The organism is Amycolatopsis echigonensis (assembly GCF_014174495.1).
Classification (GTDB): domain Bacteria; phylum Actinomycetota; class Actinomycetes; order Mycobacteriales; family Pseudonocardiaceae; genus Amycolatopsis; species Amycolatopsis echigonensis.
In genome coordinates this window covers 1-112577 of the sequence record NZ_JACJHR010000010.1, presented here as the reverse complement: position 1 = coordinate 112577, position 112577 = coordinate 1, and the positions used below count along the sequence as shown (strand labels likewise).

Below are 112577 nucleotides of genomic sequence, written 5' to 3'. Positions count from 1 at the left end.
GTTCGACCCAGGAGAGCCCGATGACTTCCCGCCGCACCACGAGCGTCCTCGCCGCCGCGTCGGCTTTGGCTGTGTTCGCGCTCGGCGCGTGCTCCAGCACGTCGTCCTCGACCGGTTCCGGGGCGGGAGGGGGAACGGGCGATCAGGTGAAGGTCGTCGCCTCCACCGATGTCTGGGGCAGCGTCGTGTCCGCCATCGGAGGCGACAAAGTGCAGGTCACGTCGATCATCCACGATCCGTCAGCCGACCCGCACTCGTACGAATCGACCGCCGACGACGCGCTCGCCGCCAAGAAGGCCCAGCTGACCCTCGGCAACGGCGGCGGGTACGACCAGTTCTTCACCAAGCTCTCCGGCGAGGCGGCTTCGGCGAAGAAGCTGGTCGCCTACGACATCGCCAAGCCGGGCGAGGAGAACGAGCACGTCTGGTACGACCTGCCGGGCGTCGAGAAGGTCGCCGACCAGGTCGCGGCCGCGCTCGGAGAGATCCAGCCCGCGTCGAAGAAGACGTTCGACGACAACGCCAAGACCTTCAAGAGTCAGGTCGACGGCCTGATCAAGAAGGCGGCCGCGCTGGGCACCGCGCACCCGGGCACGAAGGTCGTCGTCACCGAACCGGTCGCGCACTACCTGCTGAAGACCGCGAACATCGCCGACGCCACGCCGAAGGCCTTCTCCGACGCGATCGAGAACGAGACCGACGTGCCCGCCGCGGCGGTCTCCGACTTCACCAAGCTGATCAAGGAGAAGCAGGTGAAGGCGCTGGTCAACAACGTGCAAACGGTCACCCCGCTGACCAAGCAGGCGGTCGCCGACGCGAAGGCGTCCGGGGTCGCGGTGGTCGACGTATCCGAGACGCTCCCGGCGAACGTCACGGGCTACATTGACTGGATGACCAAGGATGTGGACTCGCTGTCGGGGGCTCTGAACAGCTGATGTCCGTCCAGCTTCCGGAAGCCGGCCCCGCGGTCCGCGTGCGCGGAGCCGGGCTCGCCTTCGGCGACCGCACTCTCTGGTCCGGTTTGGACCTTGACGTCGAACCGGGCGAATTCCTGGCTGTCCTCGGCCCGAACGGTTCCGGCAAAAGCAGCTTCCTCAAGGCGTTGCTGGGCATGCAGTCGTTGTCGGCGGGCACGGTGGAAATCGCCGGCGGCCGTCCGGGCGGGGCGAACCGCAAGGTCGGTTACATCCCGCAGCAGCGCGCGATCGACGATTCGCTCACGCTGCGCGGCATCGACCTGGTCGGCCTCGGACTGGACGGCCACCGCTGGGGTCCGGGACTGGCCGGAATGGGCGCACGGAAACGTCGCGTGGCGTCGGTGATCGAATCGGTCGGCGGCACGCGCTACGCGAAGCAGCCGGTCGGTCGGCTTTCCGGCGGCGAACAGCAACGACTGCGGGTGGCACAGGCGCTGGTCGGCGATCCGGCGGTGTTGCTGTGCGACGAACCGCTCTTGTCGCTCGACCTGGCGCACCAGCGCGCGGTGAGCGAACTGATCGACGCTCGCCGGCGCGAAGCCGGGACCGCCGTGTTGTTCGTGACGCACGAGATCAACCCGGTCCTGCAGTTCGTCGACCGCGTGCTGTACCTGGTGAACGGCCACTTCCGGATCGGCAAGCCGGACGAGGTGATGACCTCGGAGACGCTGTCGGAGCTGTACGGAACGAAGATCGAGGTGCTGCGCGTCGGCGGGCAGATCCACATCGCCGGGGCGCAGAGCGCGTTGTGCGAGGACCAACCGCACCACCACGAGCAGGAAGCAGTGGGCTGAGCCTTGGACGGCATCTTCGACTTCGCCAAGACGTGGGAGCTGATCTCGGCTCTGGACAGCGTTCGCATCGCGCTGATCGCGGCCGCGGTGCTCGGCTTGCTGGCCGGGGTGCTCGGCCCGCTGATCGTGATGCGCCGCATGTCCTTCGCGGTGCACGGCACGTCCGAACTGGCCTTCACCGGCGCGGCCGGCGCGCTGCTGCTGGGCGTCGGAGTGGAATACGGCGCACTGGCCGGTGCCGTCGCGGCCGCGCTGTTGCTGGGAATCCTGGGAATCCGCGACGCCGACCGCGATTCGGTGATCGGCGTGATCCTGTCCTTCGGACTGGGCATGGGCGTCCTGCTGCTGTCGTTCTACAAAGGACGGTCAGCGAACAAATTCGGCATTCTGACCGGCCAGATCATCACGGTGGACAGCACGAACCTGACCGCGCTGGTGATCGCGGCGGCAGCAGTGCTGGCAGTGCTTTCGCTGATCTATCGCCCGCTGCTGTTCGCCAGCGTGGACCGCGCGGTGGCCGAGGCTCGCGGGGTTCCGGTGAAGACGCTGACGGTGCTGTTCTCGCTGCTGGTCGGGGTCGCGACGGCGTTGAGCGTGCAGGTGGTCGGGTCGCTGCTGGTGGTCGCTTTGATGGTCACCCCCGCCGCGGCTGCCGCCCGGGTGACGGCGAGCCCGTTGCGCGCGACGGTGCTGTCGGTGGTGTTCGCGGAGGTCGCCGCACTGGGCGGGATCGTGCTGTCGCTGGCTCCGGGATTGCCGGTGAGCGCGTTCGTGACGTCGATTTCGTTCTTGATCTACCTGGTGTGCCGGATCATCGCGTGGGTCCGCGACCGCCGGCGCGGTGTCCGGACCAGCCCGGTGGAAGAACCGGCCCCAGTTCCGGTCGGCTAGCGGTACCCGGTCACCTGCTGGCGGGACAAGGTCGGCGCGTCGATCTGGTCGAGGACGGCTTTCGCCAGAACCGCCCGCAGCCGCAGCCTCCTGCCCGTCATCGACGCCACGCGCGAGTGGAGCGACCGGCATCTGGCGGATCTCCTGGCACACCGCGAAAACTACTCGTCGGCTACCGGATCGGATGCTGCGCCAGCGCCGACTTCACCGCCGCGATGAACCCCTCGTCGGTGAACGGCACCAATCCGCCCGCGACGTTCCGCTCCACCGCCTGCAGCACCACCACGTGCGAGTTCACGAACTGGTTCACCGCCTGCGACTGCGGCGTCTTGTCCGTCGAATACGCCAGGTACGTGAGATTCGTGAACGCCGCCTCGAGATACCGCGAAGACGCGAGGCTGAACGAGTCGCCGTAGACGAGGGTCGGCTGGTCGATCGTTCCGACGATCGGCGGGGCCGAGCGGTGCACCGGCTGGTCGATGTTGGCGATGAATTCCCCCGCGCGGTCGGTGACGCCGTCCGGGCGCAGGCTGTAGCGGGTGTTCGACTTGACACCGGTCTGGCCGAGCAGCAGCGGCAGGTCCGCGACCGCGTCGTACTGGCCGTCCGGGGCGCTCAGCCAGCTGTTCGTCGTACCCGGCTTGATCGTGTCGGCGAGCGTGCGGGTAAGGACGAGCCCGCCTTCGTCGCGCCAGTGCGTGTCGTTGGGGGCGTAGATCGGGTGGCCGACGCGGGCCGCTTCAGCGGCGAGCTGCGGGCGCAGGTCGAGCGAGTGGCCTTCGGTGGTGATCTTGTACCAGTCGTTCGGCGCCGCGGCCTGGGAGCATTCCTTGCCCGGGTAACTGGCGGGCAGGAACTGCGGCACCATCGTGGTCTTGTCCGGCGTCACCACGAACACGAACTTCCGGCCGGACGCCTCGACCGCCGCGCGCAGTTCGTCGACCCGCTTCAGCGTGGTGTCGATGTCCTGCGTCGGCGTGCACTTCGCTTCGGAGTCGTAGCCGTAGTACAGCCAGCCGTCGGCCCCCTGGACGACCTTGCGGTATCCGGCCTGGCTGGACCCCGGCCCGCTCGGCAGCGACGGGCCCGCGTTCGGCGCGCTCGGCTGCTGCAGCGGAGGAGCCGGGATCGGGCCGGTGCTCGACGCCGAACCCTGGTCGAGCGGCGCGGCCTCGCCGAAGACGCCCTCGCTGATCCCGTTCGCCGCGTTGATCGCGCCCGCCCGGAACGACAGCTGATCGGTCGCCCATTTGGGGAGATTCGTGAAGAAGCCGAACCCCTCGCCGAGGTTGGGGAATCCGGCGAGCTTGTGGTTTTCGATCTCGCTCGGCCGGACCCCGACGACCCACAGCAGGGTCGGCGTCACGAAGAACAACAGGGCGCTGACCAGTGCGGTCAGCTGTCGCTTGCCGTGCCGCGGGCGATGCAGCGCGTGCTCGCGGGGCAGGTAGGCCTCGTGGACTGCGGGCAGCTGCGGTGGCTCGGACACGTTCCAGAGATTAGCCAGTTCGAGTGAGCCCGGCGCGAACTACCGCCGAAAAGTCAGCCGAGCATGAGGAGGACTTGCAACTCGCCGACGAGGAACCCGATCACGCCGCCGACCGCGATCAGCTTCCATTCGTCCTGCCGGAACGCCGGCCGCAGCAAACCCTCGAACTCGAGCGGCGTCAGCGCGAGCATCCGCTGCTCCACCATCTTCGCCACGTCCATCGCCTCGGTCAGGTACCCCTCGGCGTAGCGCGCGGTCAGCGGCATTTCGGCCAGCGCCCGCTGTGCCGCAGCGTGCTTCATCTCCTGCAGCCGCTGCGCCCCGATGGCGAGCGCGACCACCGGTTTCGCGGCGCTGACCTGCGCGTCCACCGCGTGTCCGACGGCGCGTTCGACCATCGCCACGAGCCGGTCCGACTTGGGGCCGCGCAGCAGGGCGTCGAGCAGATTCGGAACGGTCAGCACCTCGTTGGCGACCAGTTCGCCGTACTGCCGGGCCACCTCGGCGCGCCGCCGCTGGAACTTGCCCTGCAGGATCACCCGGCCCAGCCGCACCGGCTCGCGCGGCAGGAAGATCATCTTGATCGCCAGCCAGTCGGTGAACAGCCCGATCGCGCCGCCGAAGATCGGCAGCACCAGCGGCTGCCGGGTCAGCGCCCACACGAGGGCCTGGATCAGGCCGAGCACGAAGCCGAAGACGATCCCGGCGCGCGCGATGAACGTCATCTCCGGCCGGGACGTTTCGCGGATCAGCCGGACCAGCAGCGCGCGGTCGCGGGTGAGCCGTTCGACCGTCATGTGCCGGACGTCGAGGACCTCGTCCAGGTGGTCGCGGACCTCGTCGAGGAAGTCCCGCACCAGCTGCGGCGCGCTGGCCTGCACCTGTTTGATCAGCAGTTCCTGGGCGAGCGTGGGCATGACCTCCCACAGCCGCGGATGATGCTGTTCGAGCACGTCGCGCGCGATCCCGTCGACCGCGCGCAGCAGCGGCTGCTCGAGTTCGCGGGTGATGATCACCGGGTCGACGCGGGCGAAGACCTCATTGATGTCGAGCAGGTTCGCGGTGAGCAGGTCGGTCGCGATCGCGGCCATCCGGCCGCCGTGCTTCGGGACCACGCCCTGCCAGCCGAGGAACGGCCGGATGCCGATGAAGTGGAGCGGGCGGAACATCATCTCGATCGCGACGCGCTTGGTGACGTAGCCGATCAGCGCGGCGACGAACGGCATCGAGACGTACACCGGCCAGTGCCGCGCGAGGTCGTCCAGCACCGCGTTCACCGGGTCTCCCTCCCCCGCTCCGGAAGGAAACCGTATCGCGTGCGCGGTCGCTCCGCGTCGTCCCCACCGCCGCCCTCGAAGCCGCGCTCACCCCAAAAGAAGCAACGCCTGCAGTTCGCCGACGATGCCGCCGATCACCGCGCCGACCGCGATCAGCTTCCATTCGTCCTGCCGGAACGCCGGTCGCAGCAACTGCTCGAATTCGAGCGGGCTGAGCCGGCGCATCCGGTCCACGATCGTGTTGCGGACGTCGAGCGCGTTGATCGCGTACGTCTCCGCGTGCCGGATCGTGTCCGGCACCCGCTCGGCGGCTTTCGCGGCGGCGACCTGCTTCATTTCCTGGAACCGTTTCGTGCCCACCGCGATCGCGACGAACGGCTTCACGACGCTCGCCTGCGCGTCGATCGTCTTCTGCACCTCGCGGCTGATCAGCGAGAACAACCGGTCCGATTTCGGCCCGCGCAGCACGGCTTCCAGCAGATTCGGCACGGTGATGATCTCCCGCGCGATCATGTCGCCGTAATCGGCGGCCACCTCGTCGCGGCGCTTCTGGAACACGCCCTGCCAGGTGTAGAAGCCGAAGAACCGTTTCGGCTCGCGTGGCAGGAAGATCATTTTGAGCGCGAGCCAGTCGGTCAGCCAGCCGATCCCGAGCCCGAACAGCGGCAGCACGATCGGCGACCTCGTCAGCGACCAGACCAGCAGCTGCACGCAGCCGAGAATGAACCCGAACCAGATGCCCGACCGGGCGATGAACCGCATTTCCGGCCGCGAGATGTCGCGGATCAGCCGGTTCAGCAAAGCCTTGTCGCGCACCAGGTTCGTGACGACCATGTGCTTGAGGTCGAGCACGTCCTCGATGTTCCGGGAAATTTCCCGCATGATCTTCGTGATCGCTCGCGGCGCCTCGGCCTGCACGCGTTTCAGCAGCAGCTGCTGCGCTCCGGACGGCAGCATTTCCCACAGCCGCGGCTGATAGGTCTCCATCACCTCGCGGGTGACGTCCTCGACCACGCGCAGCAGCGGCTGTTCGATCTCCTTCGCGACCTGCTCCGGGTCGAGCCGGGCGAAGATCTCCTTCGGGTCGACGAGGTTGGTGGTGAGCATTTCGGTCGCGGTGGTCGCCATCCGCTCGGCGTTCGCGGGCAGCACGCCCTGCCAGCCGAGAAAGGGCCGGACGCCGACGAATTCGAGCGGCCGGAACATCATCTCGATGGCGACGCGTTTCGTGACGTAGCCGATCAGTGCCGCGATGAACGGCATGGAGACGTACACCGGCCAGTGCTCGGCGAATGTGTGCACGCGTGTCCCCTCCGTGTCGCTCACCGGAACGGTAACCCGCGCCTCAGTGGAGCAGCAGGAGGACCTGCAGTTCGCCGACGAGCCCGCCGATCACCGCGCCGACCGCGATGAGCTTCCACTCGTCCTGTTTGAACGCCGGCCGGAGAATGCCCTCGAACTCCAGCGGAGTCAGCTGCCGCATCTTGTCGACGATGGTGTTGCGGACGTCGAGCGCATCGGTCGCGTAACTCTCGACGTGCTTCACGGTTTCCGGCAGGTACGCGATGGCCTTCTCCGCGGCGGCCTGCTTCATCTGCCGGTACTCGCGCCCGCCGACAGCCAGCGCGACCAGCGGTTTCGCCAGACCGGCCTGTGCGTCGACGGTCCGCTGGACCTCCCGCGTGACGAGTGCGAACAGCTTGTCCGCACGTGGCCCGGTGAGGACGGCTTCGAGCACATTCCCCGCGGTGAGGACTTCCTCCGCGATCAACGCGCCATAGTCGGCGGCGACCTGTGCCCGCCGTTTCTGGAACATGCCCTGCCAGGTGAAGAACAAGAACCGGCGCGGCTGACGCGGGTAGAAGATCATTTTGAGTGCGAGCCAGTCCGTGACGAAGCCCGTGACGAAACCGAAGACCGGCATGATCACGGGTTGTTTGATGAGCGCCCAGGCGATGAGCTGGACGAGCCCGATCACGAATCCGAAGCCGATCCCGCTGCGGGCGATGAACCGGAACTCGGGCGCGGCGACCTCGCGGATCAGCCGGCAGGTGAGCGATTTGTCCCGGACCATGGCGTTGATCAGCATGTCGTTGACGTCGAGCACTTCGTCCACATTCGACGACACTTCCCGCATCAGCCGCTTCACGACCGCGGGCGCCTGTGCACGGACCCGGTCCACCAGCAGTTGCTGCGCACGGGCGGGCAGCATTTCCCACAGCCGCGGCTGGTAGGTCTCGAACACCTCGCGGGTGACCTCGTCGACCGCCTTCAGCAGCGGTTCTTCCAGCTGCGCGACCATTTCCTCGGGGTCGAGGCGGGCGAAGGCCTCGCGCGGGTCGAGGAGGTTCTTGGTGAGCAGGTCGACCGCGGTGGTGGCCATCCGCCGGGAGTTCGCCGGGATGACGCCCTGCCAGCCGAGGAAGGGCCGGATGCCGCGGAACTCGAGCGGCCGGAACATCATCTCGATCGCGACGCGTTTGGTCAGGTAGCCGATGAGCGCCGCGATGAACGGCATGGTCGCGTACACGTGCCAGTGCGCGGCGAGGTCGGCGGCGACGGCTGAAAAGTCCATGCGTCTGCCCCGTTCGCCCGCGCGTACGTCGAAGGGGACAGGATGCCATGCGTGACGTCGGGTTTCGCGCTTCGTAATACAGCCGTTTGGCGGTACGTGCGGCAGGTGCCCCGATCACTAAGGTGGCCCGATGGTCGCGCCCGAGAAGCCGCAGCACCCCGCCTTTGCTGTCACCCGGAAGGGATACGACCCGAATCAGGTCGACGCCCGCATCGCCCAGCTGACCAGCGAACTCAAGACGACCTCCCACGGCCGTGACGAGGCGGTGGCGACGGCAGGCGAGCTCACGAAGGCCCTGACGACAGCCCAGGCGGAGCTGTCCGAGGCGAAGGCCGCGCTGGTCCGGGTCACCTCGAGCCCGGCGGGTGCCGGTGCGATCTCCGAACGCGTGCGGATGATGGTGCAGCTGGCCGAGGACGAGATCGCCGACCTCCGCCGCTCCGCGGAAGCGGACGCAGCGTCGACCCGCGCCGAAGCGGACCGCTACGCCCACGAAACCCAACGGGCAGCGGACAAAGCGGCCAAAGAATCCGAAGCGGAACGCCAGCGGTTGCTCGCGGAGACCCACGCCGATTTGGCCGCGCGCTCGGAAGCCCTGGACGCCCGGATCGCGGCGGCGGAGAAGGATCTGGCCGCGCGACAAGCGGATCTGGAGTCCCGGATCGCCGCCGCCGAAGCGGACATCGCGACTCGTACTGCCGCCGCGGACGAGGAGATCGCGGCTCGCCTGGCGGATCTGGAAGCGCGGCTCAAAGCGGGTAATGAGGACATCGCGACCCGCACCGCCGCTGCGGACGCGGACATCGCCGCTCGGACGGCAGCGGCCAATGAGGACATCGCCACCCGGACCGCTGCCGCCAACGAGGACATCGCCACCCGGACGGCTGCGGCCGACGCGGAGATCGCCACTCGCTTGGCCGCGGCTGAGGAGGACATCGCCACTCGCACTGCGGCCGCCGACGCGGAGATCGCGTCCCGCACCGAAGCCGCCGACCGCGCCCGCGCCGAGGCGGACCAGGCTGCCGCAGCGGCCCGCGCCGAAGCAGACCAGGCCGCCCTGATCGCCCGCACCCAGGCCGACGAAGCCGCCGCCGAAGCCCGAGCCAAGGCAGACGCCGAATCACAGCACGCCCGCCTAGCCGCGGACGCCGAAGCCCGCCGCATCCGCGACGAGAAGGACGCCGCAGCCCTCCGCGTCCGGACCGAAGCCGACGAAGCGGCCGCCCAGGCCCGCGCGGAAGCAGACGCCGCAGCCGAAGCCGCCCGCCGAGCCGCCGACGAGGAGTCCGCCCGACGCCGAGCCGAAGCCGATGCCGCCGCCGAAGCAGCAGCCGCCCAAGCCCGTGCCGAGGCGGACCGTCGAGCGTCGGAAGAGATCGCCATCAAGAAGGCACAGGCAGAAACCGCCCTCGCCGACGCTCTCCAGAAGCAAACCGAAGCCACCGAATCGCGCACCCTGGCCCTGGACCTGCGCACCAAGGTCGCCGATCGGATCGCCGCGACCAACGAGGCCGTCCAGGAAGCGTTGCGCTTCCTCGGCTCTCAGGAAGAGGAAGCCGCTTCGGCTGACCCCTCACTGGCCGATGCACCCTCGCAGACTCCGGCACCGACTGCCGGACCTTCGCAGACTTCGGCACCGACTGCGGCACCTTCGCCAACTGGCTCGCCCGCGCCTGCGTTGCCCCAGCCGACCCCACGCCCCACCTCGTCCACTTCGGACGCACAATCCCCCGCAGACCCACGGCAACCCGCTGAGCAACCGACACCTCGAAACGGCATCGGCAATGGCAATGGTCGTCGCCCCGGTCGCCCCCGAGCGGGTCGCTCCTAACCGTCGCGTCACGGCCCGGTTGGATTCCTAGCCGCCGCGCCTCGGTTTCGGCTGCCGCGCCTCGGTTCGCCGGTTGTAGCCCGGGCCGGTTCGCTTCTGGCGGTCGCGTCTCGGATCGCTTGGCTTCTAGCCGTCGCGTCACGGGGCACTTCGCTCCTGGCCACCGTCTCTCGGCCCGCTTCGCTCTTAGCCGCGGCGACTGCGCCTGCTTTTGCTCTCGACTGGCCTAGCTCGCATTAGCCGGGCAAGCCTCGAGCCTGCCGATCGTGCCTGGCCGGGCTCGCCGTTGGTCGGCGATCCCTGGCCCGCTGGAGCGATGGCCTGCGTGAACCGTCGCCGATCCGAGGGCTTACCCGCGCCCCTTCAAGCTCCCCAACCGCATCACCCTGCTGTCACTGCGAACAGCTCGTCGTCGATCCAGCCGCGGTCCCGCAGCTCACAGCAAAACCGTTGGTACGAAGCCATCATCGCCGCTGCCTCACCGGGCGACGGCTCGACGAGCGACCCCATCGGCATTCCCTCGCACACCGCACTCAGCCCACCCGGCGTACACCCTGCCGCCGCGAGCAGTGCCGCGCCGTATCCCGTTTCTGCCTGCGGTGCCACCTGCAGTCCTAGACCGCTCACGGTAGCCCGGATCTGAGTCCATAAAGGACTCTTGCTTCCGCCACCCGCCGCGAGGAGCGGTTCGCTGACCGAAACACCCAGCCGTCGCAGGTGGTCCAGGGCTAGCCGTTCCAGGAAGGCGACTCCCTCCAGCCGAGCCCGATGCAATTCGACCTCGTCGGCTGGGGTGCCGAGGACGAAACCTTCCGCGTCACCGTGCGCGAAGGGAAACCGTTCGCCCTTGCGCCGCAACGGGAAAGCCACGACCTCGGCCGGGCCGCGGGCAGCAGCGGCGGCATCCAGCTCCGCCAGCCGTGGACTGTCCGAAACGGACTCACCACCGGTGTTCGACGCGCCGCCTGGCAGCCACCACCCGTCTGGATGCCGGTGGCTGTACATCACTCCGGTGGGATCGGGCACCAGCGACTCCGTGACGCCCTTCAGCACATACGTGGTCCCGAGAATCCCCACGAACCGCCCCGGTTCGACCGCGCCCGCGGCCAGCTGCCCCGCGCACCCGTCCGTCATGCCCGCCACCACGAGACATCCAGCAGGCAACCCGGCGACCGGCACCGAAATCTCACCCAGCGCGCTCGTCGGCGCGACCACCGGCGGCAACATCCCGTCCGGCACGCCCAAACCGGCGAACACCTCGGACGGCCATTCCCCGGCCAACGGGTCGTAACCGCTTTTGAGTGCGTGCGACCAATCCGCCGCGACCGGATGTCCGGTCAGTTTCGCCGCGATCATCTCCGGCGTGTGCCGGACACTGACCGCCTCGGTGTGCTCGGCCAGCCAGGCGATCCGGCCGAGTGCCGCGGTCGGCGAGACGCCCGAACCCAGGTTCCGCCAGCGTCCGGCGCCGAGTTCCGCGGCTTTCGCGTTGTAATCCGCGCCGCGCCGGTCGTCGTACATCAACGCGGGCGTCACCGGTTCGCCCGCGGCGTCGACTCCGACGATCGTTCCGGACGTCGCCGCGATCGCCACCGCCGAGACTTCCGTGCCACGTCCGGGCAGCGCGGCAGTGACCTCGCTCAGCACCGAACCGACCGCCGGCCACCACGCCGACGGATCCTGTTCGCTGCGGCCACCGCCCGCGCGCACCGGCGCCGGCAGCGACGCCGATGCGGTGGCGAGGACCGAGCCGCCGCGCACCGCGAAGGCGCGAACCCCCGCGGTGGCGACGTCGATGCCGACCGAGACCTGCTCGTTCACGCCGTGCTGACCCTCTCTTCGACATCCTGCAAACTGCCGTCGGTCGCGAGCGCTTTCTCGGTTTGCTCCGGCAGCTTCAGGAACCGCACCAGCACCGCGGCGACCAGGTACAGCGCGGCGAAGATGATGACCACGCCGGCGGCACCGGCCGGTCCGAGGAACAGCGACACGATCGCCGGCCCGACGAATGCCGCAGCGCCCGCGCCGAGGTTGAGCAGAGCCATCGCGCCGCCCTTGTGTTCCGGAGCCAGCGACGGCAGCAGCGCGGAGATCGGCACGAACCCGGCGAGCGTCGCGCCGTAGAGCGCGCCGACGATCAGCGCGAGCCAGTAGTACTGCGAGCCCATCGCGACCGGCACGAAGTACAGCAGCAGGATCGAGATCGCGCAGCCGATCGCGCCGAACCAGAAAATCGTGGTGCGCCAGCCGATCCGGTCGCTCAGCACGCCGAAGATCAGGTTGAAGAAGATGTTCGTCCCGTAGATCACCGACACGAGCAGCAGCCAGCGGCTCTCGCCGAAGCCGATCTGGGAGATGAAGATCGTCGGGAAGAACACCAACATGCCGAATTCGGGCGCGGTGTTGATGATCCGCACGATCATGCCGACGCCGACCCGCGGCTTCTTCCACGCGATCGAGACACTGGAAACCAGGCTCTGCACCGGTTTCACGTCAGGCGGCGCGAGCCTGCGGAATCCCGTGCGCTGCCGGACGCCGAGCACCGCCACGAGCCCGCCGACGCCGAGCAGCACGACCGCGACCCACAGGGTGCCGTAGTGGCCGAACAGGGGATTGGTGAAGCTCGCGACGAGCGCGCCGAGCGTGGGCAGGCCGCCGGTGAAGGCGAAGTAGAACCAGCCGACCGCCGCGCCCAGCCGGGCGACCGGGGCCACCGCGGTGATCCACACCAGGAACCCGAACGCGAACATCGGATAGCCGAATCCGCGGATGCCGTAGCAGATCAGCATCGCCGCGTAGTTCTCGCCGGCGAGCCCGAGCGTCAGGAACAACGCGTCGAACACCAGCCAGATGACCAGGCCGACGAGCATCACCCGCCGCGGTCCCCACAGCTCGGACAGCGCACCGGAGAGCCACGACGCCAGCATCACGGCGACGCCGTACACGGTGATCACGTACGAAGCTTTGATTTCCGTGCCCGCGCCGTTGCCCGCCATATACGGCGCGATGAAACCGGACTCCACTCCGTCGCCGATCATGAACAGGAGCAGTCCGACATACCCGAGGAACAGGGGCGCGGGCAGCCCCCATTTCGTGAGCAAGCGCCCGAAGCCCGACTTGGGCAACTCCGCTGTTGCCGACTCGTTCATACACGCCTCCATGACGTCGAGATCGAACGTATCATGGACCGTGTGAACTTCGCACGCAAGAGTGTTATTAAGTCGATCAGTTCTCAGGGTCTTCGGCGACCTGCACCTCGACCCGGCTGCGCAGCTCGTCGACGTAGTGCGGATCGACGTCCTCGTCCACGATGAGCAGGTCGTAGTCGTCCAGCGGCGCGAGCCGGTGCAGTGCCGTGCGCTTCATCTTGCTGTGGTCCATCAGCAGCACCTTGTGCCGCGCGCTGGCCAGCATGGCCCGTTTGATCATCACGATCTCGGGCTCCTGGTGGAAGGTCATCGAAGCGCTCATCGCCGAGGTGGACACGAACGCGATGTCCACCGAGAGCCGCTCGATCGACTCGATGCTCTGCATGCCGAGGAACGAATCGTGGGTGGACGAGTAGTCGCCGCCGATGCAGATCAGCCGCAGTTCGTGCACGTTCTTCAGCACGTCGATCGCGGCGAGGTAGTTCGTGGCCACGGTCAGCGGCGTCACGTCGACCAGGAGCCTGGCCAGCGCGAGCGCGCTCGTGGAATCGTCGAGCAGCACCGACATGCCCGGTTCGACCTGTTCCACCGCGTGCATCGCGATCACCCGTTTGGCGTCGACGTGCGCGTTCATCCGGTATTCGGCGTTGCTCTCGAACACCGTCGACGGCATCGCCGAGACTCCGCCGCGGTACTTCCGGACCAGGCCGCGCCGGGACAGTTCGTCGATGTCCCGGTGCACCGTCATCATGCTGACGCCGAGCAGGTCGACGAGCTCGCCGATGGTCGCCGAACCCTGCTGGAACACGTGGTCGGTCAGCCGCTGCTGACGGTTCTCGCGGGGGTGGGCGGCAGGCTTTTCGCTCGACATGCCGTGATTATCGCGGTTCCACTGGGAGGTTGAAGCGCACCAGGGCAGTTCGGTCACCGCTCACCTCCAGTTCGGTGACGGCCGCGTTGTCCAGGCGGGGAAACACGCTGCGGTAGCGGGACAGCGGGATGCCGAGCAGCTGGCAGAGCGTGAGCCGCAGCAGCGTGTTGTGTGCGACGACCAGGGCCGTTCCGCTGGTCGCGGCGGCGATGGCCCGGATCGCGCGAGCCCCGCGCTCGGCCGCTTCGGCCGGATCGTCGGCACCGGGGAACGCGCCGGAGATCGGATCGGCGAGGAAGCGTTCGACCGCCTCGGGATCAGTCTCGCGCACCTCGTCGCGGGTGCGGCCCTCTGCGATTCCGAAATGGGTTTCCCGCAGGTCAGGAACGATTTCCGGGACCAGTTCCAGTGCCTCGGCCGCCGGTTCGATCGTGCGCCGGGCGCGTCGCTGCGGCGAACAGAACAGCGCGTCCGGTTTCACCCGACGGGCGTACGCGGCCAGCGCCTCCGCCTGCCGGATCCCCTCCTCGGTCAGCGCTACCTCGCTGGTGCCCGCGTAGCGGTTCTCCGCGTGCCATTCGGTCTGCCCGTGCCTGGCCAGCAGCAGCCGTGCGCCCACTCGTGCCCTCCTTGTGTGAACACCCTTGCGAACTTCTCATCGTCGCTGTTAACTTAACATTGCTCGTGTGAAACGGGCTCGCTCTCTGAAGGGATCTGGTGGATGACGCTCGACGCGGTGGTGTTCGACCTCGACGGTGTCCTAGTGGAAAGTGAACACCTCTGGGAGGAGAACTGGGTCGCTTTCGCCGCTCGCCACCAGGTCGAGTGGACGGCGGAGGACACGGCCTCGGTGCAGGGCATGAGCGCCCCCGAATGGGCTGGCTATCTCGCCCGCCGGTGCGGGGTGCCGGACCAGGCGGACGAGGTGGAACGCGCGGTGGTCGACGGCATGATCGCCTCGATCGACGCGGGCGAAGCGCCGTTGCTCCCCGGCGCGGGCGCGATGGTGCGCGAGGTCAGCGAACGGGTCCCGGTCGCGCTCGCGTCGTCGGCGGCCCGCCGGGTGATCGACGCGGTGCTCGAAAAGCACCAGCTCACCGGTGAGTTCACCGCGACGGTGTCCAGTGCCGAGGTCGCGCGGGGCAAGCCGAACCCGGACGTGTACCTGGAGGCGGCGGCCCGGCTCGGCAAATCGGGCAGCGAATGCCTCGGGGTCGAGGACTCCAGCAACGGCATCCGGGCGGCGGCCGCGGCCGGGCTCACCGTGATCGCGCTGCCCAACCCGACGTACCCGCCGAAGCCGGACGCGCTGCAACTGGCCAGCGCGGTGGCCGAGAGCAATGACGACGTCCGACTGAAGCTCCTGGCCTATCTGGCCGGCGAGCCGGTGGCTGCGAGGGACTGAATCATGACCACCTTGGGTTCTCCGGACACGTTCAAGCGGCAATGGCTGGACGGGTTCGTCACCGCGTACGGCCGCACGGTCCAGAAGGTGCCGGATGCTTACGGCGTCGTTCGCCGCGACGCTCCGGCGAACCCGAAGGTCGCGGTCGTGATCGGCGGCGGGTGCGGCCACTACCCGGCGTTCGCGGGCCTCGTCGGGCCTGGCCTGGCGGACGGCGCGGTCGTCGGCGATGTGTTCACGAGCCCGAGTGCCGAGCAGGTCTACCGCACGGCGCGGGCCGCGGACAATGGAGCCGGGGTCCTCTTCGGCTTCGGCAATTACCAAGGCGACGTGCTCCACTTCGGACTCGCGGCCCGCAGGCTCGCCGCCGAAGGCATCCCCAGCCGCACCATCCTGGTCACCGACGACATCGCGAGCGGCCCGGCGACCGAACCGGAGCGGCGCCGCGGCGTCGCGGGCGACTTCCTGGTCTTCAAGATCGCGGGGGCGGCGGCGGAGCGCGGTTACAACCTCGACGAGGTGCACGAGGTCGCGGCGAAGGCGAACGCTCGCACGCGGACGTTCGGTGTCGCGTTCGGCGGCTGCACGCTGCCTGGTGCGGACGCGCCCCTGTTCACTGTCGCGGACCAGGAAATGGAGCTGGGCCTCGGAATTCACGGTGAACCGGGCGTGCGCACGGTGGGCCGGTTGTCCGCGGCGGAGTTGGCGGACGAACTGGTCGACGGTCTCCTGCCGGAGCTGCCGGAGGGGGACGGCCGGGTGGTCGTGCTGGTGAACGGGCTCGGCCGCACCAAGTACGAGGAAATGTTCGTCACCTACACCCGCGTGCACGAACGGCTGGCGCAGGCCGGGCTCAGCCCAGTGCATTCCGAGGTCGGGGAGTTCGTCACGTCGCTCGACATGGCCGGGGTTTCGCTGTCGATCCTGGTGCTGGACGACGAATTGGCCGAGCTGTACGCCGCGCCGTGCGACACCCCGGGTTACCGCACCACCGGCGCCGAGCTGACCACGGTCGCTCTCGAGTCCACAGTGGACGAACTGCTGACCGAGGAGGCTCCGGGGACCAGCGTCGTCGACCGGGTTCTCACCGCGGCCCTGCGCAGCATCGAGGAAAACGAGGCGGAGCTGGGCAGGCTCGACGCGGTAGCCGCGGACGGAGACCACGGGCTCGGCATGACCCGCGGGATGCGCGCCGCCGTCGCGGCCGCGCGGCGTGAACCGGAAACTGTCTCCGGTGCGCTGCTGGCTGCCGGGACGGCGTTCGCTGACGCGGCGGGTGGTGCTTCGGGCGCGCTGTACGGCGTACTGCTGGCGGAAACCGGTGCCGGGCTGAGCGGTGCCGCAGCCGAGGACATCACCACCGCGATGCTCGCCGACGCGGTTGACGGTGCGGTTCGCGCGTTCTGCGAGCTGGGCAAGGCCGAACTGGGCGACAAGACGATGCTCGACGCGATCGAGCCGTTCCGGGCCACGCTGCGGGAGCAGGCGGGTTCGGACGTAGTGCAGGCATGGCGGAAGGCCGCTGGAGCCGCGGTCGTAGCCGCGCAGGAGACTGCGCATTTGCGTCCGGCGAAGGGACGCGCGGCGCGGCTCGCGCAACGGAGCGAGGGTCATTCCGACCCGGGTGCGGTGTCGTTCTCGCTGCTGGTCACGGCTGTCGGCGAGGAGCTGGAAAGGAGCGCGGACTGATGCGCATCGTGGTGGCGGCGGACAACGCCGGGGTCGAACTGAAGAATCAGCTGCGTGACCTGCTGCGGGCCGACGAACGAGTCACCGAGGTGACCGACCTCGGCGTGCCGGACGCGGCGGATGACCGGGCGTACCCGTTGCTGGGGCTCGCCGCGGCGGAAGCGATCGCTCGCGGCGAGGCGGACCGCGGCGTCCTGGTCTGCGGCACCGGTATCGGCATGGCGATCTCGGCGAACAAGGTGCCCGGTGTGCGGGCGACGGTCGCGCACGATTCGTACTCCGCCGAGCGGTCGATCAAATCGAACGACTGCCAGGTGATCACGTTCGGGGCGCGTGCGATCGGCCCTGAGGTGGCGAAGAAGATCGTGGCCGAATGGGTCGGGTACCGCTTCGACCCGGCGTCGGCGAGCGCGACCAAGGTCGCGCACATCACCGAGTACGAGAACGCCCACTGACCAAAGGCGTCCGTCGTGGCGCACAATCGGCACAGAGCGAGTGAGGGAGCAGAGTTGCACATTCTCGCTGCGGGAGACCACTTCGTCAGCCCCGGCCTGCTGGCCGGAGCCGTCCGCGCGGAGCTCGGCGGCGACCACGAGGTCGCCGAGCTGACGCTGCCGTGGCCGGTCGAGCCGTTCGGGCCGGTCGGCAACGTGCTGGAGGCCAGCGGTACCGAGGACCAGGTGATCGAGGCACTCGCCGGTGCCGAGGCCGTCGTCACGCAGATGGCTCCGTTCACCAAGAAGGTCTTCGCCGCCGCGCCGGCGCTCAAGCTCGTGTCGGTGTGCCGGGGCGGGCCGGTGAACGTCGACCTGACTGCCGCCACCGAGGCAGGAGTCGCCGTCACCTACGCGCCGGGACGCAACGCGGGCGCGGCGGCCGAGTTCGCCGTAGGCATGATCCTCGCCGCGATGCGGCGGATCTCGACTTCCTCGGCCGAACTGCTCGCCGGAACCTGGCGCGGCGACTACTACGCCTACGACCAGGCCGGACTGGAGCTGGACGGCACCACGGTCGGACTCGTCGGGTACGGCGCGATCGGGTCCCGGGTCACCAAGGTGCTCGTCGCGTTCGGGGCGAACGTCCTGGTGGCTGACCCTTATGCCGACCGTGCCGCGGTAGCAGCCGATGGCGCGCGGCTCGTCGAGCTTGACGAGCTGCTCCGGCAGAGCCGAGTCGTGAGCTTGCACGCGCGGCTCACCGAAGAAACCCGGCACCTCATCGACGCGAGCAAACTCGCTCTCCTGCCGGAGGGTGCGGTCCTCGTGAACACTGCTCGCGGCGGCCTGCTCGACTACGCGCCACTGCCCGAGGCCCTGCGCTCCGGTCGGCTCGGCGCGCTCGCCCTCGACGTGTACGACGTCGAGCCGCCGCCGGCGGACTGGGCGCTGCGCGATGCGCCCAACGTGATCGCGACGCCGCATCTCGCCGGCGCGAGCAGGCAGACGGCCGAGCGAGCGGCGGCGATCGTCGCCGCGGAGGTCGGCCGGTACGCCCGCGGCGAGCAGCTGGCCAACGTCGCGAATCCCGAGGTGCTGGAGCGACGGCCGTGATTGTCGGGGTCGACATCGGGACGTCGCTCACCAAGGCCGTGGTGTTCGACGACGACGGCAGCTCCATCGCGAGCGCGTGCACGCCGTCCGAAGTGCACCACCTTCCGGGCGGCCGGGTCGAGCAGGATCTCGACCAGGTCGCCGGCACGGTCGCGACGGTCGTGCGCGAGGTCGCGGCCGCGCTGCCCGAGCCGGTGTCCGCGCTGGCGTTGACCGGACAGGGCGACGGGCTCTGGCTCCGCGACGAAGCAGGCAACGCGGTGCATCCGGCCATCTCGTGGCTCGACGGCCGGGCGAACACCGTGCTGGCGAAATGGCAGGCCGACGGCGTGACCACGGAAGTCTTCCGCCGCACCGGTTCTGGCATGTTCCCCGGCTGCACCGCGGCCATCATGTCCTATTTGGACACCCATGAGCCCGAGGTCCTCGACCGCGCCGCGGTGGCCGGATACTGTGTGGACGCGGTGTTGCAGCGGCTCACCGGCGAGATCACGGTCGACGTTTCGGACGCGTCGCTGCCGTTCCTGAACCCGGCCACCCGCAGCTACGACGACGGCGCGATCGAAGCCTGCGGGCTGGGGCATCGCCGGTCGCTCTTCGCGAAACCAGCTCCGGCGAAGTCGGTGTTCCGGCTCGACCGGCGCGGTGCCGCATTGCTCGGGTTGCCAGTGGGATTGCCGGTCACCGCGGGACCGTTCGACCTGCCGGCCAGTGCGATCGGCGCTGGCGTACGGAAACCGGGCGACGGCATCCTCACCGCCGGGACCACGCTTGCCTGCCAGGTGCTCACCACCGACCCCGCTTTCGATCCCGAAGCGGAACCGGCGGGCATGTTCCTGTGCACGCCCGACGAACACGAGTACCTGCACGCGATGCCCGCGATGGTCGGCACTGCTGGTATCGACTGGGTCTGCGAGCTGCTGGGCATCAGCGTCGAGCAAATCGACCCGCTGCTGGCCAGCAGCAAACCGGGCGCTCGCGGAGTACGCGCACTGCCGTTCCTTTCGGTATCGGGCGAACGTGCGCCCTTCGTCGATGCCGGAGCGCGTGCACAGTTCTCCGGACTGAGTCTGGAAACCGGCCGGGCCGATTTGGTCCGCGCGCTCTGCGAGTCGATCGCTTACGCCGCACGGCATTGCTTCGAAGCAGCCGGTCTGTCGGGACAGCTCTACGCCTGCGGCGGCGGAGTCCGCTCGCCCGAATGGCTGCAGATTTTCGCCGACGTGCTCGGCCGTCCGGTCGTGATCCCGAGCGATCCCGGTGTCGGCGCCCGCGGTGCCGTGCTCACCGCCGCGGACGCGCTGGGGACGCCGTACGATCGGGATCGCTGGGCCGCGAACTCGCGAACAGTCGAGGCCCGGCCCGAGAATGTGGCTGATTACGAGCGCGGTTACGCCGACTACCAGGCTTCCCTGTCTGCCGCGCGCGGACTGTGGAGGCTGTGAATGATCCTGGAGAACGAGCGTGCCGCAGTCTGCGAGTACGCCCGCCGCCTGACCACGGACGGCCTCGTCGTCGGCACCTCGGGCAACGTTTCAGCGCGGGCAGGCGACCTGGTCGCCGTGACCCCGACCGGTGTCGACTATGCCGCTCTCACGCCTGCCGACATCCCCGTCGTGGACCTCGACGGCAAGCTCGCGGACGGTGCCCTGAAGCCGACGAGCGAACTCCCGATGCACCTGGCCGTGTACACCTGCGCCACCGACCCGGAGTCCGCCCCGGTGAACGCGGTCGTGCACACGCATTCGGTGCACGCCACCGCAGTGTCCACTTTGGTCACCGAAGTCCCGCCGATCCACTACATGCTCGCGGCAATCGGCCCCACGGCCCGAGTAGCCCCGTACGCGACCTACGGCACCACCGAACTCGCCGACGCGATGCTGCAAGCCCTGGACGCCCGCCGAGGCTGCCTCCTGGCAAACCACGGCACGATCACCTATGGCGACTCGTTGTCGAGCGCGTACAGCCGGGCTCAGCAATTGGAATGGGTCTGCCAGGTGTGGCTGCTGGCCCGCTCCGCTGGTACTCCGACTCTGTTGCCGCCAACGGAAATCGAGCAGGTGGTGGAGAAACTGAAGGGATACGGCCAACGCTGAATCCCAGTTAACGAGGCGCAGAACAACGCCATGGCTTCACGCTGACCAGGCTGGGGTGTGGGAACGGCTTACGGCAGCGGGACAAGTGCCCCCATGCCCGCCCGGGCGAACTGGGTCGCCAGCCGTTGCGGCAACGGATTCGGGTACAAAATGATCGACGCGAACGGCGACGGTGTGTACCCGGCTCCGCCGTTGCTCTGCAGGTGCACGCTGACATGGACGTTGCGGTCGGCGGGAATCTCGAACGACACCGCGCCCCAGGAAACGACGTATTGCCGACCGTCGATCCCCGCGAACGGGATGTACGCACCGGCGTGGAAAATATGCGTGGAAATGTCGATCGTGAGCAACCGCCGAGGCCCGTCGTGCGGGTCAACGTACGGGATCACGTTCGGAGTGGAGGCCAGATCTGGCGGCTCGGTAGGGTCGGTCATCGTTTCCGGGCCTTCCGTTAGGCAACGGACGAAGCTTACCCGCAGCCTGCGCCGGTAAAGAGGCTTATCGTCCTCGCAAGCGCTGGTACCTGCAGTGCTCGCCCAACGTCGCTGAGTCCGATCTGTACCGCCATTGTGTTCCGAACGTACTTCGGAGTTTTGCGATAGCGCTCGAAGGAGCCGACCGGCGCGTCCGTAACCCCGGCTCAGCCTTGACCAGAGCCATGCGCCCCGCGCGACGATGCACCAGCAGGTGCCCAGAACGCTAAGACTCGGAAACCCTCGTGCACCAGGCTTCCCAGAAGCTGTGCTGCTCGTCGACGGTCGCCACCTGGTCGATCGGTCCATCGGCGAACGTGTCGACAAGGTCGTTCGCGCTTGCCTTCTGCCCCGGACGCAGGACGTAGATGCGCTCTCCGCCGCCCATGTCGCGCGCCATTCCGCTCGGATACGCGTCGCGCCGGGAACCCTGCACCGCGATCATCAGCCCCTCCGGCTCGAGCTGCCGCCGCAATCGGACAAGGGTCTCGAACATGTCCGGTCCAGTCGCCGTATAAGGACCGCCGTATGTCCCCAAGCGAGTCTGCAATTCAAGCCGGTAGATCGGCTGCGGGCCGTCGTAGCCATCGAGCCACCCACGCAGCCTCGCCTGGTGCTGGCCGCCTGCCTGCAGCACCACCACGTCACGATCAAAGCGCAGCTTCTGCACGGAGTCCGTCATCACCCCATCCAATCAACCCCAGCACACAACTTCATCCGCCGGAGCTTTTTGGTCTATAGCCGCCTTCGGCCGGTTCCGCGATCAGAACTGGTAGTACAGGAACGGGCTGAAAGTCCCAGTAGCCACCAAGATCGCCGCGTAAACCAGCCCCACCGTCATGACCCCGATGCGCAGCGCCGTGGCTCCGCGGCTTCGGGACGATTCCAGCAGCGGACCCGTCACCGGGTGGGCCGGGAGGATGAACACGATCAGCGCCAGCAGCAGGATCACCATTCGCTGGTTCGTCAGTGCGCTTTCCACGACGTCACCCAAGCCGCCGAAGTCTGGGATCAGCATGTGGCCGAGCATCGACAGCGCGTGGGCGAGGTCGGCGGAGCGGAAGAAGACCCAGCCGAACACCACCAGGATCAGCGTCAGCAGGCGGCGGGCGATGCGGGCGACTGGGCTGGCTGGGGCGTTGCCGAGGTTGAAGCGGCGTTCGATGACCAGCAGGGCCCCGTGGTAGCAGCCCCAGATCAAGAACGTCCATTGCGCGCCGTGCCAGAAACCCGTCAGCACGAAGACGATCGACAGGTTCCGGTACGTCTTTCCGGCACCCGAACGGTTGCCGCCCAGTGGGATGTAGACGTAGTCGCGGAACCAGCGGGACAGGGACATGTGCCAGCGGCGCCAGAACTCCGTGATGGTCACCGACGAGTACGGGCGCGCGAAGTTCTCCGGCAGCCGGAAGCCGAGCATGCGGCCGAGTCCGATCGCCATGTCCGAGTAGCCGGAGAAGTCGAAGAACAACTGCAGGGTGTAGCCGATCGCGCCGAGCCAGGCCGTCGTGAAGGTCATCTGGTTCGACGGGGTCGAGAAGCAGGCTTCGACCATCGGGCTGAGCGAGTCGGCGATGATCGACTTCTTGCACAGGCCCAGTGCGAACCTCGGGAAGCCCGCGGCGATGTCGTCCAGCCGGTGCGAACGCCGTTGCGGAAGCTGGTCGGCGATCTCCCGGTAGCGCACGATGGGACCCGCCACCAGCTGCGGGAACATCGCGATGTACGCGGCGAACGACACCGGGTTGCGCAGTGCGTGCCGCTCGCCGCGGTAGATGTCCACCACGTAGGAGATGTGGTGGAAGGTGTAGAAGGAAATGCCGATCGGGACCACGATGTTCGCGACGCCCAGATCGCCGCCGAACCAGTGCGCGACGGCGGCGATCTGCTGCGTCGCGAAACCGGCGTACTTCCAGATGACGAGCACGAGCACGTCGAGCGTGATGACGCCGATCAGGATCCGTTTCCGGCGCGTGCCTCGGACGTCCCACGGACTCGGCTCCAGCGCCGGTCCGGCCAGGAAGTTCACCGCCATGCAGAGCAGCAGCAAGAACAGGTACGGGCCGGCGCCGATCGTGTAGAACAGCAGGCTCGCGACCGCGACGATGCCGTTGCGCCAGCTGCGCGGGCACACCAGGACCGCGAGCAGCACCGCGGGCATGAAGTACCACAAGAACAGCGGTGAAACGAACGACATCGGTGACGGGCCCCCCTCGGTTCCGAGAGGAGACCTTAGCCCGAGCGAGTGGCTTCGCGGAGCGATGCCCGACGGATCACAGCCCGAATCACCGAGGGTGACGGATTTGGGAGGATTTCTCCCCTCGCAACGCGGAAGCGCGTGCGGCCCGGCTCAGTCGGTGATCCGGTCCAGCCATTCGCCCATCAACGCCTTCTCCGCCTCGCTCAGCCCTGAGACCTGCGGCAATACTGCCCGCAATGCCGTGGCCGCGGCGGCTGGCCCGGGTGTGCGGGAGACCGGCCGGTCCGTGCTGATCGCCGCGAGCACCGCTTCGCGGGCAGCGACCGACACCGCGAGATCGCGGGAATCCGGCGGCATCGAGATCAGGCTCAACGTCGCGCCCGACCCGGCGGCGTGGATCAAAGCCGCGGCAAGGGGCTCCGGCACCCGCAGCCGTCCAGCCTCGGCGACGCGGCTGACTCGCGTCGCGAGAATCTCCATGGCCTTCTCCAGCGCGGGGGAAGGGCCGGGGCGGGTGGTCATCAGCCGGTACAGCGCCGGGTTGGCCAGGCCGAACTCCAGATGCTGGTCCCAGCCCCGCCGCAACTCTTCCAACGGGTCCTCAGCCGGGGGCTGGGCGGTTTTCGCCTCCAGGTAATCGGCGTAGCCCTGGACGGTGATGGCGTCGAGCAGGCCGTCCTTGTCGCCGAACAGCCGATAAATCGTCGGTGGCTGGACGCCTGCCGCCGCACTCACCGCGCGGGTCGACACCGCGTCCGGGCCGCCGTTGGCCAGCAAGTCCAGGGCGGCCGTGATGATGCGGGCGCGGGCGTCGTCGGGCATGTTATCGATGATAACAGCCCGAGGATTCCGCCGATAAAGGTCAGACGCGTCCGGCGATCCGGCGACGGCGGGCGACCTCGGCCAGCAGGACCCCGGCGGCGACCGAGGCGTTCAGCGATTCCACGCCGGCCGCCATCGGGATCGACACCGTCGCGTCGCAGGTCTCGCGGACCAGCCGGGAAAGGCCGCGGCCTTCCGAGCCGAGCACGATGACCAGCGGATCCGCGGCAAGCTCAAGCGAGTCGATGTCGACCGTGCCGTCGGCGTCCAGGCCGACGACCATCAGGCCCTTCGACGCCCACGCGCGCAGCTGGCGCGTGAGGTTCGTGGCGACCGCGATCGGCAGCTTCGCCGCGGTGCCGGCGCTCGTGCGCCACGCGACCGCGGTCATTCCGGCGCTGCGGCGTTCCGGCAGCAGCACGCCGTGCGCGCCGAACGCAGCGGCGGACCGGATCACCGCGCCAAGGTTGCGCGGGTCGGTGACGCCGTCGAGCGCGACGAACAGCGGGGCGTTGCCCGAGTCGCGCGCGGCCTGCATCAGGTCGTCGGGATGCACGTACTCGAACGGCGGCACCTGCAGCCCGAGGCCCTGGTGCATGGCCCGGTTGGTCTTGCGGTCCAGTTCCTCGCGCGGGATCTCCAGGATCGAGATGCCCTTGTCTCCCGCGAGCCGGACGGCCTCGTTGACCCGGTCGTCGATGTCGATGTTGAGCGCGACGTACAGCGCCGTGCCCGGCACGTCCGCGCGCAGCGCCTCGACGACCGGATTGCGGCCGGCGATCAGCTCCGGCCGGTCGGCCTTCTTCTGCCGGGCCTGGTCCCGCTTGGTGGCGGCGTTGGCAGCGCGGTACGCCTTGTGCCCGGGCCTGTCCTCGGCCTTCGGGGTCGGGCCCTTGCCCTCGAGCGCCTTGCGCCGCTGCCCGCCCGAACCGACGACGGCGCCCTTCTTGGTGCCGCTTTTGCGGATGGCACCTTTGCGCTGTGAGTTGCCTGCCATGAATCCTCAATCTCTGCTGCCGCGAAGGAGGTCAGGAGTTCCTGACCGTCCATTGCGGACCGTTCGGGGTGTCTTCCACCGCGATCCCCGCCGCCACGAGACGGTCGCGGGCGGCGTCCGCGCGGGCGAAGTCCTTCGCCGCACGGGCCTCCTGGCGTTCGGCCAGCAGGGCTTCCACGAGCGTGCTCAGCGCATCGCGGACGGGAGTGTCCGAGCCGCCGTCCGCCCAGTCCGGCGACAGCGGGTCGAGACCGAGCACGCCGGTCATCCCGCGGACCGTGCCGGCCAGTTCGAGCGCCTTCGTGGTGTCGCCTCCGTCGAGGGCGGCGTTACCGTCGCGGACCGTGTTGTGCACCACGGCGAACGCGGCCGGCGTCGCCAGGTCGTCGTCCATCGCCGCGGCGAACTCCGCCGGAACTTCGCCCACGGAGACCGCACCGGCCGACTCCGCCCGGCGCAGGAACGCCTCGATCCGCCGGTAGCCCTGAGCGGCTTCGGAAACCGCGCCGTCGGAGTACTCGACCGTGGACCGGTAATGCGGCTGCACCAGGTAGTAGCGCAGCTCGGGCGCGCGGTAGCGCTCCAGCATCGCCGGGATCGAGACCGTGTTGCCCAGCGACTTCGACATCTTCTCGCCGGACATGGTCACCCACGCGTTGTGCAGCCAGTAGCGGGCGAACCCGTCGCCCGCCGCGTTCGACTGCGCGCGCTCGTTCTCGTGGTGCGGGAACACCAGGTCGACGCCGCCGCCGTGGATGTCGAACTCGGCGCCGAGGTAGTTGGTCGCCATCGCCGAGCATTCGAGGTGCCAGCCCGGCCGCCCGTCGCCCCACGGCGTCGGCCACGACGGCTCGCCCGGCTTCGCGCTCTTCCACAGAGTGAAATCGCGTGAATCGCGCTTGCCGCGGGTAGGCGTCTCGCCCTGCTGGACCTCGTCGAGCTGCTGTCCGGAGAGCGTGCCGTACTCCGGGAACGACTTCACCGAGAAGTACACGTCGCCGTCGACGGCGTACGCGTGCCCGGCTTCGATCAGCCGCTCCATCAGCTGGACCATCTGCGTGACGTGCCCGGTCGCGCGCGGCGTGACCGACGGCGGAAGGCAGCCGAGGTCCTCGTACGCCTTCTCGAACGCCCGCTCGTGCGTCGCCGCCCATTCCCACCACGGCCGTCCGGCGTCGGCGGCCTTGGCGAGGATCTTGTCGTCGATGTCGGTGACGTTGCGGACCAGCAGCACGTCGAGTCCACTGTGGAGCAGCCAGCGGCGCAGCACGTCGTAATTCAGCATCCCGCGGACGTGCCCGATATGCGGTACTCCCTGCACGGTGGCACCACACACGTAGATCGACGCCGTTCCGCTGCGGACGGGAGTGAACTCCCGGGGGGCACGGGTCGCGGTGTCGTACAGGTGCAAAGCCACGAGGTAAAGGGTACCGGGGCCACTGTGGGTCAGAGCACGCCGTGCTCCCGCAGCACGCCCAGCAGCGCGTCCGGCCGCTGCGCGGTGGGCAGCGGGTCGACCAGCGCGAACCGGCAGCCCAGCGCGCGGGCGCCGCCGTCGGCCTCCTCGCTGTCGCCGACCATCAGCGTCTCCTCGGCGCGCACCCCGAGCCGCTCGATCGCGTTCTGGAAGATCTCCGGCTCCGGCTTCACCGCCCCGACCTCGAAGGACAGGGTGAACTCGGCGACGTGCGCGTCCCAGCCGCGCTGGCCGAACGCGGGCCGGATGTCGAACGCGATGTTGCTCAGCACGCCCGCCTTGCGCCCGCTGCTCGCGACTGCCTTGAGCGCGGCCTCGGTGTCCGGGTACGGCGTCCACTGGTCGGGCGCGACGAGCTGCGCGTACAGCGCCTCGGCCTGGTCGCGCCGGGGCACGCCGGACAGCCGCAGCACCTCCAGGTACACCTTCCGGTGCAGCTCCGGGTCGCGGTCGCGGTTGTGCCAGGCGTACAGGTGCTCCTCGTCCAGTTCGACGGACTGCTCGACCGGCGCGGTCATCCGCCGCATCAGCTCGGTCTGCGCTTCGACGTCGAGGACCTCGCCGTCGTCGTCGCGGACGTCGTCGAGCCAGCCGTCCTGCTGCTCAAGGCGGAAAAGGGTGCCGGAGAAGTCGAACAAAACCGCGTTGATGGCCACGAGACAACCCTATCGGTCATCCGGGGTGCGACGCCGCCCGTTTGTGGCGCCTCGCGCAGCCGACGGGACAGACGGCTCCCCGAACCCCGGCGTCGAACCGGACCCGCGGGATCGGCCTTACGCGACGGCAGTATTCGACCAGCCTTCCGCTCACGAAGCAAACGCCACGGAATAGCTGAAATGAGTCGCGAGAGCGTGCGCGGATCTTCGCCCGGCAGGTGAAGATCGTCTATCCAGATCGCGATGTTCAGCTGTCAGGGAAAAGCGATGTGACGATTCTCCCGATTCCGCGAATTTCGCTCAGCCGCGAATGAGAAGAGCGGTCGCGACCGCCGCGATGCCCTCGCCGCGGCCGGTGAGCCCGAGTCCGTCGGACGTCGTCCCGGAAACGCTCACGGGTCCGCCGACGGCGTCGCTCAGCACCTGCTGCGCCTCGTCGCGCCGTTTCCCGATCCGCGGATGGTTGCCGATGACCTGCACCGTCGCGTTGGAGACCTGCCACCCCTCGGCGCGCAGCAACGTGCGCACCTCGACGAGCATGTCGGTGCCGTGTGCGCCGTCCATGCGCGGATCGCCGGTGCCGAAGACCGCGCCGAGATCGCCGAGGCCGGCGGCGGACAGCAGGGCGTCGCACAGCGCGTGTGCCGCGACGTCGCCGTCCGAATGGCCCGCGCAGCCGTCGACGCCCGGCCACCGCAGTCCGGCCATCCAGCATTCGCGACCCGGCGCGATCGGATGGACATCGACGCCGTTGCCTACCCGCAGATCGGTCACAGAGGATCCTCTCGGTCCCCGCCGGCGACGAGTGCCTCGGCGAGGGTGAGTTCGAAGGCGCTCGCGACGCGCATCGCGTCCGGATCGCCGGGGACGGTGGCCGCGCCCGCGGTATCGGCGAGACCGGGGTCAGCGGAATCGGCGAGTGCGGAACGGAAAGCGGGAAGGGAAAAACCCACCGGCGTTTGCGCGCTGCGGAGACCGTCGCGATCCACTGTTGCGGTGACGATTCCGGATTCGTCGGTGGTTTTCACGGTGTCGGACATCGGCAGCACCGGCACCGCGACGGGCGCGCCGTCCCGGACCGCTGCCAGCACCTGCCGGACCGTCCGTTGTGGAGTGAACGCCCGCAGCGCGTCGTGCACCAGCACGACGGCGTCCGGGGAAAGAAGCGGCTCGACGGCGGCGAACACCTGCCGGAGCGAGGCACCGGGAACTACCCGGCAGGCGAGGCCGTGCAATGCCTCCGAAAACGACTTCGCACACCGCTCGGGGGCTGCGGCGACCACCAGATCGATCTCCGGTGTGCCGAGCAGCCCCCGCACGGTGTGCGTGAGCAGTGCTGCGCCGCCGACCGCCGTGAGCGCGAGCTCGGAATCGGCCGGACGGTGCGCGACAGTCACGAACGCGACGCTGTGCACCTGTGGGTTCATCAGGTCGTGATCGTAGGGAACCGGTTGCCGCGGGGGCGAACCGGAGGACCCGGGGTCAGACCGTCGCGGTCTCCAGAACCTCGTCGAGGAGCGTTTCCGCCTTGCCCTCGTCGGTGCCCTCCGCGAGCGCGAGCTCGCTGACCAGAATTTGCCGTGCCTTCGCCAGCATGCGTTTCTCGCCGGCTGAAAGTCCGCGGTCCTTTTCTCGCCGCCAGAGGTCGCGCACCACTTCGGCCACCTTGTTCACATCGCCGGAGGCGAGTTTCTCCAGGTTGGCCTTGTACCGACGAGACCAGTTCGTGGGCTCTTCGGTGTGCGGAGCACGCAGAACATCGAAGACCTTGTCCAGTCCTTCTTGCCCGACGACATCGCGCACGCCGACGATCTCGGCGTTGTCCGCGGGCACGCGAACCGTAAGATCCCCTTGCGCGACTTTGAGGACGAGGTACTTCTTTTCCTCGCCCTTGATCACGCGGGTCTCGATGGCTTCGATGAGTGCGGCACCGTGGTGCGGGTAGACGACGGTCTCTCCGACCTTGAAAACCATGTGTCCTCTGCCCCTTTCGCTGACTCCATCCTATCACGGCTGTTCGGCGGCCACCTAGCGGCCCGGGATCGTCGTCGCAGGTCAGCGGCCTGAGCAGGGCTTGACAAACCGGTTTTCGCCGTGCTCATGCAGGTGAGCCGACAACGCCCCGGCCGGCACCGTGAGATCCTTTGTGGACAGTCGATCGGCCGGGAACGCGGACCGGTTCCGCGCGCGGAGAAGCGCCCGGCTAGTCTTCGGGAAGGACGAGGCCGTGAAAGGGAAGGACTCTGACGTGAGGCTGCAGAATCGCCGCGTGCTCGGCGCAGGCGTGTCGGCGCTCGGCGCCGCGCTCGTGCTCGCCGGTTGCGGAGCCGGTCAGATCACCCAGACCGACACTCAGCAGCCCGCCGTCAACGGCACCTACGCCCAGGTGAAGACGATCGTGCTGCGCAACGCCGCGGTGCAGTACCCGGCGCAGGGCCCCGGCTACGCGGCCGGTTCGCCCGCCCCGCTCACGCTCACCATCGTCAACCAGGGCCAGAAGGACGACAAGCTCGTCTCGGTGACGTCGGACGCCGCCTCCGGCCCCGCGCAGATCTCCGGGGACTCGGCGATCGTCGCCGGGCACTCGCTCGTGATCGGCCCGGCGAACGCGGTCGAGCAGGGCGCTCCGGCGCAGTCGGACTCGGCGAACAGCACGCCTGCCTCGGAGACGAACCCGGCTCCGTCCAGCGCGCCGAGCTCCGCCCCGAGCAGCTCGTCGAGCTCCGCCCCCAGCTCGGCGTCGAACTCGCCGCAGCCGGGCGACAACGGCGGCGCGGCGGGCCAGCTCGGCGCCGGCAAGATCGTCCTGCCGGGGCTCAAGCAGCCGCTGTGGCCGGGCGGGACGATCAAGGTCACCTTCACCTTCCAGAACGCCGGCCCGATCGTGGTCGAGCTGCCGGTCGCCGCGCCGGCGCACGCGGGGTCCTGATCGCCGCCGCGATTTCTGTCGGTGCTCGCCGATAGCCTCGCGGAGTGGTGAAGAAGACCAGCACCGTCCACCGGTGCGCGGAATGCGGGTACGAAACGGCGAAGTGGGTCGGTCGCTGCCCGGAATGCCAGGCGTGGGGCACGCTCGAGGAGCGCGGCTCCGCGAAACCGGCGATCGCGCGGGTGGCCGCCGGAGCGCCGAGCGCGCCCGCGCGGCCGATCGCCGAGGTCGACGTCGAGGCGGCCCGGGCGAAGGCCACCGGCGTGCCGGAGCTGGACCGGGTGCTCGGCGGCGGGCTCGTGCCCGGCGCGGTCGCGCTGCTGGCCGGTGAACCCGGGGTCGGCAAGTCCACGCTGCTGCTCGAAGTCGCCTATCAATGGGCGGTCACGGTCGGGCGTTCGCTGTACGTCACCGGCGAGGAGTCCGCGGGACAGGTCCGGCTGCGCGCCGAACGCACCGGCAACGTGCACGGTGAGATGTACCTCGCGGCGGAGAGCGACCTGTCCGCGATCCTCGGGCACGTCGACGCGGTGAAACCCGGCGTGCTGATCGTCGATTCGGTCCAGACCATGGCGTCGCCGCAGGTCGAGGGCTCGCCGGGCGGCGTGACGCAGGTCCGCGCGGTCACCTCCGGGCTCGTCGCGCTCGCGAAGGAACGCGGGCTGCCGGTCGTGCTCGTGGGACATGTCACGAAGGACGGTTCGGTCGCCGGTCCGCGCGTCCTGGAGCACCTGGTGGACGTGGTGCTGCAGTTCGAGGGCGACAAGCATTCGACGCTGCGGATGGTGCGCGGCATCAAGAACCGGTTCGGCGCGGCGGACGAGGTCGGCTGTTTCGAGCTCACCGAGGAAGGCATCGTCGGCGTGCCGGACCCGTCCGGGCTGTTCCTGAGCCGGACGGCGGAACCGGTGCCGGGCACCGCGGTCACGGTCGCGGTCGAGGGGAAACGGCCGTTGCTGGGCGAGGTGCAGGCGCTGGTGTCGAGCAGCGGCATGCCGCAGCCCAGGCGTGCGGTGAGCGGCCTCGACTCGGCACGGGTCGCCATGGTGCTCGCGGTGATGGAGAAACGCGGCCGGATGAAGCTGGGCGACAAGGACGTCTACGTCGCCACGGTGGGCGGCATGAAGATCACCGAGCCCGCCATCGACCTGGCGCTGGTGCTCGCGCTGACCTCGTCGCTGCACGACGTCGCGCTGTCGCCGCGATTGGTGGCGGTGGGCGAGGTCGGGCTGGCGGGCGAGATCCGGCGGGTCCCGAACGTGGGCCGCAGGCTGGCCGAGGCGGCCCGGCTGGGCTTCACGCATGCGTTGGTTCCGCCGGATTCCGGCAAGCTCCCGGACGGGATCAGGGTGCTGGAGGTGCCCGACGTGGCGAGTGCGCTCAACGCGGCGAATCACGCGAAATGATCCGGGACGCGCGTTGGCCTCGTGGGTGTACTGGGCCGAGCCGATCGTGGTGCCCGCGGCGGGGCTCTTGGCGACGACACGGACGCCGGTCACCGGGAGCTCCGTCGGGTCGATCGTGACGAGGGTCTCGAACGGGCCGTACTCCGTGCTGGGGCCGGTTGAGGTCAGGCTGAATCCGAGCGCCACGACCACGCCGCCGGTCAGCACCGCGACTGCCGCGGCCGCGGTGATCCACCACCAGGCGTCAGAGCGCCTTCCTGTTGCGGGACAACGGGTTCGTACGATGGCCGATACGAATCTCGTCGCCGCCGCGCCACGAGGAAGGTCTCGGCGACGAGCTCATGCGCGGTACTCGGCCCGACGGGGCGCGCACCGCGGGCGAGCGTTCACGGCCTCACCAAATGGGATGGTCGCTGAACTTCTCCAGGGTGCTCACCGAGGGCCGCACGAACCAGAGTCCGGCGCTGTAGCCGATCAAGCCGATGGCGAAATTCGCGAAGGCGGCGAGCAGTTCGGTGAAGCCGAGCCTGCCGTGGTTGCCCCAGAGATCCACCAGCGCGGACACTCCCAGCGCGATCACGCAACTGACCGACAGCAGCGTGAAACACACGGTCAGCGCCGCGCGCGTGCTGCGAGCCCGGGCGATCACCAGGTAGTCGCCTTGCAGGCAGCGCCGCGCGGACAGCACCACCACCGCGATGGCGAGCACGGACAGCATCGGCAGCAGCCACGCGGCGAGACCGAGCGGGCCGCGGGGCAGGCTGTGCCCGTGCAGCGGCCGGTTCACAAACGCGGTGAGGCCGAAGACGAGCAGCGTGCCGATCACCAGCGAAACGCCGGTGACCACGGAGGCGAAGCGCACCCGGGCGGCGAACAGCGGCGGCAGCGGGGCGTACTCCGCGGCCTGTTGCCCGTAGTACTGCTTCACCGCATCACCTCCGCGCAGCAGCCCGAACGAACGTGCAAATGCTCGTGAAGACCACCTTAACGGAATGTGATTCCGGCAAGGTGGCCTTCACGGCACTTGTCACCGAGGCGTGCTAATGGGCTTGCCTGATCAAGCCTTTTCGGCGAGGAGATTCGCGCAGCGGATCAGGCCGATGTGCGAGTACGCCTGCGGGTGGTTGCCGAGCGAACGCTCCGCGACCGGGTCGAACTGCTCCGGCAGCAGGCCGGTCGGGCCCGCCGCGTCGACGATCTGCGCGAACAGCTCCTCGGCCTCGTTGCGCCGCCCGGTGCACAGGTACGCCTCGATCAGCCAGGCCGCGCAGATGTGGAAGCCGCCCTCGCCGCCCGGCAGGCCGTCGTCGCGCCGGTACCGGTACACCGTGGAACCGCTGCGCAGCTCGGCCTCGATCGCCGTCACGGTCTTCTGGAACCGCTCGTCCGCCGGGTCGATGAGGCCGGTCAGGCCCACGAACAGGGACGCCGCGTCGAGGTCGGTGCCGTCGTAGGCGGTGGTGAACGCCTGCACCTCTTCGTTCCAGCCGTGCTCGAGCACGTCGGCCTTGATCTCGTCGCGCAGCTTGGGCCAGGCTCCCGGGACGTCGCGGCCGTACTCGTCGCCGAGCCGCACCGCACGGTCGATGGTCACCCAGCACATCACCCGCGAGTACACCCGGTGCCGCGGCACGTGCCGCTCTTCCCAGATGCCGTGGTCCGGCTCGTTCCAGCGCCGCGTGACGGCCTCGGCCATCGCGCGCACCATCTGCCAGTCCTCGTCGCGCAGTTCGCCGCGGACCTGCGCCAGCGTGGCGACCAGCTCCACGACCGGGCCGAACACGTCGAGCTGCACCTGGTGGTTGGCCAGGTTGCCGACGCGCACCGGCCGCGAACCTGCGTATCCGGGCAGCGATTCGATGACCGCCTCCGCGCCGATGACGCTTCCGGCCAGCGTGTACAGCGGGTGCAGCCGCTCCGGACCGGCCAGCGTGGCGAGCACGCCGTGCAGCCACTGCAGGTAGCCCTCGGCCTCCTCGTGCGAACCGAGGTGCACCAGTTCGCGCACGGTCATCGCGGCGTCGCGGATCCAGCAGTAGCGGTAGTCCCAGTTGCGGACCCCGCCGATCTCCTCCGGCAGCGACGACGTCGCGGCGGCCAGCACGCCGCCGGTGTCGGTGTTGACCAGCCCGCGCAGGGTGAGTGCGGAGCGGCGCACCAGTTCGGTCTGCACGGTCGGCAGCTTGAGCTTCGCCGCCCAATCGCTCCAGTACCGGCCCGCTCGGTCGCGACGGTCCACTTCGGACAGTTCGTGGGCGGAGAGATCCGTGGTGCCGCAACGCAATTCGAGCACGACCGGCTGTTCCGGCGTCGGCTGGACGAGCGCGGTCGCGGTGTCCTGCAGGCCGTCGGAGTCGATCGACCATTCGATGCCCGGCGAGCGCAGCACGAACGGCTCCGACGTGCCCAGCACGCGCAGGCCCTCGGCCTCGGCGACCAGTTTCACCGGCACGCCGCCGAATTCCGGCCGCGGCGCGAACACGACCTGCGCCACCGCCTCGCCGGAGATCACGCGCACGAGGTCGGTGCGGTGCCCGGGGCTTTCCGGTTCGAGATAGTCCGTGACGAGCAGCCGCGACCAGCGCGTTTCGACCGTCATCGTGTTCGGCAGGTACCGCTGGCCGAGCGGGAGCCCATTGCGGTGCGGTTTGATCGAGAAGTGCCCGGCCCCGGGGCCGCCGAGCAGGTCGGCGAACACCGCGGGGGCGTCCGGGCCGGGGTGGCACAGCCAGGTCAGCTTCGCGTCCGGCGTCACCAGTGCGACCGAGCGCTCGTTGGCCAGCAGCGACAGCCGCTCGATCGGCGGCGCGGACTCGCCGTAGAGCCAGTTGCGCCGCTCCTCCAGGAGGAACGCGAGCACCATGGCGACGTCGACGGTGTCGGGCACGCGGTACTCGGCGAGCGATTCGCCGTCGCCGACCTTGATGCCGAGGTCCGGCCCGGCCAGCCGGGCGAACGCCTTCTCATCGGTGACGTCGTCGCCGAGGAACACCGCCGCGGTGGCCCCGACCTGGTGACGCAGGGTGTCCAGCGCGTTGCCCTTGTCGGTCTTCACGACCGCCAGTTCGACGACTTCCTTGCCGTCGGTGGTCGTGACGCCCTCCCACTGCGACGGACCCTCGTGCACCGCCGAGAGCACGCGCCGGCCGGCGTTGTGCTCGGCGCGGCGCACGTGCACCGCGATGCTCGCCGGCTTGACCTCGAGCGACACCCCGGGCACGTCGAGCACCAGCTGTTCCAGCTCGTGTTCGAGCCGCCGGTGCAGCGCCTTCGCGTCCTCGTCGAGCGCGTGGATGAATCCGATGTCGAACTCGGAGCCGTGGCTGCCGACCAGGTTCACCTCGGAAGGCAGCCGCGACAGAGTCGCGAGGTCGCGCAGGGCCCGGCCGGAAATGACGGCGGTGGTCGTTTCGTGCAGGCCGGCGAGTGATCTGAGCGCGCCGACGGACTCGGGCAGCGGCCGCGCCTCGTCCGGGTTGGCGGTGATCGGGGCCAACGTGCCGTCGTAGTCGCAGGCGACCAGCAGGCGCGGGGTACGGGCGATCTGCACGATCGCGCGCCGTAGCTCCGCGGGCAACGCCTCGGCGGTCAACACTCCTCCTCAGGAGGTCCAGCGCGGTACGGGGGAGGGGTCAGTCGGCCGGTTCGGCACCCAGCGCCTGGAGGAACGAACGCGCCCACCGGTCGACGTCGTGGGTGAGGACCTGGCGACGCATGGCGCGCATCCTGCGTCGGCCCTCGGCGGGGTCGAGCGTAATGGCAGCCTCCAAGGCGTTCTTCACCCCGTCCAGATCGTGCGGGTTGACGAGGAAAGCGCTGGTCAGTTCCGCCGCCGCACCAGCGAACTCGCTGAGCACCAGAGCACCGCCGAGATCGGGGCGGCACGCGACGTACTCCTTGCAGACGAGATTCATCCCGTCGCGCAGCGGAGTCACCACCATCACGTCGGCCGCGGAGAAGAAGGCGGCCAGCTCGGTGCGGTTCACGGATTGGTGCAAATAGTGCACGACCGGGTGGCCGACGCGGGCGAATTCGCCGTTGATCCGGCCGACCATCTGCTCGATCTCGCCGCGCATCCGCTGGTAGTGCTCGACGCGTTCGCGGCTCGGAGTGGCCAGCTGCACGAACGTGACGTCGCCGGGTTCGAGGCGGCCTTCGTGCAGCAGCTCGTGCAGCGCCTGCAGCCGCAGGTCGATGCCCTTGGTGTAGTCGAGCCGGTCGACGCCGAGCAGCACCGTCTTCGGGTTGCCGAGGTCGCGGCGGATCTGCTTGGTGCGCTCGACGACGCCCTTGCTGCGCGCGAGCGAGTCGAGGCCGGCCGCGTCGATCGAGATCGGGAAGGCACCGACGCGCACGGTGCGGTCGCCGACCTGCACCATGCCCGGCCGCGACCGGACGCCGACCGCGCCGCGGGTGGGTTCGAGGCCGACCAGCTGCCGGGCCAGCCACAGGAAGTTCTGCGCGCCGCCGGGCCGGTGGAAGCCGATCAGGTCCGCGCCGATCAGGCCGCGCACGATCTCCGCGCGCCACGGGAGCTGCATGAACAGCTCGACCGGCGGGAACGGGATGTGCAGGAAGAAGCCGATGCGCAGGTCGGGGCGCAGTTCGCGGAGCATCCGGGGCACCAGCTGCAGCTGGTAGTCCTGGATCCACACGGTCGCCCCGTGCGCGGCGACGCCCGCGCTGGCCTCGGCGAACCGGCGGTTGACCTTCACGTAGCTGTCCCACCACGAGCGGTCGAAGACCGGCCGTTCGACGACGTCGTGGTAGAGCGGCCAGAGCGTGGCGTTGGAGAAGCCCTCGTAGTAGTCGCGGACCTCGGCCGAGCTGAGCGACACCGGGTGCAGGACGAGCCCGTCGTCGTCGAACTCGTCCACCTCGACGTCCGGCACGCCCGGCCAGCCGACCCAGGCGCCTTTGCGGGACCTCAGGAAGGGTTCGAGTGCCGAGACCAGTCCGCCAGGACTGGCGGTCCAGCGTTGTTCCCCGTCCGCGGTCCGTTCGAGGTCGACGGGCAGCCGGTTGGCCACCACGACGAAATCCGCGGACGGTGCGCTGTTCCGGTCGGCGATCGCGTCAGTCACTCCAGCTGCTCCCTCGTCATCGGCGGGTCGCGGCCCCTGGAGAAACCCTAGCGCGCGCGGAGTGACCGGCCGGTGACCAACTAGTTACTCCAAACGCCGTTCGGTCGGTTCCATCGGCCCGGCGAGGCGGGGCCCGGAGAGCTTGCGCTCGAGCCTGCCGAGCCCGGTGCGGACCGGCTGGGCGAGGTATTCGCCCAGTACAACGCCCGCCGCGAGGGCGAGCCCGATGGCGACCGCGGTCATCAGGGTGGAGATGTTCCCTCCCGGCGACACCGCTAATTGGTATAGACCACGATAGGTGGAGAGGCCGGGCAGCAGCGGAGTGATCCCGGACACGGCGACCACGAGCGGAGTAACTTTCAGCCGCCGGGCCATCACGCCGCCGCAGAACCCGACGAGCGTCGCCGCGATCGCGGAGGCGCTCACCGCGTCGAGGGCGGCCAGGATCAGCGCGCCGTACACGAGTGCGCCGATCCCGCCCGCCGCGGCGGCGACGAGCATCGCGCGCAGTTTCGAGTACGAGGCAAGCGCGAAGCAGGCGGCCGCACCGGCCCCGCCGACGACGATGATCGGCAGGTGCTGCGCGGTCGACGCAGGGACGTCGGGCAGCGGCGTGCGCGGAAGTTCGAGCATCACCGCGATTCGCAGAGCGAGCACGACGCCCGCGATCAGCCCGGCACTCATCAACGCGGTTTCCATCGTGCGGCCGGACGCGGTGACGTAATACCCGGTGATTCCGTCCTGCACCGCGGAAACCGTGGAAAGTCCCGACAGCAGCACGGTGACCGCCGCGGCGACCACCAGCGTCGGCCGGTCGGTGGTGAGGATGTTGCTGCTGACGATGATCATCGCCGACAGCGTCGCGAACAGGCCGCCGACCACCTGCTGGAAGAAGAACGGCAGATTGACCTTGTTGAGCAGCCTGCCGATCCGGTCGACCGCCGCGGAGATGACCATCGCGACGAGCGCGATGTCGATGCCGCCGCCGAGCAGCAACGTGATGAACCCGGCCAGCCCGCCCCAGGCGGCGGTCGCGGTCCAGCGCGCGTACGGGTGCGGCGCGGAGGTGATCCGGTCCAGTTCGGTAACCGCTTCCTCCGCGCCGGTGTGGCCGCGGACGATCTGGCGCACGAGCGCTTCGGTCTCGGTCAGCCGGGTGTAGTCGAGGCTGCGCGAACGGACCACTCGCAACGCGGTCACCGGCGCGAGGTCGGTGCCGCGGTGACAGGTGACGGTGATCGACGTGAAGATGACGTCGACCTCGCAGTGCGGCAGCCCGAGCGCGGAGGTGAGCGCGAGAATGGTCGCGGTGACGTCGGAAGCGCCGGCGCCGCTGGCCATCTGCACTTCGCCGATCCGCAGGGTGAGGTCCAGAACGAAGTTGACGGTCGCGTCGTCGGGCGGCTTGGGTCCGATCGCCTCCTCGGACTCGACCGCGGGCTGTTCCGCCGTCGGAGCCTCGAGAATGTGCCAAGCGCGACGGCGCAACAGATTCGGCCGATGCCGCTGGTTCGACCGCGGGTGCGGGGGCTCGAGAATCGGCCACCGTCTGCGCGCCGCCCCCTGGCCGGCACGCTCGTTGATCTTCATGATCGATCCCCACCTCCTCGTTCGTTCCCGGGGACCATCGGCCGTGCCGCCCCAGCTGTTGCAGTGGTGTCCGCCACACCCGTCACCGATCGTGCCGCATGGAGGTGGATCTTGCCGATTTCCGGTGCTGACCTGGGGGTTAAGGCGGGCTGGCGGACTGTTGCCGGGGTGGGTGGATATACTTCCGGCGCGCCCGTCATCGGGTGCGCGCCGGTATAGCTCAGTTGGTAGAGCATCTGTCTTGTAAACAGAAGGTCAGGGGTTCGAACCCCCTTGCCGGCTCCGGGGATCAGCGGTGCGCTAGCGAAAGCTGTCCGGTGGAAGCGGATTCCCCGAAGCGCACGACGCATCCGCAGCCAATCGCGGATCGTAGAGGCGGCTCATTAGGCCTGCTTCGCATGGGGCGCGACCCGAACTCACTGCCGATCGCCGCGCACCGGGTCGTCGCGGTCCGCGAGCGTTTCCATGCGGAGGTCGTGGCTGGCGCCGGGCGCGGCGAACTTCAGCAGCCGGGTGCCTTCGGCTTCGACCTCGGCGCGCTCGGCGGCGGTCAGCGGCCGGAACAGGTCGATCTCCAGAGTCGCTGACGCCTTTGCCCGGTCGAGTTTCCAGGCACCCGTCACCTGCCCGTCTACCAGGATGGTGGCGTGCTTTCCGTTGCGTGTCATGACTCGTTTGCGGGCCTCCGCCGAGATCACGCGGCCGCGGTCGGCGTGGGAGGCCAGGAGGTTGTCGTACTCGGGCAAGAAGCGAACCGGCGCGGGGGCGTCGGCGCCGGGGCGGGGCGCATCCGGCAGGTCGAACAGCTCCGCCCGGTGCTCGTCGCGGAAGACCGCCAGGTGCGGCCGCAGCCTTTCCAGGACGGGACGCAGCCGGGTCCGGCCGGCCCAGGTCTGCACGTCGGCGACCGAGGCCGGGCCGAACGCGGCGAGGTAGCGCAGCACTATGCGTTCGGAGTCGGCGGCAGGGTCGGGCTCGGCTCCGGTCCAGCCGGCCGCCGTCGCGTACCGGGTGGTGCCGCCGACACCCCAGACGGCGCGTGGCGGCACCTGCACTAGCGGCACGAGATTGCGCACTACGGTGGCGAGCGCGTGGGGCTCGCGATCGGGCCACCGCTCGTGCAGCGCCGCCCCGAGCTCCTTGGGGGTCAGGTGCCGTGCGTCGAGCAGCGCCCGGCCGGACTCCGCCACGGCCGCACGGTCCAGACCAGTGAGGGGCGTTTTGAACGCGGTGTTCAGCTCGCGGTCGAGCGCGGGCTGCGCCCATGGCCGCAACGAGCGGTAGTCCGCTGTGGTGACCAAGTGGATGGTGCTGCGCATCAGCGCGACCCGTACTAGGCGGCGCTCGGTCAGCGCGTCGGCAAGGTCGGCGGTGCCGAACGTCCGCAATCTGCTCCAGAGCCCGAAGTAGGGCGCGTACGGTGCCTGTGCCTGCATGCCGACCAGCCGGGTGACCGCCTCCTCGACGGTCGCATCGGCACGTTCCAGCAGCCACTGTCGGGCCAGCAGCGCTCGCCCCAATTCCCGTCGCCCCAGCACCTGTGCCATCGTGCCTCCCTTTCCGTGCCCGCTGCGTTGATCAGCCGCCGAAGTCGGCCCGGTGATCCGCGGCCCACTGGGCGTAGGTGCGGGCGGGGTGCCCGGTGATCTGCTCGATGACGTCGTTGACCGGCGCGGGTTTGCCGACCGCCTGAGCCATGAGAGCGAAGAGCGCGGCCAGGAACTCGGGTTCGTGCACTGGCTCATCTGCTCCAGCACGGGCTCCGGGTCGAGGTCCTCGACGGTGAGCGGGCGCCCCAGCGTCTCGCCGAGGAGGCGGACCTGCTGTTCCCGAGATGCATGCGATTTCCTTTCGTGGGAAGTAAATCGGGGCGCGGCGGATCAGCGAACCTTGGCGAAGAACTGCCGGATGTCGTCGACGAGCAGATCGGGAGCGTCGTGCGCGGCGAAGTGGCTGCCCCGGTCGTAGACGTTCCAGGAGACGATGTTCTCGTGGTCGCGGTCGGCGAACGTCCGGATGGACTGGTAATCCCAGGCGAAGTTCGCCAGGCCGAGGGGCACTGTGGTCGGCTCGGGCACGAACGTGCCCCGGCCGTTCGACTTCTGCTGTGCGGGGGCCGCAGCCGCGTCCTCGTAATAGAACCGGGCGGCTGAGGCGGCCGTGTTGGTCAGCCAGTAGATCATCACGTTGGTGAGCACGAAGTCCGGGTCGAGCGAAGCGCCGAGCAGCTGCGCGTGCCAGCCGAGCAGACCGGCCGGGGAATCGGCCAAGGCGTGCGCCAGATTCTGCGGCTCGGTGGACTGGAGCTTGTCGTACGCGCCCCGGTTCTGGGTGAACCACTCGGCGAACGCGAGCTTTCCGCGCTCCTCCTCGGAGAGACCGGCCAGCTCGGCGGGGTCACCCGACGGGAACGAGAAGACCTGCGTCACGTGCACGCCGCGGACGTGCGCCGGATCGACCCGGCCCACCTCGGGCGAGATCAGCGATCCGCCGTCGTTGCCGGCCGCGCCGTAGCGGTCGTACCCGAGCCGGCGCATCAGCTCGGCCCAGGCCTTGGCCACCCGGTACCGGTCCCAGCCGCGCTCCCGGGTCGGCCCGGAGAAGCCGAACCCCGGCACCGACGGAATGACGAGGTGGAACGCGCCGGCCGGGTCGCCGCCGTGGGCCCGCGGGTCGGTGAGCGGGCCGATCACGTCCAGCCACTCGACCACCGAGGTCGGCCAGCCGTGGGTCAGGATCAGCGGCGTCGCGTCCGGCTCCGGCGACCGCACGTGCAGGAAGTGGATGTTCTGGCCGTCGATCTCGGTGGTGAACTGCGGGTACGCGTTCAGCTTCGCCTCCCAGGCCCGCCAGTCGTAGCTGGTGCGCCAGCGCTCGACCAGCTGCTTGACGTAGCCCACCGGTACGCCGTACTCCCACCCGGGCGGCACCGGGCCGGCCGGTGCCGACTCGCCCGCGGGCAGTTCCTCCGCCCACCGCGTCCGGGCCAGCCGCCGCTGGAGATCGTCGAGGTCGGCCTGGGGAATGTCGATGCGGAACGGGGCGATCGTGCTGTCGTTCGTCATGGGCGTCAGCGTAGGAGCGAATTAGGCAAGGCCCGTTCCTATTTCTCTGGCAGACTCCGAAGAATGTTGGAAACCTCGGCGCGGCTGCTGCGCTTGCTCTCGCTACTGCAGACACCCCGCGAGTGGACCGGCGCCGAATTGGCCGAGCGGCTGGCGGTCAGCACCCGCACCGTCCGCAACGACGTGGAACGCCTGCGGAACCTCGGCTATCCGGTGCACGGCAGCCGAGGCGCGGTAGGCGGCTACAGACTCGGTGCCGGGGCCGCTTTGCCGCCCCTGCTGCTCGACGACGAGGAGGCGGTCGCGGTGGCGATCGGGCTCCGCACCGCCGCCGGGGGCACGATCACCGGGGTCGAGGAGACCTCGCTGCGCGCACTGGCGAAACTGGAGCAGGTGCTGCCGGCCCGGCTCCGGCGACGTGTCAACGCACTCCAGCGGTACGCCGTGGCGGTGCCCCGGGACGAGCCAGGCCCGCGGGTGGACGCGGACACGCTGAGCGTTCTCGCTGCCGCCTGCCGGGACCACCAGCGCCTGCGGTTCGACTACCGGAGCCACGACGGCTCCGAGAGCCGGCGCGAGGCGGAGCCGTACCGGCTCGTCAACTGGGGACGCCGGTGGTATCTGGTCGGGTTCGACATCGACCGGGCCGACTGGCGGACGTTCCGGGTGGACCGGCTCCATCCACGCACTCCGACGGGCCCCGGATTCACCCCCCGCGAACTCCCCGAGGAAGCCGTCGACCAGGTGCGGCGGGGCGTGTCGTCGGCCGCCTGGCGGTACCGGGCGCAGGTCATCGTGCACGCACCGGCTGAACAGCTCGCCGAGCGGATCAACGCTGCGATCGGCACCATCACGCCTATCGACGACACCCGCTGCCAGCTGGACACCGGCGCGGACAGCATCGAGGCGCTCGCCGTTCACCTCGGCTTGCTCGGCGTCGACTTCACCGTGACGAAGCCCGCGGAACTCGTCGAACTCGTGCGCGCACTCGCCGGTCGCTACCACCGCGCGACTGAGCCGCTGTCGCCTCTCGATGTCTGAGGCGGTTTCCTGCCAAGAATTGGGCCGGCCAAGAAAGCTTGTCGAGGCTTTGTCTCACAGCGGGTTCAGGCAGCGGACCGCGGCAAGTCGGCGGCCGGCACACCGATGGCGGCTCGACCGGCGTCGGTGAGGAGCGCGGGGACGCGCTCGCCGCGGCGGCCGGCGCGCAGCGGGACCACCAAGGCGAGCCGGGCGAGGCGGTGGGCGGTGAACTGGTCGCAGCACGCGACGCCGTCGATGTAGAGATCCGGTTCGCAGCTGCAGGTCATCTCGGCGCGGCCGAGGCCGACGGCGGCGAGGGTGGCTCGCTCGCGGTGGTTCAGCGGGAGTATCTGTGCCGACATGACTGCCTCGCTGGGGTGGGTTCTCTCAGTCCTGTCTCTCACTGTCCGAGATCCATCTGGTGCCCACCAGATCCAGTTTCGAGCCTGTTTTCCGGTACCAGCCGACGCGCGCTCGCGGCGGCCTGGACACGTCTGTGCTCGGGCCGCCGCGAGGGAGTTTCAAGCGGTCAGAAACCGTCGCAGGAGGCGGTCGCGAAGTTGCCGGACGCCTTCGCCGTCTTGGTTTCCTTGCCGTCCACGACGACCTTGCAGGTCACGTCTCCGCCCTCGGTGCCGGTGGTCACCGAGAGGGTGCCGCCCTTGAACAGGCCCTTCGTGGAGATGTCTTTCGACCACGGGAGGGACTTGGGCTGTTCCTGGTTGGTGGACGCGTTGCCGTCGCCGAAGGTGGTGTAGGTGACCGAGGCGTCCTTCGCGGTGCCGGTGACCTCGTAGTGGACCGTCACGGTGCGGTTGGCCTCGTTGTTGACGTCGTTGACCACCTTGGCGGCCGTCACGACCCACACGATGCACATCACCAGGCCGATCACCGACAGCACGAGACCGGCGATCGAGAGGCCCTTGTTCGTGGCCTTTCCGGACCGCGTCCGGGCGAAGCCGAGCGCGGAGAAGATGATCCCGAGGATCACCAGCGGCCACGCGATGAACCCGATGAGCGGGATGAACGAGAAAATCAGGCCGATCAGTCCGAGCACGAACCCGGCGGTGCCGAGGCCGTTCTTCGGCGGGACCGGGTGGACCGGCGGGGCCGCCTGGGGTGCGGGCGGCGGAGGATAGTCAGGGGCGGACATGTGAGCCTTTCGCGATGGACTGTGCCGCAAAAGGTCGTACTAATCATCCAAAGTGTTACGTCCTGTCCAGAATCAGGTCATCCGTGGCTCTACGTGTGCCCTTTCGCCCTGTAGTCCGAAGAGGATCAGCAGCTCGACCGCGCCTCCGTCGGCTGAGCCGAGCCAATGCGGTTCGGTCGTGTCGAACTCCGCTGCCTCGCCGGGCGGGACGGTCAGGTCCTTCGCGCCCACGATCAGGCGGAGGCGGCCGTTGAGGACGTACAGCCATTCGTAACCGCTGTGCGTTTTCAGCGCCGGTTCCGCGGGGCGGCCGGGGATCAGCATTTTGTACGCGTGCACCCCGCCCGGCCGCCGGGTGAGCGGCACGTAGGTCATCCCGTGCTGATGGATCGGGCGCAGGTGGACGCGCGGGTCGCCGGCACGGGGAGCGCCCACCAGGTCGTCGATCGGCACGTCGTAGGCGCGGGACAGCGGCAGCAGCAGTTCCAGGTTCGCCCGGCGCTGGCCGTTTTCCAGCCGGGACAGGGTGCTTTCCGAGATGCCGGTCTCCGCTGACAGGTCCGCCAGGGTGATGCCGCGCCGGTTGCGCAGCGTCCGCAGCCTCGGGCCGACCGCGTCCAGGACTTCGTCGATCTCAGACATGGCGCCTAGTCTTGCCGAGGCGTCACGAGACCAGTTCGGGAGCCGGTTTCGCGGCGCGGCGCGCGGGGGCGGTTTCCGGGAGGACCAGCAGGCAGACCAGGCTCAGCACGAGCAGCGCGGCCAGGTAATAGCCGACCGCGATGGCGTCGCCGGTCGCCGCGACGATCCGGTTGGCGATCATCGGCGACAGTCCGCCGCCCAGCACCGCGCCGACGTGGTAGCCCACGCCGAGGCCGGACTGGCGCTGCTCGCGCGGGAACAGTTCGGCGAACCAGGTGTACATCGGTCCAAAAAGGATTCCGGTGGCGGTGAAACCCAGCAGCAGCGCGAGAAACACCGAGCTGATGGTGCCCGCCGACGCGATCGGGAACATCACGAGCGCGGCGAGGATCGACAGGACGGAGCCGGTCAGCATCACCGGTTTGCGGCCGATCCGGTCGGACAGCCAGGCGGCTCCGACGTTCGCCGCGGCGTGGCACAGCAGGGTGATCGTCGAAATGGTGACGATCGGGGCGCGCGGGAGGCCGAGTCCTTCCGGGGCGGCGGCGGTCGCGTAGGACAGCATGAACGTGACGAGCGCGAAAGTGCTGGCGGTGAGGCCGAGGTTCGCGCCGGCGATGAGCAGGAGCCGTCGCCAATTCGAGCGGAGGACATCAGCGAGCGGCTTTTTCGCCTGCGTCCGCGCGGCGGCCATTTTCTCGAATTCCGGGCTTTCCGAAACGCCGCGGCGGATCCAGATCCCGATGGCCAGCACGATGCCGCCGGCCAGGAACGGAAGCCGCCAGCCCCAATTCATGACCTCGTCGTTCGGCAACAGGAGAACCAGCGCGAAAGCCAGGTTCGCCAGCACGACGCCGATCGGCGAGCCGAGTGCGACGAAGGAACCGTAGAGGCCCCGCCGTTTTTCGGGCGCGTGCTCGACGGCGAACACGGCCGCGCCAGCGCTTTCCCCGCCGCGAGCGGCACCGTGCAGCAGGCGCAACCCGACCAGTAGCAGCGGTGCGGCGATGCCGATCACCGCGTACGGCGGGAGTACGCCCATGCCCAGCGTCGCGAAACCCATCAGAAGGAACGCGGCGTACAGCGCGGTGCGTCGGCCGCGACGGTCGCCGAGCCAGCCGAAAAGCGCCGCGCCGAGCGGGGCCATCACGAAACCGATGGCGAAGGTCGCGAGGCTCATGAAGGTGCCGAACCAGGCGTTGCCGGTTTTGAAGAACACTGACCCGAATACAAGAGCCGCCGCGGTGCCGTAGATCGAGAAATCGTACATTTCCAGGGAAGTGCCGACGCCCGCGGCGAACCCGAGCCGCAGCACGCCGGGAGAGTGCGCTTCGTTGCGCTTGGCCATGGCAGGCCTTTCGTCGTCGCGCGCTAAATGCGCGGAGTGTCCGGTAATGGGGAAACGGTGGACACAGCTTAGGAAAGCGCGACGGAGGAGGCAAAGTCCGATTTACGGCGGATTGATAAATAAAATCGATCAATTAATAGACGTCGCGGCCGGGATCGCGTGGATCCCGGCCGCGACGTCTCAGTACAGTTCGATCACCAGTTTTTCAGAGCGGGCACGCGACACGCACAGCGCCATCTGGTCGCCGGAAGCCTTGTCACTGGCCGAAAGACACTGGTCCCGATGCTCCGGCGTGCCTTCCAGCACTCCGGAGACGCACGAGCCGCAGATGCCCTCCTCGCAGGATTTGAACACCTCGATCCCGTTGTCGGTCAGCACCGACAGAATCGACCGGTCGGCCGGGATCTCGAATACCTCGCCGGTGTCGAGTTCGACGGTGAACGGCCGGTCGCCGCTCGTGTCGATCTCGGCCGCGGTGAAATGTTCGACGTGGACCCGCGTTTCGCCGACCACCGGCGCGAACACGCCGGCGACCTGCTCCATGAACCCTTCCGGGCCGCAGGTGTAGACGTGCCCGGCGGAGCTGAGCCCAGCCGCCACTTCCGCGAGTACAGCGGGCTGTTCACCGCGCGGTACGCCGAAGTACAGCAGCACTCGATCCCGGAATTCCGCCTGTTCTTCAAGCAGGGAAACGAAAGCGGCTGATTCCCGGCTGCGCGCGAAGTAGTGCAGTTCGAATTCCGCACCGTCCGCGTGCAGCTGATAAGCCAGGCTCAGCAACGGAGTGATGCCGATCCCGCCCGCGATCAGCACGTGCCGATCAGCGTCCGGGGCCAGGGAAAGCAGGTTCCGGAACTCGCCGATCTCGAGCTTGTCGTTCTCCGCGACGGTGTGCAACGCCTCGGAACCGCCGCGCGAATCCGGTTCCCGCTTCACCGCGATCAACAACGACGACGTGTCGTCCGGCCGTCCGCACAGCGAGTACTGACGCAGGATCCCGGTCGGACCGATGACATCGACGTGCGCGCCGGCGGGATGCGGGTCGAACGGCAGGCCGTCGGCGCGCACGAGGCGAAGCGCCCGGATCCCAGGCGCTTCCTCGACGACCTCGGCCACACGGACCACGGTGTTCGGCATCGGCTCTCCGTTTCCAGCGGTTCAGCGCAGGTAAAGTCCGCCGTTGGCGTCCCAGCAGGCCCCGGTGACCGAGGCCGCGCCGGGCGAGGCGAGCAGCGACACCATCCGTGCGATGAACGCCGGGTCGCCGAGCCGTCCGACGGGGATGTTCTTCGTGAAGGCTTCGAGGTTGTCCTCGCCGACGATCGACCGCACCATCGGGCTGTCCTGCGGGCCGGGCGATACGGCGTTCACGGTGACCCCGCGCGGCGCGAGTTCCCGCGCGAACACCTTCGTCGCGGACATGATCGCGCCCTTGGACGACGCGTAGTGCCCGCCGGTCGCCGTGCCGCCGTTCTGCCCGGCCAGCGACGCCATGTTCACGATCCGCCCGTAACCCCGCTCGGCGAAGTACGCGCCGAAGATCTGGCAGGCGGTGAACGTGCCGGTGAAGTTGACCGCGAGGACCGCGTCGAGGTCTTCCGGCGTGATCTCCATCAGCGGCCGCGCCTGCGTGCGGGCCGCGTTGTTGACCAGCACCTGGACGCTGCCGAAATCGCGGACAACGTCGTCCTTCAGCTGCGCGAGCGCCGCTCGATCCCGCACGTCGACCGGGTATCCGTGGCAGTTGCCAAGGCTTGCGGCCAGTTTTTCGGCCGCTTCGCCGTCGACGTCCGCGATCGCGACGCGGTACCCCTCGGCGTGCAGCTGTCGGACGATCGCTTCCCCGAGACCGTTCGCGCCGCCGGTGACCACGGCGACGTGCGGCTCCGCTGGCGCGCTCACAGCAGGAATCCCGCGGCCGGAACGGCGTCGTCGCTGTTGACCAGCCGGACGACCTTCAATGCGATCCGGTCGCCTTCGGGACCTTCCGGCGAGAACCGGATGCGGTGCACCAGATCCGCCGCCCACAGGTCGTGGTTGCCGCGCTTGTAGGCGACCAGGATCTGTGCCGAACGCAGCACGACTTCTTCGTCGGTAACGGATTCCGGCACGAACCGCGACACCGTGCGCACGGTGCGAGCCGAATCGACGGCGGCGAGCGCGTAGCCCTCGGTCATCCGCGCGACGCGCATCTGCCGCATCCGCGCGTCGTCGTAGACCATGTTCAGCGAGCCGGCGAAATCGTCGGTTTCCCGGTCGATCGGGATGACGTAAATGCCGTCCTCGGTGAACAGCTTTTCCCACGCGTGGTACTCGGGGCGGTCCAGAAGTTCCGCCTCGCGGTTGACGAGGTCGACGGCGCGCGCGACCCGGGTGTCGGTGGTGGGGATGGTTTCAGTCATCGCCCATCATCTCCTTCCACTGGGCGTACGCGGCGCGCATGCCGGTTTCGTCGGTGACGTGCGAGGTCGGCCAGCCTTCGGGGCTCGCCTTTTCCCGCGCCAGACCGCGGTTGACCAGAATCGGCAGGTCCGGGCCGCCGTGCGCACCGCGCTGCACGCGGTCCCAGCCCTCGGCGTCGTCGGGCGTGCCGAAGCCGAACGGGCCCTGGAAGTGTTCGTGGATGCGCATTCGTTCGCGGTTCACCACGTCCAGCTCCGGCGGTCCGTCGGGGCCGATCGCGACGTGTTCGATCAAGGTTTCGTTGACCGAAATCGGCCGCAGCACCCGGAAAAACGCGGCGGACATCGAAACGTTCGGGAACAGGTTGAGGTTGAACCCGGTGCCGTGCATGGCCCGGACGACCTTGCGCACCTGCGCCTCGTCCAGCGTCTTCGAAAGCTCCGCCACGACGTGGTCGAACCGGGCCTGCAGCGGTTCGGTGCCGTCGTCGACGTCCAGATCGGAGTGCTCCGGCACCATCTGCATGACGCTGTGGCCGTTGCCGAGCGCGTGCGTGATCGCCGACGGATCGGTCATGAACGACATCATGTCGGCGGTTTCCGCGTCCACCGAAGCCATCCACGACCGGTGCACGATCGGGAAGTGGTAACCGTCGGTGGTGTTCTCCAGCTGGATCTTCCAGTTGCCGCGGAATGTGAACTGGTGCTTGCCCAGGACCTTGATCGGGTAGCCGCCGCCCTGCTTCATGAAACGGTCGATCCACAGTTTCGCGTCACCGAGGAAGTCCTCAAGCGATTCGCCGTCCTCGGCGAAGGTCGCGAAAATCATGCCGCCGTACGACTCGGTGCGGAGTTTCTTCAGCGACAGCTCGCCTTTTTCCAACACGCTTTCGTAGCCGTCCGGGTAGGGGATGCCGCGAAGCTTGCCGTCGAGGCCGTAACTCCAGGCGTGGTACGGGCAGGTGAAGCCGTTGGCCTTGCCGCTCGGCTTCTCGCACAGGCTCGCGCCGCGGTGGCGGCAGCGGTTGAGCATCGTGTGCAGCGTGCCCTTGCGGTCCCGTGTCACGATTACCGGCTGGCGGCCGACATAGGTGGACTTGAAGTTCCCCGGCTGGGCCAATTCGCTTTCGTGCGCGACCCACACCCACGAACGCTCGAAAATCTGCGTCATCTCGCGTTCGAAGATTTCCGGGTCGGTGTAAAGCCGGGCGGCGACGCGGTCGCTTTCGGCGAAATCGGCGGGAACGCTGGCGTTCTCAGTCATCAGGTCTCCGGTTCAGTCGGGCAGTTCGACGTCTTCGCGGACGGTCAGCGGACGGCCGATCCGGGCTTCGATCTTGGCGAACCGCCACAGCTTGACGCCATTGCTGCCGACCTCCGTGGTGCGCAGCAGGTTGCACCCGGCCTTGACGGTTTCCTGGCTGTCGGCGTCGGCGAGGATGTAACAGGTCCACGGCCAGCCGTCGGACGGGCCGACCATGTGCGCGTCATCGTCGATATCGCCGATGAAAGTGATGCCCGGCAACGCTTTCAGCTGGTCCATCATGGACACGAAGGCCTGCCAGACGTCGCCGATGGTGATGCCGTCGGCGGGCAGGTCGAAGAAGTTCTGGTTGATGCCGATGCAGAAAAGCACCCGCAGGGGCTGCGTGCTCACAGTCGGAGACTCCTCGTCGTGGTGGTGGCTGGTCAGCGGAATCCGGGGCTGGTCGGCGGCTGTCCCATGAGGACCGCACCGGCGGCGTCGTGGATGGCCGGGCCCAGGAACGCATGCTGCTTGGGTACCAGTGCGTCGCCCTGAAGTCCACGCAGCGGATGGGTCGAGTAGATCGGCGCGGTGCCGGAAATCTCGACGAGCTTCGACACGACCTCGGACGCAGTCTTCGCGAGGTGCGCGGACGAAAGCCGCAACTGGGCGTTCTGCTCGTCGGTGGCTTCGTCGCCGGAAACGACGGTGTCCCAGACCTCGTGGCTGACCTCGTAGAACCAGGCGCGAGCGGACCGCAGCGCGGCCTCGGCGTCGGCGTACCCGGTGCGGTAATAGCCGCGGTCGGCGAGCTTCGGCGCACCGGTGACACCGGTGTAGCCAGCGCCGACCTCGCGGGCGTGGTCGAGAGCGGCGCGCGCGACGCCCGCGCCGACGATGGCGAGAACCTGTGCGGCATAAGCGATGGTGGGGTAGCGGTAGAGCGGTTCGTCCACCGTGGGCGCGCCGCCGCGGATGAACGTCCACTCGCGCGGGACCTCGACGTCGCGCACGACCAGGTCGAACGAACCGGTGCCGCGCATGCCGACGACGTCCCAGTCCTGGACGATTTCGACCTGCTCGGGCCGCAGCAGCGCGGTGCGCGGTTTCCCGCCGGTCGATTCGTCTCCGGGGATGCCGACGCCGAGGATGTCCGCGCCCATGCAGCCGCTGGCGAACTTCCACCGGCCGTCCACGCGGAAGCCGGTTTCGGTCGCCGGGGCGGGCTGGACCGGGAAGAGACCGCCGGCGAACGCGACGTCCGGACCGTCCTTGTACAGCTCGGCCTGCGTGTCCAGCGGGAGCGCGGCGAGGTAGATCAGCGACGAGCCGAAGCTGGCGACCCAGCCGGTCGAACCGTCCACTGTGGAAATCCGCTCGATCAGGCGGAGGAATTCGGCGGGCGGAAGCGGATTGCCGCCGAACTTCGCCGGAGTGCTGGCCCGGTAGACGCCGAGCTGCTTGAGCCGGTCGACGAAGTCGCGCGGAACGTAGCGTTGCTGCTGGAACTCGTCCTTGCGCTGGGCGAGCTCGGCGAGCACCTCCTCCATGGTGACTTCGCTCATCGCTGCTCCTCAGAATGCCGGTGCGGTCGCTCCGACGGTACGAACCCCGCCGCCGCGCGGGAATTGGTAGTGCCTGAGCGGGCGTAGGGGATTTCTTCAGTGCGAGCCGCCAGCCAGGGGCTTTACGCTGAGCCGATGGAGGCAGACCCGCGCGCGCCCGAGCTGACGACGCACGATTTCGTCGCGATGCTCAACGCGAGCCGCACGTGCGTGCTCGTGCACGACGGCGCGACGAAGAACATCCTGTGGGCCAATCCGGCTGCCTGCGAGATGCTCGAGTGGAGCGTCACCGAGCTGCGGCCGTTGAAGGCGAACCACATGAGCAGCTCCGCGCAGCAGTACGACCGGGTGATCGGGCGGGCGTGGCTGCAGGAGGCGGTCGACAAGGGCGTCAGCCGGATCGAATGGCACTACCGCACGAAATCCGGCCGGGTCATTCCGACGGACGCGGTGGCGACCCGGGTCGAGCTGGCCCAGGGCCCGGCGGTGATGGTGCAGTTCCGCGATATCGAACGCGAGCAGGAAATCGAGCGTGAGCTGCGGCTGACCACGTCCTGGGTCGACGCACTGGCCCGGCAGACGTCGGCGGTCGCGTTGATGCTCGACGGTTCGGGCGAGCTGCGGTTCGCCACGGACTCCGCGGTCGCGCTGTTCGGCGCGACGCCGGACGAGCCGCTCGGCCGCCTGACCGACTACGCCGGTCTGCGCCTCGAAGACCGTCCGGCCACCTGGGAGGAGGTCCGCGAACGAGCGACGCCTGCCACCCAGGTGCGACTGGAAATCCAGGGTCGCGTGTGGCTGGAAGGCAGCGTCGAACGGCTTCGAGAGCCTGGTGGAGACGCGTTTCTGCTGCTGCTCCACGACGTGTCTGAACGCGTGCGCGGCGAGGTCAGGCGCGAGCGGGAGCTGCACCGGGAGAACTACCTGGCCCGCTACACCGCGATGGGCGACATGGCGATGGCGATCGCGCACGAGCTGAGCCAGCCGCTCGCCGCGGCAGGCAACTTCCTGGCCGGTGTCCGGTCGCGGACGCTCGATGCCGCGCCGGTCGTGTACGGCATCGACAGCGCCGTCCGGCAGATCGAACGGGCGAGCCAGATCGTGGCGTCCGTGCGGGCGTTCGTGGGGCATCTGGAGCACGTGGAGCAGGTCGCCGACCTCAACGAGATCGTCGAGGAATGCCTGTATTTCGTGCGGTTGCGAGCCGAACCGGCCGCGATCGAGGTGACGTTCGACCGGTCCGCGGACGCGGTGCCGGTGCACTGCGAACGCGTGCTGACCGGCCAGGTCGTGCTGAACCTGTGCTTCAACGCGATCGAGGAAATGGCGCAGTGTCCGCCGCAGCGGCGCAGCCTCGTGCTCACCACGCGCCGCGACGGCGACACCGGCGTGGTCACCGTGGACGATCGCGGCCGCGGCTTCCCGCGCAACCCGTTCGACGAGTCGTTCACCGCGAAGGAGCGCGGCAGCGGCATCGGACTGGCACTGAGCCACCGCATCATCACCCGCCAGCACGGGACGATCTGGGCCGAACACCGCGCCGGCGGCGGTTCGCGCTTCGGCTTCGCACTGCCCGCGACCGGCCCGGGTTAGGAATTCTTCAGCTGTGCCGGGGAAGTTCTCGATATCGCGCGAGCGGTGCGGCTTTGTACGGTCGGGACAGCCCCGGCCCCAGTACTAGGAGGCACCGTGTCCGAGCTGACCCGGACCCAGCGCGAATTCCGCACCGCGATGGCCAACCTCTCCGCGGCCGTCAACGTCGTGACCACCGCAGGCCCGCACGGCCTCGCCGGGATGACGGTGAGCGCCGCCTGCTCGGTCACCGACAGCCCGCCGACCGTGCTCGTGTGCGTCAACCGGTCGAGCCGGTCGCACGCGATCCTGGTCGGCAACGGCCGGGTCTGCGTCAACGTCCTCGGCCCCGGCCAGGAGGACCTGGCCATGCACTTTGCCGGCGCGACGAAGGTGCCGACCGCCGAACGGTTCGATCAGGACTGCTGGGACCTCGACAGCGAGGACGCCCCGGTCCTGCGCGGCGCGGCCGCGTCGCTGGTCGGCCGGATCGTCGCCGAACAGGAACACGGGTCGCATTCGGTGCTGTTCGTGGAGATCGAGAAGGTGCTGACCGCGCCGGACACCGGTGCTTTGGTGTACTTCCAGCGCCGTTTCCACCGGCTTACCGCACTCAGCGCCTGAGGAGAACCCGTGGAACGGATGACCCTGACCTGCTACAACGACACGCACGGCTACGGCTGGCGGCACGTCGACCTCTTCGTGCACGACGAGCACGGCCGCGAGCTGGACTGGGTGCACTGGCAGGCCCCGGCCGACGGGCCGGACGCCGCCGACGAGGCCACCGCCCGCGTCGAGCCGCTGCTGCGCCGGACGTCCGAGTGGCGGCACGCGGTCAGCGCCAGCGGCATGGACTACTGGACCGCCGACGCCGCCTGGACCCAGCCGTGACCGGTCCGTGGTCGCTGCGCGCCCTGGTCGCCGATCTCGCCGCCGGCCGGACAACGCCGGAAGCCGCCGTGGCGGAGGCCCGCTCGCGAATCGCTGCGGCTTCTTTCAACGCTTGGGTTTCGTCTGCTTACGTGCCTGCCTCGGCAGGTCCGATCGGCGGGGTTCCCTTGGGCGTCAAGGACATCATCGACTTGGCCGGACTTCCGACCCGCTGCGGTTCGGTGTTGCGTGCGGACGCTCCACCGGCCACTGTGGACGCTTCGATCGTCCGCGAATGGCGGCGGGCCGGTGCGGTGCCGATCGGCAAGACGGTCACCACGGAATTCGCCTTCTTCGCGCCCGGCCCCACGGATAACCCCGCTGCGCCTGGCCACACGCCCGGTGGCTCCTCCAGCGGTTCCGCCGCTGCCGTTGCCGCTGGACACGTCCCGTTGGCGCTCGGGTCCCAAACCGCAGGTTCGGTCACGCGACCGGCCGCGTTCTGCGGAGTCGCCTCGCTGGTCATGAGCCGGGGCCGGTTCCCGGTCGACGGTGTCACCGGCCTGAGCCCGAGCCTGGACAGCCACGGCATGTTCACCGCGACGGTTTCCGATCTGGCCTTGGCCTGGTCCGCGCTGTCCGGGGAGCCGGAGGTGGAGGCTTCGGTACAGCGATTGCTGGTGTGGTCCTCGCCGGATGTGAGTCCAGCTATGGAGAAGGCGCTTCGTACCGCGGTTTCTCAGCTGCGAGCCGCCGGTGCCGTGGTCGACGAATTCCCGGATCCGGCAGTGGTTGCTGCTTTGACTGCCGCGCATCCCGTGGTGATGGCCTACGAAGCGGCGCGGGAACGTTCCGTTGAGCTTGCTTCCGCGGACCGGCTCAGCGACCCGCTGGCGCAACTGCTGCGTACCGGCGCGGAGATGCCGCGCGCGGAATACGAGGCCGCACTGGACGTCGTCGCTTCCGGTGCTTCGCGACTCGCCGAGATCGTGACCGGCTATGACGCCGTCCTCACCCCAGCCGCGCTTGGTTCGGCCCCTTCCGGCCTGGCCGCGACCGGAGACCCGGTGCTCAGCCGCCCGTGGCAGGCGCTGGGCCTGCCGGTCATCGCCGTGCCTGGACTGCGCGACGCGGCGGGATTGCCGCTGGGATTGCAGCTGGTCGGCAGTGCCTCCGGTGAAGCTGCCCTGCTGGGCACCGGCCGCTGGGTGGAGACCGCGCTCAAACGGTGACGCGATGGGTGAGGATGTCGCGGACGAGCGTCCCCAGGCTGTCCGCCGACGTCTTCGCCTTGATCCGCGCCCGGTGCACGTCGACGGTTTTGACGCTGGTGCCGAGCCGGTGCGCGATCGCCTGGCTGGGCATCCCGTCGACCACCAGCCGCAGCACCTCACGCTCGCGCTGGGTCAGCGTGTCGAGCCGAGCCCGGACCGCCTGCCGTTCCGCATGCTCCGCGAACCGTCGGCGGGCCTCGATGAGCTGCGTCTGGACCACCTCGACCATGCGCTGGGCCTGGTAAGGCTTCTCCAGGAAATCGACCGCCCCCGCGGTGAGCGCACGGACCGACATTGGAATGTCGCCATGCGCGGAACAGAAAATGAGCGGAGCCGGACAGTCGATTTCGGCGAGCTTTTCCTGCAGCTGAAAACCGCTGATCGCGGGCATGCGCACGTCGACGATCACGACCGCGGGTTCGGCCGGATCGAACTCGTCGAGGAACGTCTGGGCGTCCGGGTACGTCAACGCCTGCACGCCGACGCTCTCCAGCAGGAACACCAGGGACTGCCGGAGGTCCTCGTCGTCGTCCACCACGTGCACGACCGGGTCGTCGCTCATGGCTTCATCAGCACCGAGGCCGAGGGATAGTCGCTGGCCCAGCCTTCTGGCAGCGGGGCGATGAAGACGTTTTCGGTGCGAGTGCGGGTGATCCGCCAGGTGTCGTCTACGCGGCGGAACGCGTTGTTCAACCGGCTGGACCGCAGGAGCGCTTTCCCGTCCGAGAACAGCCACGGTTGCATGTGGATCCATTGCCCGGTGGCCTCGTCACCGTCGACGTGAATCTGCTCGGAGGTGAGGTAATGCGCGTTGAGCAGAAGCGCGGGGTCCTTTTTCTCGCCCCAGAACCGCTGAAAATGCGCCCGGATAGCGGCGGCGCCTTCCGCCCGCCCGAACTGCCCGTCGTAGTACTCGCCGACGCCCTCCCAGACCGCGTCGTCGGTGTAGAGCTCCATGATGAGGTCGATCCGCTCGTCGTCGCCCGCGACACCGAACTCCGGGCACGGCGTATCGCAGAGGAACATGTAGCGTGCCTGCACCCGGCGGATCTCCGCCTCGGCCTCGAGCACCCGGACCCGCCGAACCAGCCCCGCGACGGTCTCCTCCAGCGCGGCCACCCGCCGGTCCTGGCTGTCGTCGGCCGGGTCGGACGGTGCGCGGTGCTCGAGAGACATCGTTTTCCTCACCAGAGAAGTCGGGACGAGTGCCGGGTAGGCCTTTCGGTGCGGTTTTCGGCTCGTTGACAGGGTAACCGGACCGCTCCGGGCATGGGCAGCTTGTGACCAGCCTCTGCTGGGGCTGGAAGGGTTGTCAATCGAATCGGCGAGTTATGCGTGGCGTGTTTCAACCCGGTGGTGGCGGTTATCAATGGCCGGGGTTGCTTGCCGGACAACGCGTTGGGGCGCTGGTTGTGCCGGGAGCGGCGTTGGGGTGGTCGGCGTGGGCACGGCCGGGGACGCCGCTCTCCTCGCTTGGTCATGGAGGGGCAGTGGCGCTGCTGTGCCCCGGGCTTGCCTGGGTCACTGGCGGGCGTGCCGGGCCGCAGATTATGCAGCTCTCGCCCGGTTCGCGATACCGTTGCGGTATGCGCGTTTCCACAGGTACCGGTAGGCGGCGATGAGCGCGGCTCAGCGGGCGGACGCCCGGGAGAACCGGGAGCGGATCGTCGAGATCGCCCGCGAGGCGATCGCCGGTTCCGGGGAGTTGCGGCTGAACGCGGTGGCCAAGTCGGCGGGGGTCGGGCAGGGAACGCTCTACCGGCACTTCCCGACGCGCGAGGACCTGCTTGCCGAGGTGTACCGGCAGGAGGTGGAGGACCTGGTCGCGCTGGCCCCGGAACTGCTGGCCGCCCACGATCCGGTCGAGGCGCTGTCCCGCTGGTTCGACCGGATCGCCGAATACGCGCGAGTCAAGCGCGGCGTCTTCGCGGCACTGGAAACCGCGGTGTGGAAAGGCCTGTCCGAAGAAAGCCACGGCCCGCTCGGCGACGCCATCACCCTCCTGCTCGACGCCGGAAAGGCTGAAGGAACGATCCGCGGTGACATCGACGCGCGCGACTTCTTCATCTTGTCGGGGTACCTGACCCGCCTGGAGGAGGACGAGTGGGATTCCCGCGCTCGGCACCTCCTGGACGTCCTGCTGCGAGGAGTCCTTTCCCGCTGACCAGGCCCGGTTTTGTCGCATTGAGCGGATGGCCCCGGTCGACGCTCTTCTTCCTGCCTAACTGAAGGACCGGCGCGGACGAGCTTTGCTTACGAGGCAACGGATTCCCCACCCGTGGCTGGCGACGATCGCGACATGGTTACTGGGCTGCGCCAGCGTGTGCAGCAGTCAGCACACAGCGATGCACCGCGCTGATGCAGTTAGGCGTTGCGCAGGGCGGATGCGATGGCGGCTGCGCGGTGCAGTGCGGTTGTTCGACCGGCAGACGCGGTGTGGTCCGGCCGTCACACCAATGTGGACTGGTAACTTCGGCGCCGAAGAGCCGAAGACCGCGATACGGCATGCGTGCTGGAGCGGAGAAGTCTTACCACCGCGACGCGATCACGCGAAGCGCTCGGGTACCGCGACTGTGATGAATGTGGGCCGTGAGCAGGCGAGCTCGACATGACGAGTCCGCTCAGCGGAACGTCGCACCGGACTGACGACCATCGTCGGGCAGCCGTGGCGTGGTGGGCGCAGGGCGGCAAGCCTGCTGAAAAGACAAGGAATTCAGCGCGAGATCCGACCGAAGGCCGAAGCGCCGGGTGCGGTGTCCATATAGGACGGGCCGCTCGCGGGTGCGCGGCCGGCCCGGTCCCCCAGATTTCCCCAGTGGTGGTGCTGTCGATGTGGCGGCTCAGGAGGCGACGGCCAGGCGGACCCGGCGGTCGCGGGCGTACGAGACCAGCTCGCGGACCTCGTCGGTGGTGATGATGCGGACGGCGTCTTCCAGGATCTCGGCCGTGGCCACCTGCAGCGGCCAGGAACGCAGGCCAGGAGCGGGTTCGTGCCAGAACCACTGGCCCTGGGCGAGATCTTCGGCGGCGACGGTGGGTTCGTCGGTGTTCATGCCTGCAGCCTAACTGGCACCACCGACAGAAAATCGCTCTACCGGACATCCCGGGAAGGCCCCTCCGGAAGCGGAAGAAATGAACGCGGGTTCGGGGAAAGTTCCTGCTGGTCATGAGGATGCGAGCGGACTGACGGGTGGCGTGGGTCACGCGGTCTTCCCCGGTTGACCGGAGGTTCGGAGGCCGGGTGCGAAAGTAGAGGGGCCGGTGATCTGGTCCCGCCGATCGGCGGGTTCCGGCGGATTTTGCACGGCCGGGCGGCCTGCCCTAGGCTTCGCCGGTCACCGCGCACACACCGGGGGTTTCCGGGACGAGAGGAACGGTGCGAATGGCTTTGCGCGACCCCGAGGCGTACCGCGATATCGATCTGCCGACGATTCTCCGGATGGAGCGTCGGCTTCCCCTGTACGGCTGGCCGCACCTGCCGCTGGGGCTGCTGGTCTGCGTGGCCGCGATCCTCGCCGCCTACCGGGTGCCGGTTTCGTATCACCTGACGACCGCGCTGGTCGCGGGCGGCGGCGTGGTCGGCGGTTTTTCCGGTTACGGCTGCGGGCTGGTCATGGTCAGCACGCCGGATCTGGTCCAGACCGGCTACCTGAACTGGCGGCGCACCCGGGCGCTGCGGGCGTTGCTCATCGTGCTGGGCGGGTTGTCCGCGGCCTCGATGGTGGTCGTGGTCGCATGCCACATTTCGTTGCTGGCCGGTGCTTCCGACCAGCACCCGTTCCGGCTTTCGGTGCAGGCCGGGTTGTATCTGGTGCTCGTGGTCGCCAACACCGTTCTCGCCGGGCTCGAGGCGTGGCAGCTGTCGAAGGTGCTGCGCGAGCCGGTTGCCAAGACTGCCGCGGAGCCGGTCGGGCCGGTGCGCGTCCGGCTCGGCTGAACTGTCTACATCGGACTGAGTCAGCGCCTGCGCAGCAGTACTTCTTGCGTCACTGAGGCGACGAGCCGCCCGTCGGTGGTGAAGAATTCGCCGTGGGTCAACCCCCGAGTGCTCGCGTAGCTGGGGCTTTCCATGTCGAAAAGCAGCCATTCGTCCGCGCGGAACGGACGGTGGAACCACACCGCGTGGTCCAGCGACGTCAGCTGCGGCTCGCCCGGGTCGTCGCGGTGGGGCAGCAGGGCAGTGCCCGCCAGCCGGATGTCGGAGATGTAAGTGAGCGCGCAGACGTGCGCCAGCGGGGCGTCCGGCAATGCGTCCTTCGCCCGCACCCAGATCTGCTGACGCGGACCGCGGCCGGTGTCGGGCAGGCCGGTTTCCGGGTTGCTGACGAAGCGGACTTCGATGGCGGACAGAACGATCGGCGAGCGGTCCTGCTCGACGACGCCCGCTTCGTCCGGGGCCGGGACGTCCGGCATCCGCGCCTGGTGCGCACTGCTTTCCGCCTCGGTCTGGAACGACGCGGACAGGCTGAAAATGCTCTCGCCGTTCTGGATCGCGACGACCCGGCGCGTGGTGAACGAACCGCCGTCGCGGGTGCGTTCGACCTCGTAGATGATCGGCATGTCGGTGCGGCCGCCCCGGATGAAATAGCCGTGCAGCGAGTGCACGCGCCGCGCGGCGGGCACGGTCGCGCCGGCCGCGGTGAGCGCCTGCGCCGCGACCTGACCGCCGAACGCCCGCTGCGGCGAACCCTGGTGGCACCAGCCGCGGAACAGGTTCAGCTCGAGCGGTTCGAGCTTCAGGAGCTGGTCTAGCCCGGTCCGGGTCGGATCGATCGTCGTCACCCGGTCAGTCTAAGCGCTTGCTCAGTCGGCCCGCGGGGTGAGCAGTGCCGCTACCGCGGCCGAGTCCTCAACGTGCGCGTTGTGCCCGAGCCCGGCCAGGACCACTGCCTCGGGAACGAGAGAGCGCAGCTGCTCGGGACGGCACATCGGGTCGTTTTCGCCGGTGGCGAGCACCACAGGGCAGCGCGCGGCGGCCAGCAGGCCCGGCATGTCCGGACGGCCGACGCCGAAGGTGGGCGGGTCCAGGGCCAGCCGCCAGCCGCCCGCGGTTTCGGTCACACCGTCCGGGTCGGCCGGAGCCAGACCGGTCAGCCCGGCGACCCTCAGATAGGCGGTCTCGGCCTCCTCTCGGGTATCGAACAGTCGCGGCGGACGGGCTGCCATCGCGGCGGCCCGGGCCAGGTCGTCATCGCTCCACTCCACCTTGATGCCCACCGCCAGCACGCTCCTGACGTCGAGCCCGTAGCGGCCGCTCGCCAGCTCCAGCGCGACGACACCGCCGAGCGAATGGCCGAGCACGGCGACCGGACCGGGCTCGTCCAGCGCATCGGCGACCGCGGCCGCGAGCGCCTCGAACGTGTACTCGGGCAGCCGCGGCGAGCCGCCGTGCCCGGGCAGGTCCGGCGCGAGCAGCCGCCGGTCGAGCTGGCCGGCGAGGCCGTCCCAGACCGCGCCAGTCGCGCCGAGCCCGTGCAGGAGCAGGACCGGTGGTTCGCCTTGTCCGGTGACGCGCAGCTTCAGCTTTTCCACCGGACGGATCTTTCCGCAGGCGGCGGTCTCGGGGCTAGGGTCGGACCGTGTCGAGTGCTGTCATCGCCGACCCGGACACCTACGTCACGGGCGTGCCTTACGACCTGCTCGCCCGTCTGCGCCGGGAAACGCCGGTGACGCGGATCGGCGACTTCTGGGCGGTGCTGCGCCATTCCGACGTGCGGCACGTGCTCCGCACCCCGGCGGTGTTCTCGTCGCAGCTCGGCGGCACACAGATCCGCGACCCGGCCACCGCCGAGGACTTGCGATACGTGCGCCGGATGATGCTCAACATGGACCCGCCCGAGCACGGCAGGCTGCGCGGGCTGCTCACCAAGGCGTTCACCCCGCGTGCGGTCGGCCGGATCGCCGAACGGATCGAAGGCTGGGCACGGGATCTCGTCGCGGCGGTGGCCGACCGCGGCGAATGCGATTTCGCCAAGGACATCGCCGCCGACCTGCCGTTGCTCACGCTCGCCGAGGTGTTCGGCGTGCCCGAGCAGGACCGCAGGCTGATGTTCGACTGGAGCAACCGCGTGATCGGCTTCCAGGACGCCGAATACGCGGTGAGCGCGACAGTCAGAGCCGACGACGTCACCGACCTCGCCCGTGCCGCGCTCGCCGTGCGCCCGGAACCCGGACCGGACGGGCAGATGCCAGATCCGCGCAGCCGCGCCGGAATGCCGGATCTCTACGCCTACGCGCACGCGCTCGGCGAGCACAAACGCGCGCACCCCGGCGACGACGTGATGAGCAACCTGATGCGGTACGTGGACGACGACGGCGGTCGCGTGTCGATCGAGGAGTTCGAGAACCTTTTCTGGTTGTTTTCCGTAGCTGGCAACGAAACTCTGCGCAACGGCATCCCCGGCGGCATGGCCGCGTTGCTCGCGCATCCCGAGCAGTACCGCAAGCTGCTCGACGACCGGAGCCTCCTTCCCGGTGCGGTCGAAGAAATGCTGCGCTGGCACACGCCGGTGATGCACTTTCGCCGCACCGCGACACAGGACACCCGGCTGTCCGATGTGGACATCAAGGCCGGGGACAAGGTCGTGGTGTGGTTTTCCTCGGCCAATCGCGACGAGACGGTCTTTCCCGACCCGGACGTGTTCGACGTGACGCGCGCGCCGAGCGAACACCTGACGTTCGGCCACGGCCCGCATTTCTGCCTCGGTTCGCACCTCGCGCGGATACAGATGCGGGCGTTGTTCGCGGCGGTGTTCGACCAGCTCGGCGAGGTCCGTCTCGCGGGCGAACCCCGCCGGCTGCGGTCGAACTTCCAGAACGGGATCAAGAGCCTCCCGATCCGCTGGGACTGACCGGCTCAGCCGAAGCTGACGAGCGAGAGCCAGCGGTCCAGGTACTCCGTGTCGCCGGTGCGGTGCGCGATCTCTGAAGGCAGCCTGCCGTAGACCATCAGCAGCAGGTCGCGCAGCGGTGCGGCTACGGTGACCGCCGCGTTTGACGGCGGACCCGGATGCCAGGCCAGCTGGTCGCCGGTGAGGTCGACTGTCCAGGACGCCGCGTGGTCGATCGGCGCGAGGTGGATCGTGCGGTCCGGGCCGAGCAGTTCGCGCCGTTCGGGGACTTGCTCCAGCAGTTGCGGCAGCGAGCCTAGTTCCAGCCATTCCTCCAGCGCGTCGTGCGCGACTTCCGGCGAGACGGTGAACTTCCAGCCCGCGGCCAGTGTCGCGTCGGCGCGGTGGATCAGCGTCTCGTTCATGAACCGGCGCGCGTAGAACGCCGCTCGTTGCGGCCCGTTCGGCACCGGCGTGAACACTTCGGCCTCTGGACCCGCTTCGCGCAGCGTCGCCACCAACGCCTTCGCGCCGTCTACAAGCCACGACTCCGGGCGCGGGGTGCCCACCGGATTCCGGAGTTCGTCCTCCCGCGGCCAACGGTCGGCCCGCGTGCGCACGATTTCCTCCGCCCACCGATGCCCGGTCCCGACGTGATCGAGCAGCTGCCCGAGGTTCCACTCCGGGCAGGCCGCGACCCGCACCGTCCGGTCCGCGCCCTCGACGGCCGCGGCGAGCTGTTCTGTCTGCCGCAGGATCTCGGCGCAGCGCTCGTGGAAGTCCATGGGGTGTCCTCTCCGGTTCAACTCCGCTGGCACCAGGAAGTCGGAGCCGACGCGGCCGTCCAGACACCGCTGCCGGAGGAACTGTCCCCGGGTTACTCCACGCTCCAGGCGTCTCCCCAGTCCGCGTCGCGGGCGGCGCGGTACCGCACGCCATGCCGCTTCGACACGACTGTCCCGGGCGCGAGTCCGTCGACCGCGCAGAGGTCGAGTTGCACGAACCCCTTGTGCTTGCGCGGATGCCGGATGATCCGGGCCGACGGACGGTCGACCGGTGCCGACGTGGCCGCCACGTACGAGAACTTCTCGTCCTCGAATCCCAGGGTGCCGGACTTGATCCGCCGGTGCACCCCGCTTCGGGGCAGCCGGGCGGAGAAGTGGCACCAGTCCTCTCCCGGTTTGATCGGGCAGACGTCGTCGTGCGGGCACGGCGCCACCAGGCTGAGGCCCATCCCGCGCAGCACCTCGCGAGCCTCGCGGATCCGCGCGAATCCCGCTGGCGTTCCGGGCTCGATGAGCACGACGGCACCGGACTTGGCGGCGAGCCACTGGACGACGTCGGCGCGGCCGCGTTCGGGGAGCTCGCCCAGGACGTACGACAGGGTGACCAGGTCGGCCTCCGGCGCCGCGGATGCGGAATCGACCAGCCCGCGCTGCCAGACCGCGGTGCGGACGGCCGGCTCGTCGGCGTTCGCCGCCAGCTTGCGGCCCAGCGCCAGCGCGGCCGCGACCTGCTCCAAGACAGTGCACTTCTCCAGCGACGGCCATACGTCGGCCGCGGCCCACACTGCCGCTCCGGTGCCGCCGCCGATGTCGACGTGCGTCTTCGGGGCGAATCCGGGCGCGGCGGCAGCCACCTCGCCCAGCACCGCGCTGACTGCCGCGTACGTGGCAGGCATCCGGTATCCGGCGTACGCGACGACATCCAGCTCCGAAGAGAGGATCGGCGACGTCGCCGAGTCACCTTGTCGATAACGCTTGCTGAGCCGCTCCACGGCCTGCGCGAGCCGGGATTCGGGGTACCGGGCCAGCTCGTCGTCGAGCGCGGCGCGGAGAGCTTCGGGGAGTACTGCCACGGACAACGATTCTCCCATGCCCGTTTTGGCTCCCGAAGCTCGCCTGACCTGCTAATTTCGCGACCAGAAAAAAAGTTCGAGGACCTTGTCGATCCGGCTGCGGCCCGTTCGACGCAGGGGTGAAAGCAAGCCGAGAGCGAAGGGGACCCGAAGATGCGATTCATGGTGATCATGAAGGCCAGCGAAGAGAGCGAAGCCGGCCAGCTGCCCAGCACCGAGCTGCTCGCCGAGATGGGCAAGTTCAACGAGGAACTCGTGCGGGCCGGCGTGATGCTCGCGGGCGAGGGGCTGGCGCCCAGCTCCGAGGGCGCCCGGGTGAAGTTCTCCGGAGACGGCGAGCCCAGCGTGGTCGACGGTCCGTTCGCCGAGACCAAGGAGCTGATCGCCGGCTTCTGGATCCTCCAGGTCCGTTCGCTCGAGGAAGCCGTGGAGTGGATCAAGCGCGTGCCCAACACCGACGGCGCGCACCACGAGATCGAGATCCGGCGGATCTTCGAGGCCGACGACTTCGGCGACAACCTCACTCCGGAACTGCGGGACGCCGAGGAGAAGCTGCGCGAGCAGGCCGCGCGGAACTGATGCGGTTCATGGTGCTGGTGAAAGCCAGCAAGGAATCGGAAGCGGGCGCCGCGCCGAGCGCCGAGTTGATCGAGCAGATGGGCCGGTTCAACGAGGAACTCGCCGCGTCCGGTCATCTCGTGCAGGCCGCCGGGCTGACGCCCAGCGCGGAAGGCGCCCGGTTGCTGTGGTTCGACGGCGAGACGGAGCCGAGCGTGGTCGACGGCCCGTTCGCCGAGACCAAGGAACTCGTCGCCGGCGTGTGGATCCTGGAGGGCGAGTCGCTCGCCGAAATCGTCGAGCTGATGAAGCGGGCGCCCAATCCGGACCGGCGTGCGGGCACCGTCGAGATCCGTCCGATGGCGGGCGAGCTCTGACGCCGCGCCCGCCCGAGGGTTGCCTCGGGCGGGCCGGGCCGGTCTGATGGGCCGGTGGACACGCGAAATGCGGTAGAGGCCGTTTGGCGGATCGAGTCGGCGCGGGTGATCGCTGGTCTCGCGCGGATGACCCGCGACGTGGGCCTCGCCGAGGAGCTGGCGCAGGACGCGCTCGTCGCCGCGCTCGAACAGTGGCCGGAGACCGGGGTGCCGCGCAACCCGGGCGCCTGGCTGATGACGATCGCGAAGCGGCGGGCCATCGACCTGTTCCGGCGCAACGAAACCCTCGGCCGCAAGCTGGACGAGATCGGCCGGGAAGCCGAACAGCTCGGCGAGGGCGTGCTGCCCGACTTCGACGCGGTGCTCGACGACGAGCAGATCGAGGACGACCTGCTGCGGCTGGTGTTCACCGCGTGCCACCCGGTGCTGTCCACCCAGGCGCGGGTGGCGCTCACGCTGCGCATGCTCGGCGGGCTCAGCACCGACGAGATCGCTCGCGCGTTCCTGGTGAAGGAATCGACCGTCGCGCAACGCATTGTGCGGGCGAAGAAGACGCTCGCCGAGGCCAAGGTGCCGTTCGAGACGCCGGTCGGCGACGAGCGCGTCGCACGGGTGCCCGCCGTACTCGAAGTGATCTACCTGATCTTCAACGAGGGCTACTCCGCGACGCGCGGCGACGACTGGATGCGGCCCGCGCTGTGCGAGGACGCGTTGCGGCTCGGCCGGGTGCTGGCCGGCCTGATGCCCGGCGAACCGGAGGTGCACGGCCTGGTGGCGCTGATGGAGATCCAGGCGTCGCGCTCGGCGGCGCGCACCGGCCCGAACGGCGAACCGGTGCTCCTGATGGACCAGGACCGCAGCCGCTGGGACCGCCTGCTGATCCAGCGCGGCCTCACCGCCCTGGCCCGGTCCGAACGGCTCGCGGACGGCACGTACGGGCCGTATTCCGCGCAGGCCGCGATCGCCGCCTGCCACGCCGTGGCGGTCACTCCCGACGAGACCGACTGGGCGCGGATCGCGGCGCTGTACGCGGGCCTGGCGCAGCTCACGCCGTCTCCGGTGATCGAGCTGAACCGGGCCGTCGCGGTCTCGATGGCCGAGGGGCCGGAAGCCGGGCTGGCGCTGGTGGACAAACTGCTGGCTGAGCCCGCGCTGAAGAACTACCACTTGCTGCCGAGCGTGCGCGGCGACTTTCTGTACAAACTGGGCCGCCGGGACGAGGCGCGCGCCGAATTCGAGCGCGCGGCGAAGATGACCGGCAACGAGCGGGAGCGCGCGCTGCTTCTGGAGCGGGCCGAGTCGTGCAGCAGGCTGGAAGCGGGAACGAGGTAGCTGGGCACCATGCGGTGCGGGAGTGATCGTCATGCCGGCAACGGTCCGCCACCAGCCCGACAGTTCCTGGCCGCACTCCCCGCCATCCCCAGGGTTGTCCACAAGTCGACCCGCCTGTGGACAACTTGTTTCCGCTGGTAGCGACGGCAGAAAAAGGGCGCCCAACCCGATCTGGTGAAAGACCTCAGCGGTTACGCACGTACCCGAGCCGCATCGACAACGCGGCCGCGGTCCCGGCCACCGTCGCGCCCAGTTCGTCCGCCCGGCGCAGCACCCGGGTCGCTGGCCCGGCGACGCTGATCGCCGCGATCGGACGGCCCGAGTGGTCCCGCACGGCCGCCGCGACGCAGCCGACGTCCGGCTCGTTTTCCAGGTCGTCCACGGCCCAGCCGCGACGCCGGGTCCGCGCCAGTTCGTCCAGCAGCCGGACCGGATCATTGATGGTCTTGAGGGTGAGGCTGTCCAGCTTCATCCGGCGCACGCGCTCCACCCGATCGGCCTCGGGCAGCGCGGCCAGCCAGGCTTTCCCCAGCGACGTCGCGTGCTGCGGCCGTCGAGTACCGAGGCGGCAGGAGAGCGTGACCGCGCTGGCGCTGCGTTCGGTCGCGACGTAGACCATCGCGTCGTTGTCCGGCACCGCGAGGTACGTCGTCTCTCCGGAACGTTCGGCCAGCGCGGTGAGATACCGCGGCGCGCAGCGGTGCAGGTCGGTCGCCGCCATCGCGCGGGCGCCCAGCTCGACCAGCCGGGTGCCGAGCCGCACGCGTCCGGTGACGGTGTCCGCCTCCAGGAACTCCAGCCGCTTCAGGGTGCCGACGATCCGGTACGCCGCGCTGCGCGACAAGCCCAGTTGCCGGGCGAGCGCGTTCGTGGAGATTTCCTGGTGCTGCCCGACGTGTTCGAGCACCGCCAGCCCGCGCTCCAGGGTGCCGCTTTGGTCCAGCCCGCGTACTGCTGCGTCCACGTTCGCCCTCCGCCTGTCGCTCTGCGTTCCCGGTCACCGGTGCGTGGTGCCATCAAGCGGGGTTGGACGCTAACACCTCCGATGTATGGACGGAAGATCTTGACCGATCCCTGTCATTTGGCGAGTCGGAGGTTGCTCCGAATGGTTCAACCTCCGATCGGTAAGACTACTTACAAAGAGTAGCGGAGACTGGAGTCACCCTCTCAGGAAATTCACAGCACTCGTGCCGCACGGTTTGTCGTGATGTCCACACGTCTGCGCACCCGGGCGTCGGTCGCTGCCGGGCGGCTGACGGCGTGGTTTTCCCGTACCGCCCGGCTGGGCCGCGGCGGGGTGATCGGCGGACGCGTCACGCTGCGGCTCGACCCCAAGGCGCTGCGCAGGCTCGGTCAAGACCGCACGGTCGTGATCGTCACCGGCACGAACGGCAAGACCACTACGTCGCTGATGCTGACCCGCGCGCTCGAAGCTCTCGCCGAGGTCGCGCACAACGGCGACGGCGCGAACATGCCCGACGGCCTGGTGGCCGCTCTCGCTGCCCGCCCAGACGCGCCGTACGCGGTGCTGGAGGTGGACGAAACCTACGTTCCGTGGGTGGCCGAGCAGGTGCAGCCGGCGGCGCTCGTGCTGCTCAACCTCAGCCGTGACCAGCTCGACCGTGTCGGCGAGGTCCGGATGATGGAGCGCGACCTGCGTGCCGCGTTCGCCGGGCTGTCGCGCACGGTCGTGGTCGCGAACTGCGACGACGTCCTGGTCACGTCGGCGGCCGCCGCGGCGGCGCGCCCGGTGTGGGTCGGCACCGGACGGCGCTGGTCGGGCGATTCCGTCTCCTGCCCGCGCTGCGGCGGCGCGATCACCCACACGGACCGCGAATGGCGCTGCGCGGTCTGCGCGTTCGCTCGCCCGGAGCCGACCTGGACCCTCGACGGCGACCTGGTCCACACGCCCGGCGGCCGGCAAGTCGACCTCGACCTGCGGCTGCCCGGCGAGGCCAACCGGGCGAACGCCGCTCTCGCGCTCGCCGCCGCGCACTGCGTGGGCGTACCGCCGCACACCGCCGCGGCCCGGCTGCGCACAATCACCGATATCGGCGGGCGATACCGCACGATTCGCCGCACCCGGCACTCCGTGCGGCTGATGCTTGCGAAAAATCCGGCTGGCTGGGCCGAAACGTTGCGGGTGCTCGACGAGGACACCCCGGTCGTCGTCGCGGTCAACGCGCACGAGGCGGACGGCCGCGACCTCTCCTGGCTCTGGGACGTGCACTTCGAGCGGTTGCGCGGCCGTCAGGTCGTTGTCGCCGGCGAGCGATGCGCGGATCTCGCGGTGCGGCTTTGCTACGCCGAGGTGCCGCACTGGTCGGAGCCGGACCCGGTCGCCGCGATCGACACGCTGCCGCCCGGCGGCGTCGAACTCGTCGCGAACTACACTGCTTTCCGTGACCTGGTGGACCGGTTGCCGGATGTCTGATTCGACGGTCGGCATCGGCCTTTTGCTTCCCGAGGTGCTGGGGACGTACGGCGACTCCGGCAACGCACAGGTGCTCTGCAAACGCTTGCAATGGCGCGGTTACGACGCCGAGGTGGTGCCGGTTTCGCTGGACTCCTCGGTGCCGTCCACATTGGACCTCTACCTGCTCGGCGGCGGGGAGGACATGGCGCAGGTGCTGGCCGCGGACTTCCTGCGCAACTCGCCGGGCCTGCGGAGCGCCGCGAACGCCGGACGCCCGGTGTTCGGCGTGTGCGCGGGCCTGCAGATCCTGGGCAACCGTTTCCGCGGCGTCGACGGCGTCGAACACGCCGGGCTGGGGCTGCTCGATCTCGTCACCGAGCCGGCGCAGCAGCGTGCGGTGGCCGAGCTGATCGCCGAACCGAACCTGCTCGAGACGCCGCTGACCGGCTTCGAAAACCACCAGGGCGCAAGCGTGCTCGGGCCGGGCAGCACGCCGCTGGGGCGCGTCGTCCGGGGGACCGGCAACGGCGACGGCACCGAGGGCGCGGTCACCGACCACGTCATCGGCACCTACCTTCACGGCCCGGCGCTGGCGCGCAATCCCGAGCTCGCTGACCTGCTGTTGTCCTGGGTGATGGGCCACGCGCTGAAGCCGTTGGAGCTGGCTGAGGTGGACACGCTGCGCTCGGAGAGGCTGGCCGCCCGCCGCGCCCGATGACGTCACTCGCTGCTCGTTACGCTGCGTGCGTGAGACTTGTCGCTGCAGCAGGCGTCCGGATGCGGACAACCGCGGTTGCCGTGTTGGCGCTCGCGCTGGCCATCGCGACCGCGTGCGTCGTCGTGGTGCTCTTGCTGCAGCAGTCACTCGATCGAAGCGTCACCGAGAGCGCGCGCAGTACCGCGCGGCAGGTTGCCGTCCAACTCGTGCGCGCGGGTGCGCGAGACCTGTCGCCGAGCGATGTCGCGAGCACTGGCGACACTGAAGCCGTGACGCAGGTACTCGGGCCGCGAAGCACGCCTATCGCGAGCGACCCGTCGATTGTCGGCCGTCCGGCCATCACCGCCGCGCGCCCGGCTCCGGGGCAGGAAACCGTCGAGACGTTGCCGCTCGGTCTAGACGGTGACGGCAGTGAGTACCGCTTGGTCTCGGAAGGCGTCAACGGGCCGGGTGGGCCGTTCACCGTCATCTCCGCACGCTCGCTTGAGCCAGTCACCGAAGCCTCGACGCGGCTTACGCTGCTGCTAGGCCTGATCTCGCTGCCACTGCTCGGTATCGCCGGCTTCGCGGTGTACCGCTCGGTCGGCTCTGCGCTGCGCCCGGTGGAGCGGATGCGGCGCACTGTCGCCGAGATCTCTACGCGCGACCTCGCGTTGCGCGTACCGCTGCCCCCTGGCGGCGACGAGGTGCACCGGCTCGCTGTCACGCTGAACGAGATGCTCGAACGGCTAGGGTCCGCGCAAGCCGCGCAACGCCGCTTCGTCGCCGACGCGAGCCATGAGCTGCGCTCGCCGCTGTCGACCATCAGTACCGCGCTCGACGTTTCGAACCAGCACCCGGAGACCACCGACGAACTGGTGCCGGTGATTACGCGCGAGACTGCGCGCCTGCGAGAGCTGGTTGACGACCTCCTGATGCTCGCGCGTACCGATGACGCCACCGACCGGCCCGCGCGCACTGAAGTCGATCTAGACGACATCGTCCGCGCCGAAGCCGAACGCGTACGCGGCGAAGCAGCTGTCGAGATCGAAGTACGCGCGAGGCCGGCGAAGGTGCGTGGCAGTGAGGCGCAGCTGCGTCGCGCCGTACGCAACCTCGTCGACAACGCGTGCGGACACGCACGCAAGCGGATCCGAATTGCGAGTTCGGTGCAGAATGAGATGGTTGTGGTGGAGGTGAGTGACGACGGCCCGGGCGTCGCCGAGGACGACCGGGAGCGGGTGTTCGAGCGGTTTGTGCGACTGGACGCGTCGCGACGGCGCGGCGGGACGGGACTGGGCCTGTCGATCGTGGCCGGCATCGCGGCCCGGCACGGCGGCCGCGCGCGGTACGTCGACGTGGCCGACCCGAGCTACCCGGGCGCGCATTTCGTGATCGAACTGCCGAGCATCGAACTGCCCCGGATCGAGGAGGACTGAGCATGCGGTTGCTGATCGTGGAGGACGAGCTGGAGTTCGCCGAAACCCTTCGCCGCGGCCTGGTCGCCGAGGGATTCACGGTGAACGTGGCGCACACCGGCCGGGACGGGCTCTGGTCGGCGATGGAGCACGATTACGACGCCGTGGTGCTCGACATCATGCTTCCCGAGCTTTCCGGCTACGAAGTGCTGAAACGATTGCGGGCCGCGGAGAATTGGACGCCGGTGCTGATGCTCACGGCGAAGGACGGCGAATACGACGAGGCGGACGCATTCGACCTCGGCGCGGACGATTATCTCTCGAAACCGTTTTCGTTCGTCGTGTTGCTGGCTCGGCTGCGGGCGTTGCTCCGCCGGGGCGCACCGGCTCGTCCGGCAGTGCTGACCGCCGGGGATTTGCAGCTGGACCCGGCTGCTCGCACTGTTCACCGGGGAGAGACGCGGATCGAGCTGACCGCGCGCGAGTTCGGATTGCTGGAGTTCCTGCTGCGCCGGCAAGGGGCGGCGCTGACGAAGAACGAAATCCTCGGCCACGTTTGGGACGCGCATTACGAGGGCGACGAGAACGTGGTCGAGGTTTATGTCGGGTATTTGCGGCGGAAGATCGACGCGCCGTTCGGGACGCGGACGATCGAGACGGTGCGCGGGGTGGGGTACCGGCTCGTCGGATGAGCGGGCATATCGTTTTTCTCAATGGCGCGTCCAGTTCCGGAAAGTCGAGTATCGCGGCGGAACTGCTGGATTCGCTGCCGGGCCCGTATTTCTACCTGCCGAGGGACGCGATCAACAGCATGCGTTCGCGAACCCGGACACCCCAATTCGGCACGCCGGAGTTCGGCGAGGTTTTCGAACGGACTGTGCGCGGCTATCACCGAGCGCTGGCCGGGCTCGCGGCGGCGGGCAACGGCGTGATCGCCGACCATGTGCTCCGGCCCCATTGGCTCGCCGATTGCCTGGAAGTGTTGCGGGAGCAGGAAGTCACGTTCGTGGGCGTGCACTGCCCGCTGCCGGAACTGCGGCGGCGGGAACAGGCGCGAGGCGATCGCCCCGCCGGGTTAGCGGAGCGGCAATACCCGATCGTGCACGCCCATGGCGTTTATGATCTCGAATGCGACACGTCGGTGCATAGTCCGAAGGAATGTGCACAGATAATCGCGGAGTTCATCGCGAAACCCGGGCGTTCCCAAGCGTTCCAGCGGCTAACTCACTGAAATCCCCGCCACTGCCCGTACCACGGCGGTGCACCGGTCCTCGACATACTCCATCCCGGCCTCGGACGCGATCCGCCGTGCCTCCGCCGACACGATTCCTTGCTGCAGCCACAACGCCTTGGCTCCGATCGCGACCGCGGAGCGCGCGATGTCGGGTGCTTCCTCAGCCGGACGGAAGACGTCCACCAGGTCCACCGGCTCCGGAATGTCCTCCAGCGACCGGTACACCTTCTCGCCGAGCAACTCGGTCGCCGACGGGTGCACCGGGATGATCCGGAAACCGTGCGCCTGCAGCGAAGCCGGTACGCCGTGCGCGGCCTTGCCCGGGTCGCGGCTCAGGCCGACGACGGCGATCGTGCGCGCGTTGGCGAGGATCTCTTCAGGCTTCATACTTGGATAAACACCTTGCAGTGGCTCGGGATTCCGCGTCGTCACAGCCGCCACAACCGCAGGCCGCGGACGCGGTACACCGGCCACAGCACCTGCCACGGCGACCGCCGCAGGAACGCGGAACTGCATGCCAGAACATTGCGCGCGACGGTCGAAGCGACTTCCTGCCGGTCTGGCCAGGCTTCGCCGCGGGTGCCGAGGGCCAGGCGGAAGACGGTCAGCAACCCGCGTCCTTGCAGGTCATAGCGGGCACCGGTGTCGCCCGCGTCCGGTAGAAGACGGGCGATTTCGTCTCGGAAGGCGACGGCGACAGCCGCACCCGCGGGCACGTCGGCGACGCTGTCCACGATCGCGCGGCCATGCAGCCGACGCGCAAATCGCGTAAGCAGCCGTCGCTCCCACCAGGGCAGCAGGCGACGGTGCGCCAGCAGCGCGGCACACTCGCGGTGGCCGAGGGCGAAAACCTCGGCGAGCTCGTCGTACCGGCTGACCGCGGTCGGCTCCGCCAGATGCAGCCGCACCTCGAAGCGGACTCGCGCGATCAGGTCGTCGATCGCTTCCCGCCGGTCGAGCCGTGCTTTCCGCCGCGAAGCCGCCCAGTCGCCCATGGGCTCACACTCTGAGCCCGGCGGCGCACCGAGTCCAGTGGTTCAGCCGATCTTCGACCCGTACATCTCGCCGAGGTCGTCCGCGATCAGCTCGATCCGCGCGCCGTCCGGGTCGGTGAAGTAGATCGACGTGCCGCTTTCCTCCTGGTACTTCACGCCCGCCGCGTCGAGCCGGGAGCGTGCGGCCGCCCAGGCTTCCGGGGTGAGCGACAAGGCCAGGTGGTGCAGTCCGCCGAGCACCTCCGCGTACGGGCCGAGGTCGAGGCCCGGCAGGTCGAAGAACGCGACCGCGTTGCCATTGCCGACGTCGAAGAAGAAGTGGCTCGACCCCGGGTAGTCGCGGTTTTCGATCAGCTCGGTGAGCGGGAAGCCCAGCACGTCCTGGTAGAAGGTGATCGTCCGCTCGACGTCGCTGGACAGCAGCGCGGTGTGGTGGATGCCGCGGCCGACGGTCGCCGGGCGTTCCGCCGCGGGGTGCAGGTGCTGCTCCCGCAGCCGGTCGCGGACCTGGGCGAGCTGGGCGACTTCGGTCTCAGTGGGTGCCATTTCGGGTCACGTCCTCTCGGGGAGCTGATACGGAGAACGGTACGCCCAAAAACTCTCGCGCGCAAGAAGTTATCTGGCGAGAGAAATAGCGCGTACCGGTGAATGGAACGATCGGGTTGGCTCGCGCGGCGAGGTCAGGCAAAGTTCGGCCCGTGGAACCCGCTGAGCTGCAGGACGCCGTCGCGCTGCTGACGAGCGCGTACGAGCGCCACGAGCCGATCGATCCGCTCGTGAAGACCTTCCCCGACGCGACCATCGAAGACGCCTACCGCGTGCAGCAGGAGCAAGTCCGCGCGTGGGTGGCGGCGGGCGACGTGGTGCGCGGCCACAAGGTCGGCCTCGCCTCCGCGGCGATGCAGCGCCAGATGGGCGTGAACCAGCCCGACTTCGGGCACCTCACCAGCTCGATGTTCCTGCTCGAACACCAGCCGATCCCGACGACCCGGTTCCTGCAGCCGCGCATCGAACCGGAGATCGCGTTCGTGCTCGGCGAGCCGCTGCGCGGCCCGGGCGTGACCGTCGCCGACGCCGTCCGGGCGGTCGACTTCGTGCTTCCGTCGCTGGAGATCGTCGACTCGCGCGTCCGCGACTGGAAAATCTCGATCTTCGACACCGTCGCGGACAACGCGTCGTCCGGCGGGGTCATCCTGGGCAGCAGCCCGACCAACCTGCGCGACGTCGACCTGCGGCTCGCCGGGTGCACGCTGCACGTCAACGGACAGCTCGCGGCCACCGGCGCGGGCGGGGCAGTGCTGGGTTCGCCGATCAACGCCCTGGTCTGGCTGGCCAACACCGTCGGCCCGCTCGGCGTGACACTGGAGCCCGGCCACGTGGTACTGCCCGGTTCGATGACCGCGGCGCAGACCGTCCGCCCCGGCGACACGGTCGTGGCGACCATGGCCGGCCTGGGCAGTGTGACCGCGGTGTTCGCGCCGGAGGAGGACAAGTGACCGCCGGTATCACTGCCGCAGCGCAGGAATTGCTCAACCGGACTGCCGAAAGCGCGCAGCTCACCGACACCTGGCCGGACCTCGACCTGGCCACGGCGTACGCGATCCAGGACGAAGCCCTGCGGCTGCGCCAGGAACGCGGCGAGACGCTGATCGGGGTGAAGCTCGGGCTCACGTCGCGTGCGAAGCAGCAGCGGATGGGCGTCGCGGAACCGCTGCTCGCCTGGCTGACCGACGCGATGGTGCTGCCCGCGGGCGCGCCGATACCGCAGCTCATCCACCCGCGCGCGGAGCCGGAACTGGTGTTCGTGCTCGGCGAGCGACTCTCTGGTCCGGGTGTCACCGCGGCTACCGCTCTCGCCGCGGTTTCCCAGGTGTACGGCGGGATCGAGATCATCGACAGCCGTTACCGCGATTACCGGTTCACGCTGCCGGACGTCGTCGCGGACAACGGTTCGTCCGCGCTGTTCGGACTCGGCCCGGTCGGCCGTCCACCGTCCTCATTGGACCTTTCGCTGGAAGCCGCGCTGGTCGAGGTGGACGGGCAGATCGTCGACACCGCGACCGGCGCCGCGGTCCAGGGCCATCCGGCGGAGGCGCTGGCGCTGGCGGCGAATTCCCTGGCCGCACGCGGATTGGCACTCGAACCGGGCTGGCTCGTGCTGACCGGCGGGATGACCGACGCCGTCGAACTGCGCCCGGGGTCCCGCGTCGCCGCGCACTTCTCGAACCTGGGTTCGGTGACGATCAGCGGGTAGCGAGCCGTTTGATCCCGGCGATCACCCGCGGCCACACCTCACGCGGCAGGTCGTGTCCCATGCCGGGGATCAGGTCGAGGTCGGCGCCCAGCGCGCGGGCCGTCGCGCGGCCGCCGGACACGTGCACGAGCGGGTCGGCCGTACCGTGAATGACCAGCGACGGCACGGAAAGCCGGCGCAGATCGGCGGTCCGGTCGCGGGAGGACAGGATCGCGGCGAGCTGCCGGAACACGCCCGCCGGGTTGAGGCCGCGGTCGTAGGTGCGTTCCGCGCGCTGGCGGAAATGGTCCTCGTCGAACACGTAGCCGGGCGAGCCGATCAGCCGGGACGTGCGCACTAGTTGCGTCACGTAATCCTCCCGCGTGCGCGGCCCCGGGGCCAGCATCGCGAGCGCGGCCCGCGGGCTGGGCAGGCCGACGGTTCGCGCGCCGGTGGTCGACATGATCGAGGTCAGCGTCCGCACCCGCCGCGGGTGCCGGATCGCGAACTCCTGCGCGATCATCCCGCCCATCGACGTGCCGACCACGTGCGCGCTTTCGATGCCGAGGGCGTCGAGCAGTTTGCCCGCGTCGTCGGCCAGGTCGCCGAGCGAGTACGGCGCGGACCGCAGAAAGTACGCGAGCGGCAGGCTGGCCCGGCCGGTCCACCACTGCGAGCGCCCGACGTCGCGGTTGTCGAAGCGGTGCACGTGGAAGCCGGCCTCGGCGAGCTGGACGCAGAACTCGTCGTCCCACCAGATCATCGGCGCGGCGAGGCCCATCACCAGCAGCAACGGCGGCGCGGACGGATCGCCGAACGATTCGTGGCACAGGGTGATGCCGTCGGCCTCGATGGTCTGCTCGGTCATGGGATCAGTCTCGCGCACTCCGGAAGTAGCGAGCGCGAAGGAACGGGCGGAAGTCGTCGTCCGAACCGAGACGAACGTCGATTTCGTGGGTGAGGACGTCGCCTTCCGGGGTGATCCGGTGAGCCGCGACGCCGCGTTCGGTGTGCTTTTCGAGGTGCAGCGTGCCGTCGCGCCAGCCGCCGCGGGCCGGAACGCTGGGCGGGAAACCGTAGCTGTCGAAGCCGAACCACAGCGTGTCGCCGGTGGCCGGGTCGACGGTGAAGACGTGATGTCCCAGCATTCGCGTGCCGTCTTCGCGGGTCTGGACGTAGTCCTCCAGCACCGCGAATCCGTCGAGTGCGCGGCGGTAACTGCAGGTGGCCGTCGCGGTCGCGGCGGGCGCCCAGGGCGCGGCGGCGAGGTCTTCGGTGCCGGACCAGTCTCCGACGAGGGCGGCGAGGGCTTCGTGTGCGGCGCCGACGACGGGCAATTCCATAGCGTCCCCTCCAGTTCGACAGGTGCCTGTCGTTCCGGAACACTAGCACGCATGCCTCCGAGGACGCGCCGTGCAGAAGCCCTTACCCAGCTCGTCAACGAGATCTTCGTGGCGAATGGCGCGCTGCTGGCCGTCGGTGACGCGCTCACCGCGGAAGCGGGCTTGACCGCCGCGCAATGGCAGGTCGTCGGCTTCCTCGAAGACGGTCCGGCGACCGCAGCGGAGTTGGCGCGGCGTCGGGGGCTGCGGCGGCAGAGCGTGCAGGAGACAGTGAACCGCCTGCTGCGAGACGGAATGCTCTCGCGCACTGACAATCCGGACGACGCCCGCGCTCCGCTGTTGCGGCTTACCGCCAAGGCGCGGGCGGCTCTGCGTCTTCTTGGCCCCCGGCAGGCTGAGTGGGCGGACGCCGTCGCTTCGCGGTTGCCCTCCGCGGATGTGGAAACGACCCTGCGCACGCTTCGCGCCTTGCGCGATCTGGTCTGACGGCCGCCCTCCGGGTACTCTCACGCTAGAGCGTTCTATCAAATCGCAAGGGGGCGAGCGGCGTGGACGTTCTGCGCGAGAAGGGACTCGGTCCGCTGCGGGTGATCCTGGCGTTCACCCTGGTCAGCACGATCCTGCACTACTCCCACAACGTCGTGCGCGCGGCGGATTACCCGCAGGTCCCGGGGATCAGCGTGCTGGCCACGCAGATCGTGGTGGCGGCGAGCTGGGTGGTTTTCACCGTGTTCGGCGCGCTCGGCTATCGCGCCTACGTGCGCGGCCAGTACTGGCGTTCGCTCGCGTTTCTGCTGGTCTACTCACTGTCCGGGCTGGCGAGCGCGGGGCATTTCCTGGTCGGCGTGCCGCGGGTCCCGGCGTTCTGGTTCGCGACGATCTTCACCGACACGTTCGCGGCGGTCGCGCTGTGGGTATTCGGGTGCTGGGCGGCGACGCGGCTCAACCGGGTGAGCGTTGCCGGGCAAATGTCTACACAACATTGACGTTCGTTGAAACGATGTAGACAATCAAGGGCGTGACCACCACCACACCTGTCACGTTCGAGCGGCATCCGGACACCTACCGGCACTGGCGGCTGACCGTCGACGGCGAGGTCGCCTGGCTGGAGATGGACGTCGACGAGCAGGGCGGCCTCGTGCCCGGGTACGAGCTGAAGCTCAACTCGTACGACCTCGGCGTCGACATCGAGTTCTACGACGCCACGCAGCGGCTGCGGTTCGAACATCCGCAGGTGCGCGCGGTGATCGTGACGAGCGCCAAGGACAAGGTGTTCTGCGCCGGTGCCAATATCCGGATGCTCGCCGCCTCGCCGCACGAGTGGAAGGTGAACTTCTGCAAGTTCACCAACGAGACCCGCAACGGCATCGAGGACGCCACCGAGTTCTCCGGCCAGACCTATCTCGCGGCGGTGAACGGCAGCTGCGCCGGCGGTGGCTACGAAATAGCGCTGGCCTGCGAAAAGATCCTGCTCGTGGACGACAACTCGTCCACCGTCGCGTTGCCCGAGGTGCCGTTGCTCGGCGTGCTGCCCGGCACCGGCGGGCTCACGCGCGTGGTCGACAAACGGCGCGTCCGCCGGGATCTCGCGGATGTGTTCGCGACGCGGCCGGACGGGGTCAAGGGCCGGACCGCGGTCGACTGGCGGTTGGTGGACGAGCTGGTGCCGCGCGTCGGGTTCCGCGAAAAGGTGCTGGAGCGGGCGCACGAACTGGCCGCCGAATCCGACCGGTTGCCGGCCGAACAGGGGATCGAGCTGGCCCCGCTGGAGCCGTCGGTGACCGACGACGGGATCGAATACCGGCACGTCCGCGTCGCGTACGACCGGCCGAACTCGCTGGTCACGCTCACTGTGCTCGGCCCGTCGGGCGAACCTCAGCTCGACGGCTGGCTGCTGCGGCTGACCCGCGAGCTGGACGACGCGATCCTGCGGCTGCGCACGAACGAACCGGAACTCGGCACCTGGGTCCTGCGCACCGAAGGCGATCCGGAGCAGGTGCTCGCGCACGAGGAGGTCGTGCTCAGCGGGAAAGACTGGCTGAGCAACGAAATCCTGCACTACTACAAGCGCACGCTGAAGCGGCTGGACGTCACCAGCCGCACCTTGATCGCGTTGATCGAACCGGGCAGCTGCTTCGCGGGCAGCCTGCTCGAGCTGGCCTTCGCGGCGGACCGGCAGTACCTGCTGGACGGGCCGCCGATCGACGACGAGGATTCGCCGGAACGCGCGTCGATCACCTTGTCCGAAGCCAATTTCGGCGTTTTCCCGATGGGCAACGGGCTGTCCCGGCTTCAGTCGCGGTTTTACGGCGACGACGACCATCTGACGTGGCTGGCCCGCGAACGCGACCGTCCGCTCAGCGCCGCGGAAGCCGTCGAACTCGGCCTGGTCACCGACGCCCCGGACGACCTCGACTGGGAGGACGAGATCCGGATCGCGCTGGAAGGCCGGGCCTCGCTGTCGCCGGACGCGCTCACCGGGATGGAGGCGAACCACCGGTTCGTCGGCCCCGAAACGATCGAAACCAAGATCTTCGGGCGGCTGACCGCCTGGCAGAACTGGATCTTCACCCGACCGAACGCCTCCGGGCCCGAGGGCGCGCTGCGTCGCTACGGCACCGGGCAGAAGGCGGTCTTCGACAGGAAGCGGGTCTGAACCGATGCCCGAAAAGATCGACTACGACGCGAAAATCCCGAACAACGTCCACCTCGCCGACGACCGCAGGCTGCAGCGGGCGCTGGAGGGCTGGCAGCCGAAATTCATGAACTGGTGGGGCGAGATGGGCCCCACGCTGGAAACCGAGGGCGTCTATCTGCGCACCGCGGTGAGCGTCGGCCGCGACGGCTGGGCGCACTTCGACCACGTCAACGTGCCGGACTACCGCTGGGGCATCTTCCTCGCCGAGCGGGAACCGGACCGGCGGATCGCGTTCGGCGAGCACGCCGGCGAACCGGTGTGGCAGCAGGTGCCCGGCGAGTACCGCGCCGACCTGCAGCGGCTGATCGTGATCCAAGGCGACACCGAACCGGCGTCGGTCGAGCAGCAGCGACTGCTCGGGCTCACCGCGCCTTCCCTGTACGACCTCCGCAATCTCTTCCAGGTGAATGTGGAAGAGGGCCGGCACCTGTGGGCGATGGTGTACCTGCTGCACGCCTACTTCGGCCGCGAAGGCCGGGACGAGGCCGAGGGTTTGCTGCTGCGCAACTCCGGCAGCCCCGACGCGCCGCGCATCCTCGGCGCGTTCAACGAGGAAACGGCCGACTGGCTCGCGTTCTACATGTTCACGTACTTCACCGACCGCGACGGGAAATACCAGCTCGGCACGTTGAAGGAAAGCTCGTTCGACCCGCTGTCGCGCACCTGCGAGTTCATGCTCAAGGAGGAGGCGCACCACATGATGGTGGGCACCACCGGCGTCGACCGGGTGGTGCAGCGCAGCGCCGAGCTCATCCGCGAGCACGACACGTACGACATCGCGTCGCACGGCGGGATCCCGCTCGACATCATCCAGCGGTACCTGAACTTCCACTACGCGGTGTCGCTCGACCTGTTCGGCAGCGAAACGTCGACGAACGCGGCGAACTACTACACCGCGGGGCTCAAGGGCCGCTGGCAGGAGACGCGGCGCAAGGACGACCACAAGCTCACCGAGGACAGCCGTCTGCTGGAACGTCCGCGCGACGACGGGACCTGGACGTCCGAGGAGATGCAGGCCATCCTGCTGCTGAATCTCGACCTGCGCGACGAGTACAGGGCGGACTGCCAGACCGGCGTGAACCGGTGGAACAAGATCCTCGCCGACGCCGGCATCGACTTCCGGTTCGCGTTGCCGCACCCTGGTTTCAACCGCGAGGTGGGCATAAACTCCGGCCACCACATCACTCCGGACGGCAGCATCGTCGACGAGGCGACGTGGGAGGCAGCGCGGCACAAATGGCTGCCGACGGCCGAGGACCTGACGTTCGTCCGGTCGCTCATGCACCCGGTGTACGAGCGCGGGAAGATCGCCAGCTGGGTCGCGCCGCCGAGGCAGGGCATCAACGGCAAACCTTTCGACTACGAGTACGTGTACCTCACCTGAGGGGGCACCGATGACGGTTCCCGCGAACTTCAACGCCGCGGAGTACCTGCTCGGCCAAGGCCGTCCGGACGCGCTCGCGGTCGTTTCGCCGCGGCGCACGCTCAGCTACGCCGAACTCGCCGCCGAGACCCACCGGGTCGCGTCCGGGTTGCGCGCTCTCGGCGTGCGCCCGGAGGAGCGGGTGATGTTCTGCATGGTCGACGACGTCGAATTGCTGAGCGGGATCCTCGGCGCGATGCTCATCGGCGCGGTCGCGGTGCCGGTGTCCACGATGGTCACCGGGCTGGAACTCGGTCAGGTGCTCGCCGATTCGCGGGCGCGGGTGCTGTGCGTGTCCGGGGAGTTCTCGGCGCAGGCGGCGGGCGCGCTGACCGGTGCGCCCGAGGTGACCGACGTGGTGCTCGACCGGGCGGATCCGGCGGAATTCCCCGCTGGAGTGCGGACGCATCGGTGGCCGCTGACCGCGACGGACGACGTCGTGGCTTCGCCGACTTGGGAGGATTCGCCCGCGCTGTGGCTGTACACGTCGGGCACGACCGGACAGCCGAAGGGCGCGATGCACCGGCACGGGAGCATCCGCGCGGTGTGCTCGACTTATGCTTCGCAGGTGCTGGGAGTGTCCTCTTCGGACCGGTTCTTGTCAGTGCCCAAGTTGTTCTTTGCTTACGGTCTAGGGAATTCGGCGTTCTTCCCGCTCTCTTGTGGAGGGACGACGCTGCTGGAACCGGCACGTCCGACTCCGGGAATCATCGCCGCACGGGCGCGGGCGGACCGGCCGACCTTGTTCTTCGGGGTGCCGACGTTCTATGCCGCGCTGCTGGCCAGTGACGTGCCGGACGATTCGTTTTCCTCAGTGCGGCATGCGGTTTCGGCTGGGGAGCCGTTGCCGTCCGCGTTGTTCACGCGCTTTCGCGAGCGGTTCGGCGTGGAGATCCTGGACGGGATCGGGTCGACCGAGGCGTTGCATATTTTTCTCTCGAACCAGCCGGGTGCGGTGCGGCCGGGCAGCACTGGGGTCGCGGTGCCGGGGTACTCCGTCGAGATCCGGGACGAACAGGGCGCGGTCATTTCGGAAGCCGGGCGGCCGGGCGAACTGTTCGTGTCCGGTCCGTCGATCGCCACCGGGTATTGGGCGCGGTATGAGACTACGAAACAGGTTTTCCAGGGTCCGTGGCTGCGGACCGGGGACAGTTACGTCCGCAACTCGGACGGCACCTACACGTGTCTCGGCCGGTTCGGGGACATGTTGAAGGCGGGCGGGATCTGGGTGTCTCCGGCCGAAGTGGAGGAACGACTGCTGCAGCATCCGGCCGTTGCCGAGGTGGCGGTGGTCGCCGCGCCGGACGAAGACGGGTTGGACAAACCAGTGGCGTGCGTGGTTGCCGCGCCTTCGGCCACTGTGGACGCTGGCGAGCTGATCGAGTTTTGCCGCGAGGGCTTGGCGGCGTTCAAACGACCGCGGGGCGTGGTGGAGATGGCCGAGCTGCCCAAGACCGCGACCGGGAAGATCCGGCGGAACGTGATCCGCGAAATGGTGCGCGAGTCGCTGCGCGTGCCGCAGCCGCAATCGTGATCGACTGGCCGGCATGATCGACGAGCATTTCGTGGTGGACGCTCACGTGCACACCCCGCGGCTGCCCACCCTCAAGCCCGCGTGGCTGGACTGGGCGCGCGACTTCGCCGGAGACTACCCGTGGCGCACGGTGTACGACGCGGACGGCACGGTGATCCCCGCGGCGCTGGACGACCTGATGGCGCGCGAGGGCGTCGACCGGGTGCTGTTGTTCTGTGAATACAGTCCGCGGGCTACCGGCATCCAGGCGATTGAAGACAATCTGCCGTTGGTCGAGTACAACCCGGAGCGGTTCCGGCTGGTGGCCAACGTGAACCCGCATCTGCACTATCCGCTGGTCGACGAGGTGGAACGCCAGCTCGCGCTGGGTGCGGTGGCGTTGAAGATCCACCCCGTGCACGGCGCGTTTTCCCCGGCGGACAAGGAGTTGTACCCGGTGTACGCCTTGTGCTCCGAACGCGGGGTCCCGGTGATCCTCCACTCTGGACTGTCGGTGTTCCCGGGTTCACGTGCCAGCTATGGGGATCCTTCGCTGCTGTCCGATGTGGTCGAAGACTTCCCGTCGGTGAACTTCGTGTTCGCGCACGGCGGGCGGGGCTGGTGGTATGACGTGGCGGCGTTCATGGCTCAGGCGCGGCCGAACGTCTGGCTCGACCTCGCCGGGCTGCCGCCGAAGAAACTGCCGGAGTATTACGCGCGGTTCGACCTGGTGCGGTTGGCTCGGAAGTGGATTTTCGGCACTGATTGGCCTGGCGTGCCGGGAACCGCGGTCAACGTCCGTGCGGTAGCCGATCTGGGTTTGCCCGCGGAGGTCCTGGACGGTGTTCTGTCCGGCAACGCTCTACGGCTGATGCCCGGCTTGCGCTGAGTTGCTTCCGCAAGATGCACGACTCCGCTGAGGTCGAGGAAGCGGAGGTTCGTCGCCCCACCAGCCTTGCCAGTCATGGTTTTCTCACGGGTTCGACGTGTTTGAGCATCGATCCGCCCACTTGTCTTCTGCAAGCACTATGCCGAAGGTGATGGTAAAGTGCAAGTGCTTGGAGGAGGTGTGCGATGCCGGACGGTCCGCGCTCGGGGTGCCCGATCAACGCCGCGATCGAGGTCGTCGGCGATCGCTGGAGCCTGCTGGTCCTGCGTGACGTGATGTTCGGCGACCGGCGGCATTTCCGGCAACTGCAGTCGCAGTCCGAGGAGGGAATCGCGTCGAATATCCTCGCCGACCGATTGCGCACGCTGACCGAAGCGGGATTGCTTACGCGCGATTCGGCCGGTCGCGGACAGCGCGCGACGTACAGTTTGACCGAAGCGGCAATTCAGCTGGTGCCGGTTTTGGTGCAGCTCGGAAGCTGGGGTTTGCGGCATCGGCCGACGACGCCGGAATTGCGCGTGCGCGCGGAACTGCTGGAGGCCGGCGGGCCGCCGCTGTGGGAGGAATTCATGGCGGAGCTTCGGGAGCGGCACCTGGGAATCCCGCGTCCGGGCGGGGACGGGCCGACGGCCACGGAACGCTTGGCGGCGGCTTATGCGGAGGCTGTCGCTCGGGGCTGATTCCCGGTGCCTCCGGCCGGTTTGTCGACCTGGCTTGGTTTCCTGCGCATGCGCGTGGCACCCGCCCCAGCCCTGGATACATCCACTCGAAGTTGATCACTCGATTCGGCGCTTGCCCCGCTGAAACGGATCCGTCGCGATGCCCGGCCCGTCAGTCTTCCCGACCGAGGAAGGGAGCCGGGAATGCGGGACGAGGACGAGGTGCGCCGGTTGTCGACGAAAATGAACCGGGTCGTCGGAGCGAACCCGGGCTTTCGCGCCGACGCGGACGACGCTTGTCAAGCGGCCTGGCTGGAATTGCTCAGCCGTCGGCCGAGCCTGCGGGATTCGAACGGCCTGGCCGGTTGGCTGACGACCGTCGCGCGGAGGCACGCACTCAGGGCGGCGGAAAATCGCGCGCGGGTGAAGTTTGTCGATGACTCGCAACTGGAGGCGCACGAGCCCGCGGATTCGCCCGAGGAAGAGACCTTGGCCAGTGAGTTGGCAGCCGCGTTATGGCGCGCGGTGGAGAAGTTCCCGGAGCGGCACCGTCGGATGATGCTCCTGCTGGCACACTGCCCGGAGCTTCGGCACGACCAACTGGCTGCCGAGCTGGGCATCTCCCCGTCGAGCGTGAGTCGGATCCGGCACCGCTGCCTGGCCGTCCTTCGACGTCGGCTGGAGTCGGAAGGCTTCAGCTATCCCTGACTGAGGGGACCTCAGGATCAGCCGTTCACCGACCGAAGCGTCCGCATGGCCTCCGCCAGCCCCGCGGCATCGGGGCCCAGCGGGGTGAGCACGATCCGCCGCAGGATTTCCGCGCAGGCGGCTCTCGCCTTGAGCGCTACCTCCAGCCCGTGCTCCGTCAGCGCGGCGAACGTCACCCGGCGGTCCTCCGGGCTCGGGACTCGGCAGATCAGATCCGCGGCGACCAGCCGGTCCGCCACCTTGGTGAAGCCTCCGCTCGACAGGGCCGCTTCGGTCGCGAGGCGGGTCATCGGCATACGGTGTTCGGGGGAACGCACCAGGCGCATCAGGATGTCGAAGGACGCGGGGGCCAGGCCGAACCGTTCGGCGAGCTCGCCCATCAGCGTGTTCTGCGTGGCCAGATAGCCCTCGATCACGAGGCCCCACCACGTCACGATCTCGTCGTCGTCCGTCTGCGGATCCGGGGTCATTTGCCGGAGTCTACCCGGATTACTTCTTGCGCGCGAGAAGTTACCTGGGCAACGAGATGTCCGCGCAGCAGCCCGCGCGGCGGAGGCTTGGCTCGTTAGGGTCGAGGCATGACCGAGCTGACTCGCGCGCAAGACCTGCTCGCCTCCACGATTCTCGCCGACGGACACAACGACCTGCCGTGGGCCCTCCGCGACAAGGCCGGTCCGAACCCGGTCGAAGCGGTGGCGGGCGTGGACCTCACGGTGCCCCAGCCGACGCTGCACACGGACTTTCCCAAACTCGCCGAAGGCAAGCTGGGCCTGCAGTTCTGGTCGGTGTACGTCCCGTGTCAGTTCGAGGGCGACAGCGCGGTCACCGCGGTCCTGGAACAGATCGAGGTGGTTTACCAGCTGGCCGAGCGCTACCCCGAGCGGCTGCGGCTGGTGACCACGGCCGACGAGGCCGAGGCGGCGTTCGCGGACGGGCGGATCGCGTCGCTGCTCGGGGCCGAAGGCGGGCACAGCATCGCCGAATCCCTCGGCGTGCTGCGGATTTTGCGCCGGCTCGGCGTCCGGTACCTGACGCTGACGCACAATTTCAACACCACCTGGGCGGACTCCGGAACCGACAAACCCGAGCACGACGGGCTCACCGAATTCGGCCGCGAGGTCGTGCGCGAGATGAACCGGATCGGCATGCTCGTGGACCTTTCCCACGTCGCGCCGAGCACCATGCGCGCCGCGCTCGACGTGTCCAGCGCGCCGGTGATCTTCAGCCACTCGTCCTGCCGCGCGGTCAACGACCATCCGCGCAACATCCCCGACGACGTGCTCGCCCAGCTGCCCGGCAACGGCGGCGTCGCGATGATCACCTTCGTGCCCGCCTTCATCTCCGCCGCGGTCACCGAATGGGACAACCAGCTCAAGGACGCGATGACCGCGGCCGGCAAGGAATTCCTCAACCTCGGCGAGCGCGGCCGGTTCGCCGACACCTGGGACGGTCCGCCCAAGCCGAAGGCGACGATCGAGGACGTCGTCGCGCACATCGAGCACGCTCGCGAGATCGCCGGGATCGACCACATCGGGCTCGGCGGCGACTACGACGGCGTCGGCGTCCTGCCGGAGGGCCTCGAGGACGTGTCGAAGTATCCGGTCCTCATCGCCGCGTTGATGGAACGCGGCTGGAGCGACGAGGACTGCGCGAAACTCGCCGGCCGCAACACGCTGCGAGTGCTGCGTGACGTCGACGCGAAGGCTTGAATTAGCGCATCACGTCGAGTGGGCGGACAATCACGATATGTCCCACGCGCGAAACGACGGCCCCGACGGGGTCTCGAAATCGGAAATTCCCGAGGCGCCGGGCACCGAGGTGCCCGGCGCACCCGACCACGCCGCCCCGGGCACCGCGCCGGGAGCCGAGCCCGGAGCGCGGCCGCCCGCCGCGAAACCCGCGGGCCGCCCCGGCAAGGGGAAGGTCAAGTCCACCCGGATCAGCGGCACCTGGGTCGCCGTGATCGTGGCGATCGTCCTGCTGGTGTTCCTGCTGGTGTTCATCCTGCAGAACCTGGACACGGCGACCGTCCACTTCCTCGGCGCGTCCGGCAGCATGCCGCTCGCGGTGGCGATGCTGTTCGCCGCCATCGCGGGTGCGGCGCTGGTCGCGCTGATCGGCGGCGCCCGCATCCTCCAGCTGCGGAAGCAGGCGCGTCGGCGACGCTGACCTGCTGCGTCAGGCCGCCGGAGCCCGCAGGCTCAGCAGGATCTCGCACACCGCGGGATCCCCGCTGAGCCGTACGCGCGCGCTCGCTTCCGCCGCGGGCAGCGTCCCGCTGCACAACCGCCAGAACGCGTCAGCGTCGGTCGTCATCGACGCGAGCGGAGTCCGGGAGGTCGCCGCGCCCCGGTCGATCGTCCAGCCGGCCGCGGTGGCGCGCGCGGTCCACCGCCCGGCCCCTTCCACCGAACAAGCCACCTGACGTCCGGTCCGCGCGGTCACCGGACGCAACGTCTGCGGCAGCGAACGCAGGAATGTGTCCACTACCGGCGTCCGGAACTCCGGCTCGTCAAGCAACGGGGCCTCCACGGCCTCCCGGACCTGCTGGTGCAGCACCCACTGCTCGGCATAGTCGCGAGCGACCGTCAGCCACAACGGCGCCTCGGCCGGTTTGTCCAGGTCTCGGTGCTTCCACAGTTCGGTCAGCTGCGTCGTGCTGTCCACGAGCATCGCGAACAGCACCTCCGGCGACAGCTGCCGACAGGCCGATACCCAAGAGGTCCCGTCCGCGAAGTGGCCGTCGCGGTCCCGCGAGAGCCGCCTGAGCTTCAGGCCGAGGATGTGCGCGGTCACGTCGTGCACGGTCCATCCGCCGTGGGCGGGCAAGGCCCACTCCGGCGTCCGGAGGTCGGAGAGGACCCCGATCAGCGCCTGTTCCTCGCGGACGAGCAGCGGCAGCACGTCGATCGGCGGTCCCCACGGCGCGGTCATGCGCGCCATCCAACACCCACTGGCCCGGCATCACAGGGCCGTTCGGCCTACTCGCAGGTAGCATCAGCGCGAACAGTTGAGGGGAGCAGCCCGTGGACTACCAGCGACCGGACGGCCGGGGCACCGCCGAGGACGTGGCCAACCTGGCCCGCCGGGCAGGCCAGCTCGCCGGATGGGCGGCGCGCACCGGCTTCGGCCTGACCCGCAAACTCCCCGGGATCGACACCGCCGAACGGGGCCTCAAGCAGGTCGAACGCGGGCTGCTGAGCGAACTGCGCCGCCGCCTCGACGAGGTCGACGATCCCTATCACGCGGCGCTGACCGCGGCGTCCGCGATGAACCGGGCCGACGTCGGCAGCCGCGCCGTCGAAACGACCGTGACGCTGGTGCCCGCCCGCGACCACGTCGAACCGCTGCGCGCGGCGATGGCCGAACTGCTCAACCACTCCATCGGCTTCGGCCGCGAGCGCGCCCGCGAGTACCTGTACGCGATCATTCTCCGCCAGCTCACGCCCGACGAGGCGCGCATCCTTTCCGCGCTGTCGGACGGCTCGCCGTTCCCGGCGATCGACGTCGCCGAGCGGACCGCCATCGGCGGCGCCGGCCGGATCGTGCTGCGCAACGCCTCGACGGTCGGCAAGGCGGCCGGGGTGTCGCTGCCGGACCAGGTGCCCGGCTACGTGACCCGGCTGATCGGCCTCGGCCTGGTCGAACTGGACGAGGAGGTGCCCGCGCTCGAGACGCAGTACGAGATCCTGCTGACCGACGAGTCGGTCCGCGAGGTGGAGAAGCAGGTGAAGCGGATCAAGATCATCCGCCGCACCATCCACGTCTCGCGGCTCGGCGCGCAGTTCTGGCAGGCCTGCGACCCGAGCCTGGGCTGAACCCGATGGGCGGGTTCGTCTCGGGCATCCTCGACGACTTCGTCCGGCACTGGCAGCTCTATGTCTCCATCCCGATCGTCGCCGCGCTGATCGGGTACGGCACGAAGCTGGTCGCGATCCGGATGATGTTCCAGCCGGTCGAGTTCATCGGCGTCAAACCGTTCCTCGGCTGGCAGGGCATCGTGCCCAAACGGGCCGCGCGCATGGCGAGCATCGCCTGCGACACGATGACCGAGCAGCTGATCAAGCCGGCCGAGGTCGTCGCCCGGCTCGACGCGGACCGGATCGCCAAGGAGATCGAGAAACCGCTGCTCGCGGCGGTCGAGGACATCGTCCGCGAGGTGGCCGGGCACTACCAGCCGGGCCTGTGGGAATCGCTGCCGGTCGGCGTGCAGCGGCTGGTGATCCAGCGCGTGCAGGCCGAATCGCCGCACATGGTCAAGGCCGTGCTCGAACTCATTCAGTCCGATGTGGACAGTGTGTTCGACCTCAAGGGCATGGTGGTGACCAGCCTCGTCAAGGACAAACGGCTGCTGAACCGGATCTTCCAGGAAGCGGGCGCGGAGGAGTTCAAGTTCATCGCGCGCTCCGGGCTGGTGTTCGGCGGCCTGATCGGCGTGATCCAGATGGTCGCCTGGGTGCTGTTCAAATTCCCGCCGATCATGCCGTTGTTCGGGCTCTTCACCGGCTGGTTCACCGACTGGCTCGCGCTGCGGATGATTTTCTACCCGCTGCAGCCGAAGAAATACTTTGGCGTGACCTGGCAGGGCCTGTTCCTCAAGCGGCGCGCGGAGGTCGCCGAGGCCTACGGCGAGCTGATCGCGAAAGAAATCATCACGCCGCACAACGTCATCGAGGCGGTGCTGCGGGGCCCGCTGTCCGACCGCGTGCTCGCGCTCATCCAGCGGCAGCTCGACCGCGAGCTGGGCCGGGCGGCGAACGTGGCGAAACCGTTGCTGGTCTTCGCCATCGGCAGCCGCCGCTACCAGGACATGAAGCTGGCCATCTCGGAGCAGATCATGACCCGGCTGCCGGACACGATGCGCTACATCGAGGACTACGCCACCGACGCGATGGACATCCGGAACGTCCTGGTCGGCAAGATGAAGGAACTGTCGCCCGAGGAGTTCGAGCAGCTGCTGCGCCCGGCTTTCCAGCAGGACGAATGGATTCTCATCGCGACCGGCGCGGTGCTCGGGTTCGCGGTCGGCGAGGCTCAGGTGCTCGTGCTGGAGCATCTCGCCGTCTAGGACGTCCCCTTGTGGTGGAGCGGTGCGGGCCGGGAGACTGACCCCCATGGGTGAGACGGCGGAGCCGTGGCCGCAGGAAATCCGGATCGCGATGGCCATGGTGGGGGGATCCAGCCTGGCGGTGTGGATGGGGGGAGTTGCTACCGAGACGTCGGCGTTGCTGCACGCTTCGCGCACGCCGGACGAACGTAACGGCTACCGGAAACTTCTCGACCTTTTGCACGCTTCGGTGCGCCTGGACGTGCTCACCGGCACGAGTGCGGGCGGCATCAACGCCGCGTGTCTCGGCTTGGCGGAGGCGTACCGGTCGACGCCCGCGGTGCTGCGCGACACCTGGTTCTCCGCCGGATCGCTGGAGAATCTGATCCGCGACCCCGGCGAGACGCAGCCGCGTTCGGTGCTGAACGGCGACAAAGTGCTGCTGAACGGCCTGGTTCAGGCGATGCACGACATCACCGTGTCCGGCGTCGTGCCCACCGAGCCGCCGGACGTGACCGTGCTGCTCACCGGCACCATGCTCGACGGCGAGACCACCGAGTACGACGACGCGCTCGGAAACCGCGTGCGGGACGTCGAACATCGCATGCTGTTCCGGTTCGACGGTCCATTGTGGAATAACCAGGTGCACGCTCCGCTCGCGCTCGCCGCCCGATCGAGCGCGTCCTTCCCCGGCGCTTTCGAGCTGTCGCGAATGCCGATCGGGGCCGAGGCGGCGGACCAGTCGCATCCGGACATGACCGACTACACGGAGCTGGTGCGTTCGCACTGGCTCGCCGACGGCGGCGTGCTGGTGAACAAACCGCTGCGGCCGGCGTTGCGGGAGATCTTCGAACGCGCGTCGTCGACGGATGTGCGGCGGCTGCTGCTGTACGTCGTCCCGACCGTCAACGGCGAGGTCAAACCGATGCCGTGCGACCCGGCTGATCCGCCGATGCTCGGCACCGCGCTGGCGAAGGTCGCCTCGACGATCATGAGCCAGACCATCAGCGTCGAGCTGGAGGAATTGACCCGGCACAACTCCGCGGTCACCCGCACCCGGGACACGCGGGTCGCGCTCGCGTCGCTCGGCCTGCGCGGCGGACAGCTGGTGGACGACCGGGTGCACCGGGCGTATCTCGACCGCCGGGTCGCGCTCGACGCGGCCGATCTGGTGCGCGCGGTCACCCGCCGCTACGAACTGTCCGATGAGGACAGTGGCTGGGCAGCCGGGAGCTCGGCGCTGCTGCAGGACATCGCCGCGGACGGACTGCGCCGCGGGATTCCGGACACGCTGCCCGGCGAGTCGGTGCCGGTCGGCGAGATGGTCCGCTACCGCACCTCGACGCTGGACGACGCGGTCGCCACCGGCATCCAGCTGATCAACGCGGGCTTCCGGATGGGGCCGGATTTCGAGCAGGCGACGCAGCTCAACGAGGCCCGCGCGAAGATGCACGCCGCCCGCCGGAGCGCGGCTCGCGACGTGCGGCTGTCCGCGTGGGTGGCACGGCACGAGCCGCCGAAGCCAGGCACCGCGATGCCGGACTGGATCGGTCAGCTCGCCGCCGAATGGGCGGAGCTCGGCGCGTCGGACGCGGTACGCGATGCGTGGCCGGAGCTGGTCGGAGCGTTGCGGTCGGCGGCTCCGGTGCTGCAAGCGTTGTCGGGCAAGGAAAACCAGTGGTCCGCGGACGCCGCGGACACGGTGACGACACTGCTGGACTGGTTCGGCCTGGACAACGCGGACGTCGCGGACGGGTTCGTGATGGCGCGCTTTTTGTTGCTGCACATGGCGACGCGCGGCCTGCTGGCTGAGGCGCCATCGGTGGACCAGCGGGTGGACCTGGTGCAGCTGAGCGCGGACAGCCGGACGCTGCTGGACCTGGCGCGGTCGCGCGGCCGGGACAAGCTGACCGGCACGCAGGCGAACAACTTCGGCGCGTTCTACAAAGCGTCCTGGCGCGCGAACGACTGGATGTGGGGCCGGATCGACGGCGCGGGCTGGCTGACGCAGTGCCTGCTCGACCCGAACCGCCTGCGGGTGCTGCGCGATATCGTGGGCCCGGAGGAATTCCGGGAGCAGGTGCGGACGACGTTCCGCGAGATCGGCTGGGAGCCGCCTTCGCCCGCGGACAACGGGATGCCGTCCGAGCTGCCCGGGCTGCTCGCGCAACTGGGCGACGAACTGGCTTTCCTTGGCCTGGACGCGAATCTGTCGCCGGTCGACTTCGGCAAGGAGGTGCCGACCAGCCTTCCGGTGACGTCGATGGTGCTGGCCAAATCGCGGCAGCTGGACATCGCGCGGGAGGAATTGCCGGTGCTCGCGCGGCAGGCCGAGGCGGACGCGAAGGAGGGCAACGGAAAGGCGTCGGAGAGTTTCCGGAAGCTGATGGTTTCCCGGCCGCTCGATCAAGCGGCCGGGAAAGCGGCCGCGCAGCCGGAAAACCCCGGTCAACCGGACCCGGCGCAGCGCGCTTTCCAAGCCTGCCGAGTTTCCGCCGAACGCTTCGAAGGCGAACTCGGCAGCACGCTGCTCAGCAAAACGATCGTCAAAGCCGGGGCCGCCGGGCTCAACGCCGCGTCCACCGCCACCCGGGTCCCGAAAACGCTCCAGCCGCTGGCGAAATTCGCCCAGCTCAGCGGCCGCAGCTCGTGGTGGGTCACGCAAGGCGCGACACGGCTGGGCCGCCCCTGGAACCTGCTCGCCGCCGCCGTCACCGCGATCGCCGGGTTCGTGCTCAGCGGCGAGGGCGGGTCCGTCCTGCAATGGCTCGGCCTGCCGGTAGCCGGCGGGGCGCTCGTGTTCCTCGTGGTGAGCCTGCTGACTTTGAGGCGCACGTGGCGAATGGTGCTCACCGTGCTGGGTGTGCTGGTGGTAGCCGCGTTGCTGTTCGCGGCTTTTCTGCCGCCCATCGCGCAGCCGCTGTTCGGCTGGCTGGGTACCGTGGTGGACGGTTGGCGACGCGGGCAGGCTCCGCTGTGGTGGCTCGCCGTGGTGGCGCTGCTTCTGCTGCCCGCGGTCTGGACGCCGCTGTCCGGGCTCGGACGGCGCGGTCGCAAGAAGCGGCGGTCGCGTGCGGAGAGTCCACCTCACGGCCCCAGGTAGACCACACTTTTCGGCGCTGGAGTTGCGGCCGGGCCCGCGAAGCCCCATCGTCGGAGACACAGGTCGCATACCGCAGGTGTGCGGCCCAGACGCACGGCATGCCCAGAACTCAGCCTGGCTAAACATGTTTGTGGCACTCCTCACCGGGGTATCCCCGTCGTCCCAGGTGAGGGCGGTGGGCGTGGCATGGATCGCTGGCGGCGCGAAAATTCTCTGTTACGTTTCCAAAGTATGTCCGGAAAGCACTTGATCGAATCCCCGACCAAGGCCGATGGTGCCGCTCTCTGGCGAATCGCACGCGATTCGCAGAAGCTTGATCTCAACTCGCCGTATGCGTACCTGTTGTGGTGCAAGGATTTCGCGGAGACCTCGGTCGTCGCCCGCGTCGACGGCGAGCCGGTCGGATTCGTGATCGCTTACCGAAGGCCGTCCGCACCGGACGTCGCGCTCGTGTGGCAGGTCGCCGTCGACGCCTCGCAGCGCGGAAAAGGCCTGGCCGGACAGTTGCTGGACAGCCTGTACACGCGTCTGGTCGGTGAGGGCGTGCGGTACCTGGAAACCACGATCACTCCGGACAACCAGGCGTCGATCCGGCTCTTCGAGTCGTTCGCGAAGCGATGGGACGCGGATCTGGAACACCGCCGGTTGTTCGAAGTCGCTGATTTTCCGCAGGGGGAGGCGCACGAGCCCGAGGATCTTTACCGCATCGGGCCGTTGCGCCGCTAATAACCCGTCAATTTCGCCGAGTAGGAGCGAAAGAAATCGTTATGAGCATCTTCGAAGAGCTCGAGTCAGAAGTCCGCAGTTACAGCCGGGGGTGGCCGGTCGTGTTCGACCGGGCGCAGGGCAGCAGGATCTACAGCGAGGACGGCAAGCCGTACCTCGACTTCTTCGCCGGCGCCGGCGCGCTGAACTACGGGCACAACAACCCGCATCTCAAGAAGGCGCTGATCGATTACCTGCAGCGGGACGGTGTCACGCACGCGCTGGACATGTTCACCGTCGCGAAGCGGGACTTCCTGGAGACTCTCCAGGAGAAGATCCTCGCGCCGCGCGAGCTGGAGTACAAGGTCGTCTTCCCCGGTCCCGGCGGCGCGAACGCCGTGGAGGCCGCGTTGAAGCTGGCGCGCAAGGTGACCGGCAAGGAATCGGTCATCAACTTCACCAACGCGTTCCACGGCATGACTCTCGGCGCGCTGTCGGTGACCGGGAACTCGATGAAGCGGGGCGGCGCGGGCGTTCCGCTGGTGCACGCGACGCCGATGCCCTACGACAAGTACTTCGACGGCGCGATGCCGGACTTCATGTACTTCGAGAAGCTGCTCGAAGACTCCGGCAGCGGCCTGAACGAGCCCGCCGCGGTGATCGTGGAGGGCGTGCAGGGCGAGGGCGGCATCAACGCCGCGCGCCTGGAATGGCTCAGGGGCCTCGACGATCTGTGCAAGCGGCACAACATCCTGCTCATCCTCGACGACGTGCAGATGGGCTGCGGCCGCACCGGCCCGTTCTTCAGCTTCGAGGACGCGGGCATCTCGCCGGACATCGTGTGCCTGTCGAAGTCGATCGGCGGCTACGGCCTTCCGATGGCGCTCACGCTGATCAAGCCGGAGCTGGACGTGTGGGAGCCGGGCGAGCACAACGGCACGTTCCGGGGCATCAGCCCGGCGTTCGTCACCGCGACCGAGGCGCTGCGCGTCTACTGGAGCGACGACGAGCTGGAGAAGTCGACCAAGGCCAAGGGCGAGCGGATCGCGAGCACCTTCAAGGACCTGGTGGAGAGCTACCCGGAGGCGAACCTCGTCGCGAAGGGCCGCGGCCTGGCGCGCGGTCTCGAATTCGGCAGCGGCGAGCTGGCCGGCGCGGTCTGCAAGGCGGCGTTCGAGCGCGGCCTGCTGATGGAAACCTCCGGCCCGGACGGAGAGGTGATGAAACTGCTTCCGCCGCTTACCCTCACTGACGACGAGCTGAGCGAGGGGCTTTCGATCATCTCCGAGTCCGTCGCCGCCGTCCTCAAGTAATCACCCGAAGAACAAGAAGGAGCCCGTCACTTGCTGGTCCGCACGCTCGACGAGATCACCGACACCGACGCTGACATCAAGACCCCGAATTGGCGCAGCAAGCGCATCATCCTCGCGAAGGAGGGCGTCGGGTTCTCGGTGCACGAGACCACGCTGTACGCGGGCACGGTGAACGACTTCTGGTACGCCAACCACATCGAGGCCGTTTTCATCACCTCCGGCGAAGGCGAGATCGAAGACCTCGCGACCGGTGAGGTGTACCCGCTCAAGCCGGGCACGCTGTACCTGCTGAACGACCACGACAAGCACCAGGTCCGCCCGAAGACCGAGATCAAGTGCGTGTGCGTGTTCAACCCGCCGGTCACCGGCCGCGAGGTGCACGACGAGAACGGGGTCTACCCGCTCGTCACCGAAGACTCCTGACACTGCGTCACTCCCACCACCACAAGAAAGAAGAAACGCCAGAAGAACTGGAGGCGAGCCACTGTGACGATCATGGACACCCGGGTCAACGACGGTTACCCGACCCGGATCACCGGTACGCCGGAACACCTTCCGCGCGTGCACCCCACCGTGTGGGGTACCGAGGCTGACGGCCCGATCGACGCCGCGACGCTGGCGAACCACGACGCCAAGGGCTTCACGGTCGTGGACGGACTGCTCTCGCCCGGTGAGGTCCAGACGTACTGGCAGGAGGTCGTCCGGCTGTCGTCGGACGAGAAGCTGCGCGACGACGAGCGCGTCATCACCGAGGCGCGGACCGGCGAGGTCCGGTCGATCTTCGACGTGCACGAGATCTCCGGCCTGATCGCCGAGCTGGTGCGCGACCCCCGCGTGCTCGACTGGGCGCGGCAGATCCTCGGCTCCGACGTCTACATCCACCAGAGCCGGATCAACTACATGCCGGGCTTCAAGGGCACTGGCTTCTACTGGCACTCCGATTTCGAGACCTGGCACGCGGAGGACGGCATGCCGTCGCCGCGCGCGGTGAGCTGCTCGATCGCGCTCACCGACAACTACCCGTACAACGGCGGGCTCATGGTCATGCCGGGTTCGCAGCGCACGTTCGTGCAGTGCGTCGGCGAGACCCCGGAGGACAACTACAAGAGCTCGCTGAAGGACCAGCGGGTGGGCGTGCCGTCGCCGGACGACATCACCAAGCTCGCCGCCGACTGCGGCATCGAGCAGTTCACCGGCTCGGCGGGTTCGGCGCTGTGGTTCGACTCGAACATCATGCACGGGTCGGCGAACAACATCACCCCGTACCCGCGGTCGAACATCTTCCTGGTGTTCAACAGCGTGGACAACGCGCTGCAGGAGCCGTTCGCCGCGAGCGAGCCGCGTCCGTCGTTCATCGCCGGCCGCAACTCCACCCCGATCACGCGGTGACCAGCGACACCTTCGCCAACGGCGGGTCGCTCGTAACGAAGAATGTGCGCCCTGTTACGTTGTCGCCACCTCGCAGCCGCGCTGCGAAGGCATGGTTGTCCGCAGGCGGTCCGGGTTCTTGCTCGGGGTGAGCCCCCCGAACCGCGGGCGGACGGCCGCGATGCACGGGTGGACCGCGCCCCCTGGCGGCCCGGCCGACGATCAATGAGTCCGGCCCCGCACCATCAGATCGGGACTGATGGTGCGGGGCCGGACTCGTCTGTTCGGGGGTCGAAATTCACGAAAGAGCGGTTTCTGCCGGGTGCCGTTGACGGTAAGTTGGCCTGTCTGGCTGGGGGTGAGCCTGGGAGGTGCGCGCGAGCATGGCCGATGGCGGCGCGCGGGTCGAACTGCTCGGCCCGGTGCGGCTGCTCGACGGCAGCCGCGCGGTTCCCGTCGGCGGTCCCGGAGTGAAGGGGCTGCTGGCGCTGCTCGCGCTGCGCGTGGGCAAGGTGGTGCCGCTCGAGGAGATCATCGACGCGCTGTGGGGCCACGATCCGCCCGCCACCGCACGCACGATCGTGCACGGCAACGTCTCGCAGCTGCGCCGTCTGCTGCGGGAGATGTCGGATCCGGTCGCCGAGATCAGCACCCGTCCGCCCGGCTACCAGCTTTCCGTCGCGCCGGACCGGATCGACGCGCATCGGGCCCGGGCGTTGCTGGACCAGGCCGCGCTGGAATCGCCGGAGAACGCCTCGAAGCTGCTCGCCGAAGCTCTCGCGCTGTGGCAGGGCCCGACGTTGTCGGGCGTGCCCGATTCGGTGCGCGCACCCGAATTGGACGAGCTGCGGCGCGCGATCCGCTACGCCCGGGTCAACGCGGACCTCGATCTCGGCCGGTACGACGAGCTGATCGTCGAACTGAGCCCGATCGTCGGCGCCGACCCGCTTGCCGAACGCACCGCCGGACAGCTGATGCGCGCGCTCTACCACGCCGGGCGACGCGGGGAAGCGCTCGAGCTGTACCGCACCGTCTCGCGGGCCACGCTCGGCTCGCTCGGCGTCGAACCCGGTGCCGATCTGCGCGTGCTGCACGAGCGGGTGCTCAACGACGATCTCGCCGCGCACGAGAGCGCGGTGCCGGAGCAGGCCGTCGCCCCGTCCCAGCTGCCGCCCGCGCTGCCGACGCTCGCCGGGCGCGAGGCCGAGGTGGCATGGCTCGACGGGCTCGCTGAGCGCGGCGACAGCACGGTGATCGTGTCCGGCACCGCTGGAGTCGGCAAGAGCGCACTGGTCATCTGGTGGGCGCATCGCGCGGCCCGGCTGTTCCCGGACGGCGTGCTGTACGCGGCGCTGCAAGGCTTCGATCCGCATCAGCCGCCGCTCGAACCGGGCGATCTGCTGTCGCAGTTCCTGCTCGGGCTGGGCGTGCCCGCGGACGAGGTGCCGGAGCACCTGCACGAGCGCGTCGCGCTGTACCGCTCGCTGATCGCGGGGCGGCGGATGCTCGTGCTGCTCGACGACGCGCGTTCGGCCGAACAGGTGCGTCCGTTGCTGCCGCCGGGTGCGCGGTCGATGACGGTGGTGACCAGCCGGTCGCGGCTGGAGGCGCTGGCGGTGTCCCATTCGGCGAAGCTGCGCGTGCTCGGCACGCTCGCGCCGGAAGACGCGGTGAGCGTCATCGAGGAATTGGCCGGGCCCGCGGACTTCGACCTCAACCACGCGCTCGCCCGGCTGTGCGGCTACCTGCCGCTCGCGCTGCGGATCGCCGGGGCCAAGCTCGCCGCCAGTCCACAGTGGACACTCAAGGATCTCGTCGGGGAGCTGGGAAACGAACGGACCCGCCTGGCCGGGCTCGACGTGACCGGAGCCGACGACGGCGTGCGGGCCGCGTTCGACGTCTCGTTCCGCGGCCTGCCGGATGCACTCGCCCGGACGCTGCTGCTGCTGGCCGCGGTGCCCGCCCGGCACACCGGACCGCACCTGACGGCGGCCATCGCGGAGATCTCGGTGGAGCAGGCCCGCCGCGACCTCCGCACGCTCGCCGCGCACAACCTGATCGCCGAGATCTCGCGCGACGCCTTCGCCCCGCACGACCTCGTCCGGCTGTACCTGCGGGACCTGGCGGAAACCGAACTGGACCCCGCGGAACGCGCGGCGGTGCTCGACCGGGCGATCCGGTACCACCAAGCCGCCTCCGACACCGCACGGCGGAAGATGCTGCGCATCGTCGACCCGCTCGACCTCACCGGCCTCGTGCCGGCCGAGGCGCTGCCGCCGCTGGAAACCTTTGCCCAGGCACAGGACTGGTTCGCCGCGGAATGGCCGAACCTGCTGGCCGTGCTGGACGCCGCGCACGCCGACGGCCGCTACGCCGACGTCTGGCGGCTCGCCCGCGTCGCGCACACCTACCGGGTCGTCTGCCCGCTGTACGAGGAATGGATCCGGCTCGTCGACCTCGGTCTCGCCGCCGCCGAGGCCGCGGACGAACCGCTCGGCCAGTGCTGGATGTTGATCTCCCGCTGCGCCATCGCGCTCACTTTCGAACTGGTCGAGGGCAGCATCGCCGACGCCGAACGCGCGGTCGGCCTGGCGACCCGCCTCGACGGGCGTTCGCTCATCGTCGCCAAGATCCACCTCGGCAGCGTGCTGACCCTGCTCGGCCGCTATTCGGAGGCGATCGAACGGCTGCTGGAAGCCGTCGCGGAGACCGAACGCACCGGCGATCTCGAACTGCGCGGCCAAGCGCTCAACAACTGCGCCGAGGCCGAAAAGCGCGCCGGCCGCCCCGCCGAGGCGATCACGCATCAGCTGGCGTCGCTGGAAATAGACCGCCAGCTCGGCGACGACAGCTATGCCGTGGTGTCCCTGAACAACCTCGCCGAACTGCATCTGGGCATCGGCGACCTGGAAGCCGCCGAACGCTACGCGAGGGAGGCCGTGTCCCTCGCTGTATCGCGGCAGTTCGAGCTGCAGGAGGGCATCCTGCGGGTCACCCTGGCGCGGATCCTGCGCGGCCAGGAACGGCTGGACGAGGCGCGCGAGCAGTACCGGCTCGCGGTGGCGCGGTACGAGCGGATGAACCCCCGGCAGGTCGAGGACTTGCGCAAGGAAGCGGCCGACCTGGAGTCGGTCTAGCGCCACGCCACCTGACGCTGTGCAGCCATCTCGGGGCTCGTGACTGGCACGATGCCGCTGATACCGGCCGCAGTGCTACAGCCGGTGGCAGGTGGCGTGTGGTCAGCGGAGGGCGATTCGTCCGGAGGACTGTGGCCGCTGGTCTCCGAGCTGGGTCGGCCCGGAGAATGTGCCGGTGGGCCAGGCAAGCGGCCGACCTGGAGTGAGCGGGCGGTCGGCGAGCCCGGCTCTTGTACAATGTTCAGCTGTGTTTTCGCAGGTCGGCGTGGTAATAATCGCGTCCGCTTAGCGGATTCTTAGCCATCGGGCGGTCAGCGCGCGTAGGGTCGGCCGCGACGCTGGCGGAGCCCTAGGGGAGGGGCAGGCTGTGAAGCCGGCGACGGGACCGCGGCAGTACCGCGCGGACCTGGAAGAGCCGCCAGGAGCGGTTCGGTGGCGGTTGGCCGGCCGAGATGGGGGTAGGCCGGCCGGCCGCCAGGCCCTAGTCGACGTTCGCCGTGCAGAGCGCGATCGAGCTGCCGCTGCTCTCGGCGACCTTCTTGCCGTCGACGAGGATCTGGCAGCTGATCTGGTTCGTCACGCCCGCGTTGGCGGTGTCCGCGGTGAGCGACAGGATCGGCGTGCCGCCGTTGTAGGAGGCGTGGCCGTGCCAGTCGTCGGTGCTCGGCGGGGTGGAGGCGGTGCGCTGGTCGTTGAGCGTGCCGTAGCGGACCGTCGCGCCGCCCGCCGAGGTCACCACGAAGTCGACCGAATGCTTCTCGCCCGGCTGCGGCGGGATGTGCAGTTCGCCCGCCCGTGCGGTGCCGAACATCGACGGGTACAGCAGCATCGTGCCGCACAGCACGGCGGCCAGTGCGGAAAGCGCGGTTCCGGTGAGCGCGACACCCAATCCGCGCATTGCTCCCTTGGAGGACAGCACTATTCCCGCGATTCCGGCGGCGAGCCCGACCCCGGCGACCGGCCAGGCGAGGAAACCCCAGTCCGGGAGGAAGGCGATGCCGAGCGCGGCCAGTCCGAGAACGACCGCGAGACCGCCGGGCCAGTTCGCGCGCCGCCGGGGTGACTCCTGCTGGGGCGGACGGTGCGGACCAGGGCGAGTGGTGGTCCTGCTGTGTCGCGCGGGTGCGGCCGGATACGGCTGCTCGGTCGTCATGCGTGCCTCTTCCGCTGGGATGGCGAAGACGCTAACGCAGATGTCCGAGAGGTTGGAATAATCGTTATCGAGTGACAATGTCATCCATTTACCGCGTCCGGGCGATCGAGGTCATTTCCCGTCGGATTGCGCGAAGCGGCGCCATTTGCTGGCCGGAAAAGCCGGATGATTCCGAAGAGGGCCGCGGGCTTGCCGACAGCCTGGCCTGGCGACGCGGTGGTCCGCGCGCCATTCACTGATCGAAAAGACTGACTTCCGGAGTGATCTCGAGAAGTTCGTGCACCGGCCTGCCGCGCCGCCCGTCGATGGTCGTCGTGCGCACGACGCGCAACCGCGCGGTCACCGGGCGATCGAGGTTTTCCTTGATCTGGTCGAGCAGATCCGGGGCGACCGCGCCCTGAATGGTTCCGCCCGATTCCCGCTCCAGGTAGAAAATCCGCCGCCGGGTCCGCACGCCGTCGAGGCGTCCGGTCACCGTCTCGTAGCCGACCGCCTCGCGCGACTCGCGCAGACTGCCCTGCAGCACCCTGGCCTGTTCGGTGGTCATGCTCCGGGTCACCTGCTCGCCCGCGGTGGGCGTGAGCGCCATCCCGATGCCGGCGTGCTTGCTGACCGCGTTGACGACGTCGCTGACCGCGTTGCGCACCGTGTCGCGCTGCAGCAGCACCGCGTCGAGCGCGCCGTCGTCGGAACCGTTGGCGGGAAGGAAATCGCAGAGTTCCTTCACCGCGCGCTCGGACAGCGTTTCGATGCCGTCGTGGATCAGCGCGTCGTCGACCGCCGGTTCCGGGAAACCGAAGAAGATCGCGTTGCCCGCCTGTCCCTTTTGGATCAGCGGGGCCTTGTCCCGGTCCGCCTGCTGAACGAACGTGACCTCGTTCGACGGATTGCGGATGATGTGCCCGATCTTCGCCGTCGCGTCCTGCAGCGCACGGCTGATGTCGGAAAAGGTGTACGCGTCGATGTGCGTTTCGCCGATCACCGATACGTGCAGCAAAGGCGCGCGGCAGGTGCGCTCGAACTTCGCGTTCGCCGCCATCGCCGACGCGCGCGCGAGGTCGTCCAGCCACGTGCCGCCGGGGATCTCGTCCGCGATCCGCCGGAACTCGTTCCTCACCACACCATCTCCGGGATGCCTCTGCCGCCCTCGGCCCACACCGATTCCCACACGTCCTCGTCGCCGGGACGGCACAGGAAACCGTCGAGCATGCCGCCGACCGGCTGGATCTGGTCGAGGTACATCGCGGGCTGGCCGACGATGATGCCGCGCAGGGTCAGCAGGCCGTACAACGCGGTGCGGCCGGTGTCGTCAAGCCGCTTCAACGCGCCCCATTCGTCCGGCAGCAGCACCACGTCGAGCCCGCGCGGCGGATGCGCCGTGCGGGTGACGAACGCGCCGCCGAGCCAGGCCCGCCCGGACGTGATCACTCGCTGGGCGACCCCGAGATAGCTGTTGAGCGCGCTGAAGAGGATCTCGCGCTCGTTCTGGTGCGGCGCGTCGTAGACCAGCCGCTCGTAGACGTCGGCGAGGTCGGCGTGGTGGCGTCCCGGCGGCAGCAGGTTCTGTGGCGTCCAGTGCGGAAGCGCCATCGGACCTCCTGACATCGCCCGGGGCCCTCGGCGCCCGCTTACCGTGCGTAGCCGAATCTACCAGGTGGGTGTCAGCCACTGCGTCCAGGTCGGCGGGGCGCGGGTTGGTCGTGCGGCCAGTGCGGACTCCGCTGGTCGTCCTCGGGCCAGCTCAGTTCGCCGGACAGCCGCGGCTCGGGATCGGGCAGCGGATGCCCGGCCGAGTCCTGCCCGCGGTACGGCTCGTCCGGATCGACTTCCGGATAGTCGTTGTAGACGCGCTCCGGCGGGTCTTCATAGTGCGGGTACGCCGGTTCCTCGTAGTCCTCGTAGGGGTTCGCCGGCGGGATGTGCCGGGTCTCCTCGGCAGGCTCCTCCACCGGAGCGGCGGCCGGCCGGTACGGCTCAGCCTCGGCTTCGGCCTTCGGCCGGGAGACCCGCGTGAACAGCCACATGACCGCTGCTCCGAGCAGGAACGAGACGAGCAGCCACAGCCAGATCTGCCCGAAGAGCCAGAGCATCCGCCATCACCTCTGTTCCACAGTGATCTCGACCCGCCGGTCGCTGTCGTCCCCGTTGTCCGAACCGCTCGTGCTGCCCACCGCGAGCAATCGGTCGGGCGGCACGTCCTCCCGGATCAGCAGCCGGATCACGGTCAGCGCCCGGTTGCGGGAAAGCTTCAGCGCGGCCCCGCGTCCGCCCGGACCGTCGGCGACCCGGCCGACGAGGCGGTAGCGGAAGTTGTCCGGCGCGTCGCGGAGCAACGGCGCGAGGTCGCGCGCGGCCTGCTCGCCTTCGTCGGTGAGCTGTGCGCTGTCCGGTTCGAAGGTGATCGGCGCGGCCGCGAGTTTGCGGTCCAGTTCGGCCTGGATTCCGTCGCGGTCGGTCGGCGGCGCGGAAGGCGGGGCGGACGAACTCGGCGGCGGGCTCGAGGGCGGCGGGCTGGGCGGCGTCGTCGACGGTTGGGGCGAGGGCGCGGATTGCGCCGGCCCGGCACCGCCGGAGGCTTGCGCGGATTCGACCCCGTCGACTCCCTGCACGATGCCCAGCGCGCGCCCGGCTTCGTCGGCGGGGAACCCTTCGAGGGTCGCCTGCCGTCCGGAGAATTTCACCTCGCCGCCGCGGAGGCCGGCCGCGTCGAGCGCGGAGCGTGACCGCGCGGCGAGGTCGTCCTGGATTCCGCTGCCCTGCAGCCAAGTCACGAGGCCCGCGAGCAGGGCCGTGACCACCACTGCGACGGGGATCAAGCGAAGCCACCCTCGTGCACCGGACATAAAAGGACCATATGCCGGGCCCGTCCGGTTGGCGACCTGGTGACGGCCGCCGTTCGGGTGGCTCTCCCGACAGTGCCGGCACCGGTGGTCACCGGTGCCGGCACTGTCGGGGGACGGGGGTCAGGAGGCGGTCGCGTTGCCTCGCACATCGCCTCGCACGTCGAGGTCGATGCTCGCCGGGTTGTCCGGCACGAGCGGGATGAGCGGAGCCAGTTCCGGGCGCTTCGGGGACAGGCCGTCGCCCATGGACTCGCCGCGCAGCTGACGGCGGATCCACGGCAGCAGGTGGACCTTGGTCCAGGCGAGGTCGGACCGCCGCGAGGTGATCCAGGTGGCCGGCTCGGTGCCCTCCGGGTACGGCTCCCGCCAGTCCTCGGTGACCGGGACGCCGAGCACCTCGGCCGTGTGCAGCGCGATCCGGCGGTGCGCGTCCGACGTGAAGTGCAGCCGGTCGTCGCTCCACGCGCGACGGTCGTGCAGCGGCTCCATGGTCCACAGGTCGACCATCTTCGCGCCGTGCCGGGCCGCGATCGCCCACAGGTGCGTGTTGTAGATCGCGACCTTGCCGCGCAGCACGCTCATCACCGACAGCGTCTTGGTGTCCGGCCCGTTGAAGATCACCACCGGGATCCCGGCCGCGCGCAGCTTCGCCACCCCCGCCTCGAAGCGCTCCGCGATGGCGTCGACGTCCGCCCCCGGCACGATCACGTCGTTGCCGCCCGCGCACAGCGTGACCAGGTCCGGCTTCAGTTCCAGCGCGATCGGGAGCTGCTCGTCCATGATCTCGTCGAGCATCTTGCCGCGCAGCGAGAGGTTCGCGTACTGGAAACCGGGCTCGTCGCCGGCCAGCATCTCGGCGAGCCGGTCCGCCCAGCCGCGGAACGTCCCGTCGCCCCGATGGTCGTTGAGGCCCTCGGTGAAGCTGTCCCCGATGGCTACGTAGCTGTTGATCCCGTACACGCTGGGTTCCCCTTTCCCGCTGGTGTGCGCCTGTTCCCCGTGAACTCCCGGACCTAGTTGTACACCCCAACTAACAGTCGGATATCCCCATATCCTTCCCGCCGGACACGACCGGTTCAGCCGGATGTCACAGTCTCTTACCTTGTCGGGGTTTCGCGCCTCCCTATTACGCCGATTTCACCGGGACGAACCTCGCGATCGGGCATGTACCGGACTCCATGTGGGGTAGGTCTCCCGACCTGGGGGTCCGCGGCGAGTTGCGGCAGGCTGGAAGCTGTGACAGACGAGACTGCGAAAGGGCCGGCGCGGGAGTCGCTCACGCAGATCCTCGGCGGGCGGCGCGGCGCGATCGACGCAAGCATCCCGCCCGCCGCGTTCGTCGTCGGCTGGCTCGCTTCTGGCCAGTCGATCGCCTGGGGAGCCGGAGTGGCGATCGGCGTCGCCGTGCTGCTCGGCGCGTACCGGCTGGTCCGCGGCGACAAGGCGCGCGCGGTAGTGGTCAGCCTCGCCGCGGTGGTGATCGCCGCGTTGATCGCGATGCACACCGGCCGGGCCGAGGACTTCTTCCTGCTGCAGCTGTTCTCGAACGCGGCGAGCGCGCTGCTGTTCGCGGCGAGCATCGCGGTCCGCTGGCCGTTGCTCGGCGTGATCGTGGGAGTGCTTCTCGGGCAGAAGACCCGCTGGCGGCGCGATCCGGCCCTGCTGCGCGCGTACTCGTGGGCGAGCGGCGTGTGGGTACTGCAGTACTTGCTGCGAGTGGTCGTTTACGGGCTGTTGTGGTGGACCGGGCAGGTGGTGGCGCTCGGAGTGGCGCGCACGGTGCTCTCCTGGCCGCTGGTGGCCGCGACCGTCGCGGTCAGCGGCTGGGTCCTCTACCGGACCCTTCCCGCAGAACACCCGGGCCTTCGCCTGGCGAAAGACCCGGGTGCGGGCGAGTCCGGAAACGGACCCGGAAGTTAAGGCGGCCCCCGGCGAGGGGGGAGGGTCCGGGGGCCGGTTCCTACGGTACCCGGACGGGAGGGGTTGAGTCGACGGTTTCGACTCTTCCGCTCAAGTTTTGGTGGCATTCACCCGTCGGGATGGTCGCGGGGTGTCCTCGCCCCACGCTTGAACCGCCGCGAGCCAGGCCGCGCCGAGCACGCCATCGGAGCTGGTCAGAACGGTGAGCCCGGCGAATTCGGCCCGCACGCGAGCTCCGACCGGGCTGTTCTCGGCCAGCACGCTGCCCACGAGCACGATCGGAGTTTTTTCTCCCGGCTCGCGCGTGGCGCGAGCTACGCGCACGAGATGCCGGGCGCCGCGCTCGACGATTTCCTCCGCGACCGGCTCGCCGGCCGCGGCCGCGGCACTCACCAGCGGTGCGTACCGGGCCAGCCGGACCGGCGGTTCCGCATTGGCATGGGTCACCAGCGACCACATGACGGCGAAGCGATCGGACAAGTCCACTGCGGACGGTCCGAACGCTTCGGCGAGGACCGCCTCGGCCAGACCGTCGAGCGGGCCGTCGCCTTCGAGCGCGGCAAGAGTGGCGCGCACGGCTTCGCGGCCGAGCCAGAAGCCCGAGCCTTCGTCGCCGAGCAGCCAGCCGTGCCCGCCCGCGGTCGCGACCATCCGGCGGCCGCGGATGCGCCCGGCGATCGAACCGGTGCCCGCGACCAGCACGGTGCCGTCCGGCTCGGCCGTCGCGGACGCGTAGGCCACCTCGGCGTCGCCGGTCGTGCGGACCAGGCCGCCGAGACCGATCCGCTCCCACGCCGCGGTGAACTCCGCGGCGACCGCCGGGTCGGACAGCTTGCTCTCGCCCGCCATGCCGACGACGACGCCGAGCACGTCGGTCCGTCCGTCCACTGCGGACTCGATGGCTCCGGCGATCCGGGCCGCCGCCTCCGCGGGCGGATGCGAATTCGGGTTCGCGCCCGCCGCGGCTCCGGTGCCGTGCACGACGCCGGCGGCGTCGACCGCGATCGCTCGCGTCGAGGTGCCGCCGGCGTCCACGCCTACTACGAGGCTCACCGGGTCTTGGTCACCTTCAGCAGGCCGCGCGGGTTGTCCGGGTTGCCGCCGCGCGCGAGCGACAGCCCGAGCGCGATCCGCTGGATCGGCAGGATTTCCAGCACTGGAGCCAATTCCTCGACGGTCGGGGCGACCGGGATGCGCAGCGCCGCGGGCACGTCGTCGGCCGCCGAACCGATCGCGAGCACGTCCGCGCCGCGCTCGCCGACCGCTTCGAGGACCTCGCGCATGGCCTCGCCGCCGCGGCCGAGGCTGGTGGCGGCGAGCACGGCGGTCTCGCCGTCGACCGCCGCGACCGGACCGTGCAGCAGGTCCGCGCCGCTGTACGCGCGGGCCGCGAGATAGCTCGTCTCGGCGAGCTTCAGCGACGCTTCTAGCGCACTGGCATAGGAATAGCCGCGACCGGTGGTGAGTACGCGGTCGACAAAGCGATAGCGGTCCACCGCGCGTTGCACGCCTTCGACGGCGCCGTCGAGCGTCTGCTGGGCCAGTTCGCCGATCTTCTCGGCGTCCTCGCCCTTGCCGCCGCGGATCGCGTCGATGAAGAGGTACAGCGCCATCAGCGTCGCGGAGTACGTCTTGGTCGCCGCGACCGCCTTCTCGACCCCGGCGCCGATGTCCACGCCCAGCTCCGAAGCCGCGCGCAGCGGCGAGTCCGGGGTGTTGGTGACCGACACGGTCAGCGCGCCCTGGCGGCGGGCGGCCTCGGTGACCTCGATCAAGTCCGGCGAACCGCCGCTCTGGCTGACCGTGATGAAGAGCACGTCGCGCAGGTCCGGACGAGCGCCGTACAGCGTCGCGGTGGACGGCGACACGAGCCCGGCCGGAAGGCCGAGGAGTACCTCGATCAGGTATTTCGCGTACAGCGCGCCGTGGTCGCTCGAACCGCGAGCGGCGAGCAAAGCGAACCGGGGCGGTTTCTGTGAAACCTTTTCCGCGACTTCCGCGATGCCGGACCGCCGCTCGACCAGCCCGGCGAGAATGCCGGGCTGCTCCGAGATTTCCGCGGCCATGTGCTCGCCGGGGCGTAGTTGGGTCATCACTTTCCTCTCCGCCGGGACGGGGGTCCCGGTGTGCTGAGCGGCGTCCGGTCAGGTCTAGACCAATGCTAGCCGGGCGGAGGGTGTCGGGAGAAGGGTACGTTTCCTCACGGGGCAGTGGCGCGTTTAATGTGGGAAGACTGAGGGAGCCGGGCATGCTGGAGACACCCCCCGCGAGCGAGGCGGGGACTGCTGCGCGAGGGCAGCGCGAACCCAAATACTGGGCGCTGAAGCAGCATCTGCTGGACCTGCTCGACGCACTGCCGCCGGGATCGCCGATCCCGACCGAGCGGGCGCTGGCGGGCGAGTTCACCGTTTCGCGCACCACCGTGCGCCAGGCGCTGGCCGATCTGACCGCCGAGGGCAGACTGCACCGCGTCCAGGGCAAGGGCACGTTCGCCGCCGAGCCGAAGCTCGCGCAGCGGCTGCAGCTGTCCTCTTATACCGAGGACATGCGCAAGCAGGGCCTGAAGCCGTCGTCCCAGTTGCTGGAGCTCGAAGAGCTGCCGGTCGAGGGCGAGATGACGAAGCTGCTGCAGCTGCGCAACGGCGCGAAGATCCTGCGGCTGCGCCGGCTCCGGCTCGCCGACGGCCAGCCGATGGCGCTCGAAACCACGCATCTGCCGCTCGGCCGGTTCCGCGGGCTGCGCAAGCACATCACCGCGGGCGGTTCGCTGTACGCGGTGCTGCGCGAGCATTACGGCGTCGAGCTGGAGCGCGCGGAGGAGACCATCGAGACGTCGCTGGCCGGGCCGCAGGAAGCGGAGATCCTCGGCGCGGACGTCGGCATGCCGGTGATGATGCTGACCCGGCATTCGTTCGCCACCGACGGCAAGCCGGTCGAGTTCGCCCGCGCGGTCTATCGCGGCGACCGGTACAAATTCGTCACCACGCTGCTGCCCTGACCGCGTGACGACCGCGGGGGAGACCGGCATCCGCTGGGGCACGCCCGCGGCTCGCGGCGTGCTCTGGACGACCATCCTCGGTTCGGGGATGGCGATGCTCGACGGCACGATCGTGAACGTCGCGCTGCCCCGGATCGGCGAGGAGCTGGGCGCGTCGGTCGCCGGTCTGCAGTGGATCCTCGACGGCTACCTGCTGGCGCTGGCCGCGCTGATCCTGGTCGCCGGGTCGCTCGGCGACCGCTACGGCAGGCGGCGGGTGTACCTGGTCGGCGTGGTCTGGTTCGGCCTCGCGTCCGGGCTGTGCGCGGCGGCGCCGTCGACGGAACTGCTCGTGCTGTTCCGCGTGCTGCAGGGAATCGGCGGGGCGTTGCTGACGCCGGGTTCGCTGGCGATCCTGCAGTCGTCGTTCTCGCACGACGACCGGGCCCGTGCGATCGGCTCGTGGTCCGGGCTCGGCGGCATCGCCGCGGCGGTCGGGCCGCTGCTCGGCGGACTGCTGGTGCAGGCGTGGTCGTGGCGGCTGGCGTTCCTGATCAATCTGCCGCTCGCGGTCATCGTCGTACTGATGGCGCGGCGGTTCGTGCCCGAGTCTCGGGACACGGCGGCGACCGGGCATCCGGACTACGCGGCCGCGGCGGTCGGCGCGCTCGGGCTCGCCGGGGTGACCGGCGCGTTGGTCGAGGCGCCGGTGCGCGGGATCGGCGATCCGGTCGTGCTGATTGCCTTGGCGGTCGGCGTGGCCGGGTTGGGTTTGTTCCTCTGGCTCCAGCACCGGGCGGCTGAGCCGCTGGTACCGCCTTCGTTGTTCCGCGACCGGACCTTCACGCTGTCGAATGCGCTGACGTTCGTGGTTTACGCGGCACTCGGCGGCGTGATGATGTTGCTGGTGCTGCAGCTTCAGGTCTCGCTGGGTTACTCGCCGACGCTGGCCGGGCTGGCCGGATTGCCGATCACGGTGATCATGCTGCTGCTCTCCGGCCGGTCGGGAGCGCTCGCGCAGCGGATCGGACCGCGGCTGCAGCTCGTGGTCGGCCCGATCGTCGTCGGTGCCGGGATGTTGCTGCTGACCCGGGTGGGACCGGAGTCGTCGTATCTCGGGTCGGTGCTGCCCGCGGTGGTGGTGTTCGGGCTGGGACTGGCCACTGTGGTCGCTCCGGTCACCGCGACGGTGCTGGCCGCCGCACCGGACCGGTACGCCGGGGTCGCGTCCGGGGTCAACAACGCGATCGCCCGATCGGGTGGACTTCTGGCGGTGGCGGTTCTGCCTGCCGCGGCGGGTCTGACGGGTTCGGCTTATCGCGATCCGGTCGCGCTGACCGCCGGATGGCAGACGGCGCTGGTGATCTGCGCGGTGCTGGCGATCGTCGGCGGGCTTATCGCGTTAGGAATTCACAACGGCGTGCTCGGCGCCGCCGAAGCGGATGATTCGCCGCATCCCGGGGACTGTTTGCACTGCGGGGTGGAAGGGCCGCCCACGCACGTCCATCCAGGCGGGCATCGCTGATCTTTCGGTGGGTGGGGTTTGTCGGTACGGGGGAGCTGACGGCCGCCATCGTCACCGGGCTCGACGGGAGCCTGCCGGTGGTGTTGTCGCCGCGCTCGCGGGAGATCAGCGCGGGGCTGGCTGCGCGGTACCTGGACGTGCGGGTGGGCGCGAGCAATCAGGAAGTGCTCGATCGCGCGGACACAGTGGCGCTGGCAGTGCGTCCGCCGGTCCGTTGCCGCAGGCGGCGCAGCGGCAGAGCCTTACCGCGATGTACCCGGAAGACGACGTCGCACGGGACTTGTTCGAGCGCGTCGGCGGGGTGGTGGTGCCTCGCGACGAGCCGAGTCTGGAAGCGTTCAGCGCGGCTACGTCTACGTTCGCCGCGCACCTGGACTATCTGGCGACCATTGCCGGGTGGATGGTCGCGCAGGGGGTCGAGGACGAGGTGGCTTCGGCGTACGTGGCGCACGTGTTCGGGCAGGTCGGAAAGTCGTTGGCCGACGGCGGGTCGCTGGCGGAGCTGACCGCCCGGCATATGACTCCGGGCGGGATCAACGAGCAGCTGCTGACCGGTCTGCGCCGCGACGGGATGCCGGAGATGGTGCGGCAGGGGCTGGACGCGGTCCTGGCTCGGTTGCGCGGGTCAGCCGGTGCCGCGGGATCGGGCGACTAGCCGGGTCTCGATGCGCTGCAGCGCGGTGATCAACGTGCCGAGCTCCTCGGCATCCGTGAGCGTCCCGTCGAGCAGATCGGACCAGGTGTCGCGGAGCCGTTGCAGGTTCTCGGCCGCCTTGGGGGTCGGGTAAAGGCGTACTCGCCGGGCGTCGTCGGGGTCGGCTTCGCGGCGGAGCAGGCCCTTGTTCTCCAAGCCCCGGACAGCTCGGCTGACGTTGCTGGAGATCATCTGGGTGGCCTCGGCCGCGGCGTTGACCGTCGTTCCCGGGTGCCGGTCGACGAACCGCATCACCGCTCCTTCCAGCGGCGTCCCGGACTCGGCGTTGGCTTCCTTGGCGGCGTTGATGTGCCGGGCCACCGCAAGGATCAGGTCGGCCACCTCGAAGAGCTGCTCGTCTTTCACCGGGTCAGCATAGCTATCGTTTGACAGGTATCCATCGCGCGCCGTAGATTAGCTATCAGTTGATAGCTAAGGAGCGAGCATGGCCGGCAAGAGTGCTTTGATCATCGGGGCGTCGCGCGGACTGGGCTACGCGCTGGCCGCCGAGTTCCTCCGCCGCGGCTGGCAGGTCACCGCGACCGAGCGCACGCCCTCCGCGCTGCACGAGCTGGCCGGCTCGGCCGAGGGAAGGCTGACGGTGGAGACCGTCGACATCGCGGTGCCCGGCCAGGTTTCGGCGCTGCGCGAGCGGCTGGCCGGGTCGGCGTTCGACCTGCTGTTCGTCAATGCCGGAACCAACTACACGACCGACCCCGCGGCGACCTTCGCCGACGTGTCCACCGAGGACTTCGTCCAGGTCATGGTGACCAACGCGCTGAGCCCGATGCGCGCCGTCGAGACCCTGCGGGACCTGGTCCCCGCGACGGGCACCATTGGCGTGATGTCGTCGGGTCAGGGCAGCGTCGCCGACAACACGAACGGCGGCTTCGAGGTCTACCGGGCGAGCAAGTCCGCGCTGAACCAGCTGATGCGCAGTTACGCCGCGCGGCACGCCGACGACCCGCGCACGCTGCTGCTCATGGCTCCCGGCTGGGTAAAGACGGACCTGGGCGGGCCCCGCGCGCGGCTGACCATCGACGAGAGCATCCCGGGCGTCGCCGACACGATCGAGGCTTGGGCGGGCAAGGGCGGGCTGCACTATCTGGACCGCCAAGGCCAGACCGTCAACTGGTGACCGCCCGGCGTCAGGCGAGCAGTTCGGCCAGCATCGCCGGATCGATGTTGCCGCCGGAAACGATTGCGACGGTGCGTCCGCCGGGGAGTTCGTCGGCGTGGTGCAGGTAGGCGGCCGGAGCGGTGGCACCGCTCGGCTCCGTGACTAGGCGGCCCTGCTGGGCCAGCACCCGGACGGTGTCGCGGATTTCGTCCTCGGTCACGGTGAGCACGCCGTCCAGGACGCGCTGCAGATGTGCGAAGGTCAGCTCGGACGGTTGCGCGCGCAGACCGTCGGCGATGGTGCGGGCGCGGTCGGCGATGGGCCAGTCGACGCGTTTGCCCGCGGCGAGGCTGGCGGCGGTGTCAGCCGCCAGTTCCGGTTCGACGCCGTAGACCTTCGCGTTCGGGCATTTCGTCTTGATCGCGGTCCCGACGCCGGAGGCGAAGCCGCCGCCGCTGATCGGGACCAGCACGGTCTCGACGTCCGGCAGGTCTTGCGCGATCTCCAGACCGACGGTGCCCTGCCCGGCGATGATGTCCGGGTGGTCGAACGGCGGGATCAGCGTGAGACCGCGTTCCTCGGCGAGTCCGAGCGCCGCCGATTCCCGTTCCGCGATCGGCACTTCGCGGACTTCCGCGCCCCAGCGGAGGGTGGCCTCGACCTTCAGTCGCGGAGTGACGTCCGGCACCACGATCACCGCGGGAATCCCGAATTCGCGGGCGGCGTAGGCGACCGCTTGCGCGTGGTTGCCGCTCGAATACGCGACCACTCCGCGTTCCCGTTCGGCGTCGGTGAGCGCGGCGATCGCGTTGTACGCGCCGCGGATCTTGAACGCGCCGATCGGTTGCAGGCTCTCGGGTTTCACCCAGAATTCGCCGGGAACCCAGAGCTGACGCAGCAGGGGGGTGTGCACCGCGGTGCCCTTGATCCGCCCGGCCGCGGTTTCGATGTCGGAGATCGTCACGAGCTGCATGAGGCGAGTATGTCAGGAATGTGTGAGCTTTAGTCCATCCATTGTGGACAGTCAACGTGGCGTCCCTCACGCCGGGGCAACGCGGGGAGCGTCTCGGACGACTTAACCGTTGAAGAAACAGAGAACAACGGGCGGGAAACGATCAGAACGGGATCATGAGCGAGGAGCAGAAAGAAGCGCCGGAGAAGAAGGAGAAAAACCTCCGGATGACCTCGGTGCTGGCCTCGGCACTGGCGGCGGTCACCGCCGCGTTGCTGGGTTCGACGCTGGGGGTCGCGGGAACAGTGATCGGCGCCGGCGTGGCCAGTGTGGTCAGCACGGTCGGCGGTGAGTTGTACCTGCGTTCTCTGCAACGCACTCGCGAGGCCGCGCGCAAGGCGATGGAAACGGCGGCCCGGCGAAGCCGCGGCAGCCTCGCCCCGGTGCGCGTGCCGCTCGGCCATCCGGTTCGCCAGCCCGGCGATCCGGTTCGCCAGACCCGCCACAGCGAGCAGGTTCGTGAGCCTGGCCTCAGCCAGCAGGTTCGCCAGCCCGGGCCTGGCGAGGCTCCGACGGTGTATCTCCCTGCTGACTTGGCGAACATGCCTACGGTTCGGTTGTCCGAACTGAAGCCGACTGAACCGGAGAAGGCTGAGACTCTGGGCGAGAAGCTGCGCAAGATGCGGTGGCCGTTGGTTATCGGGTCGAGTGCCGTTGCCTTTGTCGCCGCGTTGGTGGTCTTGCTCGGCTTGGATTGGTCGACTCAGGGCAGCGTGTCTACGGGGTTGATTCCTCGGCAGCCGGATACCAGCCAGCATCAGGATCAACGCCGGGACGACACGCCTAGCACTGCGCCGCAGACTCCGTCGTCTGGGGAGTCGAGGCAGAACACCCCGACGTCGGTGCCGAGTACTACGCAGTCCGCTCCGCCGTCTTCGCAGGCTACGCAGCAGCCGACGCGTACGCCGTCCTCGTCTGCGACTCCGACGACTAGTTCGCAGGTGCCTAGTGCTAGTCAGACGCCTACTGCGCCTGCGGTTCCGTCTAATGCGGGGCAGTAGTTCGGCTCGTCGCCTGGCGGCGACATTGCGGGGGGATGGTGCGGTGGGGCACCCCGAAGCCTGAGTAGGTCAGCTCGTTCTTGCCGATCC

General features: G+C 69.1%; 114 protein-coding genes and 1 tRNA gene. 55 read left to right on the top strand and 60 right to left on the bottom strand.

From position 1 onward, the window contains the following. Positions 1-20 precede the first annotated feature (20 nt). Genes H5411_RS09825 through H5411_RS09815 form a run of 3 tightly spaced genes read left to right on the top strand, consistent with a single transcriptional unit; the run spans position 21 to position 2662 of the window. Positions 21-935, top strand: a complete 915-nt coding sequence (locus tag H5411_RS09825) for a metal ABC transporter solute-binding protein, Zn/Mn family (RefSeq protein WP_101437185.1) — start codon at positions 21-23, stop codon at positions 933-935. Next, positions 935-1771: a metal ABC transporter ATP-binding protein gene (locus H5411_RS09820; protein ID WP_183123624.1), complete on the top strand. Its 837-nt coding sequence runs from the start codon at positions 935-937 to the stop codon at positions 1769-1771. The genes H5411_RS09825 and H5411_RS09820 overlap by 1 nt, the downstream gene beginning before the upstream one ends. Positions 1772-1774: 3 nt before the next feature. After that, on the top strand, positions 1775-2662 hold the full coding sequence (locus tag H5411_RS09815) for a metal ABC transporter permease (protein WP_183123623.1): 888 nt from the start codon (positions 1775-1777) through the stop codon (positions 2660-2662). Between the two features lie 172 nt (positions 2663-2834). Here H5411_RS09815 and H5411_RS09810 read toward each other — a convergent pair whose 3' ends face one another. From H5411_RS09810 to H5411_RS09795, 4 genes are all read right to left on the bottom strand, one after another. Next, entirely contained in the window at positions 2835-4151 is a 1317-nt protein-coding gene (locus H5411_RS09810; RefSeq protein WP_183123622.1) for an alginate O-acetyltransferase AlgX-related protein, read from the bottom strand. A gap of 53 nt (positions 4152-4204) precedes the next feature. Further along, entirely contained in the window at positions 4205-5428 is a 1224-nt protein-coding gene (locus H5411_RS09805) for a DUF445 domain-containing protein (RefSeq protein WP_183123621.1), read from the bottom strand. Positions 5429-5515: 87 nt separating this feature from the next. Next, a complete protein-coding gene (locus H5411_RS09800) occupies positions 5516-6691 on the bottom strand; it encodes a DUF445 family protein (protein ID WP_183123641.1) in 1176 nt (391 codons plus the stop codon). 82 nt (positions 6692-6773) lie between these two features. After that, positions 6774-8003, bottom strand: a complete 1230-nt coding sequence (locus H5411_RS09795) for a DUF445 family protein (RefSeq protein WP_183123620.1) — start codon at positions 8001-8003, stop codon at positions 6774-6776. A 130-nt stretch (positions 8004-8133) separates the two neighbouring features. Here H5411_RS09795 and H5411_RS09790 point away from each other — a divergent pair, with 130 nt between their 5' ends. After that, the gene (locus H5411_RS09790; protein ID WP_183123619.1) at positions 8134-9834 is read left to right on the top strand and encodes a coiled-coil domain-containing protein; all 1701 of its coding nucleotides are present in this window, start codon (positions 8134-8136) and stop codon (positions 9832-9834) included. Between the two features lie 381 nt (positions 9835-10215). Here H5411_RS09790 and H5411_RS09785 read toward each other — a convergent pair whose 3' ends face one another. The 4 genes from H5411_RS09785 to H5411_RS09770 all read right to left on the bottom strand — a co-directional run bounded on the left by H5411_RS09785 (position 10216) and on the right by H5411_RS09770 (position 14473). Next, complete coding sequence (locus H5411_RS09785; protein WP_183123618.1) at positions 10216-11655, bottom strand: FGGY-family carbohydrate kinase; 1440 nt, start codon at positions 11653-11655, stop codon at positions 10216-10218. Further along, positions 11652-12983, bottom strand: coding sequence for an MFS transporter (locus H5411_RS09780; RefSeq protein WP_183123617.1), 1332 nt, complete (start codon positions 12981-12983; stop codon positions 11652-11654). Before H5411_RS09780 ends, H5411_RS09785 begins: the two co-directional genes overlap by 4 nt. A 76-nt stretch (positions 12984-13059) precedes the next feature. Continuing rightward, positions 13060-13854, bottom strand: a complete 795-nt coding sequence (locus H5411_RS09775) for a DeoR/GlpR family DNA-binding transcription regulator (RefSeq protein ID WP_101437193.1) — start codon at positions 13852-13854, stop codon at positions 13060-13062. Positions 13855-13861: 7 nt separating this feature from the next. Then, positions 13862-14473, bottom strand: a complete 612-nt coding sequence (locus H5411_RS09770) for a histidine phosphatase family protein (RefSeq protein WP_183123616.1) — start codon at positions 14471-14473, stop codon at positions 13862-13864. Between the two features lie 102 nt (positions 14474-14575). Between H5411_RS09770 and H5411_RS09765 the strand changes: the two genes are divergently transcribed. The 6 genes from H5411_RS09765 to H5411_RS09740 are packed head-to-tail and all read left to right on the top strand — an operon-like array spanning position 14576 to position 20594. Continuing rightward, positions 14576-15259: an HAD family hydrolase gene (locus H5411_RS09765; protein ID WP_101437195.1), complete on the top strand. Its 684-nt coding sequence runs from the start codon at positions 14576-14578 to the stop codon at positions 15257-15259. A 3-nt stretch (positions 15260-15262) separates the two neighbouring features. Then, positions 15263-16948 (top strand): dihydroxyacetone kinase family protein, encoded by a 1686-nt coding sequence (locus H5411_RS09760; protein ID WP_183123615.1) that lies wholly within the window; start codon positions 15263-15265, stop codon positions 16946-16948. After that, positions 16948-17403 carry a ribose-5-phosphate isomerase gene (locus H5411_RS09755; protein WP_037715926.1) on the top strand — a complete coding sequence of 152 codons (456 nt, stop codon included), beginning with the start codon at positions 16948-16950 and terminating at the stop codon, positions 17401-17403. The genes H5411_RS09760 and H5411_RS09755 overlap by 1 nt, the downstream gene beginning before the upstream one ends. Before the next feature lie 54 nt (positions 17404-17457). Beyond that, positions 17458-18498: a 2-hydroxyacid dehydrogenase gene (locus H5411_RS09750; RefSeq protein ID WP_183123614.1), complete on the top strand. Its 1041-nt coding sequence runs from the start codon at positions 17458-17460 to the stop codon at positions 18496-18498. Beyond that, positions 18495-19943, top strand: coding sequence for an FGGY-family carbohydrate kinase (locus H5411_RS09745; protein ID WP_101437198.1), 1449 nt, complete (start codon positions 18495-18497; stop codon positions 19941-19943). Before H5411_RS09750 ends, H5411_RS09745 begins: the two co-directional genes overlap by 4 nt. Beyond that, positions 19944-20594 carry a class II aldolase/adducin family protein gene (locus H5411_RS09740; RefSeq protein ID WP_101437199.1) on the top strand — a complete coding sequence of 217 codons (651 nt, stop codon included), beginning with the start codon at positions 19944-19946 and terminating at the stop codon, positions 20592-20594. A gap of 68 nt (positions 20595-20662) precedes the next feature. Here H5411_RS09740 and H5411_RS09735 read toward each other — a convergent pair whose 3' ends face one another. The 10 genes from H5411_RS09735 to H5411_RS09690 all read right to left on the bottom strand — a co-directional run bounded on the left by H5411_RS09735 (position 20663) and on the right by H5411_RS09690 (position 29193). Beyond that, positions 20663-21028 carry a hypothetical protein gene (locus H5411_RS09735; protein WP_101437200.1) on the bottom strand — a complete coding sequence of 122 codons (366 nt, stop codon included), beginning with the start codon at positions 21026-21028 and terminating at the stop codon, positions 20663-20665. A gap of 265 nt (positions 21029-21293) precedes the next feature. Further along, entirely contained in the window at positions 21294-21749 is a 456-nt protein-coding gene (locus H5411_RS09730; RefSeq protein WP_101437201.1) for a hypothetical protein, read from the bottom strand. A gap of 81 nt (positions 21750-21830) precedes the next feature. Continuing rightward, positions 21831-23264, bottom strand: a complete 1434-nt coding sequence (locus H5411_RS09725; protein WP_101437202.1) for an MBOAT family O-acyltransferase — start codon at positions 23262-23264, stop codon at positions 21831-21833. 153 nt (positions 23265-23417) lie between these two features. Beyond that, positions 23418-24089 carry a TetR/AcrR family transcriptional regulator gene (locus H5411_RS09720; protein ID WP_101437203.1) on the bottom strand — a complete coding sequence of 224 codons (672 nt, stop codon included), beginning with the start codon at positions 24087-24089 and terminating at the stop codon, positions 23418-23420. Positions 24090-24129: 40 nt separating this feature from the next. Beyond that, positions 24130-25086: a 23S rRNA (guanosine(2251)-2'-O)-methyltransferase RlmB gene (gene rlmB, locus H5411_RS09715; RefSeq protein ID WP_101437204.1), complete on the bottom strand. Its 957-nt coding sequence runs from the start codon at positions 25084-25086 to the stop codon at positions 24130-24132. A gap of 31 nt (positions 25087-25117) precedes the next feature. After that, complete coding sequence (gene cysS / locus H5411_RS09710; protein WP_101437205.1) at positions 25118-26503, bottom strand: cysteine--tRNA ligase; 1386 nt, start codon at positions 26501-26503, stop codon at positions 25118-25120. A gap of 29 nt (positions 26504-26532) precedes the next feature. Continuing rightward, positions 26533-27219, bottom strand: coding sequence for an HAD family hydrolase (locus tag H5411_RS09705; protein ID WP_101437206.1), 687 nt, complete (start codon positions 27217-27219; stop codon positions 26533-26535). Between the two features lie 300 nt (positions 27220-27519). Next, a complete protein-coding gene (gene ispF / locus H5411_RS09700; protein ID WP_101440989.1) occupies positions 27520-27984 on the bottom strand; it encodes a 2-C-methyl-D-erythritol 2,4-cyclodiphosphate synthase in 465 nt (154 codons plus the stop codon). 5 nt (positions 27985-27989) lie between these two features. Beyond that, positions 27990-28634 carry an IspD/TarI family cytidylyltransferase gene (locus H5411_RS09695; RefSeq protein WP_167442204.1) on the bottom strand — a complete coding sequence of 215 codons (645 nt, stop codon included), beginning with the start codon at positions 28632-28634 and terminating at the stop codon, positions 27990-27992. Positions 28635-28701: 67 nt separating this feature from the next. Further along, positions 28702-29193 (bottom strand): CarD family transcriptional regulator, encoded by a 492-nt coding sequence (locus H5411_RS09690; protein WP_009084200.1) that lies wholly within the window; start codon positions 29191-29193, stop codon positions 28702-28704. A gap of 274 nt (positions 29194-29467) precedes the next feature. On the opposite strand from H5411_RS09690, the gene H5411_RS09685 reads away from it, so the two are divergent. Beyond that, positions 29468-30148, top strand: coding sequence for a copper chaperone PCu(A)C (locus tag H5411_RS09685; protein ID WP_183123613.1), 681 nt, complete (start codon positions 29468-29470; stop codon positions 30146-30148). Between the two features lie 44 nt (positions 30149-30192). After that, the gene (radA, locus tag H5411_RS09680; protein ID WP_101437209.1) at positions 30193-31554 is read left to right on the top strand and encodes a DNA repair protein RadA; all 1362 of its coding nucleotides are present in this window, start codon (positions 30193-30195) and stop codon (positions 31552-31554) included. Between the two features lie 394 nt (positions 31555-31948). Here the strand turns inward: radA and H5411_RS09675 are convergent, their stop codons facing one another. From H5411_RS09675 to H5411_RS09660, 4 genes are all read right to left on the bottom strand, one after another. After that, entirely contained in the window at positions 31949-32482 is a 534-nt protein-coding gene (locus tag H5411_RS09675; protein WP_101437210.1) for a hypothetical protein, read from the bottom strand. A gap of 129 nt (positions 32483-32611) precedes the next feature. After that, positions 32612-35146 (bottom strand): trehalose-phosphatase, encoded by a 2535-nt coding sequence (otsB, locus tag H5411_RS09670; protein ID WP_167441974.1) that lies wholly within the window; start codon positions 35144-35146, stop codon positions 32612-32614. Positions 35147-35186: 40 nt separating this feature from the next. Beyond that, positions 35187-36638 carry an alpha,alpha-trehalose-phosphate synthase (UDP-forming) gene (locus tag H5411_RS09665; RefSeq protein ID WP_167441975.1) on the bottom strand — a complete coding sequence of 484 codons (1452 nt, stop codon included), beginning with the start codon at positions 36636-36638 and terminating at the stop codon, positions 35187-35189. Between the two features lie 84 nt (positions 36639-36722). Further along, positions 36723-38228 carry a threonine/serine exporter family protein gene (locus H5411_RS09660; RefSeq protein ID WP_101437212.1) on the bottom strand — a complete coding sequence of 502 codons (1506 nt, stop codon included), beginning with the start codon at positions 38226-38228 and terminating at the stop codon, positions 36723-36725. Between the two features lie 209 nt (positions 38229-38437). On the opposite strand from H5411_RS09660, the gene H5411_RS09655 reads away from it, so the two are divergent. Then, positions 38438-38510 (top strand) — tRNA-Thr (locus H5411_RS09655). Between the two features lie 134 nt (positions 38511-38644). Here the strand turns inward: H5411_RS09655 and H5411_RS09650 are convergent. The 3 genes from H5411_RS09650 to H5411_RS09640 all read right to left on the bottom strand — a co-directional run bounded on the left by H5411_RS09650 (position 38645) and on the right by H5411_RS09640 (position 41293). After that, a complete protein-coding gene (locus H5411_RS09650) occupies positions 38645-39775 on the bottom strand; it encodes a winged helix DNA-binding domain-containing protein (RefSeq protein ID WP_101437213.1) in 1131 nt (376 codons plus the stop codon). A gap of 31 nt (positions 39776-39806) precedes the next feature. Continuing rightward, positions 39807-39965, bottom strand: coding sequence for a hypothetical protein (locus H5411_RS46965; RefSeq protein ID WP_208637392.1), 159 nt, complete (start codon positions 39963-39965; stop codon positions 39807-39809). 143 nt (positions 39966-40108) lie between these two features. Next, complete coding sequence (locus H5411_RS09640; protein ID WP_101437214.1) at positions 40109-41293, bottom strand: epoxide hydrolase family protein; 1185 nt, start codon at positions 41291-41293, stop codon at positions 40109-40111. A 63-nt stretch (positions 41294-41356) separates the two neighbouring features. On the opposite strand from H5411_RS09640, the gene H5411_RS09635 reads away from it, so the two are divergent. Further along, on the top strand, positions 41357-42334 hold the full coding sequence (locus H5411_RS09635; RefSeq protein WP_101437215.1) for a helix-turn-helix transcriptional regulator: 978 nt from the start codon (positions 41357-41359) through the stop codon (positions 42332-42334). 65 nt (positions 42335-42399) lie between these two features. On the opposite strand, the gene H5411_RS09630 is transcribed toward H5411_RS09635, so the two are convergent. From H5411_RS09630 to H5411_RS09585, 10 genes are all read right to left on the bottom strand, one after another. Then, positions 42400-42678, bottom strand: coding sequence for a hypothetical protein (locus tag H5411_RS09630; RefSeq protein WP_101437216.1), 279 nt, complete (start codon positions 42676-42678; stop codon positions 42400-42402). Between the two features lie 167 nt (positions 42679-42845). Beyond that, positions 42846-43469, bottom strand: a complete 624-nt coding sequence (locus H5411_RS09625) for a DUF4190 domain-containing protein (RefSeq protein ID WP_101437217.1) — start codon at positions 43467-43469, stop codon at positions 42846-42848. Between the two features lie 72 nt (positions 43470-43541). Then, entirely contained in the window at positions 43542-44111 is a 570-nt protein-coding gene (locus H5411_RS09620; RefSeq protein WP_183123612.1) for a helix-turn-helix domain-containing protein, read from the bottom strand. A 22-nt stretch (positions 44112-44133) separates the two neighbouring features. Then, positions 44134-45459, bottom strand: a complete 1326-nt coding sequence (locus tag H5411_RS09615) for an MFS transporter (RefSeq protein WP_101437219.1) — start codon at positions 45457-45459, stop codon at positions 44134-44136. A 180-nt stretch (positions 45460-45639) separates the two neighbouring features. Next, entirely contained in the window at positions 45640-46596 is a 957-nt protein-coding gene (locus H5411_RS09610; RefSeq protein WP_183123611.1) for a PDR/VanB family oxidoreductase, read from the bottom strand. 21 nt (positions 46597-46617) lie between these two features. Then, the gene (locus tag H5411_RS09605; protein ID WP_183123610.1) at positions 46618-47361 is read right to left on the bottom strand and encodes an SDR family NAD(P)-dependent oxidoreductase; all 744 of its coding nucleotides are present in this window, start codon (positions 47359-47361) and stop codon (positions 46618-46620) included. After that, on the bottom strand, positions 47358-47861 hold the full coding sequence (locus tag H5411_RS09600) for an aromatic-ring-hydroxylating dioxygenase subunit beta (RefSeq protein ID WP_101437222.1): 504 nt from the start codon (positions 47859-47861) through the stop codon (positions 47358-47360). The genes H5411_RS09605 and H5411_RS09600 overlap by 4 nt, the downstream gene beginning before the upstream one ends. Then, positions 47854-49125: an aromatic ring-hydroxylating oxygenase subunit alpha gene (locus H5411_RS09595; protein ID WP_183123609.1), complete on the bottom strand. Its 1272-nt coding sequence runs from the start codon at positions 49123-49125 to the stop codon at positions 47854-47856. Before H5411_RS09595 ends, H5411_RS09600 begins: the two co-directional genes overlap by 8 nt. Before the next feature lie 12 nt (positions 49126-49137). Further along, positions 49138-49518: a hypothetical protein gene (locus H5411_RS09590; protein ID WP_037715910.1), complete on the bottom strand. Its 381-nt coding sequence runs from the start codon at positions 49516-49518 to the stop codon at positions 49138-49140. Positions 49519-49550: 32 nt separating this feature from the next. Further along, positions 49551-50672 carry an acyl-CoA dehydrogenase family protein gene (locus H5411_RS09585; RefSeq protein ID WP_101437224.1) on the bottom strand — a complete coding sequence of 374 codons (1122 nt, stop codon included), beginning with the start codon at positions 50670-50672 and terminating at the stop codon, positions 49551-49553. A 135-nt stretch (positions 50673-50807) separates the two neighbouring features. Here H5411_RS09585 and H5411_RS09580 point away from each other — a divergent pair, with 135 nt between their 5' ends. The 4 genes from H5411_RS09580 (at position 50808) to H5411_RS09565 (ending at position 54346) form a co-directional block, all read left to right on the top strand. Further along, positions 50808-52265 carry a PAS domain-containing sensor histidine kinase gene (locus tag H5411_RS09580; protein WP_183123608.1) on the top strand — a complete coding sequence of 486 codons (1458 nt, stop codon included), beginning with the start codon at positions 50808-50810 and terminating at the stop codon, positions 52263-52265. A gap of 96 nt (positions 52266-52361) precedes the next feature. Continuing rightward, complete coding sequence (locus H5411_RS09575) at positions 52362-52868, top strand: flavin reductase (protein WP_101437226.1); 507 nt, start codon at positions 52362-52364, stop codon at positions 52866-52868. Positions 52869-52886: 18 nt separating this feature from the next. After that, positions 52887-53135: a hypothetical protein gene (locus H5411_RS09570; RefSeq protein WP_101440991.1), complete on the top strand. Its 249-nt coding sequence runs from the start codon at positions 52887-52889 to the stop codon at positions 53133-53135. Then, on the top strand, positions 53132-54346 hold the full coding sequence (locus H5411_RS09565) for an amidase (RefSeq protein ID WP_183123607.1): 1215 nt from the start codon (positions 53132-53134) through the stop codon (positions 54344-54346). The genes H5411_RS09570 and H5411_RS09565 overlap by 4 nt, the downstream gene beginning before the upstream one ends. Here H5411_RS09565 and H5411_RS09560 read toward each other — a convergent pair. Both H5411_RS09560 and H5411_RS09555 read right to left on the bottom strand, forming a co-directional pair. After that, positions 54336-54950, bottom strand: a complete 615-nt coding sequence (locus H5411_RS09560; RefSeq protein ID WP_009084166.1) for a response regulator transcription factor — start codon at positions 54948-54950, stop codon at positions 54336-54338. The genes H5411_RS09565 and H5411_RS09560 overlap by 11 nt on opposite strands. Continuing rightward, positions 54947-55564: a nuclear transport factor 2 family protein gene (locus tag H5411_RS09555; RefSeq protein WP_220816732.1), complete on the bottom strand. Its 618-nt coding sequence runs from the start codon at positions 55562-55564 to the stop codon at positions 54947-54949. The genes H5411_RS09560 and H5411_RS09555 overlap by 4 nt, the downstream gene beginning before the upstream one ends. Before the next feature lie 442 nt (positions 55565-56006). Here H5411_RS09555 and H5411_RS09550 point away from each other — a divergent pair, with 442 nt between their 5' ends. Then, a complete protein-coding gene (locus H5411_RS09550; RefSeq protein WP_183123606.1) occupies positions 56007-56552 on the top strand; it encodes a TetR/AcrR family transcriptional regulator in 546 nt (181 codons plus the stop codon). 676 nt (positions 56553-57228) lie between these two features. Here H5411_RS09550 and H5411_RS09545 read toward each other — a convergent pair. Continuing rightward, positions 57229-57441: a hypothetical protein gene (locus H5411_RS09545; RefSeq protein WP_037354589.1), complete on the bottom strand. Its 213-nt coding sequence runs from the start codon at positions 57439-57441 to the stop codon at positions 57229-57231. 329 nt (positions 57442-57770) lie between these two features. On the opposite strand from H5411_RS09545, the gene H5411_RS09540 reads away from it, so the two are divergent. Continuing rightward, positions 57771-58325 carry a hypothetical protein gene (locus tag H5411_RS09540; protein WP_101437229.1) on the top strand — a complete coding sequence of 185 codons (555 nt, stop codon included), beginning with the start codon at positions 57771-57773 and terminating at the stop codon, positions 58323-58325. Between the two features lie 20 nt (positions 58326-58345). On the opposite strand, the gene H5411_RS09535 is transcribed toward H5411_RS09540, so the two are convergent. Then, positions 58346-59170: an acyl-CoA thioesterase gene (locus tag H5411_RS09535; RefSeq protein WP_101437230.1), complete on the bottom strand. Its 825-nt coding sequence runs from the start codon at positions 59168-59170 to the stop codon at positions 58346-58348. Positions 59171-59191: 21 nt separating this feature from the next. Beyond that, on the bottom strand, positions 59192-59920 hold the full coding sequence (locus H5411_RS09530) for an alpha/beta fold hydrolase (protein WP_183123605.1): 729 nt from the start codon (positions 59918-59920) through the stop codon (positions 59192-59194). Between the two features lie 47 nt (positions 59921-59967). Between H5411_RS09530 and H5411_RS09525 the strand changes: the two genes are divergently transcribed. After that, on the top strand, positions 59968-61239 hold the full coding sequence (locus H5411_RS09525; protein WP_183123604.1) for a cytochrome P450: 1272 nt from the start codon (positions 59968-59970) through the stop codon (positions 61237-61239). A gap of 5 nt (positions 61240-61244) precedes the next feature. Here H5411_RS09525 and H5411_RS09520 read toward each other — a convergent pair whose 3' ends face one another. After that, positions 61245-62003, bottom strand: a complete 759-nt coding sequence (locus H5411_RS09520) for a maleylpyruvate isomerase family mycothiol-dependent enzyme (protein WP_183123603.1) — start codon at positions 62001-62003, stop codon at positions 61245-61247. Between the two features lie 92 nt (positions 62004-62095). Further along, entirely contained in the window at positions 62096-63094 is a 999-nt protein-coding gene (locus tag H5411_RS09515; protein WP_183123602.1) for a small ribosomal subunit Rsm22 family protein, read from the bottom strand. A 135-nt stretch (positions 63095-63229) separates the two neighbouring features. Between H5411_RS09515 and H5411_RS09510 the strand changes: the two genes are divergently transcribed. The 3 genes from H5411_RS09510 to H5411_RS09500 are packed head-to-tail and all read left to right on the top strand — an operon-like array spanning position 63230 to position 65343. Then, the gene (locus H5411_RS09510) at positions 63230-63655 is read left to right on the top strand and encodes a YciI family protein (RefSeq protein ID WP_101437235.1); all 426 of its coding nucleotides are present in this window, start codon (positions 63230-63232) and stop codon (positions 63653-63655) included. Next, complete coding sequence (locus tag H5411_RS09505; protein WP_101437236.1) at positions 63655-64011, top strand: YciI family protein; 357 nt, start codon at positions 63655-63657, stop codon at positions 64009-64011. The genes H5411_RS09510 and H5411_RS09505 overlap by 1 nt, the downstream gene beginning before the upstream one ends. A 54-nt stretch (positions 64012-64065) precedes the next feature. Beyond that, positions 64066-65343: an RNA polymerase sigma factor gene (locus H5411_RS09500; RefSeq protein WP_101437237.1), complete on the top strand. Its 1278-nt coding sequence runs from the start codon at positions 64066-64068 to the stop codon at positions 65341-65343. A gap of 184 nt (positions 65344-65527) precedes the next feature. Here the strand turns inward: H5411_RS09500 and H5411_RS09495 are convergent, their stop codons facing one another. Further along, positions 65528-66307, bottom strand: coding sequence for an IclR family transcriptional regulator (locus tag H5411_RS09495; RefSeq protein WP_183123601.1), 780 nt, complete (start codon positions 66305-66307; stop codon positions 65528-65530). 243 nt (positions 66308-66550) lie between these two features. On the opposite strand from H5411_RS09495, the gene H5411_RS09490 reads away from it, so the two are divergent. Genes H5411_RS09490 through H5411_RS09470 form a run of 5 tightly spaced genes read left to right on the top strand, consistent with a single transcriptional unit; the run spans position 66551 to position 71105 of the window. Then, on the top strand, positions 66551-67777 hold the full coding sequence (locus tag H5411_RS09490) for a MurT ligase domain-containing protein (protein ID WP_101437238.1): 1227 nt from the start codon (positions 66551-66553) through the stop codon (positions 67775-67777). Then, on the top strand, positions 67770-68477 hold the full coding sequence (locus H5411_RS09485) for a type 1 glutamine amidotransferase (RefSeq protein WP_101437239.1): 708 nt from the start codon (positions 67770-67772) through the stop codon (positions 68475-68477). Before H5411_RS09490 ends, H5411_RS09485 begins: the two co-directional genes overlap by 8 nt. Positions 68478-68536: 59 nt before the next feature. Continuing rightward, on the top strand, positions 68537-69895 hold the full coding sequence (locus tag H5411_RS09480; protein WP_183123600.1) for a HAMP domain-containing sensor histidine kinase: 1359 nt from the start codon (positions 68537-68539) through the stop codon (positions 69893-69895). Positions 69896-69897: 2 nt separating this feature from the next. Further along, positions 69898-70566 carry a response regulator transcription factor gene (locus H5411_RS09475; RefSeq protein WP_009084133.1) on the top strand — a complete coding sequence of 223 codons (669 nt, stop codon included), beginning with the start codon at positions 69898-69900 and terminating at the stop codon, positions 70564-70566. Next, entirely contained in the window at positions 70563-71105 is a 543-nt protein-coding gene (locus H5411_RS09470; protein WP_183123599.1) for a chloramphenicol phosphotransferase CPT family protein, read from the top strand. The genes H5411_RS09475 and H5411_RS09470 overlap by 4 nt, the downstream gene beginning before the upstream one ends. On the opposite strand, the gene H5411_RS09465 is transcribed toward H5411_RS09470, so the two are convergent. The 3 genes from H5411_RS09465 to H5411_RS09455 are packed head-to-tail and all read right to left on the bottom strand — an operon-like array spanning position 71094 to position 72649. Next, positions 71094-71495, bottom strand: a complete 402-nt coding sequence (locus H5411_RS09465; RefSeq protein ID WP_183123598.1) for a CoA-binding protein — start codon at positions 71493-71495, stop codon at positions 71094-71096. The two genes, H5411_RS09470 and H5411_RS09465, sit on opposite strands and share 12 nt — an antisense overlap. 41 nt (positions 71496-71536) lie before the next feature. Next, positions 71537-72103: a hypothetical protein gene (locus tag H5411_RS09460; RefSeq protein WP_183123597.1), complete on the bottom strand. Its 567-nt coding sequence runs from the start codon at positions 72101-72103 to the stop codon at positions 71537-71539. 42 nt (positions 72104-72145) lie between these two features. Further along, positions 72146-72649: a VOC family protein gene (locus tag H5411_RS09455; protein ID WP_183123596.1), complete on the bottom strand. Its 504-nt coding sequence runs from the start codon at positions 72647-72649 to the stop codon at positions 72146-72148. 152 nt (positions 72650-72801) lie between these two features. Between H5411_RS09455 and H5411_RS09450 the strand changes: the two genes are divergently transcribed. After that, a complete protein-coding gene (locus tag H5411_RS09450; RefSeq protein WP_101437244.1) occupies positions 72802-73599 on the top strand; it encodes a 2-keto-4-pentenoate hydratase in 798 nt (265 codons plus the stop codon). Beyond that, positions 73596-74357 carry a 2-keto-4-pentenoate hydratase gene (locus H5411_RS09445; protein ID WP_376772112.1) on the top strand — a complete coding sequence of 254 codons (762 nt, stop codon included), beginning with the start codon at positions 73596-73598 and terminating at the stop codon, positions 74355-74357. The genes H5411_RS09450 and H5411_RS09445 overlap by 4 nt, the downstream gene beginning before the upstream one ends. Here the strand turns inward: H5411_RS09445 and H5411_RS09440 are convergent. Together H5411_RS09440 and H5411_RS09435 are read right to left on the bottom strand one after the other, a co-directional pair. Beyond that, the gene (locus tag H5411_RS09440) at positions 74347-75204 is read right to left on the bottom strand and encodes an alpha/beta fold hydrolase (protein ID WP_183123595.1); all 858 of its coding nucleotides are present in this window, start codon (positions 75202-75204) and stop codon (positions 74347-74349) included. The two genes, H5411_RS09445 and H5411_RS09440, sit on opposite strands and share 11 nt — an antisense overlap. Before the next feature lie 4 nt (positions 75205-75208). Beyond that, a complete protein-coding gene (locus H5411_RS09435; protein WP_101437246.1) occupies positions 75209-75679 on the bottom strand; it encodes a DUF1579 family protein in 471 nt (156 codons plus the stop codon). A 51-nt stretch (positions 75680-75730) separates the two neighbouring features. Here H5411_RS09435 and H5411_RS09430 point away from each other — a divergent pair, with 51 nt between their 5' ends. From H5411_RS09430 to H5411_RS09395, 8 genes are all read left to right on the top strand, one after another. Then, the gene (locus tag H5411_RS09430; protein ID WP_101437247.1) at positions 75731-76165 is read left to right on the top strand and encodes a MarR family winged helix-turn-helix transcriptional regulator; all 435 of its coding nucleotides are present in this window, start codon (positions 75731-75733) and stop codon (positions 76163-76165) included. A gap of 62 nt (positions 76166-76227) precedes the next feature. Then, on the top strand, positions 76228-76665 hold the full coding sequence (locus H5411_RS09425; protein ID WP_101437248.1) for a hypothetical protein: 438 nt from the start codon (positions 76228-76230) through the stop codon (positions 76663-76665). A 32-nt stretch (positions 76666-76697) separates the two neighbouring features. Then, complete coding sequence (gene boxC, locus H5411_RS09420) at positions 76698-78335, top strand: 2,3-epoxybenzoyl-CoA dihydrolase (protein ID WP_101437249.1); 1638 nt, start codon at positions 76698-76700, stop codon at positions 78333-78335. Positions 78336-78339: 4 nt separating this feature from the next. Next, entirely contained in the window at positions 78340-79761 is a 1422-nt protein-coding gene (gene boxB / locus H5411_RS09415) for a benzoyl-CoA 2,3-epoxidase subunit BoxB (protein ID WP_101437250.1), read from the top strand. Positions 79762-79771: 10 nt separating this feature from the next. Further along, positions 79772-81334, top strand: coding sequence for a benzoate-CoA ligase family protein (locus tag H5411_RS09410; protein WP_183123594.1), 1563 nt, complete (start codon positions 79772-79774; stop codon positions 81332-81334). A 13-nt stretch (positions 81335-81347) separates the two neighbouring features. Then, the gene (locus H5411_RS09405) at positions 81348-82202 is read left to right on the top strand and encodes an amidohydrolase family protein (protein WP_183123593.1); all 855 of its coding nucleotides are present in this window, start codon (positions 81348-81350) and stop codon (positions 82200-82202) included. 185 nt (positions 82203-82387) lie between these two features. After that, entirely contained in the window at positions 82388-82882 is a 495-nt protein-coding gene (locus tag H5411_RS09400; RefSeq protein ID WP_009084100.1) for a winged helix-turn-helix transcriptional regulator, read from the top strand. Between the two features lie 183 nt (positions 82883-83065). Continuing rightward, entirely contained in the window at positions 83066-83569 is a 504-nt protein-coding gene (locus H5411_RS09395; RefSeq protein WP_220816730.1) for a sigma-70 family RNA polymerase sigma factor, read from the top strand. A gap of 17 nt (positions 83570-83586) precedes the next feature. Here the strand turns inward: H5411_RS09395 and H5411_RS09390 are convergent, their stop codons facing one another. After that, positions 83587-84039, bottom strand: coding sequence for a MarR family winged helix-turn-helix transcriptional regulator (locus tag H5411_RS09390; protein ID WP_183123592.1), 453 nt, complete (start codon positions 84037-84039; stop codon positions 83587-83589). 108 nt (positions 84040-84147) lie between these two features. Between H5411_RS09390 and H5411_RS09385 the strand changes: the two genes are divergently transcribed. After that, on the top strand, positions 84148-85278 hold the full coding sequence (locus H5411_RS09385) for a dipeptidase (protein WP_183123591.1): 1131 nt from the start codon (positions 84148-84150) through the stop codon (positions 85276-85278). A gap of 37 nt (positions 85279-85315) precedes the next feature. Then, on the top strand, positions 85316-85738 hold the full coding sequence (locus H5411_RS09380) for a lipopolysaccharide assembly protein LapA domain-containing protein (protein ID WP_101437257.1): 423 nt from the start codon (positions 85316-85318) through the stop codon (positions 85736-85738). Positions 85739-85747: 9 nt separating this feature from the next. Here H5411_RS09380 and H5411_RS09375 read toward each other — a convergent pair whose 3' ends face one another. Next, positions 85748-86503 carry a maleylpyruvate isomerase mycothiol-dependent enzyme family protein gene (locus H5411_RS09375; protein WP_376772111.1) on the bottom strand — a complete coding sequence of 252 codons (756 nt, stop codon included), beginning with the start codon at positions 86501-86503 and terminating at the stop codon, positions 85748-85750. 92 nt (positions 86504-86595) lie between these two features. On the opposite strand from H5411_RS09375, the gene H5411_RS09370 reads away from it, so the two are divergent. The 8 genes from H5411_RS09370 to H5411_RS09335 all read left to right on the top strand — a co-directional run bounded on the left by H5411_RS09370 (position 86596) and on the right by H5411_RS09335 (position 98242). Continuing rightward, positions 86596-87387: an Abi-alpha family protein gene (locus tag H5411_RS09370; RefSeq protein ID WP_101437259.1), complete on the top strand. Its 792-nt coding sequence runs from the start codon at positions 86596-86598 to the stop codon at positions 87385-87387. Between the two features lie 5 nt (positions 87388-87392). Next, positions 87393-88637, top strand: coding sequence for a DUF445 domain-containing protein (locus H5411_RS09365; protein WP_183123589.1), 1245 nt, complete (start codon positions 87393-87395; stop codon positions 88635-88637). Positions 88638-88683: 46 nt separating this feature from the next. Further along, on the top strand, positions 88684-91719 hold the full coding sequence (locus tag H5411_RS09360) for a patatin-like protein (protein WP_183123588.1): 3036 nt from the start codon (positions 88684-88686) through the stop codon (positions 91717-91719). A gap of 231 nt (positions 91720-91950) precedes the next feature. Beyond that, complete coding sequence (ectA, locus tag H5411_RS09355) at positions 91951-92445, top strand: diaminobutyrate acetyltransferase (protein WP_101437262.1); 495 nt, start codon at positions 91951-91953, stop codon at positions 92443-92445. Positions 92446-92486: 41 nt separating this feature from the next. Next, complete coding sequence (ectB, locus tag H5411_RS09350) at positions 92487-93737, top strand: diaminobutyrate--2-oxoglutarate transaminase (RefSeq protein WP_183123587.1); 1251 nt, start codon at positions 92487-92489, stop codon at positions 93735-93737. Positions 93738-93767: 30 nt separating this feature from the next. Continuing rightward, positions 93768-94160: an ectoine synthase gene (locus H5411_RS09345; protein WP_101437264.1), complete on the top strand. Its 393-nt coding sequence runs from the start codon at positions 93768-93770 to the stop codon at positions 94158-94160. Positions 94161-94223: 63 nt separating this feature from the next. Next, positions 94224-95126, top strand: coding sequence for an ectoine hydroxylase (thpD, locus tag H5411_RS09340; RefSeq protein WP_101437265.1), 903 nt, complete (start codon positions 94224-94226; stop codon positions 95124-95126). 362 nt (positions 95127-95488) lie between these two features. Then, a complete protein-coding gene (locus H5411_RS09335) occupies positions 95489-98242 on the top strand; it encodes an AfsR/SARP family transcriptional regulator (RefSeq protein WP_183123586.1) in 2754 nt (917 codons plus the stop codon). A gap of 481 nt (positions 98243-98723) precedes the next feature. Here the strand turns inward: H5411_RS09335 and H5411_RS09330 are convergent, their stop codons facing one another. The 6 genes from H5411_RS09330 to H5411_RS09305 form a co-directional block, all read right to left on the bottom strand. Next, positions 98724-99395: a hypothetical protein gene (locus H5411_RS09330; RefSeq protein ID WP_183123585.1), complete on the bottom strand. Its 672-nt coding sequence runs from the start codon at positions 99393-99395 to the stop codon at positions 98724-98726. 232 nt (positions 99396-99627) lie between these two features. After that, positions 99628-100512: a hypothetical protein gene (locus H5411_RS09325; protein ID WP_067580198.1), complete on the bottom strand. Its 885-nt coding sequence runs from the start codon at positions 100510-100512 to the stop codon at positions 99628-99630. Beyond that, complete coding sequence (locus H5411_RS09320; protein ID WP_101437268.1) at positions 100509-100985, bottom strand: DUF6932 family protein; 477 nt, start codon at positions 100983-100985, stop codon at positions 100509-100511. The genes H5411_RS09325 and H5411_RS09320 overlap by 4 nt, the downstream gene beginning before the upstream one ends. A gap of 71 nt (positions 100986-101056) precedes the next feature. Then, positions 101057-101485, bottom strand: coding sequence for a LapA family protein (locus tag H5411_RS09315; protein ID WP_183123584.1), 429 nt, complete (start codon positions 101483-101485; stop codon positions 101057-101059). 6 nt (positions 101486-101491) lie between these two features. Then, the gene (locus H5411_RS09310; protein ID WP_220816728.1) at positions 101492-102211 is read right to left on the bottom strand and encodes an OmpA family protein; all 720 of its coding nucleotides are present in this window, start codon (positions 102209-102211) and stop codon (positions 101492-101494) included. Between the two features lie 147 nt (positions 102212-102358). Beyond that, positions 102359-103198 carry an SGNH/GDSL hydrolase family protein gene (locus tag H5411_RS09305; RefSeq protein ID WP_183123582.1) on the bottom strand — a complete coding sequence of 280 codons (840 nt, stop codon included), beginning with the start codon at positions 103196-103198 and terminating at the stop codon, positions 102359-102361. Positions 103199-103474: 276 nt separating this feature from the next. Here H5411_RS09305 and H5411_RS09300 point away from each other — a divergent pair, with 276 nt between their 5' ends. Then, on the top strand, positions 103475-104158 hold the full coding sequence (locus H5411_RS09300; RefSeq protein ID WP_183123581.1) for a DUF3159 domain-containing protein: 684 nt from the start codon (positions 103475-103477) through the stop codon (positions 104156-104158). A gap of 90 nt (positions 104159-104248) precedes the next feature. On the opposite strand, the gene H5411_RS09295 is transcribed toward H5411_RS09300, so the two are convergent. Together H5411_RS09295 and H5411_RS09290 are read right to left on the bottom strand one after the other, a co-directional pair. Continuing rightward, positions 104249-105211 (bottom strand): N-acetylglucosamine kinase, encoded by a 963-nt coding sequence (locus H5411_RS09295; protein ID WP_183123580.1) that lies wholly within the window; start codon positions 105209-105211, stop codon positions 104249-104251. Continuing rightward, positions 105208-106251, bottom strand: coding sequence for an SIS domain-containing protein (locus tag H5411_RS09290; protein WP_183123579.1), 1044 nt, complete (start codon positions 106249-106251; stop codon positions 105208-105210). Before H5411_RS09290 ends, H5411_RS09295 begins: the two co-directional genes overlap by 4 nt. A gap of 155 nt (positions 106252-106406) precedes the next feature. Here H5411_RS09290 and H5411_RS09285 point away from each other — a divergent pair, with 155 nt between their 5' ends. The 3 genes from H5411_RS09285 to H5411_RS48895 all read left to right on the top strand — a co-directional run bounded on the left by H5411_RS09285 (position 106407) and on the right by H5411_RS48895 (position 109315). After that, positions 106407-107156, top strand: coding sequence for a GntR family transcriptional regulator (locus H5411_RS09285; protein ID WP_009084055.1), 750 nt, complete (start codon positions 106407-106409; stop codon positions 107154-107156). 4 nt (positions 107157-107160) lie between these two features. Then, positions 107161-108660: an MFS transporter gene (locus H5411_RS09280; protein ID WP_101437275.1), complete on the top strand. Its 1500-nt coding sequence runs from the start codon at positions 107161-107163 to the stop codon at positions 108658-108660. Positions 108661-108910: 250 nt separating this feature from the next. After that, positions 108911-109315, top strand: coding sequence for a pyrroline-5-carboxylate reductase dimerization domain-containing protein (locus tag H5411_RS48895; protein WP_312878000.1), 405 nt, complete (start codon positions 108911-108913; stop codon positions 109313-109315). Here the strand turns inward: H5411_RS48895 and H5411_RS09270 are convergent. After that, positions 109286-109720: a MarR family winged helix-turn-helix transcriptional regulator gene (locus H5411_RS09270; protein WP_183123578.1), complete on the bottom strand. Its 435-nt coding sequence runs from the start codon at positions 109718-109720 to the stop codon at positions 109286-109288. The two genes, H5411_RS48895 and H5411_RS09270, sit on opposite strands and share 30 nt — an antisense overlap. 79 nt (positions 109721-109799) lie before the next feature. Here H5411_RS09270 and H5411_RS09265 point away from each other — a divergent pair, with 79 nt between their 5' ends. Continuing rightward, positions 109800-110492, top strand: coding sequence for an SDR family NAD(P)-dependent oxidoreductase (locus tag H5411_RS09265; RefSeq protein ID WP_183123577.1), 693 nt, complete (start codon positions 109800-109802; stop codon positions 110490-110492). Positions 110493-110502: 10 nt separating this feature from the next. Here the strand turns inward: H5411_RS09265 and H5411_RS09260 are convergent, their stop codons facing one another. Further along, complete coding sequence (locus tag H5411_RS09260) at positions 110503-111447, bottom strand: threonine ammonia-lyase (protein WP_183123576.1); 945 nt, start codon at positions 111445-111447, stop codon at positions 110503-110505. A 155-nt stretch (positions 111448-111602) separates the two neighbouring features. Between H5411_RS09260 and H5411_RS09255 the strand changes: the two genes are divergently transcribed. Next, positions 111603-112487, top strand: a complete 885-nt coding sequence (locus tag H5411_RS09255; protein ID WP_183123575.1) for a RodZ family helix-turn-helix domain-containing protein — start codon at positions 111603-111605, stop codon at positions 112485-112487. Positions 112488-112577 lie beyond the last annotated feature (90 nt).

Bases quoted from the DNA above. Each gene is read 5' to 3' on its own strand.
- H5411_RS09825 (WP_101437185.1), top strand. From the start codon at position 21: ATGACTTCCCGCCGCACCACGAGCGTCCTCGCCGCCGCGTCGGCTTTG.
- H5411_RS09820 (WP_183123624.1), top strand. From the start codon at position 935: ATGTCCGTCCAGCTTCCGGAAGCCGGCCCCGCGGTCCGCGTGCGCGGA.
- H5411_RS09800 (WP_183123641.1), bottom strand. From the start codon at position 6,691: ATGCCGTTCATCGCGGCACTGATCGGCTACGTCACGAAACGCGTCGCC.
- H5411_RS09795 (WP_183123620.1), bottom strand. From the start codon at position 8,003: ATGGACTTTTCAGCCGTCGCCGCCGACCTCGCCGCGCACTGGCACGTG.
- H5411_RS09790 (WP_183123619.1), top strand. From the start codon at position 8,134: ATGGTCGCGCCCGAGAAGCCGCAGCACCCCGCCTTTGCTGTCACCCGG.
- H5411_RS09780 (WP_183123617.1), bottom strand. From the start codon at position 12,983: ATGAACGAGTCGGCAACAGCGGAGTTGCCCAAGTCGGGCTTCGGGCGC.
- H5411_RS09775 (WP_101437193.1), bottom strand. From the start codon at position 13,854: ATGTCGAGCGAAAAGCCTGCCGCCCACCCCCGCGAGAACCGTCAGCAG.
- H5411_RS09765 (WP_101437195.1), top strand. From the start codon at position 14,576: ATGACGCTCGACGCGGTGGTGTTCGACCTCGACGGTGTCCTAGTGGAA.
- H5411_RS09760 (WP_183123615.1), top strand. From the start codon at position 15,263: ATGACCACCTTGGGTTCTCCGGACACGTTCAAGCGGCAATGGCTGGAC.
- H5411_RS09755 (WP_037715926.1), top strand. From the start codon at position 16,948: ATGCGCATCGTGGTGGCGGCGGACAACGCCGGGGTCGAACTGAAGAAT.
- H5411_RS09740 (WP_101437199.1), top strand. From the start codon at position 19,944: ATGATCCTGGAGAACGAGCGTGCCGCAGTCTGCGAGTACGCCCGCCGC.
- H5411_RS09735 (WP_101437200.1), bottom strand. From the start codon at position 21,028: ATGACCGACCCTACCGAGCCGCCAGATCTGGCCTCCACTCCGAACGTG.
- H5411_RS09730 (WP_101437201.1), bottom strand. From the start codon at position 21,749: ATGACGGACTCCGTGCAGAAGCTGCGCTTTGATCGTGACGTGGTGGTG.
- H5411_RS09725 (WP_101437202.1), bottom strand. From the start codon at position 23,264: ATGTCGTTCGTTTCACCGCTGTTCTTGTGGTACTTCATGCCCGCGGTG.
- H5411_RS09720 (WP_101437203.1), bottom strand. From the start codon at position 24,089: ATGCCCGACGACGCCCGCGCCCGCATCATCACGGCCGCCCTGGACTTG.
- rlmB (WP_101437204.1), bottom strand. From the start codon at position 25,086: ATGGCAGGCAACTCACAGCGCAAAGGTGCCATCCGCAAAAGCGGCACC.
- H5411_RS09690 (WP_009084200.1), bottom strand. From the start codon at position 29,193: ATGGTTTTCAAGGTCGGAGAGACCGTCGTCTACCCGCACCACGGTGCC.
- H5411_RS09660 (WP_101437212.1), bottom strand. From the start codon at position 38,228: ATGAAGATCAACGAGCGTGCCGGCCAGGGGGCGGCGCGCAGACGGTGG.
- H5411_RS09650 (WP_101437213.1), bottom strand. From the start codon at position 39,775: ATGGCACAGGTGCTGGGGCGACGGGAATTGGGGCGAGCGCTGCTGGCC.
- H5411_RS09640 (WP_101437214.1), bottom strand. From the start codon at position 41,293: ATGACGAACGACAGCACGATCGCCCCGTTCCGCATCGACATTCCCCAG.
- H5411_RS09635 (WP_101437215.1), top strand. From the start codon at position 41,357: ATGTTGGAAACCTCGGCGCGGCTGCTGCGCTTGCTCTCGCTACTGCAG.
- H5411_RS09630 (WP_101437216.1), bottom strand. From the start codon at position 42,678: ATGTCGGCACAGATACTCCCGCTGAACCACCGCGAGCGAGCCACCCTC.
- H5411_RS09625 (WP_101437217.1), bottom strand. From the start codon at position 43,469: ATGTCCGCCCCTGACTATCCTCCGCCGCCCGCACCCCAGGCGGCCCCG.
- H5411_RS09620 (WP_183123612.1), bottom strand. From the start codon at position 44,111: ATGTCTGAGATCGACGAAGTCCTGGACGCGGTCGGCCCGAGGCTGCGG.
- H5411_RS09615 (WP_101437219.1), bottom strand. From the start codon at position 45,459: ATGGCCAAGCGCAACGAAGCGCACTCTCCCGGCGTGCTGCGGCTCGGG.
- H5411_RS09610 (WP_183123611.1), bottom strand. From the start codon at position 46,596: ATGCCGAACACCGTGGTCCGTGTGGCCGAGGTCGTCGAGGAAGCGCCT.
- H5411_RS09600 (WP_101437222.1), bottom strand. From the start codon at position 47,861: ATGACTGAAACCATCCCCACCACCGACACCCGGGTCGCGCGCGCCGTC.
- H5411_RS09595 (WP_183123609.1), bottom strand. From the start codon at position 49,125: ATGACTGAGAACGCCAGCGTTCCCGCCGATTTCGCCGAAAGCGACCGC.
- H5411_RS09585 (WP_101437224.1), bottom strand. From the start codon at position 50,672: ATGAGCGAAGTCACCATGGAGGAGGTGCTCGCCGAGCTCGCCCAGCGC.
- H5411_RS09580 (WP_183123608.1), top strand. From the start codon at position 50,808: ATGGAGGCAGACCCGCGCGCGCCCGAGCTGACGACGCACGATTTCGTC.
- H5411_RS09570 (WP_101440991.1), top strand. From the start codon at position 52,887: ATGACCCTGACCTGCTACAACGACACGCACGGCTACGGCTGGCGGCAC.
- H5411_RS09560 (WP_009084166.1), bottom strand. From the start codon at position 54,950: ATGAGCGACGACCCGGTCGTGCACGTGGTGGACGACGACGAGGACCTC.
- H5411_RS09555 (WP_220816732.1), bottom strand. From the start codon at position 55,564: ATGTCTCTCGAGCACCGCGCACCGTCCGACCCGGCCGACGACAGCCAG.
- H5411_RS09550 (WP_183123606.1), top strand. From the start codon at position 56,007: ATGAGCGCGGCTCAGCGGGCGGACGCCCGGGAGAACCGGGAGCGGATC.
- H5411_RS09545 (WP_037354589.1), bottom strand. From the start codon at position 57,441: ATGAACACCGACGAACCCACCGTCGCCGCCGAAGATCTCGCCCAGGGC.
- H5411_RS09540 (WP_101437229.1), top strand. From the start codon at position 57,771: ATGGCTTTGCGCGACCCCGAGGCGTACCGCGATATCGATCTGCCGACG.
- H5411_RS09520 (WP_183123603.1), bottom strand. From the start codon at position 62,003: ATGGACTTCCACGAGCGCTGCGCCGAGATCCTGCGGCAGACAGAACAG.
- H5411_RS09515 (WP_183123602.1), bottom strand. From the start codon at position 63,094: ATGGGAGAATCGTTGTCCGTGGCAGTACTCCCCGAAGCTCTCCGCGCC.
- H5411_RS09510 (WP_101437235.1), top strand. From the start codon at position 63,230: ATGCGATTCATGGTGATCATGAAGGCCAGCGAAGAGAGCGAAGCCGGC.
- H5411_RS09505 (WP_101437236.1), top strand. From the start codon at position 63,655: ATGCGGTTCATGGTGCTGGTGAAAGCCAGCAAGGAATCGGAAGCGGGC.
- H5411_RS09490 (WP_101437238.1), top strand. From the start codon at position 66,551: ATGTCCACACGTCTGCGCACCCGGGCGTCGGTCGCTGCCGGGCGGCTG.
- H5411_RS09485 (WP_101437239.1), top strand. From the start codon at position 67,770: ATGTCTGATTCGACGGTCGGCATCGGCCTTTTGCTTCCCGAGGTGCTG.
- H5411_RS09480 (WP_183123600.1), top strand. From the start codon at position 68,537: ATGCGGACAACCGCGGTTGCCGTGTTGGCGCTCGCGCTGGCCATCGCG.
- H5411_RS09475 (WP_009084133.1), top strand. From the start codon at position 69,898: ATGCGGTTGCTGATCGTGGAGGACGAGCTGGAGTTCGCCGAAACCCTT.
- H5411_RS09470 (WP_183123599.1), top strand. From the start codon at position 70,563: ATGAGCGGGCATATCGTTTTTCTCAATGGCGCGTCCAGTTCCGGAAAG.
- H5411_RS09465 (WP_183123598.1), bottom strand. From the start codon at position 71,495: ATGAAGCCTGAAGAGATCCTCGCCAACGCGCGCACGATCGCCGTCGTC.
- H5411_RS09460 (WP_183123597.1), bottom strand. From the start codon at position 72,103: ATGGGCGACTGGGCGGCTTCGCGGCGGAAAGCACGGCTCGACCGGCGG.
- H5411_RS09455 (WP_183123596.1), bottom strand. From the start codon at position 72,649: ATGGCACCCACTGAGACCGAAGTCGCCCAGCTCGCCCAGGTCCGCGAC.
- H5411_RS09440 (WP_183123595.1), bottom strand. From the start codon at position 75,204: ATGACCGAGCAGACCATCGAGGCCGACGGCATCACCCTGTGCCACGAA.
- H5411_RS09435 (WP_101437246.1), bottom strand. From the start codon at position 75,679: ATGGAATTGCCCGTCGTCGGCGCCGCACACGAAGCCCTCGCCGCCCTC.
- H5411_RS09430 (WP_101437247.1), top strand. From the start codon at position 75,731: ATGCCTCCGAGGACGCGCCGTGCAGAAGCCCTTACCCAGCTCGTCAAC.
- boxB (WP_101437250.1), top strand. From the start codon at position 78,340: ATGCCCGAAAAGATCGACTACGACGCGAAAATCCCGAACAACGTCCAC.
- H5411_RS09410 (WP_183123594.1), top strand. From the start codon at position 79,772: ATGACGGTTCCCGCGAACTTCAACGCCGCGGAGTACCTGCTCGGCCAA.
- H5411_RS09405 (WP_183123593.1), top strand. From the start codon at position 81,348: ATGATCGACGAGCATTTCGTGGTGGACGCTCACGTGCACACCCCGCGG.
- H5411_RS09400 (WP_009084100.1), top strand. From the start codon at position 82,388: ATGCCGGACGGTCCGCGCTCGGGGTGCCCGATCAACGCCGCGATCGAG.
- H5411_RS09395 (WP_220816730.1), top strand. From the start codon at position 83,066: ATGCGGGACGAGGACGAGGTGCGCCGGTTGTCGACGAAAATGAACCGG.
- H5411_RS09390 (WP_183123592.1), bottom strand. From the start codon at position 84,039: ATGACCCCGGATCCGCAGACGGACGACGACGAGATCGTGACGTGGTGG.
- H5411_RS09385 (WP_183123591.1), top strand. From the start codon at position 84,148: ATGACCGAGCTGACTCGCGCGCAAGACCTGCTCGCCTCCACGATTCTC.
- H5411_RS09380 (WP_101437257.1), top strand. From the start codon at position 85,316: ATGTCCCACGCGCGAAACGACGGCCCCGACGGGGTCTCGAAATCGGAA.
- H5411_RS09375 (WP_376772111.1), bottom strand. From the start codon at position 86,503: ATGACCGCGCCGTGGGGACCGCCGATCGACGTGCTGCCGCTGCTCGTC.
- H5411_RS09365 (WP_183123589.1), top strand. From the start codon at position 87,393: ATGGGCGGGTTCGTCTCGGGCATCCTCGACGACTTCGTCCGGCACTGG.
- H5411_RS09360 (WP_183123588.1), top strand. From the start codon at position 88,684: ATGGGTGAGACGGCGGAGCCGTGGCCGCAGGAAATCCGGATCGCGATG.
- ectA (WP_101437262.1), top strand. From the start codon at position 91,951: ATGTCCGGAAAGCACTTGATCGAATCCCCGACCAAGGCCGATGGTGCC.
- ectB (WP_183123587.1), top strand. From the start codon at position 92,487: ATGAGCATCTTCGAAGAGCTCGAGTCAGAAGTCCGCAGTTACAGCCGG.
- H5411_RS09335 (WP_183123586.1), top strand. From the start codon at position 95,489: ATGGCCGATGGCGGCGCGCGGGTCGAACTGCTCGGCCCGGTGCGGCTG.
- H5411_RS09330 (WP_183123585.1), bottom strand. From the start codon at position 99,395: ATGACGACCGAGCAGCCGTATCCGGCCGCACCCGCGCGACACAGCAGG.
- H5411_RS09320 (WP_101437268.1), bottom strand. From the start codon at position 100,985: ATGGCGCTTCCGCACTGGACGCCACAGAACCTGCTGCCGCCGGGACGC.
- H5411_RS09315 (WP_183123584.1), bottom strand. From the start codon at position 101,485: ATGCTCTGGCTCTTCGGGCAGATCTGGCTGTGGCTGCTCGTCTCGTTC.
- H5411_RS09290 (WP_183123579.1), bottom strand. From the start codon at position 106,251: ATGACCCAACTACGCCCCGGCGAGCACATGGCCGCGGAAATCTCGGAG.
- H5411_RS09285 (WP_009084055.1), top strand. From the start codon at position 106,407: ATGCTGGAGACACCCCCCGCGAGCGAGGCGGGGACTGCTGCGCGAGGG.
- H5411_RS48895 (WP_312878000.1), top strand. From the start codon at position 108,911: ATGTACCCGGAAGACGACGTCGCACGGGACTTGTTCGAGCGCGTCGGC.
- H5411_RS09265 (WP_183123577.1), top strand. From the start codon at position 109,800: ATGGCCGGCAAGAGTGCTTTGATCATCGGGGCGTCGCGCGGACTGGGC.
- H5411_RS09260 (WP_183123576.1), bottom strand. From the start codon at position 111,447: ATGCAGCTCGTGACGATCTCCGACATCGAAACCGCGGCCGGGCGGATC.
- H5411_RS09255 (WP_183123575.1), top strand. From the start codon at position 111,603: ATGAGCGAGGAGCAGAAAGAAGCGCCGGAGAAGAAGGAGAAAAACCTC.